The organism is Chengkuizengella sp. SCS-71B, from assembly GCF_040100845.1.
GTDB lineage: Bacteria > Bacillota > Bacilli > Paenibacillales > KCTC-33759 > Chengkuizengella.
Window position 1 is genome coordinate 1,095,016 of record NZ_JAZHSH010000001.1, and the last position, 114,899, is coordinate 1,209,914.

128 protein-coding genes, 1 other RNA gene, 3 pseudogenes and 2 riboswitches (2 of these 134 only partly in view) are annotated in these 114,899 nt (G+C 33.8%); of the genes and pseudogenes, 94 read left to right on the plus strand and 38 right to left on the minus strand.

Annotated elements, in window-relative coordinates; all coding sequences use genetic code 11:
- From VQL36_RS05435 to VQL36_RS05600, 34 genes are all read left to right on the plus strand, one after another.
- A protein-coding gene (locus VQL36_RS05435) for a peptidase G2 autoproteolytic cleavage domain-containing protein (RefSeq protein WP_349248335.1) crosses the window boundary here: on the plus strand, positions 1–7 show its final stretch. 2,999 nt of this gene lie to the left of the window's left edge; the window shows 7 of its 3,006 coding nt (coding positions 3,000–3,006); its start codon lies beyond the left edge, outside the window; the stop codon is at positions 5–7.
- A gap of 20 nt (positions 8–27) precedes the next feature.
- On the plus strand, positions 28–342 hold the full coding sequence (locus VQL36_RS05440) for a hypothetical protein (protein ID WP_349248336.1): 315 nt from the start codon (positions 28–30) through the stop codon (positions 340–342).
- Between the two features lie 30 nt (positions 343–372).
- Positions 373–627 (plus strand): spore germination protein, encoded by a 255-nt coding sequence (locus tag VQL36_RS05445; RefSeq protein ID WP_349248337.1) that lies wholly within the window; start codon positions 373–375, stop codon positions 625–627.
- Between the two features lie 151 nt (positions 628–778).
- Complete coding sequence (locus tag VQL36_RS05450; RefSeq protein WP_349248338.1) at positions 779–1,591, plus strand: terminase small subunit; 813 nt, start codon at positions 779–781, stop codon at positions 1,589–1,591.
- Position 1,592: 1 nt separating this feature from the next.
- On the plus strand, positions 1,593–2,276 hold the full coding sequence (locus VQL36_RS05455; RefSeq protein WP_349248339.1) for a hypothetical protein: 684 nt from the start codon (positions 1,593–1,595) through the stop codon (positions 2,274–2,276).
- A gap of 160 nt (positions 2,277–2,436) precedes the next feature.
- Complete coding sequence (locus VQL36_RS05460; RefSeq protein WP_349248340.1) at positions 2,437–4,497, plus strand: right-handed parallel beta-helix repeat-containing protein; 2,061 nt, start codon at positions 2,437–2,439, stop codon at positions 4,495–4,497.
- Positions 4,498–4,657: 160 nt separating this feature from the next.
- The gene (locus VQL36_RS05465) at positions 4,658–4,987 is read left to right on the plus strand and encodes a hypothetical protein (protein WP_349248341.1); all 330 of its coding nucleotides are present in this window, start codon (positions 4,658–4,660) and stop codon (positions 4,985–4,987) included.
- A complete protein-coding gene (locus VQL36_RS05470; protein ID WP_349248342.1) occupies positions 4,984–6,729 on the plus strand; it encodes a terminase large subunit in 1,746 nt (581 codons plus the stop codon). Before VQL36_RS05465 ends, VQL36_RS05470 begins: the two co-directional genes overlap by 4 nt.
- Positions 6,730–6,733: 4 nt before the next feature.
- Positions 6,734–7,987, plus strand: coding sequence for a phage portal protein (locus VQL36_RS05475; protein ID WP_349248343.1), 1,254 nt, complete (start codon positions 6,734–6,736; stop codon positions 7,985–7,987).
- A gap of 49 nt (positions 7,988–8,036) precedes the next feature.
- Positions 8,037–8,684 carry an HK97 family phage prohead protease gene (locus VQL36_RS05480; protein WP_349248344.1) on the plus strand — a complete coding sequence of 216 codons (648 nt, stop codon included), beginning with the start codon at positions 8,037–8,039 and terminating at the stop codon, positions 8,682–8,684.
- A gap of 20 nt (positions 8,685–8,704) precedes the next feature.
- A complete protein-coding gene (locus VQL36_RS05485; RefSeq protein ID WP_349248345.1) occupies positions 8,705–9,982 on the plus strand; it encodes a phage major capsid protein in 1,278 nt (425 codons plus the stop codon).
- A 57-nt stretch (positions 9,983–10,039) separates the two neighbouring features.
- A complete protein-coding gene (locus VQL36_RS05490) occupies positions 10,040–10,321 on the plus strand; it encodes a hypothetical protein (protein ID WP_349248346.1) in 282 nt (93 codons plus the stop codon).
- The gene (locus tag VQL36_RS05495; RefSeq protein ID WP_349248347.1) at positions 10,311–10,592 is read left to right on the plus strand and encodes a hypothetical protein; all 282 of its coding nucleotides are present in this window, start codon (positions 10,311–10,313) and stop codon (positions 10,590–10,592) included. The genes VQL36_RS05490 and VQL36_RS05495 overlap by 11 nt, the downstream gene beginning before the upstream one ends.
- Positions 10,589–10,894: a phage head closure protein gene (locus VQL36_RS05500; RefSeq protein WP_349248348.1), complete on the plus strand. Its 306-nt coding sequence runs from the start codon at positions 10,589–10,591 to the stop codon at positions 10,892–10,894. The genes VQL36_RS05495 and VQL36_RS05500 overlap by 4 nt, the downstream gene beginning before the upstream one ends.
- Before the next feature lie 12 nt (positions 10,895–10,906).
- Complete coding sequence (locus VQL36_RS05505) at positions 10,907–11,272, plus strand: HK97-gp10 family putative phage morphogenesis protein (RefSeq protein WP_349248349.1); 366 nt, start codon at positions 10,907–10,909, stop codon at positions 11,270–11,272.
- Positions 11,269–11,592, plus strand: a complete 324-nt coding sequence (locus VQL36_RS05510; RefSeq protein WP_349248350.1) for a hypothetical protein — start codon at positions 11,269–11,271, stop codon at positions 11,590–11,592. The genes VQL36_RS05505 and VQL36_RS05510 overlap by 4 nt, the downstream gene beginning before the upstream one ends.
- Complete coding sequence (locus VQL36_RS05515; RefSeq protein ID WP_349248351.1) at positions 11,592–12,161, plus strand: major tail protein; 570 nt, start codon at positions 11,592–11,594, stop codon at positions 12,159–12,161. Before VQL36_RS05510 ends, VQL36_RS05515 begins: the two co-directional genes overlap by 1 nt.
- Positions 12,162–12,207: 46 nt before the next feature.
- Positions 12,208–12,543, plus strand: a complete 336-nt coding sequence (locus VQL36_RS05520; RefSeq protein ID WP_349248352.1) for a hypothetical protein — start codon at positions 12,208–12,210, stop codon at positions 12,541–12,543.
- Positions 12,544–12,728: 185 nt separating this feature from the next.
- Entirely contained in the window at positions 12,729–16,541 is a 3,813-nt protein-coding gene (locus tag VQL36_RS05525) for a phage tail tape measure protein (RefSeq protein WP_349248353.1), read from the plus strand.
- Complete coding sequence (locus tag VQL36_RS05530) at positions 16,541–17,431, plus strand: phage distal tail protein (RefSeq protein ID WP_349248354.1); 891 nt, start codon at positions 16,541–16,543, stop codon at positions 17,429–17,431. Before VQL36_RS05525 ends, VQL36_RS05530 begins: the two co-directional genes overlap by 1 nt.
- 2 nt (positions 17,432–17,433) lie before the next feature.
- Positions 17,434–18,543, plus strand: a complete 1,110-nt coding sequence (locus VQL36_RS05535; protein WP_349248355.1) for a siphovirus ReqiPepy6 Gp37-like family protein — start codon at positions 17,434–17,436, stop codon at positions 18,541–18,543.
- Positions 18,544–18,547: 4 nt separating this feature from the next.
- A complete protein-coding gene (locus VQL36_RS05540) occupies positions 18,548–20,239 on the plus strand; it encodes a hypothetical protein (RefSeq protein ID WP_349248356.1) in 1,692 nt (563 codons plus the stop codon).
- 24 nt (positions 20,240–20,263) lie between these two features.
- The gene (locus tag VQL36_RS05545; protein ID WP_349248357.1) at positions 20,264–20,722 is read left to right on the plus strand and encodes a hypothetical protein; all 459 of its coding nucleotides are present in this window, start codon (positions 20,264–20,266) and stop codon (positions 20,720–20,722) included.
- 1 nt (position 20,723) lies between these two features.
- Positions 20,724–20,828 (plus strand): CD1375 family protein, encoded by a 105-nt coding sequence (locus tag VQL36_RS05550; protein ID WP_349248358.1) that lies wholly within the window; start codon positions 20,724–20,726, stop codon positions 20,826–20,828.
- 289 nt (positions 20,829–21,117) lie between these two features.
- Positions 21,118–21,255, plus strand: a complete 138-nt coding sequence (locus VQL36_RS05555) for a hypothetical protein (protein ID WP_349248359.1) — start codon at positions 21,118–21,120, stop codon at positions 21,253–21,255.
- A 37-nt stretch (positions 21,256–21,292) separates the two neighbouring features.
- Entirely contained in the window at positions 21,293–21,448 is a 156-nt protein-coding gene (locus VQL36_RS05560; RefSeq protein WP_349248360.1) for a YjcZ family sporulation protein, read from the plus strand.
- Between the two features lie 2,028 nt (positions 21,449–23,476).
- Positions 23,477–23,581, plus strand: coding sequence for a YjcZ family sporulation protein (locus tag VQL36_RS05565; RefSeq protein WP_349248361.1), 105 nt, complete (start codon positions 23,477–23,479; stop codon positions 23,579–23,581).
- 202 nt (positions 23,582–23,783) lie between these two features.
- The gene (locus tag VQL36_RS05570; protein WP_349248362.1) at positions 23,784–23,996 is read left to right on the plus strand and encodes a hypothetical protein; all 213 of its coding nucleotides are present in this window, start codon (positions 23,784–23,786) and stop codon (positions 23,994–23,996) included.
- Between the two features lie 298 nt (positions 23,997–24,294).
- Complete coding sequence (locus VQL36_RS05575; RefSeq protein WP_349248363.1) at positions 24,295–24,435, plus strand: hypothetical protein; 141 nt, start codon at positions 24,295–24,297, stop codon at positions 24,433–24,435.
- Positions 24,436–24,629: 194 nt separating this feature from the next.
- Entirely contained in the window at positions 24,630–25,892 is a 1,263-nt protein-coding gene (gene ltrA / locus VQL36_RS05580) for a group II intron reverse transcriptase/maturase (protein ID WP_349248364.1), read from the plus strand.
- A gap of 397 nt (positions 25,893–26,289) precedes the next feature.
- Positions 26,290–26,445 carry a hypothetical protein gene (locus VQL36_RS05585; RefSeq protein ID WP_349248365.1) on the plus strand — a complete coding sequence of 52 codons (156 nt, stop codon included), beginning with the start codon at positions 26,290–26,292 and terminating at the stop codon, positions 26,443–26,445.
- 122 nt (positions 26,446–26,567) lie between these two features.
- Positions 26,568–26,801, plus strand: a complete 234-nt coding sequence (locus VQL36_RS05590) for a BhlA/UviB family holin-like peptide (protein ID WP_349247824.1) — start codon at positions 26,568–26,570, stop codon at positions 26,799–26,801.
- 4 nt (positions 26,802–26,805) lie between these two features.
- Positions 26,806–27,588, plus strand: coding sequence for a peptidoglycan recognition family protein (locus VQL36_RS05595; RefSeq protein WP_349248366.1), 783 nt, complete (start codon positions 26,806–26,808; stop codon positions 27,586–27,588).
- Between the two features lie 3 nt (positions 27,589–27,591).
- Positions 27,592–27,831 (plus strand): hypothetical protein, encoded by a 240-nt coding sequence (locus VQL36_RS05600; protein WP_349248367.1) that lies wholly within the window; start codon positions 27,592–27,594, stop codon positions 27,829–27,831.
- A 90-nt stretch (positions 27,832–27,921) separates the two neighbouring features.
- Here VQL36_RS05600 and VQL36_RS05605 read toward each other — a convergent pair whose 3' ends face one another.
- Positions 27,922–28,173: a hypothetical protein gene (locus VQL36_RS05605; RefSeq protein WP_349248368.1), complete on the minus strand. Its 252-nt coding sequence runs from the start codon at positions 28,171–28,173 to the stop codon at positions 27,922–27,924.
- Between the two features lie 301 nt (positions 28,174–28,474).
- On the opposite strand from VQL36_RS05605, the gene VQL36_RS05610 reads away from it, so the two are divergent.
- Together VQL36_RS05610 and VQL36_RS05615 are read left to right on the plus strand one after the other, a co-directional pair.
- Positions 28,475–28,816, plus strand: a complete 342-nt coding sequence (locus VQL36_RS05610; RefSeq protein ID WP_349248369.1) for a YolD-like family protein — start codon at positions 28,475–28,477, stop codon at positions 28,814–28,816.
- Positions 28,816–29,046, plus strand: a complete 231-nt coding sequence (locus VQL36_RS05615; protein ID WP_349248370.1) for a hypothetical protein — start codon at positions 28,816–28,818, stop codon at positions 29,044–29,046. Before VQL36_RS05610 ends, VQL36_RS05615 begins: the two co-directional genes overlap by 1 nt.
- Positions 29,047–29,184: 138 nt before the next feature.
- Here the strand turns inward: VQL36_RS05615 and VQL36_RS05620 are convergent, their stop codons facing one another.
- Both VQL36_RS05620 and VQL36_RS05625 read right to left on the minus strand, forming a co-directional pair.
- Complete coding sequence (locus VQL36_RS05620; protein ID WP_349248371.1) at positions 29,185–29,448, minus strand: hypothetical protein; 264 nt, start codon at positions 29,446–29,448, stop codon at positions 29,185–29,187.
- 327 nt (positions 29,449–29,775) lie between these two features.
- Positions 29,776–30,003 (minus strand): helix-turn-helix transcriptional regulator, encoded by a 228-nt coding sequence (locus VQL36_RS05625; RefSeq protein ID WP_349248372.1) that lies wholly within the window; start codon positions 30,001–30,003, stop codon positions 29,776–29,778.
- A gap of 510 nt (positions 30,004–30,513) precedes the next feature.
- Between VQL36_RS05625 and VQL36_RS05630 the strand changes: the two genes are divergently transcribed.
- Both VQL36_RS05630 and VQL36_RS05635 read left to right on the plus strand, forming a co-directional pair.
- The gene (locus VQL36_RS05630; RefSeq protein ID WP_349248373.1) at positions 30,514–31,782 is read left to right on the plus strand and encodes a helix-turn-helix transcriptional regulator; all 1,269 of its coding nucleotides are present in this window, start codon (positions 30,514–30,516) and stop codon (positions 31,780–31,782) included.
- Positions 31,783–32,487: 705 nt separating this feature from the next.
- Positions 32,488–32,625: a hypothetical protein gene (locus tag VQL36_RS05635; RefSeq protein ID WP_349248374.1), complete on the plus strand. Its 138-nt coding sequence runs from the start codon at positions 32,488–32,490 to the stop codon at positions 32,623–32,625.
- 312 nt (positions 32,626–32,937) lie between these two features.
- Here the strand turns inward: VQL36_RS05635 and VQL36_RS05640 are convergent.
- The 5 genes and pseudogenes from VQL36_RS05640 to VQL36_RS05660 all read right to left on the minus strand — a co-directional run.
- Positions 32,938–33,309 (minus strand): annotated as a pseudogene (locus VQL36_RS05640) (site-specific integrase); the annotation flags it as partial.
- A gap of 280 nt (positions 33,310–33,589) precedes the next feature.
- Positions 33,590–33,718, minus strand: coding sequence for a YjcZ family sporulation protein (locus VQL36_RS05645; protein ID WP_349248375.1), 129 nt, complete (start codon positions 33,716–33,718; stop codon positions 33,590–33,592).
- 21 nt (positions 33,719–33,739) lie between these two features.
- Positions 33,740–33,919, minus strand: a complete 180-nt coding sequence (locus tag VQL36_RS05650) for a hypothetical protein (protein ID WP_349248376.1) — start codon at positions 33,917–33,919, stop codon at positions 33,740–33,742.
- 285 nt (positions 33,920–34,204) lie between these two features.
- Complete coding sequence (locus tag VQL36_RS05655; RefSeq protein WP_349248377.1) at positions 34,205–34,318, minus strand: YjcZ family sporulation protein; 114 nt, start codon at positions 34,316–34,318, stop codon at positions 34,205–34,207.
- Positions 34,319–34,674: 356 nt separating this feature from the next.
- Entirely contained in the window at positions 34,675–34,824 is a 150-nt protein-coding gene (locus tag VQL36_RS05660) for a hypothetical protein (RefSeq protein WP_349248378.1), read from the minus strand.
- Between the two features lie 900 nt (positions 34,825–35,724).
- On the opposite strand from VQL36_RS05660, the gene VQL36_RS05665 reads away from it, so the two are divergent.
- From VQL36_RS05665 to VQL36_RS05690, 6 genes and pseudogenes are all read left to right on the plus strand, one after another.
- Positions 35,725–36,015: a hypothetical protein gene (locus VQL36_RS05665; protein WP_349248379.1), complete on the plus strand. Its 291-nt coding sequence runs from the start codon at positions 35,725–35,727 to the stop codon at positions 36,013–36,015.
- An 8-nt stretch (positions 36,016–36,023) separates the two neighbouring features.
- Positions 36,024–36,236 carry a hypothetical protein gene (locus tag VQL36_RS05670; RefSeq protein ID WP_349248380.1) on the plus strand — a complete coding sequence of 71 codons (213 nt, stop codon included), beginning with the start codon at positions 36,024–36,026 and terminating at the stop codon, positions 36,234–36,236.
- Between the two features lie 399 nt (positions 36,237–36,635).
- A complete protein-coding gene (locus tag VQL36_RS05675; RefSeq protein ID WP_349248381.1) occupies positions 36,636–36,914 on the plus strand; it encodes a hypothetical protein in 279 nt (92 codons plus the stop codon).
- Positions 36,914–37,265 (plus strand): annotated as a pseudogene (locus tag VQL36_RS05680) (terminase large subunit domain-containing protein); the annotation flags it as partial. The gene VQL36_RS05675 and the pseudogene VQL36_RS05680, both read left to right, overlap by 1 nt.
- 146 nt (positions 37,266–37,411) lie before the next feature.
- Positions 37,412–37,876 carry a hypothetical protein gene (locus VQL36_RS05685; RefSeq protein WP_349248382.1) on the plus strand — a complete coding sequence of 155 codons (465 nt, stop codon included), beginning with the start codon at positions 37,412–37,414 and terminating at the stop codon, positions 37,874–37,876.
- Positions 37,877–39,318: 1,442 nt separating this feature from the next.
- Positions 39,319–39,789 carry a hypothetical protein gene (locus VQL36_RS05690; RefSeq protein WP_349248383.1) on the plus strand — a complete coding sequence of 157 codons (471 nt, stop codon included), beginning with the start codon at positions 39,319–39,321 and terminating at the stop codon, positions 39,787–39,789.
- 769 nt (positions 39,790–40,558) lie between these two features.
- On the opposite strand, the gene VQL36_RS05695 is transcribed toward VQL36_RS05690, so the two are convergent.
- Positions 40,559–40,786: a hypothetical protein gene (locus VQL36_RS05695; RefSeq protein WP_349248384.1), complete on the minus strand. Its 228-nt coding sequence runs from the start codon at positions 40,784–40,786 to the stop codon at positions 40,559–40,561.
- Between the two features lie 294 nt (positions 40,787–41,080).
- Between VQL36_RS05695 and VQL36_RS05700 the strand changes: the two genes are divergently transcribed.
- From VQL36_RS05700 to VQL36_RS21130, 3 genes are all read left to right on the plus strand, one after another.
- Positions 41,081–41,293, plus strand: a complete 213-nt coding sequence (locus VQL36_RS05700; RefSeq protein ID WP_349248385.1) for a hypothetical protein — start codon at positions 41,081–41,083, stop codon at positions 41,291–41,293.
- Positions 41,294–41,790: 497 nt separating this feature from the next.
- Entirely contained in the window at positions 41,791–42,012 is a 222-nt protein-coding gene (locus VQL36_RS05705; protein ID WP_349248386.1) for a hypothetical protein, read from the plus strand.
- Positions 42,013–42,345: 333 nt separating this feature from the next.
- Entirely contained in the window at positions 42,346–42,444 is a 99-nt protein-coding gene (locus VQL36_RS21130) for a peptidase G2 autoproteolytic cleavage domain-containing protein (RefSeq protein WP_413789559.1), read from the plus strand.
- Between the two features lie 280 nt (positions 42,445–42,724).
- On the opposite strand, the gene VQL36_RS05710 is transcribed toward VQL36_RS21130, so the two are convergent.
- Positions 42,725–43,159, minus strand: a complete 435-nt coding sequence (locus VQL36_RS05710) for a hypothetical protein (RefSeq protein WP_349248387.1) — start codon at positions 43,157–43,159, stop codon at positions 42,725–42,727.
- A gap of 260 nt (positions 43,160–43,419) precedes the next feature.
- A complete protein-coding gene (locus VQL36_RS05715) occupies positions 43,420–44,367 on the minus strand; it encodes a hypothetical protein (RefSeq protein ID WP_349248388.1) in 948 nt (315 codons plus the stop codon).
- 941 nt (positions 44,368–45,308) lie between these two features.
- Here VQL36_RS05715 and VQL36_RS05720 point away from each other — a divergent pair.
- Positions 45,309–45,440: a DUF4023 family protein gene (locus VQL36_RS05720; RefSeq protein ID WP_349248389.1), complete on the plus strand. Its 132-nt coding sequence runs from the start codon at positions 45,309–45,311 to the stop codon at positions 45,438–45,440.
- A gap of 65 nt (positions 45,441–45,505) precedes the next feature.
- Here the strand turns inward: VQL36_RS05720 and VQL36_RS05725 are convergent, their stop codons facing one another.
- Positions 45,506–46,252, minus strand: coding sequence for a potassium channel family protein (locus VQL36_RS05725; protein ID WP_349248390.1), 747 nt, complete (start codon positions 46,250–46,252; stop codon positions 45,506–45,508).
- 90 nt (positions 46,253–46,342) lie between these two features.
- Here VQL36_RS05725 and VQL36_RS05730 point away from each other — a divergent pair, with 90 nt between their 5' ends.
- The 3 genes from VQL36_RS05730 to VQL36_RS05740 all read left to right on the plus strand — a co-directional run bounded on the left by VQL36_RS05730 (position 46,343) and on the right by VQL36_RS05740 (position 49,026).
- Positions 46,343–46,780, plus strand: a complete 438-nt coding sequence (locus VQL36_RS05730) for a disulfide oxidoreductase (RefSeq protein ID WP_349248391.1) — start codon at positions 46,343–46,345, stop codon at positions 46,778–46,780.
- A 93-nt stretch (positions 46,781–46,873) separates the two neighbouring features.
- A complete protein-coding gene (gene racE, locus VQL36_RS05735; protein ID WP_349251131.1) occupies positions 46,874–47,674 on the plus strand; it encodes a glutamate racemase in 801 nt (266 codons plus the stop codon).
- A 149-nt stretch (positions 47,675–47,823) separates the two neighbouring features.
- The gene (locus VQL36_RS05740) at positions 47,824–49,026 is read left to right on the plus strand and encodes a M14 family zinc carboxypeptidase (RefSeq protein ID WP_349248392.1); all 1,203 of its coding nucleotides are present in this window, start codon (positions 47,824–47,826) and stop codon (positions 49,024–49,026) included.
- A gap of 19 nt (positions 49,027–49,045) precedes the next feature.
- Here VQL36_RS05740 and VQL36_RS05745 read toward each other — a convergent pair.
- Positions 49,046–49,147: pseudogene (locus VQL36_RS05745) on the minus strand (winged helix-turn-helix transcriptional regulator); the annotation flags it as partial.
- A 108-nt stretch (positions 49,148–49,255) separates the two neighbouring features.
- Between VQL36_RS05745 and VQL36_RS05750 the strand changes: the two are divergent.
- Both VQL36_RS05750 and VQL36_RS05755 read left to right on the plus strand, forming a co-directional pair.
- Entirely contained in the window at positions 49,256–50,203 is a 948-nt protein-coding gene (locus VQL36_RS05750; protein WP_349248393.1) for an aldo/keto reductase family protein, read from the plus strand.
- Between the two features lie 77 nt (positions 50,204–50,280).
- Positions 50,281–50,502 carry a DUF1450 domain-containing protein gene (locus VQL36_RS05755; protein ID WP_160645145.1) on the plus strand — a complete coding sequence of 74 codons (222 nt, stop codon included), beginning with the start codon at positions 50,281–50,283 and terminating at the stop codon, positions 50,500–50,502.
- 108 nt (positions 50,503–50,610) lie between these two features.
- Here the strand turns inward: VQL36_RS05755 and VQL36_RS05760 are convergent, their stop codons facing one another.
- The 3 genes from VQL36_RS05760 to VQL36_RS05770 all read right to left on the minus strand — a co-directional run bounded on the left by VQL36_RS05760 (position 50,611) and on the right by VQL36_RS05770 (position 53,411).
- A complete protein-coding gene (locus VQL36_RS05760; protein WP_349248394.1) occupies positions 50,611–51,531 on the minus strand; it encodes a cation diffusion facilitator family transporter in 921 nt (306 codons plus the stop codon).
- Between the two features lie 221 nt (positions 51,532–51,752).
- Positions 51,753–51,854: a MetS family NSS transporter small subunit gene (locus VQL36_RS05765; RefSeq protein ID WP_349248395.1), complete on the minus strand. Its 102-nt coding sequence runs from the start codon at positions 51,852–51,854 to the stop codon at positions 51,753–51,755.
- 12 nt (positions 51,855–51,866) lie between these two features.
- Positions 51,867–53,411, minus strand: a complete 1,545-nt coding sequence (locus VQL36_RS05770) for a sodium-dependent transporter (RefSeq protein WP_349248396.1) — start codon at positions 53,409–53,411, stop codon at positions 51,867–51,869.
- Between the two features lie 375 nt (positions 53,412–53,786).
- Positions 53,787–53,871: riboswitch (cyclic di-GMP riboswitch) on the plus strand.
- Positions 53,872–53,944: 73 nt separating this feature from the next.
- Between VQL36_RS05770 and VQL36_RS05775 the strand changes: the two genes are divergently transcribed.
- From VQL36_RS05775 to VQL36_RS05825, 11 genes are all read left to right on the plus strand, one after another.
- Positions 53,945–54,292, plus strand: a complete 348-nt coding sequence (locus VQL36_RS05775; protein ID WP_349248397.1) for a DUF192 domain-containing protein — start codon at positions 53,945–53,947, stop codon at positions 54,290–54,292.
- A gap of 13 nt (positions 54,293–54,305) precedes the next feature.
- Positions 54,306–54,524 carry a Flp family type IVb pilin gene (locus tag VQL36_RS05780; protein ID WP_349248398.1) on the plus strand — a complete coding sequence of 73 codons (219 nt, stop codon included), beginning with the start codon at positions 54,306–54,308 and terminating at the stop codon, positions 54,522–54,524.
- A gap of 107 nt (positions 54,525–54,631) precedes the next feature.
- Positions 54,632–55,141, plus strand: coding sequence for a prepilin peptidase (locus VQL36_RS05785; protein WP_349248399.1), 510 nt, complete (start codon positions 54,632–54,634; stop codon positions 55,139–55,141).
- Positions 55,142–55,145: 4 nt separating this feature from the next.
- Entirely contained in the window at positions 55,146–55,529 is a 384-nt protein-coding gene (locus tag VQL36_RS05790) for a TadE/TadG family type IV pilus assembly protein (RefSeq protein ID WP_349248400.1), read from the plus strand.
- Between the two features lie 10 nt (positions 55,530–55,539).
- Positions 55,540–56,499 carry a Tad domain-containing protein gene (locus tag VQL36_RS05795; protein WP_349248401.1) on the plus strand — a complete coding sequence of 320 codons (960 nt, stop codon included), beginning with the start codon at positions 55,540–55,542 and terminating at the stop codon, positions 56,497–56,499.
- Between the two features lie 61 nt (positions 56,500–56,560).
- The gene (locus VQL36_RS05800) at positions 56,561–57,496 is read left to right on the plus strand and encodes a Tad domain-containing protein (protein ID WP_349248402.1); all 936 of its coding nucleotides are present in this window, start codon (positions 56,561–56,563) and stop codon (positions 57,494–57,496) included.
- A 21-nt stretch (positions 57,497–57,517) separates the two neighbouring features.
- Positions 57,518–58,237 carry a Flp pilus assembly protein CpaB gene (cpaB, locus tag VQL36_RS05805; protein WP_349248403.1) on the plus strand — a complete coding sequence of 240 codons (720 nt, stop codon included), beginning with the start codon at positions 57,518–57,520 and terminating at the stop codon, positions 58,235–58,237.
- Complete coding sequence (locus tag VQL36_RS05810) at positions 58,227–59,099, plus strand: AAA family ATPase (protein ID WP_349248404.1); 873 nt, start codon at positions 58,227–58,229, stop codon at positions 59,097–59,099. Before cpaB ends, VQL36_RS05810 begins: the two co-directional genes overlap by 11 nt.
- A 15-nt stretch (positions 59,100–59,114) precedes the next feature.
- On the plus strand, positions 59,115–60,524 hold the full coding sequence (locus VQL36_RS05815) for a CpaF family protein (RefSeq protein WP_349248405.1): 1,410 nt from the start codon (positions 59,115–59,117) through the stop codon (positions 60,522–60,524).
- A gap of 21 nt (positions 60,525–60,545) precedes the next feature.
- Positions 60,546–61,508, plus strand: coding sequence for a type II secretion system F family protein (locus VQL36_RS05820; RefSeq protein WP_349248406.1), 963 nt, complete (start codon positions 60,546–60,548; stop codon positions 61,506–61,508).
- Positions 61,509–61,566: 58 nt separating this feature from the next.
- Positions 61,567–62,442, plus strand: coding sequence for a type II secretion system F family protein (locus VQL36_RS05825; protein ID WP_349248407.1), 876 nt, complete (start codon positions 61,567–61,569; stop codon positions 62,440–62,442).
- Positions 62,443–62,498: 56 nt separating this feature from the next.
- Here the strand turns inward: VQL36_RS05825 and VQL36_RS05830 are convergent, their stop codons facing one another.
- Complete coding sequence (locus VQL36_RS05830; RefSeq protein ID WP_349248408.1) at positions 62,499–63,368, minus strand: vanadium-dependent haloperoxidase; 870 nt, start codon at positions 63,366–63,368, stop codon at positions 62,499–62,501.
- Positions 63,369–63,561: 193 nt separating this feature from the next.
- A riboswitch (TPP riboswitch) is annotated at positions 63,562–63,673 on the plus strand.
- 299 nt (positions 63,674–63,972) lie between these two features.
- Here VQL36_RS05830 and thiC point away from each other — a divergent pair.
- Entirely contained in the window at positions 63,973–65,742 is a 1,770-nt protein-coding gene (thiC, locus tag VQL36_RS05835; protein WP_349248409.1) for a phosphomethylpyrimidine synthase ThiC, read from the plus strand.
- A gap of 94 nt (positions 65,743–65,836) precedes the next feature.
- Here thiC and VQL36_RS05840 read toward each other — a convergent pair whose 3' ends face one another.
- Complete coding sequence (locus tag VQL36_RS05840) at positions 65,837–66,232, minus strand: RDD family protein (RefSeq protein ID WP_349248410.1); 396 nt, start codon at positions 66,230–66,232, stop codon at positions 65,837–65,839.
- Positions 66,233–66,484: 252 nt separating this feature from the next.
- Here VQL36_RS05840 and VQL36_RS05845 point away from each other — a divergent pair, with 252 nt between their 5' ends.
- Entirely contained in the window at positions 66,485–66,682 is a 198-nt protein-coding gene (locus VQL36_RS05845) for a hypothetical protein (protein ID WP_349248411.1), read from the plus strand.
- 16 nt (positions 66,683–66,698) lie between these two features.
- Here the strand turns inward: VQL36_RS05845 and VQL36_RS05850 are convergent, their stop codons facing one another.
- Positions 66,699–67,907, minus strand: a complete 1,209-nt coding sequence (locus tag VQL36_RS05850; RefSeq protein WP_349248412.1) for an MFS transporter — start codon at positions 67,905–67,907, stop codon at positions 66,699–66,701.
- Positions 67,908–68,036: 129 nt separating this feature from the next.
- Between VQL36_RS05850 and VQL36_RS05855 the strand changes: the two genes are divergently transcribed.
- The 9 genes from VQL36_RS05855 (at position 68,037) to VQL36_RS05895 (ending at position 79,700) form a co-directional block, all read left to right on the plus strand.
- Positions 68,037–68,597 carry a spore coat protein gene (locus VQL36_RS05855; RefSeq protein WP_349248413.1) on the plus strand — a complete coding sequence of 187 codons (561 nt, stop codon included), beginning with the start codon at positions 68,037–68,039 and terminating at the stop codon, positions 68,595–68,597.
- A gap of 168 nt (positions 68,598–68,765) precedes the next feature.
- Entirely contained in the window at positions 68,766–69,569 is an 804-nt protein-coding gene (locus VQL36_RS05860; RefSeq protein ID WP_349248414.1) for a DUF92 domain-containing protein, read from the plus strand.
- Positions 69,570–69,642: 73 nt separating this feature from the next.
- Positions 69,643–70,710: a M42 family metallopeptidase gene (locus tag VQL36_RS05865; RefSeq protein ID WP_349248415.1), complete on the plus strand. Its 1,068-nt coding sequence runs from the start codon at positions 69,643–69,645 to the stop codon at positions 70,708–70,710.
- 190 nt (positions 70,711–70,900) lie between these two features.
- Positions 70,901–71,488, plus strand: coding sequence for a guanylate kinase (locus VQL36_RS05870; RefSeq protein ID WP_349248416.1), 588 nt, complete (start codon positions 70,901–70,903; stop codon positions 71,486–71,488).
- A gap of 148 nt (positions 71,489–71,636) precedes the next feature.
- Positions 71,637–72,473: a 2-iminoacetate synthase ThiH gene (locus VQL36_RS05875; protein ID WP_349248417.1), complete on the plus strand. Its 837-nt coding sequence runs from the start codon at positions 71,637–71,639 to the stop codon at positions 72,471–72,473.
- 35 nt (positions 72,474–72,508) lie between these two features.
- Positions 72,509–73,624 carry a TIGR04053 family radical SAM/SPASM domain-containing protein gene (locus VQL36_RS05880; RefSeq protein ID WP_349248418.1) on the plus strand — a complete coding sequence of 372 codons (1,116 nt, stop codon included), beginning with the start codon at positions 72,509–72,511 and terminating at the stop codon, positions 73,622–73,624.
- 335 nt (positions 73,625–73,959) lie between these two features.
- Positions 73,960–75,384, plus strand: coding sequence for an efflux RND transporter periplasmic adaptor subunit (locus tag VQL36_RS05885; RefSeq protein WP_349248419.1), 1,425 nt, complete (start codon positions 73,960–73,962; stop codon positions 75,382–75,384).
- Complete coding sequence (locus tag VQL36_RS05890) at positions 75,384–78,455, plus strand: efflux RND transporter permease subunit (protein ID WP_349248420.1); 3,072 nt, start codon at positions 75,384–75,386, stop codon at positions 78,453–78,455. The genes VQL36_RS05885 and VQL36_RS05890 overlap by 1 nt, the downstream gene beginning before the upstream one ends.
- A 15-nt stretch (positions 78,456–78,470) precedes the next feature.
- A complete protein-coding gene (locus tag VQL36_RS05895; RefSeq protein ID WP_349248421.1) occupies positions 78,471–79,700 on the plus strand; it encodes a TolC family protein in 1,230 nt (409 codons plus the stop codon).
- A gap of 799 nt (positions 79,701–80,499) precedes the next feature.
- Here the strand turns inward: VQL36_RS05895 and VQL36_RS05900 are convergent.
- The 5 genes from VQL36_RS05900 to VQL36_RS05920 form a co-directional block, all read right to left on the minus strand.
- On the minus strand, positions 80,500–81,426 hold the full coding sequence (locus VQL36_RS05900) for a mechanosensitive ion channel family protein (protein WP_349248422.1): 927 nt from the start codon (positions 81,424–81,426) through the stop codon (positions 80,500–80,502).
- Between the two features lie 503 nt (positions 81,427–81,929).
- The gene (gene pepF, locus VQL36_RS05905) at positions 81,930–83,720 is read right to left on the minus strand and encodes an oligoendopeptidase F (RefSeq protein WP_349248423.1); all 1,791 of its coding nucleotides are present in this window, start codon (positions 83,718–83,720) and stop codon (positions 81,930–81,932) included.
- Positions 83,721–83,922: 202 nt separating this feature from the next.
- Positions 83,923–84,096, minus strand: a complete 174-nt coding sequence (locus VQL36_RS05910) for a hypothetical protein (RefSeq protein ID WP_349248424.1) — start codon at positions 84,094–84,096, stop codon at positions 83,923–83,925.
- A gap of 288 nt (positions 84,097–84,384) precedes the next feature.
- Positions 84,385–85,062: a TerC family protein gene (locus tag VQL36_RS05915; protein WP_349248425.1), complete on the minus strand. Its 678-nt coding sequence runs from the start codon at positions 85,060–85,062 to the stop codon at positions 84,385–84,387.
- Positions 85,063–85,180: 118 nt separating this feature from the next.
- On the minus strand, positions 85,181–85,414 hold the full coding sequence (locus tag VQL36_RS05920; RefSeq protein WP_349248426.1) for a hypothetical protein: 234 nt from the start codon (positions 85,412–85,414) through the stop codon (positions 85,181–85,183).
- Between the two features lie 230 nt (positions 85,415–85,644).
- Here VQL36_RS05920 and VQL36_RS05925 point away from each other — a divergent pair, with 230 nt between their 5' ends.
- Positions 85,645–85,857 (plus strand): cold shock domain-containing protein, encoded by a 213-nt coding sequence (locus tag VQL36_RS05925; protein ID WP_201763484.1) that lies wholly within the window; start codon positions 85,645–85,647, stop codon positions 85,855–85,857.
- A 231-nt stretch (positions 85,858–86,088) separates the two neighbouring features.
- Here VQL36_RS05925 and VQL36_RS05930 read toward each other — a convergent pair whose 3' ends face one another.
- Both VQL36_RS05930 and VQL36_RS05935 read right to left on the minus strand, forming a co-directional pair.
- The gene (locus VQL36_RS05930) at positions 86,089–86,835 is read right to left on the minus strand and encodes an ABC transporter permease (protein WP_349248427.1); all 747 of its coding nucleotides are present in this window, start codon (positions 86,833–86,835) and stop codon (positions 86,089–86,091) included.
- Positions 86,836–86,882: 47 nt separating this feature from the next.
- Positions 86,883–87,785, minus strand: a complete 903-nt coding sequence (locus VQL36_RS05935) for an ABC transporter ATP-binding protein (RefSeq protein ID WP_349248428.1) — start codon at positions 87,783–87,785, stop codon at positions 86,883–86,885.
- Positions 87,786–88,027: 242 nt separating this feature from the next.
- Here VQL36_RS05935 and VQL36_RS05940 point away from each other — a divergent pair, with 242 nt between their 5' ends.
- The 4 genes from VQL36_RS05940 to VQL36_RS05955 all read left to right on the plus strand — a co-directional run bounded on the left by VQL36_RS05940 (position 88,028) and on the right by VQL36_RS05955 (position 90,960).
- On the plus strand, positions 88,028–89,107 hold the full coding sequence (locus VQL36_RS05940) for a tetraprenyl-beta-curcumene synthase family protein (protein ID WP_413789479.1): 1,080 nt from the start codon (positions 88,028–88,030) through the stop codon (positions 89,105–89,107).
- 24 nt (positions 89,108–89,131) lie between these two features.
- Entirely contained in the window at positions 89,132–90,100 is a 969-nt protein-coding gene (gene pfkA, locus VQL36_RS05945; protein ID WP_349248429.1) for a 6-phosphofructokinase, read from the plus strand.
- A 56-nt stretch (positions 90,101–90,156) separates the two neighbouring features.
- Positions 90,157–90,363, plus strand: a complete 207-nt coding sequence (locus VQL36_RS05950; RefSeq protein ID WP_349248430.1) for a DUF3906 family protein — start codon at positions 90,157–90,159, stop codon at positions 90,361–90,363.
- 237 nt (positions 90,364–90,600) lie between these two features.
- A complete protein-coding gene (locus VQL36_RS05955; RefSeq protein WP_349248431.1) occupies positions 90,601–90,960 on the plus strand; it encodes a hypothetical protein in 360 nt (119 codons plus the stop codon).
- Between the two features lie 150 nt (positions 90,961–91,110).
- Here the strand turns inward: VQL36_RS05955 and VQL36_RS05960 are convergent, their stop codons facing one another.
- The 7 genes from VQL36_RS05960 to VQL36_RS05990 form a co-directional block, all read right to left on the minus strand.
- Positions 91,111–91,788, minus strand: coding sequence for a hypothetical protein (locus tag VQL36_RS05960; protein WP_349248432.1), 678 nt, complete (start codon positions 91,786–91,788; stop codon positions 91,111–91,113).
- A gap of 363 nt (positions 91,789–92,151) precedes the next feature.
- A complete protein-coding gene (locus tag VQL36_RS05965) occupies positions 92,152–93,282 on the minus strand; it encodes an RNA-guided endonuclease TnpB family protein (protein WP_349247502.1) in 1,131 nt (376 codons plus the stop codon).
- Positions 93,260–93,886, minus strand: a complete 627-nt coding sequence (locus VQL36_RS05970; RefSeq protein ID WP_349247501.1) for an IS607 family transposase — start codon at positions 93,884–93,886, stop codon at positions 93,260–93,262. The genes VQL36_RS05965 and VQL36_RS05970 overlap by 23 nt, the downstream gene beginning before the upstream one ends.
- Before the next feature lie 395 nt (positions 93,887–94,281).
- Positions 94,282–95,016: an amino acid ABC transporter ATP-binding protein gene (locus tag VQL36_RS05975; protein WP_349248433.1), complete on the minus strand. Its 735-nt coding sequence runs from the start codon at positions 95,014–95,016 to the stop codon at positions 94,282–94,284.
- 25 nt (positions 95,017–95,041) lie between these two features.
- A complete protein-coding gene (locus VQL36_RS05980) occupies positions 95,042–95,737 on the minus strand; it encodes an ABC transporter permease subunit (protein ID WP_349248434.1) in 696 nt (231 codons plus the stop codon).
- Complete coding sequence (locus VQL36_RS05985; protein WP_349248435.1) at positions 95,724–96,554, minus strand: amino acid ABC transporter substrate-binding protein; 831 nt, start codon at positions 96,552–96,554, stop codon at positions 95,724–95,726. Before VQL36_RS05985 ends, VQL36_RS05980 begins: the two co-directional genes overlap by 14 nt.
- A gap of 233 nt (positions 96,555–96,787) precedes the next feature.
- Complete coding sequence (locus VQL36_RS05990; protein WP_349248436.1) at positions 96,788–97,981, minus strand: putative glycoside hydrolase; 1,194 nt, start codon at positions 97,979–97,981, stop codon at positions 96,788–96,790.
- A gap of 475 nt (positions 97,982–98,456) precedes the next feature.
- Between VQL36_RS05990 and VQL36_RS05995 the strand changes: the two genes are divergently transcribed.
- From VQL36_RS05995 to VQL36_RS06015, 5 genes are all read left to right on the plus strand, one after another.
- Positions 98,457–99,998 carry a DEAD/DEAH box helicase gene (locus VQL36_RS05995; RefSeq protein WP_349251133.1) on the plus strand — a complete coding sequence of 514 codons (1,542 nt, stop codon included), beginning with the start codon at positions 98,457–98,459 and terminating at the stop codon, positions 99,996–99,998.
- A gap of 92 nt (positions 99,999–100,090) precedes the next feature.
- A complete protein-coding gene (locus VQL36_RS06000) occupies positions 100,091–100,801 on the plus strand; it encodes a YesL family protein (protein WP_349248437.1) in 711 nt (236 codons plus the stop codon).
- Between the two features lie 113 nt (positions 100,802–100,914).
- A non-coding RNA gene (ssrS, locus tag VQL36_RS06005) (6S RNA) lies at positions 100,915–101,098 on the plus strand.
- 137 nt (positions 101,099–101,235) lie between these two features.
- Entirely contained in the window at positions 101,236–101,940 is a 705-nt protein-coding gene (gene sleB, locus VQL36_RS06010) for a spore cortex-lytic enzyme (protein WP_413789480.1), read from the plus strand.
- Positions 101,941–102,006: 66 nt separating this feature from the next.
- Positions 102,007–102,387: a DUF1499 domain-containing protein gene (locus VQL36_RS06015; protein ID WP_349248438.1), complete on the plus strand. Its 381-nt coding sequence runs from the start codon at positions 102,007–102,009 to the stop codon at positions 102,385–102,387.
- A gap of 57 nt (positions 102,388–102,444) precedes the next feature.
- On the opposite strand, the gene tpx is transcribed toward VQL36_RS06015, so the two are convergent.
- Positions 102,445–102,963 carry a thiol peroxidase gene (gene tpx / locus VQL36_RS06020; protein ID WP_349248439.1) on the minus strand — a complete coding sequence of 173 codons (519 nt, stop codon included), beginning with the start codon at positions 102,961–102,963 and terminating at the stop codon, positions 102,445–102,447.
- A 93-nt stretch (positions 102,964–103,056) separates the two neighbouring features.
- On the opposite strand from tpx, the gene VQL36_RS06025 reads away from it, so the two are divergent.
- Complete coding sequence (locus VQL36_RS06025; RefSeq protein ID WP_349248440.1) at positions 103,057–103,659, plus strand: rhomboid family intramembrane serine protease; 603 nt, start codon at positions 103,057–103,059, stop codon at positions 103,657–103,659.
- Positions 103,660–103,721: 62 nt separating this feature from the next.
- A complete protein-coding gene (locus VQL36_RS06030; protein ID WP_349248441.1) occupies positions 103,722–104,618 on the plus strand; it encodes a LysR family transcriptional regulator in 897 nt (298 codons plus the stop codon).
- Positions 104,619–104,688: 70 nt separating this feature from the next.
- On the opposite strand, the gene VQL36_RS06035 is transcribed toward VQL36_RS06030, so the two are convergent.
- Positions 104,689–105,381 carry a zinc metallopeptidase gene (locus VQL36_RS06035; RefSeq protein ID WP_349248442.1) on the minus strand — a complete coding sequence of 231 codons (693 nt, stop codon included), beginning with the start codon at positions 105,379–105,381 and terminating at the stop codon, positions 104,689–104,691.
- 51 nt (positions 105,382–105,432) lie between these two features.
- Positions 105,433–105,867 (minus strand): MerR family transcriptional regulator, encoded by a 435-nt coding sequence (locus tag VQL36_RS06040; protein ID WP_349248443.1) that lies wholly within the window; start codon positions 105,865–105,867, stop codon positions 105,433–105,435.
- A gap of 462 nt (positions 105,868–106,329) precedes the next feature.
- Between VQL36_RS06040 and VQL36_RS06045 the strand changes: the two genes are divergently transcribed.
- The 3 genes from VQL36_RS06045 (at position 106,330) to VQL36_RS06055 (ending at position 109,527) form a co-directional block, all read left to right on the plus strand.
- Entirely contained in the window at positions 106,330–107,601 is a 1,272-nt protein-coding gene (locus tag VQL36_RS06045) for an ammonium transporter (RefSeq protein WP_349248444.1), read from the plus strand.
- 106 nt (positions 107,602–107,707) lie between these two features.
- Positions 107,708–108,778: a DUF294 nucleotidyltransferase-like domain-containing protein gene (locus VQL36_RS06050; RefSeq protein WP_349248445.1), complete on the plus strand. Its 1,071-nt coding sequence runs from the start codon at positions 107,708–107,710 to the stop codon at positions 108,776–108,778.
- A gap of 14 nt (positions 108,779–108,792) precedes the next feature.
- Complete coding sequence (locus VQL36_RS06055) at positions 108,793–109,527, plus strand: exonuclease domain-containing protein (RefSeq protein ID WP_349248446.1); 735 nt, start codon at positions 108,793–108,795, stop codon at positions 109,525–109,527.
- A gap of 10 nt (positions 109,528–109,537) precedes the next feature.
- Here the strand turns inward: VQL36_RS06055 and VQL36_RS06060 are convergent, their stop codons facing one another.
- Positions 109,538–110,839, minus strand: a complete 1,302-nt coding sequence (locus VQL36_RS06060) for an MFS transporter (protein ID WP_349248447.1) — start codon at positions 110,837–110,839, stop codon at positions 109,538–109,540.
- Positions 110,840–110,959: 120 nt separating this feature from the next.
- Here VQL36_RS06060 and VQL36_RS06065 point away from each other — a divergent pair, with 120 nt between their 5' ends.
- Both VQL36_RS06065 and VQL36_RS06070 read left to right on the plus strand, forming a co-directional pair.
- Positions 110,960–111,418: a MarR family transcriptional regulator gene (locus tag VQL36_RS06065; protein ID WP_349248448.1), complete on the plus strand. Its 459-nt coding sequence runs from the start codon at positions 110,960–110,962 to the stop codon at positions 111,416–111,418.
- A gap of 102 nt (positions 111,419–111,520) precedes the next feature.
- Positions 111,521–112,588, plus strand: coding sequence for a saccharopine dehydrogenase family protein (locus tag VQL36_RS06070; RefSeq protein WP_349248449.1), 1,068 nt, complete (start codon positions 111,521–111,523; stop codon positions 112,586–112,588).
- Between the two features lie 54 nt (positions 112,589–112,642).
- Here VQL36_RS06070 and cimA read toward each other — a convergent pair whose 3' ends face one another.
- Positions 112,643–114,262 (minus strand): citramalate synthase, encoded by a 1,620-nt coding sequence (gene cimA / locus VQL36_RS06075; RefSeq protein ID WP_349248450.1) that lies wholly within the window; start codon positions 114,260–114,262, stop codon positions 112,643–112,645.
- 203 nt (positions 114,263–114,465) lie between these two features.
- Here cimA and queF point away from each other — a divergent pair, with 203 nt between their 5' ends.
- The gene (gene queF, locus VQL36_RS06080) at positions 114,466–114,825 is read left to right on the plus strand and encodes a preQ(1) synthase (RefSeq protein ID WP_349248451.1); all 360 of its coding nucleotides are present in this window, start codon (positions 114,466–114,468) and stop codon (positions 114,823–114,825) included.
- Positions 114,809–114,899 carry the 5' portion of a DNA polymerase IV gene (locus VQL36_RS06085; RefSeq protein ID WP_349248452.1) on the plus strand. 1,205 nt of this gene lie beyond the right edge of the window, so only the first 91 of its 1,296 coding nucleotides appear in the window; its start codon is at positions 114,809–114,811; its stop codon lies off the right edge, out of view. Before queF ends, VQL36_RS06085 begins: the two co-directional genes overlap by 17 nt.

A 114,899-nucleotide genomic window follows, 5' to 3' on the forward strand; every position in this document is an offset into this window, starting at 1 on the left:
AAATTAACATCAAAGGAGAGCTGTTTAATGGAAAGCAGAGAAAAGTTAAGGGAAGAGTTGTTAGAAAGAGCAAAGGATAAAACCAGAGATCATAAAACAATGGAAAATAGAAGAGAACGGTTAAGAGAAGAGTTATCAGAAGTCATGGCTCGAGAAAAGGACAGAAAGAAAGAAATCATTGAAGAACTAAAAAGTTCTATGGATAAATATGAAGAAAGAATGAAAGATTCAAAAGTGAGTAAAGAACGTATAGAAAAGAGACGTAAGCGAATAGATGAGCTCATTCAAAGAGTTGAAGAGCGAAGTGAACAATCAATAAAAAGATTACAAGATAGAATTTAAAAGTAAAACCATTTAAAAGAGGTGGAAGATATGCCATCAATATTAGGTGTTGCCAAAATCATTAATGTTTCGGGTGGAAGTAAAGTACGTGCAGGAGATTCAGTTCAGATCACACCTGTAGAATACACAAAAGCATATGCTGGTAGTGGTTGTTTTAATAGAGGAGATTTACCAAGAACGAATAATTTTGTGAGCACAACAAATACAATTGATGCTGATATAAAAGATGATACTCAAGATAATTTTGGAATCGAGGATAATGTGTTTCCTTTTTTATTTGTTTAAAATGGCGTTTTGTTATTAGAGTTGCTGAATAATGGCAAAAAAGAAAAAATAAATTTTATATTAGATTCCTTTAAGCACTCATAGTAGTGCTTTTTATTATGTCTACAAAAACAAACTCAAACCAATATTTGGAGGTGGGGTGATGACGTAAATGAATTGGGAAGAAATAAGGAAAGAATATGAAACAACAGATATCACCTTAAAGGACTTAGCTGAGAAGCATAATCTTAAACTCGGTACTTTAAAGAGTAGAAAGAGCAGAGAAAAGTGGAAGAAGGATGCAACCATAAAGAAAAAGGTTGCAAAGGATGCATCCAAGAAAAATAAAGCAGTAAAGAGCCTAGTTGAATCGGATCAATTAACCGATAAACAAAGGCTTTTTTGTATTCACTATGTTAAATCCTTCAATGCAACCCAAGCAGCTATCAATGCAGGGTATGCGGCAGATAGTGCACATGTAGAAGGTAATAGACAGTTAAGAAATGTTAAGGTTTCACAAGAAATTAAACGTCTAAAAGGTGCCATGGTTGAAGAAGTGTTCTTAGATGGAATGGATGTCTTAAATGAATATATTAAAATCGCTTTTGCGGATATAACAGACTTTATCACTTTCTTTAGAAAAGACATTGTCACAGGAAATGTCGAAGCACTTCTGAATTCAGATCTAAGTGTTAAGGACATCGTTCCAATGCTGCAATCATCAAATGAGGTCTACTTTAAAGACATGGACCAAGTAGATGGAAGAATGATCAGTGAAGTGAAGAAAAGTAAGGACGGTATCTCTATCAAACTCCACGATAAAATGAAGGCCTTAGAGAAACTAGAAAAGTATTTTGATCTATTACCAGATCAGCATAAGAGAATGTTAGAAACTGCAAAATCAGAGTTGGATCAGAAGAAATACGAACTAGATAAACGAATAGTGGAATTAAGAGAGAAACAACAGGAGAGTGATGTGTGGTAGCATGGCTAAACATGAAGTATTAAAGCGGTTTTATAATTCGGATAAGTGGGTCACTTTCAGATTAGGTTTAATCAACGAACGAGGGAATACATGTTCAAGGTGTAATCAGATCATAGCAAAATCAAAAGACCTTATAGGACACCACAAAGTAGAACTTATACCTGAGAATGTACATGATCACAACATAAGCTTAAACCCTGAGTTAGTAGACTTAGTGTGCTTTGATTGCCATAACTTAGTGCATCACCGATTTGGATATAAGGCAGAAAAGAAAGTTTACCTGGTATATGGTCCACCACTATCAGGGAAGACAACGTTTGTAAAAGAAAGAGCCATAAGAGGGGATCTTGTCGTTGATATGGATATGTTATATTCTGCTGTATCGATGCAACCTTTTTTTGATAAGCCTGACAATCTCTTGATGAACGTAAGAGGGATATACAACCAACTACTAGACAACATCAAAGTAAGGCATGGTAAATGGCATAACGCTTGGATCATAGGAGGGTATGCAGATAAGTATAAGCGAGAGAAGGTTGTAAATGATTTAGGTGCTGAACCTATATTCCTAGATGTGAGTAAAGAGGAATGCTTACAACGTTTAGCAGTAGATGAAGAAAGACAATACAGGCAGGATGAATGGCAAGGATACATTGAGAATTGGTTTGATTATTATACTGAATAAGGAGGAGGTTATTAAATCATCTTCTAGAGATGAGGGACTATGAATAACAACCTATATTTTCATGATTAAATTTTCTTTTATGCATCCGTCCAATCCAATTTATGATTTCGCGAATATGCTATCATAAACGATTTCGAAAAAATGGTGAGGAGTGAACAACATGGTCATTAACGTTCCAGCAGATCAGCCGACGATTAATGCCGCATTGGCAGTAGCAAGTGCTGGGGATACCATCAGAGTAGCAGCTACTACCTGTAATGAATCAATAACAATAGGAACAGGGTTGGATTGCATCCGAATTATAGGAGCAGGGATAGGAAAAACAATTATAGACGGAACAGGTTTAGGAGTGGTTAATGGTATAGATATACAAGATTCATCAATGGTTACACTTGAAAAGATTACTGTTCAAAATTTTGAAGGTAGAGGGATTTTGATTCAAACAAGTGATAATATCATAAATCAAGTAAAATCACAAAATAATCAAAACAATGGAATGGAAATAGACATAGAGGCTGAAAGGAATTTAATTATTGACTCGGAAGCCAGTTTCAATTCAAGCGATGTAAATCCATTCATAAATGGAATTGAAGTGAATGGAAATCATAATTATATGGTCAAATGCAAGTGCGTTGGAAATTTAGATGATGGATATGATTTGGAAGGCTCCAATAACTTTTTGTATTTATGTCTTGCAAAAGAGAATGGTGACGATGGTTTTGACGTAAACTTTGTTGATGAATTCAATATGTTTATATGCTGTCAGGCGGTTAAAAATAAAGAGGAAGGTTATGATATAGACTCAAATAGAAATTTGTGTTTGTGGTGCAAATCGCTACTTAATGGTGGTAATGGATTTGAACTCAATAATAATGAAAATCTTCTTTGGGGCAATGAAGTGAAGTGTAATAATGGAATTGGAATTATTGCATTGAACAATAATCAGATGATCCAAAATAAAGTCGTAGGAAATGGATTTAACGGAGTTGAGATTAATGGAAATGGGAATATAGTAGACAATAACTGTATTGAAAATAATACAAATCAAGGAATACTAATTAATCCAAATTCTATTGATAACGTCATCCGATCTAATAAATTAGCAGGTAATACTCCAGATATAGATAATGAAGGGATGAATACGTTATTTGACAACAACAAATGTAGAACGAGTGATCCAGCGGGTTTATGTCAAATAAATAATGAAGTGATAGTAAATGAAGGTGAGAGTATTCAAGCTGCCATTAATGCTGTGACAACAACTGAAGGTTTTACAATTCGAGTAGGTGCAGGAACATTTCCTGAAATCCTCAATATTGCTCTAGGGAAAGATCGCATCCGCATCATCGGTGCTGGACAAGGAAAAACGATCATAGATGGAGTAGGTCTAGGTGGAATAGGAATTAATATTGATGAGTCTTCTTTTGTGACCATAGAAAATTTAACCGTTAAAAATTGTGATAGCTCTGGAATACGAATTAATACTAGTGATAATATACTACATTGTGTAACTGTGTTTGGAAATTTAAACGATGGTATGTTCATAACGGGATTAAGCGAACGAAATATGATCATGAATTGCGATTCGAGTGGAAATAATGGTTTGGGAATTTCAGTAGACGGCGATCACAACTATATCATTTGTAGTCAGTGTAATAGAAATAGCTTAGAGGGTATAAGATTTAATCAGAGTGAGTTTAACCTGGCATTTCATAATTTTTGTGATGGAAATCTTGAAGGAATAGAGCCGGCTGGCGAAAATAATTTTATTATTAGTAATTGTGTATTAAATAATGAGGATGGTATTGAAGCAGAGCGTGATTTCAATTTATTCCTTTGGAACAAAGCATGTAATAATAACCGTGATGGAATTGATGTAGAAGATAGTAATAATTTAGTTTGGGGAAATATTTGCAGCAATAATGAACGTGATGGAATCTTTATTCAAGAAGATAACAATAGAATTATACACAATATCATAAAGAACAATGGAGCACGAGGAATAAGAATTAGACCTTTTGATGATTTCAATATCATTGACAACAATACCATAATAAACAATTCACAAGAAGGTATATTGATACTAGGAGATAATAACAAAGTCCGTTCCAATTGTTTAATAGGAAACAATCTAGATATTAATGACCAAGGTACAAACAGTATTATTGATGAAAACAAATGTCAAACGAGTATTCCTGATGGACTTTGTGAAAATTGTTAAATATGAAAGCTATAAGCCGTTGTTCATTCAATGGTTTATTTTAGTTTCTTTTTGTTGAGGCCCCCCCATTAGATTTTAAGACTATACAGCTAAATGACCGTACTGTGCACACAATTTACACACAGACCTAAAATTTTGAAATTGACTGGAGGTTTTTTGAATGGATACGAAAAGGGAAATTTATAAGAGAGAACATGAGAAATTAACCGATATATTCAAAGATGTTGAAGAATCTAAAAGGAAGTTAGTTGAAGGTTTGATTGATGATGCTGCATATCTCAAAGCGGAAAATTCCGTTCTTAAAAAAGTGTTATTGAAAACAGGCATGGTTAAGGTTCACCCAGAACGTCCAGAACTTCAAAAGCCTGTAGAAGCTGCTAAACAATACAGACAAAACATTAATAGTTATGCTGTAGCTATTAAAACACTGAGTGGGGTTCTTCAAAAGAATGTTATAGATGAAGACGATGATATGGATGAGTTTGAATGAATAATTATCCTTATAACGTTATTCAGACTGAGTACAATGGGACTCACTCTCACTTATTGGAATATATCCGTAAATGTAAGTCAGGTGAAATCCTGATCGGTCATGAACTCATGTTAATGCTGGATAAACTACTTTCACATTTTGATGATCCTGAAATTAAAATAGAATTTGAAGATGGACATAAAAGGATTAAGTTTATAGAAACAAAGTGTAAGCATTTTGAAGCTCCATTTGCAGGAAAACCATTTATTTTAGAGTTGTTTCAAAAAGCGTTTGTTGAAGCAATATATATTTTTAAAATTTATGATGATGAAATTAATCGATGGGTAAGACTCTATCAAGATATTCTTTTTTTGGTTGCAAGGAAAAACGGTAAAACACCACTAATCTCAGCGCTTTGTCTAGCTGAGTTTTTTTGTGGTGAATTAGGTACTAGGATTTTATGTTCAAGCAACGACTACGAGCAAGCAGATTTAATGTTTCAGGCCATTGATTCGATGCGAGAGGAAAGCAGTTCCCTAGAGAAAAGAACAAGGAGCAATATCAAGGGGATTTTCTTCGGGAATCCAAAAAGACCAAAGAAAAAAGGGAAGTTCAGTTATAAGAACAAAGGTCAAATCAAGAAGATATCTGCAAAAACAGGAGCAAAAGAAGGAAAAAACATTAAAGTCGGGGCAGTTGATGAAGTGCATGAATTGAAAGACAACACTTCAACCATGCCAATTCGTCAAGCTGTATCGACGCAAGATGAACCCCTTTACATCGAACTTACAACGGAAGGGGTTGTTAATGATGGGTATTTAGACGAGAGAATGGTTGAAGCTAGACAAGTACTGGACGGGGAACTTGATAGACCTCGTTGGTTAATTTGGCTTTATACACAAGACAATGAACAAGAGGTATGGCAGGTTGAAAACACTTGGGTTAAATCTAATCCAGGTCTAGGAGTCATAAAGAAAAGAAGTTTCTTGAAAAAGATGATTGATGAAGCTAAAACTAGTAAGTCTATGCGAGTATTTGTTTTATCGAAAGATTTCAACATTAAACAAAATAATGCTACAGCATGGTTAACTACAGAGGACATTGTAAATGAAGAGACTTTTGATATAGAAGATTTTCGAAACTCTTTTGCTATAGGAGCAGTGGATCTCTCTAAATCAGGAGATTTGGCCAGTGCAAGAATTCTGATGATGAAACCTGGTAGTCAAAAGAAATATATGTATCAAAAATACTTCATTCCAGAATCTAAACTCAATGATTTATCAAAAACAGATCGTGAAAGATTTGAAGGATGGATAAAACAGGGCTATATAGAAGTGTCTGAAGGAAATGAGAATGACTTTAGTTTGGTTACAAATTGGTTTGTGAGATTGTATAAGGATTATGGAATCAGAGTATTTAAGACAGGCTACGATAAATGGTCGGCTGTTTATTGGGCTAAAGAAATGGATGAATTTGGATTCGATTGCGTTAGAGTAGCTCAAGAATTTGGGAGCATGTCGGAACCTATGAAGTTAGTAGAAGCAGATTTGAAAAGTAATCTAATCGTTTATAACAACAACCCAGTTGATAAATGGTGTCTTGAAAATACTGCATTAAAGCTAAATTCAAAAATGGATATGATGCCGGTTAAGGTTCAAGGCAAAGAGGATCAGAAAATAGATGGTGCGGTTACGAAAGTTATTGTTTATAGAGTATATATTGACAACCGCACTGAATTTTTGTCGTTAGTAGGGAGGTGATGAATTGGGTTTTTTTAACTCAATGAAAGGTTTTTTAAACAAAAATAATAAATATATGCAGCAAGCTAAACTTTTAAATGGTTATACACCTATCTTTAATCAATTTGGAACTGATATATATGCTTCTGACGTTATACAGTCAGCCATCGATTGTATAGCTACTGAATGCAGTAAGTTACAACCAAAGCATATTAGAATGGACAGTAATGGTATGCAGACAATTGTAAAAGGAAGTATAAATCGTTTGTTTAAGTTCAGTCCAAATGAGTTAATGACTACAAGAGATTTCATAGAGAAAGTGATATGGCTTCTATATATGAATAATAATGCCTTTATTTATCCGACTTACGATCTTGTACGTTATGAAGGTACGGAAAATAGGGAATACACTGGCTTTTATCCGATAAACCCAGCACAAGTGACGTTCCTGCAGGATTCTACTAGTAAATTCTTTGCAAAGTTCTCTTTCTCCAATGGTCAAGAATATACCTTGCCATATAGTGATGTTATTCACTTGCGTAAAAAGTTTTCAGTAAATGAAGTCATGGGAGGTGGAATGAACGGTCAAGCAGATAACTCAGCTATATTGAAAGTATTAGAGATTAACGACACTGTATTACAAGGATTAGATAAAGCAATTAAAAAGAGTTTATCGGTTACAGGTATTTTAAATATAAAAACTATGCTAGAAGATAAGAAACAGGAGGAAGAGCGAAAAAAGTTTGAAGCAGCTATAAAAAATAATGAATCAGGAATAATCGCCTTAGATTTAAAAGGTGATTATACCGATATTAAAGCAAATCCTAAGATTATCGACAAAGATACGTTACAATTCTTAGACAATAAGGTCCTTCGATATTATGGTGTTCCAATTCCAATACTCAGTGGTGATTTTACCGATGAACAGTACCAAGCATTTTATGAAAAAACACTTGAACCTATCATTATTAGTTTGGGACAAGCATTTAGTAAAACCCTTTTTACTAGTAGCCAGCTAAATCATGGGAATGAAATTATTTTTTATCAAAAAGACATGATGTATTTGAGTACGTCAGCTAAGTTGGACCTACTTAAAACAGCAGGAGAACAAGGGTTATTAACAGATAATCAAAAACTAGCATTAATAGGCTATCCTCCAATTAAAGGTGGCGAGAAGAGGACAATGTCGTTGAATTACATTGATGTAGATTTGGTTAACTCCTACCAGATGGGAAGGGCTAAAAACGGAAACACAAATTCAGAAGGAGAAACATCATAGCAATAAGCATCCAAATGGGTGTTTTTTTATTTTTCAAGGAGGGATTTGAGTGGGTGAAAAAAAGTTACCGAATAAGAATGAAAAGGTAATCCGTAGTTTTGGAATGCCAGATGTTAGAGCTGGCGAAGGACAAAACACTATAGAAGGTCATGCTGCTGTATATGATCAAAAAACGAATATAGGGGGGTGGTTCAATGAAGTGATTGAGAAAGGGGCATTTGATGGTACAGACTTTGACGATGTTTTATTTAGCACAAATCATGACTTAAGGAAGATTCCTTTAGCGCGAAGTAGACGAAACAACAGTAACTCAACAATGCAATTAAGTGTTGATGATCAAGGTTTGTTTATGCGTGCGAATCTTGATACTGAAAACAACGCTGATGCTAAAAGCTTATATTCTTCAGTTGAAAGAGGGGATCTGGATGGCATGAGTTTCATTTTTTATGTTCAGGAGGAAAAATGGGAGGACCTAGATAGTGATATGCCAACTAGACGTATTCAAAAGATTAAGAAGGTTATAGAAGTTTCTGCTGTCACGTTTCCAGCTTACTCTGGAACTGATATACATGCTCGAGACAAAGAGGCATTGGATAATGCCAAACTAGCATTGGATAATGTTAGGTCAAAAGAATTGGATAATTCGGAAAACGAGCAACTTGAGTTAGAAAAATTAAGACTAGAAACATTATATTAATAGAAAGGTAAGTGAATTAAATGAAAGATTTCTTATTAAAACAAATAAAGGCAAAAGAAGAAGCAAGAGCAGCATTAAAAGAAAAGGGAAAGAACAGCGAGAGCATTGAGGAAGTGAGAAGCATTGGGGAGCAAATTGAGGCATTGAATAATGAAATTACTGAATTTAGAATGCAGTTAGAAGCTATCCCAGAGGATAATGGAACTCAGATTCCTAATAGCGGATCTAATCCAGAGAGAGAACAAAGAACTACACCACAAGGTCAATTAAATCCACTTGCCACATATGGTATAGGTCAACAACAAGCACAACAAAGAGCTGCTGAACCAGAAGATCATTACGCAACCATTGAATATCGAAAAGCATTTATGGAGTTTGCTAAGACTGGAAACATATCACCTGAACTTAGAGCCGGTGCTACTACAACTACCGGGGATGTATCTGCAGTGATCCCTTCTACTATTCTTAATGAAATTATTAAAAAAGTAACTTCTTATGGACAGGTGTTTAGTCGTGTTAGGAAATTGAGTATCAAAGGTGGAACTACCATTCCTGTTTTATCGCTTAAACCGCAGGCTACTTGGATAGGTGAGAATAATTCATCTGATAAGAAAAAAGTTCAAGCTAATAGTAACATTTCATTTAGTTATTACGGATTGGAATGCAAAGTTTCAACTTCTTTATTAGCTGACACTGTAACATTAACTGGATTTGAAAATACGATTACTGATCTTATTACAGAAGCAATGGTTAAAGCATTAGATTTTGCCATTATTAAAGGTGACGGAACAGGAAAGGCGCTTGGAATCACTTTGGATAGTCGCGTGCCAAACACACAAGTTATCACCCTTTCTTCGAGCGAGTTTGAAAGTTGGAGTGCTTGGAAAAAGAAAGTTTTTGCAAAGATGCCTTTAAGTTATAAAGCAGGGGCAACATTTTTAATGGCTTCAGGTACGTTTGAAGGCTACATTGATGGTATGACTGATGCTAACGGACAACCTGTAGGACGTATAAACTATGGTATTACTAACGGCCCTCAAGAAAGGTTTGGTGGGAAAGAAGTTATTCAAGTTGAGGATGACGTTATCTCACCATATGATGATGCTGCAGACAATGAAGTTGTTGCTGTCTATTGTAATTTAAGCAATTATGGTTTCAATAGCAACATGCAAATGATGATGTACCGTTATTTCGATCATGATACAAATGAATGGGTGGATAAAGCAATCTTAATTGCTGATGGTAAACTTATCGACCCAAATGGAGTCGTTATTATCAAAAAGGGAGTAGCGACCTAAGAGAGAGGATATAAGTCCTCTCTCTTTTTTAAATCTTATGTGACGAGGTGATAAACAATGGCAAAAGCCAAAAATAATGATAAAGAAAAGACAGAAACAATTGAAACCAAACAGTCAGAACCACAAAAAGAGAAACCTGAGATAGTAGAAAATAAGAAAGCAAATACAGTTAAACAAGCAGATGATATTATTTACTTTCAAGCTAAAAAAGCATTATCTAAAGCAGAGCATGAGCAGCTATCCCAAAAAGTACGTTTTGAAAATGAACAAACAGGATTAAACATTGTCTTGGTACCTCATAGTGTTGACTTGAAAGTCGGTGCTGGTGATGGCAAATGAGGAATTACTTAATCAATGTAAAATAGGTTTGAACCTATCATTTGAGAGTACAGAATTTGATAGTATTTTGACTCAGAAATTATTAGCGGTTCAATCTTTCATGAGAAATGCAGGAGTATCAGAATCAAAAATGGATGATCCTCTAGCAGTAAGTGTTATCGTTATGGGTGTAGGTGATCTTTGGCAAATAGATAGTGGGGAAGTTAAATTTTCTCCTGCCTTTAATACGTTATTGACTCAATTGACTTATGACGAGGTGGTGGAGGAATGAGATTAGATCAAGTCATAAAACTATTGAAGATTGAAGATGGAATAAATGATAATGGCTTCCCTGAAAAGATTGTTGTGGATCAAAAAGAGATTCTAGCAGCAAAGAGAAGTGTCAAAAGTAATGAATTTTACTCTGCAGCACAAAGTGGATATGAGTTGGAAATTATGTTTGAGGTTCATACTTTAGAGTACGGATCACAAAAACATCTTGAGTATGAAGGTAAGACATACGAGATTGTTCGCACTTATGAAAAAGGAAGATATATTGAACTCATTTGTAAAACATACGATGAAAAACCGTAAGGAAGTGATGTGGTGGGTTTTGAATTGCAAGGAATGAATGACCTAGTTAAAAAACTAGAGCAAATGAGTAACCAAAGTCAAGAGATAGCAGATGAAGCATTGAAAGCAGGGGCGAAAGTTTTAAGAGCAAAAATTGAAGAGTTGGCACCACGATCTACTTACAACAAAGAACATCTAGCCGATAATATTATAATCTCTGCCATTAAAGATGGAAAGTTAAACGTGGGTCCTACACAGGACTTTTTTTACGCTCATTTTTTGGAGTTTGGAACATCTAAAATGGATCCGCAACCTTTTGTACAGCCGGCATTTGAATCTTGTAAAGATGAAATACAACAGGTTATGTCCAGCGTCATTAAAAGTAGGTTGAAACTATGAGTATCAATGCAATCATCATAAACTCTTTAAAAGATATCGGGGTACCTGTAGGTTTTCAAAACTACTCAGGAAGTCAAAAAACATACATTTCATTCTTTGAATATAACCAAAAATCAGGACTCAATGCTGATGATGAAGAACAAAGAACAACACACTTCATACAGATTGATGTGTGGAGTAATACAGACTATACAGAGATAGTAAGCCAAGTAAAACAGGCTATAAAATCAAATGGATTTACAAGAACAAGCGAAGCAGATTTATATGAAAAAGAAACAGGTATTTTTCACAAAGTAATACGATTTAAGGGGGAAATTTAATGAGTGCAATTATTATTGGATTAAAGAACATTCATGTTGCTGAATTGCAAACAGATAATGAAACAGAGGCAACATACGATACACCAAAGCGACTTGCATTAGCGATTGAAGCGAAAATAAAACCGAATGTGAACACAGCGACTTTATATGCTGATGATGGTCCTGCAGCTACAGACAGTAGTTTAGGTGATATTGAAGTAGAATTAAACATTGATTCTCTATCGACTGAAATGCAGGAATTTCTTTTAGGTCATGAAGTAAATGCTGAGGGAGTGTTGATTAAAAAGTCAGATGATCAAGCTCCTTATGTTGCGTTAGGATTTAATTCACCCACAAGTGATGGAAACAATCAATTTGTGTGGTTGTATAAAGGAAAGTTTGAATTACCGGAAGCAAACTATAAAACAAAAGGAGAAAACATCGAATATCAAACACCCACCATTACAGGTAAGTTCATTAAACGTGAATTTGACAACGCATGGAAAGCAACAGTGATGAGTGGGGATGCAGGTGTTAGTGCAACAGTGATTACGAATTGGTTTACTGGCGTATATAAAGAAACAGCGTAAGAGGCTATGATTTCATAGTCTCTTTTTAATATAAGGAGGGTTAAAAATGGGAAAGAACGTGACTCAAAAAGGGGTAAAAATTGAATTAGGTGGGAAAGAACGAAAATTATTATTTGATTTGAACAGTCTTGTTGAATTGGAAGAACATTATGGTGATATACAAGAAGCATTCAATCAGTTACAGAAAATGAGTTTTAAAGCGACTCGCAAATTACTCCATGCAGCATTAGCACATGAGAATTTAACAGAAACGGAAGTAGGAAGCCTGATTGATATGTCTAACATGTCAACCGTAATGTCAAAAATAACAGAAGCATTTGAAAGTTCATTACCAGAAACGAATGATTCAAAAAACAAGCAAGCCAGTCTCAAAAACAAATAGATTGGGACTGGCTATATTATTGTGGAACGGTTCTTTTAGGGATGGATGAAAAGACATTTTGGAAATGTACATTGAGAAAAATATATGGACTTATAGAAGTACACATTAGAATTCATAACTCTAAGAGTCAGGATCGACAAGAACAAACAGGTTTCATTGATCAGGTATGGTAAGGGGGTGGACAGATGGAAGAAGTAGGAGCGCTAAAGGTTAATCTCGGATTGGATAGTGCTGAATTTACAAAAAGTATTACAGACATAAATAGAAAATTAAAAGCTGTAGAAAGCGAATTTAAGGTTGCAAGTACGAGTGTAGATGGGTTTGGATCAAGTGTTGATGACTTGAAAGTTATATCGGATAATCTTTCTACCAAACTTCAATTGCAGTCTGAAAAAGTAAGAACTCTTCGTGATAAATACGAAGAAAGCGTAAAGACAAAGGGAAAAGAAGCTAGAGAAACTGAAAATCTTCTAATTCGATATAACAAAACCGTTTCTGCCATGAACAGCACTCGAAAAGAATTAGATAAAGTTAATGCAAAGATCGAAGACCAAACCAACACATGGAAAAAATTAAAGAAACATATGGATGAAGTATCGAACTCTCTAAAAAAAGCAGGAAGTTCATTGGGCAGTATTGGCAAAGATTTATCGCTAAAACTAACGGCTCCCATTTCAGCTATGGCTACTGGCATCGTAGTAGCAGGTGCGAATTTTGAAGAAGCAATGTCAAAAGTAAAAGCGATATCTGTAGCGACTGAAAATGATGTATTGAAACTTAAAAACCAAGCAAAAGAATTGGGGTCAACCACTAAATTTTCAGCTACAGAGGCAGCGGAAGGTATGCAGTTTTTATCGATGGCCGGATTTGAAACACAGGAGATACTATCGTCTATGCCTGGGCTACTCGATCTTGCAGCAGCCGGTGCCTTAGATTTAGGTGCTGCCGCAGATATAACGTCAAATATCATGAGTGCTTTTGCAATAGAAGCATCTCAAACGGGACATGTTTCAGATGTAATCGCAAAAGCAGCATCATCAGCCAATACGAGTGTTGAACAACTAGGTGAAGCCATGGTTTATCTAGCTCCGTCTGCACAATCACTTGGATGGTCGATTGAGGAATCCACAGCCGCAGTCATGTCACTTTCGGATGCAGGGATTCAAGGACAAAAAGCAGGTGCTGCATTTTCAACCAGCTTAACGCGTTTAGCAAAACCAACTGGAAAAATGTCTGGGTTAATGGAAGTATTAAGTTTGAACTTTTTTGATACTGAAGGAAAGATGAAACCACTTCCTGATTTAGTTGGAGATTTGCAGAATGCAACCCATGAAATGAGTGAAGAACAAAAAGCAGCAACACTGGCTACGATTTTTGGTTCAGAAGCATATAAACATTGGGCGGTGTTACTTGAAGCAGGGTCAAATACCCTTGGTAAAAATACACAAATGCTGATTAACGCAGATGGTGCAGCTCGTAAAATGGCGGAGACCATGAGCGATAATACGAAGGGAGGATTTAAGGAATTTCAATCAGCTTTAGAAGGCCTAGCGATAACCCTTTCAGATTATATACTACCTCACATAAATAAGGTTTTAGAATCGGTAACGAATATGATTCGTAAATTTGGTGAAATGGACTCAGGGACACAAAAATTAATATTAGTTTTAGCTGGTATTGCGGCAGCTATAGGGCCTATTCTTGTCATAATAGGGACTTTAGTAAGGTCAATTGGATCTATTCTTTCGGTCATCACACCTGCTATTTCTGCTATTGGTGGTGCAGGAGGATTTTCTGCTGTATTAGCAGCAATCACAGGACCTATTGGTATTGCAGTGGCAGCCATAGCAGGATTGATTGCTATATTTGTAACCTTGTATAAAAAGAATGAAACCTTCAGAGATGGTGTAAAAAAAATATGGGATAGAATCAAGAGTGCTTTTAGTACAGCATTAGGATTTATAAGTTATATAGTTCGACAAGTCATGGGTGCGGTAACTGGATTTTTCAACGAACAACTTGAGAAAATAAAAGGCTTTTGGGATGAAAATGGCGAGAGTATTATGGAAATAGTTAATGTTTTCACTACTTATATCTCTGAGGCGATAGAAGTAGCCATGTCATATATCCAAGCAGTTTTTCAAACGGTCTGGCCCATCATCAAAGGCATTGTTGAAATAGCGTGGGAAGGTATTAAACTCACGATCAATAATGTCACTGATATTATTATGGGTATTATCCAAACCTTTATAAAGCTTTTTCAAGGGGATTGGGAAGGTGCTTGGGAAACTGTAAAGGAAACCTTTTGGAACGTATGGGATAACATCAATGAGTATTTTTCAGGGTTAGGTGACACTTTGTTTGAAATGGGAAAAGATGCTATTCAAGGGTTTATTGATGGGATTGGTGGCTTGAAAGATAAGGTGATCGAAAAGGCTAAAGAATTAGCTGAAACATTGCCGAATTGGGTTAAAGACCTTCTAGGAATTAACTCACCATCCAGAGTCATGAGAGAATTAGGAGAATGGGCAGGGAAAGGGTTTGTGGATGGCATTGGAAATACACAAGAGGATATTGAAGATCAAGGAGAGCTACTTTCTAAGGCCATTATTCCAGACATTTTAGGACCTGTTAAAATCACTGAAAAGAATTTAAAAAAGTTAGAATCCATTGTTGAGGGATCAGCCGAAGATAGATACAAAAACATTAAAAAATGGGTAGATCAAGAAGTCAAACTAGAACAGTTAACACTAACTGAAGAAGCTGCCATATGGAGTGAAGCGACAAGGCTTTTTAAAGAGGGTACAGATGAAAGAATACTAGCCGAACAAAATGTCTTTGATGTACGTAAAGAAATCTATTCAAAGTTAAATACAGCTAGTGAAGCGTTTTTAAAACAGACTCAAGAAATTAACACGAACATCGAAGAAGAAGAACAACGCTTAAATGAAGTATATGAAAAAGCAGTTAAAGAAAGATCCAAATCTATTTATGATTTCAAAGGGTTATTTGAAGAAGTAGTGACTACAGCAGATATTACAGGAAAAGAACTGATTAAAAATTTAGAAGGTCAAGTGAATCATTTAGAAACTTGGTCGGATAATATAGGCCAACTAGTCAAACGTGGAATAGATGAAGGACTCCTGGAAGAATTAAGACAAATGGGTCCCAATGCAGCACCAGAAATTGCAGCGTTATTGAATTTAACGGATGAAGAATTAGTCAAATACGAGGCATTGTGGAAAGAGAAGAGTAGTCTAGCAAGGAAACAAGCACATGCTGAACTGAGTGGTTTACGCTCTGATACTGAGACACAGATCCAACAACTACATTATACATCTTCACAGCAACTTGAAGACGTAAGAAATGAATTTGCTTTAAAAGTGAGTGAAATTCGCGGAGGTACTAACACAACATTTGCTGGTTTACGTGATGATACATCGTTAAATCTTCAATTATTAAATGAGAAAACCACACAGAAATTGGTAGAGTTGAAAGGTGAATTTACAACTAAAACACAAGAAATCCGTAATGATGTGAAAACTGAATTTGTAGCTTTAAAAGAGCAGTTGCCAAGTGTTGGTGAAGATGCAATGCAGGGTTTAATTGATGGAATGAATACAATGAAATCCAAAGTCATTAGCAAAGCAAGAGAAATAGCTAACGTAGTCAAGAGAACGATGGAAGATGCCTTAGATATTCATTCTCCATCAAGGGTTATGATGGATGTAGGAAAGTGGATTCCTATTGGTCTAGCTGAAGGTATGGAAAACAACATCAACTCTGTTATTGCAGCTACAAACAATATGGCACAAGCTACGATTCCAAATATAAACACACCATCATCAAACATGAAATCTGAATCAACTATACCTGTGAAATCCACATCCCTTGTACAAAACGTGACGATAAATAGTCCATCTCCATTATCACCATATGAGACAGCTAGGCAGAACAAAATCATGCTTCAGCAGATGGCAATGGGGTTGAGGGTATGATGAGGATTCATGAAGTGGTATGTACAAATCAAAATGGAGACACTTTGACTATATCTAAATCAAGCAATTTTAAGTTAGTGGAAGACATAGAAACAAGTGGATTGAGTGCAGTTACTAATTATGCTACGAATCATCGAATGCATGGTGCCATTCCTATATCATCTAAATTAGAGCAAAGAGATTTTTCTTTGCTTTTTTATATGCTAGTAGAAAGTAAACAATCTGATTGGATTCAAAGGCAAAGAAATCGAGTATTTAAAGTTTTTAATCCCATATATAACCCCGTACGAATAGAGTTTAAAACAGAGATAAGTGTGTATATTGAAGCTAATGTTGAGACAACACCATATTTTGAGAAAGGAATTGAGAATAATAATTCCACTTGGCAAAAATGTCTTGTTCAACTCTCAGCAGGAAACCCATTTTATCAAAACACAGTAAAAGTAAAAACCGATATAGCGACCTGGACACCGATGTTTGAATTTGAATTAGAGTTTGGCGCGGGTGGAATTGAATTAGGTGAGAGAGTGCCGTCCTTGATTGTCAATGTCTATAATGATGGTCAAACACCAACAGGTATGATAATTCAATTTAGAGCTGTAGGAACGCTTTTAAATCCTTCAATTCTGAATGTTAACACAAGGGAGTATTTCAAACTGAACAAAGATATGGTTGCAGGGGAGGTCATAACAATCAATACCAATCAAGGACAAAAACGAGTGGAGTCACTACTCAACAATGTAACAACAAACATCTTCAATTACATGGACTTTAACAGTGCATTTATGCAGTTAGATGTTGGAGATAACCTCTTTCAATCGAATGCAGAGGAAAGAGTTGAAAACCTAGAAGTCACAATATATCATACTGCACAGTTTTTGGGGGTGTAGAGATGGAATTGTATGTTTTTAATAAGCAGTTTGAAATGATTGGTATTATTGATTCGTTCATCTCTTTGATTTGGACTAGAAACTACTATAAGGCAGGAACAGTTGAACTTCATGTAAATTTACCACAGACAGATGATGAAGCTATCAGAACCCTTCAACTGCTTCAAAAAGGCAACCTTCTAGTTAAGTCCGACAGCTCGGAAGAAGCAGCTTATATTGATTCTATCCTACTTGAAGATGATGAATTAGAAAAAGGCATTGTTCAAGGATTTTTTATAGATCAATTAATTGGTCAAAGAATTGTTTGGGGTACTCAAAATAAAAGTGGATCAGTGGAAGAAGTAATGAAGTATTACGTTAGTCAAAATTGCATTGAACCAGAAAACGTAAATCGTGTCATTCCAAACTTGGTACTTTCTCAAAACAGAAGTATAGAAACACATGCGAATGAATCAGTATCATATAAAAATCTTGCTGAGTTTATGGAAACACTAGCAAATAAACATGATGTAGGTTGGAGAATACTCTTTGATATAACGAACAAACAATACATTTTTGACGTATTCGATGGTTTTAACCGAACTGATGAACAGTTTGAGAATCCTAGAGCCATCTTTGCCTTAGAGTATGAAAATATTCTTAATCAGACGTATTCAGATAGTGTTAGGAACTATAAAAACATGGCTCTTGTTGCAGGTGAGGGTGAAGGATCAGATAGGAAAATTTATTCGATGAATGATGATATGACAGGCTTTGATAGAGTCGAACATTATGTAGATGCTAGAGATTTACAAAGTGAAATTGATGGTCAAGTATTGTCTAATTCAGAATACCAGGAGTTGTTAAAAGAGCGTGGACTTAGTAAGCTTGCAGAACTACAGAGCATTAAAACATTTGAAGCTGGCATTTCTTTGTACTCAAACCTTGTATACAAGCAGGATTTTGGTTTAGGAGATCTGGTTACGATTAAAAACAAACGCTGGGGTATTCAACTAAATACACGTATTACGTCAATTGAAGAAGTGTATGAAAATGATGTTGTAGATATTCGAGTTAACTTTGGAAACAACATTCCAACTTTGATAGATAATATAAAGAGCAGAATGGGGTGATTAAATGGAAAAAAGTAGTTTTTTTAATAGCGTGAATGGGGATCGGAAGTACAAGGCAGATGATTTTGCGGAATACTTTTCAAAATTTATTACAAACGGAGTATTCCCAAATGTAGCTGACAATTTACAAATCATAGCCGATGGTGGAGATATGACAATTAGGGTTAAAACTGGTGTTGCGTGGATCAACGGATATATGTATCAGAACACAGATGATCTTATTTTAACCGTTGATGTTGCTGATGGGATTTTAAACCGTATTGATCGTGTAGTTGTTCAATTAGATTTTCTCAATAGACAGATCACAACAAAAATCAAAAAGGGTGAATTTGCTTCCAATCCAGTTGCAAATGATGTACAGAGGGATGCAGATATATTTGAGTTAGCACTTGCGGATATTGAAATAACACAAGGTACAACGTCCATTTCACAGAATCTAATAACAGATTTACGGTTTAATGATGATTTGTGTGGAATCGTCAAAGGTACTGTAGATCAAATTGACACAACAGGTTTATTCGCTCAATATGATGCTGAATTTAGTTCGTGGTTTGACACAGCTAAAGACACATTGAGTGGTGATGTAGCAGGAAATCTATTAAATGAGATTAATGATATTACAGATAATTTTAACACTCATCATACAAATTACACAAAACATCCTGCATTCGCAGTAACAACTGGAACTGCTGATAATTATATTGTTATGTTAGAACCTGCACCAACTGAATATACTGACGGATTGGGTATAGTTGTAGCCATACACGCAGATTCAATAGGGACTCCAACACTAAATGTTAATGGGCTTGGTGCAAAAACACTAAAAAAAGCAAATGGAAACGACGCAACGCATCTTAAAGCTAATGGAGTTTACACATTTAGATATAACAATGGAAATTTTATCTTACAGGGTGAAGGGGGGAGTGGGAACGCGCAATCAAACCAAGTTTTGAGTGGTAGTTCATTTTCAAATGATGAAGGTGAACAAACAGGTTCTATGCCTAATAATGGACAAAGAATTATAACACCTAGTACAGTAAATCAAGCCATACCAGGGGGTTATCATAATGGTTTAGGGTATGTTGTAGGGGATGTGAATTTAACTGCGGAAAATATTCGAGAAGAGATCAATGTTTTTGGTGTTGGCGGTACTCTTGTAGAAGCACAACCTAATCATGCAACGTTATATAAGATTTATAATTCACCTACAAAACCCGAGGATGGAGCGAGTTTTAATGAAGAAATTATTCGAGTTGATAAGAAAGTGTCCATGATTAGTTTTGCAACGGACTTTAATAATAGTATTGCTGATCCCGATGAAGCATATACTTACGTTGGGTTTCATTCTGATGTCTTTACCTCCACAAGTGACTCTGCAAGCTCTCAGATATTACTTAGAAATATTGGAGGGACAGGGAGGATTGTGTTAGCAGCAACTGGCGAACAAAGCACTTCAACTGTAGCACGTGAATACTTACACTCTTTTTCTATGGTAAAGATCGATGATTCTACTACAAAATTAGCAAGAATTTATAAAGAAGAGGATGATGCGTATGAGGAACTCAGACATTCATTAACAAGTCATACATGGGATTTCAGAAATTCCGAAGGATTTTATCTAGAATTTTACGTTTATAGTTTAAATAGAGAATTTGGAGCGAGTAGCAGAATAGATGGTGAACTAATGTATGCTTAATTTTTGAAAAAGGAGAATGTAAAAATGATAGGAAGAAAGCTATATTTTGATATTCTAACAGGGGAGGTCATTCTTCATATTGATGAAAAAATTGGTCAATTCGTTGTTGAAACAACAAAAGAACAGGATTTTGCTATGTATGACATACTAGCAGCAAGAAATCCTGAACAAGTAGATTTTGTACAACTTGAATTTGGTGAAAATCGTGGTGATTTTGAAAAGGCTAGTGGCTTTAGAATTGATCTTGAGACCAATGAGGTATTATTTGAGTTCCCTGAATACGTAAGACCTCATACTCAAATTATCGAGTCTTTACAGAGCGAGGTATTAACTTTAACAGAACGAAACCAATTCTTAGAAACACAAAACACTGAACTTATGTTAGGGTTAGCTGAAATGGCAGAGGCGCAGGAAACAGAGAATACACAAACTCAATTAGCATTAGCAGAGTTGGCAGAATTATCAGCAGGGGGAGGTGTATAATATGGCGAAAATTTATTTCAGTTTAATCCAAAAGGGATTAAGAACGATTGGCGATGTACCTACTAGATGGAGAACAGAAGTTCAAACAATGATAGATAACGCTTAGTAAGGGGAACCATACACAGTATAGGTTCTATTTTTATGTATGGACTTGGGTTAAAACACATTTTCAAACAATCAAGTCACTTGTCTATACCAAAATGAAGGGTTTAAACATAGAATATAAGGTAGAACTATTACGCACTCATAGAATCCTTCTACGGAAACCTCACTATTTAATGTAGTGAGGTTTTAAACTATGAAAAATGTGCGCTTGTATCAGAACATCAACCCAAGCAGTTTAGATTTTCCTTTCATAGTATATATTACATTATATATAGAAAGGAGGGATTTACATGAGCGGACATAGTTCAGCAGCAGGAATTGTTCTAGTACTATTCATACTTTTAGTTATCATTTTAATTGCTTCTTGGGGGGGAGCTAGAGCTACATGTTGCGAGGCATGTGTAATTGATCCCTTTTGCCTTTCATAGTATATATTACATCATATTATAGAAAGGAGGGATTTACATGAGCGGACATAGTTCTGCTACTGGAGCTGCTTTAGTTCTAGTTTTATTTATACTACTTGTAATAATCTTGTTAGCTTCAATTAGAACCTATAATCGTAATCGTAATTTACAATCAATGGATGTAATTTGCCGTGGGGTATGTATAATACAATGATGTGCTGTAAAAATTCCTTTTCCAATTGAACCACCACTTATGCAGGCATCCCAGTGAAGCATCTCCACTAACGGAGAACTTCATGAGCAAAATTATATAGTAAATTCAAAACTCTGCTTATGTTAACAGCAGGGTTTTTTAATGTTAAGGAGGGTGGATAGATTGGAATTAAATATCATTCCCTTTTATGAACTTATATATTTGAATTGGTATAATAGCACATTTTCAAACAATCAAGTCATTTGTCTATACCAAATGAAGGGGTAGAACATAGAATATATTGCAGCCTACTATTATGCACTCATAGAATCCTTCTACGGAAACCTCACTATTTAATGTAGTGGGGTTTTAAACTATGAAAAATGTGTACTAGCACAAGGACAACCGTCCAGTCAAAGTAGATTTCTGAACATAGTATATAGTACATCAAATATAGAAAGGAGGCGTTTTTATGGGTGCAGTAATTGTACTAGTACTATTTATTCTCTTAGTTATCATTTTAGTTGCAGCAAGTAGAGGTTATTCCAGGGGATGTTCTCTCCTTGGGGATTGTATCCAATGTGAATGCCTTTTCTAGGAATATACTGAGAATAGATAACGTTTTATACAGTAAATTCAAAACCCTGCCTATTTAAAGTAGGGTTTAAGGCTAAATAGAACTTATATTTTGAAATGGTATAATAGTACATTTTCAGTCAATCATGTCACTTGTCTATACTAAAATGAAGAGTTTGAATATATAATATAATAGCAGCCACTATTACCACTCATAAAGTCTCTCTACGGTGTAAACCCCACTATTTATATAGTGGGGTTTTATCTATGAAAAATGTGTACTTGCCCTAGGACACCCGTCCAGACAAAGTAGATTATTTAACATAGTATATATTACATATTATTGAAAGGAAAGATTTTTATGGATATTTATAGTGGTTCTGCTACAGGTGCAGCTATTGTACTGGTTATTATTAACAGGCTCATGGGGTTTAGGGTGTAGTACATCTGTTGTTTTTAGAGATGATATTTTAGAGGGTCTCAACCAGCAATGCCTAAAGAAAATCCAGATGCATGAGAGATATTAGACCATGCTATTATGTAGTCTTTTAGGTTTCGGACATTTAAAAAAGACACTTCCTCACCGATTATTTAAAGTAACTAGTGGGGAATCACACTAATTTCTATACTGTATGCTTCACTAGCCACTATGCAAAATGTACTAGAATACTAGTCTATACAAATTCATTTAACTAACATTGTATAAGACTACTATCTAAGAAATTTGTAGAAAAAAGCTTATAAATTTTTACCCCTAATATATCTTGACATATACAAATATGACAAGTATAGACTTTTTTTATGTATGTTTCTATCATAAATATGTATTTACACTAAAAATTTAGTCCATAAGGATGAAGTTCTCTGAACATAAAGGATAGCCGGAGGTGAGATGTATGATTTTAATAGGGGTAATAATCTTTTTTTTACTTAAAGGATTTATAGATTTTGTTAATGAATTATTGATTGACATCATAGTTGAGCTGGTTTCAATAAAAGCCTCCGACTAATAAATAAATGGGTTGTGCTAGGGGTTGAGAAGATTTAAAGTAGCGTATTACATTCTTACTAGCTGACCTTAAAAAAGTTGTCTAGTTTAGTGTTGACAGTCCAACTTGTCGAAAGATTAGAACTGATGAGGTAAATTCAGTTCCGAGGTGGTGGGGGTGGATTAGGGAAATATAAGAGAACAATTTGCAAATGTTGAAATAAACCAAAAATATACAAATATAGGAACTCATAAGAAAATAGCACATTTTTTAACAATCATGTCACTTGTCTATATCAAATGAAGAGGCTGAACATAGAATATATTAGCCCTGTAAACTCATATATATCTCTAAGGAAACCTCACTATTTATACAGTGGGGTTTATTCTATGAAAAATGTGTACTTACCTAGGACACACGTCCAACCCAAATAGGTTTTCTAAACATATTATGTACTATTCCAAGTATAGAGGAGGTGATATTTATGAGTTGTTACGGTGGTTACAGACGCTCTGGTAGTGGAGCTGTGATAGTCTTAGTGCTATTTATTCTTCTAGTTATTATTTTAGCAGCTGCAATCTTTGTTTAAATAAATGAATAAAATAATTGCAATAAAAATTGAAACATAATATCTATAGATCAGCTCGTATAATCTCTCTACGGTGAAACCTCACTATATATAGTGGGGTTTTAATCTATGAAAAATGTGCGCTTGTATCAGAGCATTAACCCAAGCAGTTTACATTTTTGAACATAATATATAGTACTTTATATAGAAAGGAGGGATTAACATGAGTGGATATAATGGTTCTGCAGCAGGAATTGTTCTAGTACTATTCATTCTTTTAGTTATCATTTTAATTGCTGCAAATGGACGTTCGAGTAGTTGGAATGGTGTCGGTTCAGGAACTGGTGCTGGTGCTCCTCTAGGTTTTGCTTTTCAACAATTAGGAGCTGGACCTCTAACTGGTGCGGGAGTCCTTGAGTCCCAAACATTATTATAATCTAAGTATTTATCAACTATGAATAGATAAAGTTATACAGTCAAAACCCTGTCTATTACAGCAGGGTTTCTTTAAGTGCGCCCAGCATGGGTGCAGTCTATAGGGTGAAAGTCCCGAGCTGTGAAGGCAGAAGTAGCAGTTAGCTCAACGCAAGGGTGTCCGTAGTGATGCGGAATCTGAAGGAAGCGAGCGGCAAACTTCCGGTCTGAGGAACACGAACTTCATATAAGGCTAGGTATCATTGGGTGAGTTTGCTTAACAAAACAAAGCCCTTTCTGCCAAAGATGGTACAGAGTAAATGGAGCAGATAGATGGAAGGAAAGACTGCATTCTTACCTGGGGAGATCTGTATGAAATGCGAAGTAAACTTCGTAACCCTGCTTGTGAAAGCAGGCTGAACATACAGAAGTCAGCAGACGCCATAGTACGTGAGCTGTGACGACAGTAAACGGAAGGGCTGAACATGAAATAGGAATTGAACGACTGGAATTTCAAGAGTAAGTGATGAAAGCAGACAATCCAGTACGGACTTATCTGAGGAAAGTAATGGTGAATCCATGAGGGTACTCAGAAGGGCTGAATTTACTCATGGCATGAACAGGAGAACAATTCACGTAAGGAGCGTATCTAAGAATGATGGAGTCATTATTGTCACAGGAAAATTTAATTACAGCACTCAAGCGAGTGGAAGCGAACAAAGGAAGCCATGGAGTAGACGGCATGTCTGTCAAAGAGATACGGACACATATTCTACAAAACTGGCATATTCTTCGTGAGCAGTTGGAAAAGGGGGCTTATGAACCGAGTCCAGTCCGTCGGGTCGAAATCCCGAAACCGAACGGTGGAACTCGCTTTCTTGGTATCCCCACTGTGATAGATCGATTCATTCAACAAGCAATAACGCAAGTATTAACCCCAATATTTGATCCTATGTTTTCTGAACAAAGCTATGGTTTTCGTCCAAAGAGACGAGGACATGATGCAGTGAGGAAAGCAAGACGATTCATGCAAGAAGGATACCGTATTGTAGTGGATATTGATTTAGAGAAATTCTTTGATCGAGTGCATCATGATCGTCTCATGGCAAAGTTAGCAGAACGAATCCCAGATAAAACCTTATTAAAACTTATACGAAAATACCTCCAATCTGGCGTGATGGTAAATGGACTCGTTAAACCTACGACAGAAGGAGCGCCGCAAGGTGGACCATTAAGTCCAATATTATCAAATATCGTATTAGATGAACTAGATAAGGAACTAGAAAAGCGAAACCTGAGATTCGTACGCTATGCGGACGACTGCAACATCTATGTTAAAACGTGGAAGTCAGGATTACGAGTGAAGCGTTCAGTAACAGAATTCATCGAAAACAAGCTAAAGTTGAAGGTAAACCAAGAGAAAAGCGCGATAGACCGACCATGGAAACGAAAGTTTCTAGGTTTCACCTTTAGTTGGGACAAGAAGAATCCAAAAGTGAGGATATCCAAAGTATCCATGCAACGAGTGAAAGCAAAGATACGAGAGATTACATCAAGGAGAAGTCCCGTAGCTATGGAGATGCGAATTAAGAAACTCAATCAATATCTAACAGGATGGTGTGGCTATTACGCATTAATAGATACACCTACGATCTTTCGAGAATTGGATGAATGGATACGAAGAAGATTAAGGATGTGTCTTTGGAAACAATGGAAGAAACCGAAAACGAAAGTAAGGAAACTTACAGGTTTAGGTATCCCTAGAGAGAAGGCATATGAATGGGGTAACTCGAGAAAGAAATACTGGAGAATTGCCTGTAGTCCAATTCTTCATAGAACCATGAATAATAAATTCTGGTCAAATCAAGGTTTGCGAAGTTTAATGGATAGATACAAATACTTACGGAATATGACATGAACCGCCGCATACCGATCGGTACGTGTGGTGGTGTGAGAGGTCGGGGGCTAGCCGCCCCCTCCTACTCGATTGTTAAGGAGGGTGGATAGATTGGAATTAAATATAATTCAATACTTTTTAACTCAGGGACCTTTTGCGGTCCTTTTTGTTTGAATTGGTAAAATAGCACATTTTCAAACATGCAAGTCAGTTGTCTATACCAAATGAAGGGTTTAAACATAGAATATGAAGTAGAACTATTACCACTCATAGAATTCCTCAACGGAAAACCTCACTATTTATGTAGTGGGGTTTTAATCTATGAAAAATGTGCGCTTGTATCAGAGTATTAACCCAAGCAGTTTAGATTATCCTTTCATAATATATATTACATTATATATAGAAAGGAGGAATTCGAATGAGTGATTATGGAAGACGTTCTGGTAGTGGAGCTGCAATTGTATTAGTACTATTCATTCTTTTAGTTATTATTTTAGTTGCTGCAAGTGGACGTTCGAGATACGGATGTACAGAGGTACAAGCAGAGTTATTCCATTTCGGTGGTCCACGTTAATGGTTTTCTTGAAGGGAATTTTCCAGAAGAATTTTTTTCTTCTAAAGAGATAAGTTATATAGTAAATTCAAATCCCTGCCTATTTAAAGCAGGGTTTTTTATTGTTAAGGAGGGTGGAGAGATTGGAATTAAATATCATTCAATATTTTTTAACTCAGGGACCCTTTGCGGTCCTTTTTGTATGGTTACTTATTTATGTAATGAGAAATAGCAAAGAAAGAGAGGATAAACTAATTGAGTCACATAAGGAAAGGGAAGGTCAGTTGATTAGTACATTAGAAAAGTTTAGTGAAAAGTACGACATGATTATTGATGAATTACGTGAATTGAAAGAGAAAATGTCAGGAAGGAAGTGAAAATATGACCTTCAAAGTAAAATATCCCATCACGAAGAAATACCTCACTAAAGGCACAAAAAGACGATCAGGAATTAAGATGCCAGAAGTGGGGTTTATCGTTGCTCACGATACAGGAAATGATGGTTCTACAGCTTTACAAAACATTACCTATTACGAGAATTCAAATAATGTCATGTATGCTTCAGCTCATATATTTGTTGATGACACAGGTATTTATGAGTGTATTCCTTTACTTACAGATACACCAGAAAAGGCTTGGCATGTGCTATATCAAAAACCTTTGGATAATCAGATATTTGGTGATGATGCGAATGATATAGCAGCAGGTGTTGAGCTTTGTTTTTCTCATAAGAGAGGCAGTATTAATAATGAAGAAGCTTATAAAAGGTATATATGGGTAATTGCTTGTATCTGTTTTAAGTTTGGATTAGATCCTGTCAAAGCGATTATTGGACATCACATTCTTGATCCACAGCGTAAAACAGACCCACAAAACGCTTTATCAAAAATGGGGAAATCATATGACCGGTTATTACAGGATGTAGTGAAAGAATATTATGATTGTTTACCGAGGGAGGAATTGATTTTGAAGTTAAAAAAATGGCAGATAGAAATGGCTCATCAATCTATTAAAAACATAAATGAGAAAGAATTGCTACTTGATGTTGATGAATGGAAAAAGAAAGTAGAGGACAAGCCTGACGAGGTTTTACAGGATATGCCTTGGTTATTCTTTGTTATGTTAGATCGATTATCAAATAAAACATTGGAAGGTGGAATATAAAATATGGAATTTCAAGTTTATGATTTTGCAGTCGTACCTATTATTGTGGCACTCGTGCATCTCGCAAAACAATTAGGGTTAGGAGCTAAATTATTACCAGTTTTTTCTCTAATATTAGGGGTAGCAACTGGTATTTTTTATGTGGCTCCTGGTGATCCAAAAAAAGCTATTCTAGTAGGCATAGTAATGGGATTGGCTGCTAGTGGGTTATGGAGTGGAGCAAAGAATATAGTACAGAAGTGAGTGAATTGGGATAGAATATAGTCTAAAATTCTATCCCTAACTTATTGTTAGTAGTTTTCTACTGGAATTCTTCTAAATACACAAAATTCTTTACATCATACTCTCAATTGCAAATATTTCAGCCCGAATTGCAGCAATTAGAACGTTGTTTTGTCCTAGAAAATTAGTTGCTTCAAGAAATCTTAATTCTGCATTTAATTCCGCTAATCTTTCTTCATCAGAACTTCCCCAAGAACTTCCCCAAGAACTTCCCCTAGAACCTCCCCTAGAACTCTTTAAAATGATCACAAGAAGAATGAAGAGAACTAATACTATAGCAGCGCCTGTAATAATTCCGCTCATGATATCCCCTCCTTTCTATACTAAGATGTAATATATTCTATGATCAGAAAAATATTTTGTTTGGACTGGTATCCTAGGGCAAGTACACATTTTTAATAGATTAAAACCCCACTATATAATAGTGAGGTTCTCTAAAGTGGAATTATTACAGGAGCAGCAATTGTTCTAGTGCTCTTAATCTATCATATGTTTTTATTAGTGTTTTGATTGGACGTGTACCTATTTTAAGAAATTGTGCTATTGCATATCCTCTTGTACCTCTTATATAATAAGAACAAATGCTCCATTAAAGGTGATAAGAATGAAAGAAAATAAACTAACACCTGGTTCTAATATGCTATGGGAATCAAGCAGAATGATGCTTCCTGAACATAAAGAACGTATAAATGATTTTCAACATGAATTAACCAGAAAGTCGAAACCTGAACTTGCAGAGGAAGAAGTTAATGTTATATCAGAGCAGTTATCCCAATCCATGATGGAAGAGTCAGAAATAACAATTGAATTGTTTACTTCATTTGGTAAGAATGAATTTAAAACTGGAACAGTAACTAAATTTGATACCCAATTAAAACAAATTAAACTAGAGTTTGAGAGTGAATATGAGTGGATTAAGTTTGATGATATCGTGGGGGTTTCGTGATGCTTACCGACCTTGAACGAAAGGTATTACGAATTTTGTATAACTTTTCTCATTCAAAACGTAGAATGCCAACCATTCCTGAACTAGAAATCAAAACAGGTAAAGATGAGAAAACAGTCCGTTCAGTATTAAACGGACTTGTTAGAGGTGGGTATATAGAATGCGATAATGGAGATACACAAGATATAAAGATTATATATTCTAGGGATTATGATTCACCGTTTAAATGAGAAAACGCAAATTTAAGCCCTAAGTGAATTAAATTCCAACTAAATTTAAATAATGAAGTTTTTAAATCTAAGTCTCCTTTGTTTTGCAAAGTATATTAAAGGAAGATAAGCAGCATTCAAATAACTGGTAGTTTATTATTAAGGTTCAATGGAACTCAATTTTGGAGTTGTTATCCAATTTGTCCATTTATTATACTTATAAACTACAAAATATTCAGAATCTGTTTCTATCAGCTTTATAGTTGATCTAGGAACACGAACTGTTGTCCGTTCTTTATCTAGATTTTCAACAATAATTGTACTATCACTATCATTAATATCAACAACGAATGCAACTGCTGAAGTCGTTGATTGTCCATTTAAATAAATAAAACCCGATATGATTATTACTATAATTACCAACCAACGCCTTTTGAACAATGGAAATTCACCTCTTTTTTTATTATTCTACACCATTTTTTGAGAAACTAAAAAACTAATCTTGAATAAGTCTTAGAAGACTAGGTAATGAAACCACAAGAAGAGTTCATTCTACTTGTGGTTTTTTTCTTTTTTAGAGATTAGGTTGATATGAAATTTACGAACCTTGTTTAATGGAAGTTTTATATATAAAAAACCACCAACTTAAAGTCAGTGGTTCGATCTCATCCCTAATGAGACCATTAGCCCATAAACTAATCTATTAATGATTAAAGAAAAGGTAACTCTATTATATCAAATATTTTACAATTACCAAAATGTATTAATATCTGCATTTTTGTCTTTTTCTTTCAAGGCTTTAACAACTTTTTGTTTCGTGTTTTCGGTAGGAGAGTAATTTTTATCCCCGCATAATTTAGACATTGTATCTCTACTAATGCCAGACTTTTTTACAATAGTTTGTTGAGTCACTTCATTATCATCTAAATATTTTCCAAGTCTTGTTCTCCTACGTCCTAAACCTTTACCCCAAACCATTTCCATCACACTCCTTTTAATGATCATGATGGACAGGTTAATTAAAAAATATACTATTTCCAAAATTAAATTTGTCAAACTCCTGACATAGTGTACAATCCATGTCACATACACTCTAACAAATACACGCCAGGGAGGTTTTATAAATGAAAGGTGAACTTATAGTAAAGGTTAATTTTAGGTTTTATATCCATATCATTAATACAGGATATTTGAGGCTAATAAATATGGTTAAAGGTTTTATGATGGGGAAATTAAATTGAGTGATGCAAGTAGATTGAATAAAAAAGTCACTGGTGTTAAACACAGTGGCTTTCTATGTTTATCGCAAATGTTATATTTATCCAAGAGTTGCATTAATAAATCTTTCTTTTATTAAATTAAAAACGTTTTTCAAAACATGTTTCCCAACACAAAAAGAACCAGTTTTTGTTATAATAACCCTATCTAATACCACAATTTGTTTAAATATAGCAATTAAAATATTGACTCAAAAAAAGGGTGAAAGTAATGATTACCACAACTTATTCATCATTAGGGGAGCTCATTCGATATCATCGGAAACAAGCAGAAATGACAATAGTACAATTAGAACAATTAACTAACGTTGACAAGGCTGTCATATCTAGAATCGAAACCGGACAAACAAAACGTCCAAACTTGGAGAATATCCTGAAGATTGGGGTAATATTGAAAATACCATATGAAAAGATAATGGATCTATATATTGATAACGAGGAAAGATTAGAAGTTTTATTTTCTGTGTTAAATGATTTTATTCAGGAGAGTAATTTTGGCTTAATTACTAAATTAGGGGAGAAAATTCTTAGCTCGCCGACAGAGAATAGCATAGATTTAGTAGAAATATTATTCGAAAAGACAAAGAGTATTAAAGAACCATCTGTTAGGTTATCGCTATATAAATTGGTTATTAGTTATTCAAGAGCCCATGGGATCATGCCTTATATTGCAAAAGGATTAATGCAGTCATACTTTATTGAGAGAGACGATTTTACTAAATTAAGGTCAACTTTTTCTTCAGGTAAAAGTGTTTTATTTTTTGAGGATTTTCTTACAAGCGAAGAAAAGGGTTTGATCTATTGTAAACTAGGGGTTCATGCTTATTACATATGTCTATTTGAGGAGAGCGTAGAATTAAATAAAAAGGCATTAGAGGAAAAAATAACTGACACTAGAATGTTGGCAAACACTATTGGTTCTTTATCCAATGGTTACTATCGTTTAGGTGATTATAAACAATCAAAAGCATATTTAGATAAATATAAGACATTTCCCCTTCCTGAAGTAAAAGATAATACAAAGTTAAACGAATCAATGTTGCACTCAGCCAATGGAAATCATCAGTTGGCTATTGCAATCTTACAAGAAAATTTACTGCACTTTGGAGATAACGCCTTGTTACATGTAGTAAACCAATTAATTAAAATATACTTACAAATTAAAAACCTATCAGCAATTGAAGAACTTTTACAGCTAGAAGAAAAAATATTATCCATAAAGCAAGTTACTCCGTTTAAAAAATCTGAACTAGCCTACTATTTCAGACTCAAAGGGGATTATTATATCTTAAGGAATAGAGTAGAGGAAGGAATTAAATTTTATTTAGAAGCAGCAAATAGATATGCTATGATTGACTTGATCGAGAAAGAAAAAGAATGTTTACGGGAAATTATGAATACCCATGAATCCAATAGAGAAATAGATGTTTTTAAAACTATAGAAAAATTAAAAATTCATTTAACAAAGAAAGAAGGTTAATATTATGAAAAAAATATTCAAGTCTTTAGCTTATTTTGCCTTTGCAGTAGTAATCACACCGGAAATCATTACGGTTATGACATTACTTAATGAGATGGATACAGGTTGGTAGAAAAAGTAGCTATAAATATACAAAACCATCCTACTTTATTAGTGGATGGTTTTGTTATGTAAAAAAGGAATATGCTGTTATTTTTCAAAAATACTATATATAACAAATTATATTAAAATATAAATTGTCTGATAGTTATAAACAATTTACCAAGCCGTATACTGTATCTCTTTAAATCAGTTCTCTATAACCATTATTGTCTTGGTAAATGGTAAATCTAAAAGAAGCAGGAGGTAAAATATGAGGAGATAAAACTTTCGTATATTGAAGAAAAATGATTTTTTTTTGCAAGTTCTTCCATAAACTGAAACCTTTTTCCTTTTAAATTGTATAAGTAGGTACTCTAAGTTCTGTATATCTAGGATGGTGATACATAGAACATCCCTGATAATTGTTCACAGCAATCACCAGGGACAAATAAAAAATTAAAAATTCAAACTAATTATAAACGACTTTGATTGATAAGTCACTTTTAAAAATTTTAGATCAAATTTTATATGAAAATTATTAAATTAGGAACATATGTTCGTAAAAATACTAAATTTGGTGTATAATAGAATTAACATAATAATTAATTAAGGGGAGTATTTTATATGAATGAAAAAGTTGAATTAGAAAAAATTATCTCCATAGTTAATAACCCAACTAAAATCATGAATCAGCTCCGTAATATAATTCATCAAGCACAAGAACACGAAAAAATATTATCGGATAAAGATTTTTTTAAATAAAAAATTTAAGAAAAAAAGACCTTAGAGTAATTTAAAAGGTCTTTTTTCGTTGCTATATCAATGTTAGATAAATACCTTTTGACAACCAATTTGACAACACAGTCTTTGCAGAAGGGTAATTTTAAAGAAGTTAAGTAAGAACAAACCGCAGTAGAATAAGGGATGTCACTTATGGATACCAAGGTAAATACCCCTCTCAGCTCTGGCAGCGTAGAGGTCAGGGGTTCGATCCCCCTTGGCTCCACCATATAAAACGTTGAAGTGGCAAGGGTTTTTGAGAAATATTAGTATTTTAAAATTACATCTACTAAATTAAAACCCACATTTTGCCGACATATCTTTGCATACTTGTCCACACTTAATCATTTTAAACTGAATAAAATAGGAAGAAATAGGACAAATTAAAATTGTTCTTTTTTTTGATTTTAGAATATCGTCAAATTTGCTTGATGCAGTTTTATCGGCAGATTTTAAAACATGACCATAGGTATTCATTGTTACTCTAATATCAGAGTGTCCTAATCTTTCTGCTATGATTTTAGCATGGATTCCTTGGTTTATTAAAAGTGTTGCAGAAGTATGTCTTAATCCGTGCATTGTAACATTAGGAAGATTATTCTTTTTGATAAACCTCCTCCACCAAGTAGTTAAACTTGAAGGATTCAAAGGTTTACCTTTCCAATCAGAAAAAAGAAATTGTTATTTCCATCACTCCAAAGTTCTTCTGCTGCAAGACGATTTTTGTTTTTTTGATGAATTAGCTTTTTTAAATCCTGCTCTAACGAGGAGGGATATGAGATGGTTCTCTTACTCTTCTTTGTTTTAGGTTTGTCAATGACATATCCATTAATCTTAGTATATGTAACAGCTTGATTTATTGTAATTGTTCCCTCATCAAAATTTATATGTTTACTTTCTAAACCCAGAATTTCTGAGCGTCTTAATCCTGAAGTAATTGCTAATTTTATTTTGGTAATGGATTAAGTGAATCATATCTCGAATGTCCACTTGCTGCTATAAGAATAATAACCAAAAGAATGAAGAGCACTAAAACTAATGCTGCTCCTGTAGCAGAACCACTGTGTCCACTCATTATATATCCAGGCTTACATTATCAAAAAAAATCCAGGCTTACATCACCCAAAAAAACATCTCGCGCATCCGGTTCCTCAAAAGTTATAGTTACTCCTTTTGAATAAGTAGGTCTTCTTGAAGCAATTAAAATAATAACTAAAAGTATAAATAACACTAATACTATAGCAGCGCCTGTAGCAGAACCACTATAACTACCCATAAAAATCACCTCCAATCAATTTGATGTACTATATACTATGTTAAATAATCTAATATGATTGGACTGGTACCCTAGTGCAAGTACACATTTTTAATAGTTTAAAACCCCACTAGATAAATAGTGAGGTTTTCCGTAGAAGGATTCTATGAGTGGATAAATAGTTCTACCTTATATTCTATGTTTAAACCCTTCATTTTGGTATAGACAAATGACTTGCTTGTTTGAAAATGTGCTATTATACCATAACATTAAAAAACCCTGCTTTAAACAGGCAGGGCTTTGAAGCTAATATTTTCCAACACTTGCATCAGTGGCAGTCCAAAAACCAATAATTAACAGAATGAAAAGGACTAGAACTAAAGCTGCTCCACTACCAGAGCGTCTTCCATAATCACTCATTCGAATTCCTCCTATCTATACATGATGTACTATATATTATGAAAGGAAAATCTAAACTGCTTGGGTTAATGCTCTGATACAAGCGCACATTTTTCATAGTTTAAAACCCCACTATATAAATAGTGAGGTTTTCCGTAGAAGGATTCTATGAGAGCATTATAGTTCTGCCATATATTCTATGTTCATACTCTTCATTTCGTATAGACAAGTGACTTGCTTGGTTAGAAATGTGCTATTATACCAATTTTAAATTATATAAGTTCGTAAGGGGTGAATGATTTAATTCCAGTCTATCCACCCTCCTTAACAATAAAGAACCCTGCTTTAAATAGGCAGGGATTTGAATTTATTATTAGTTAGAATATCACCGATACATTAGTGCACTGGCAGGCAAAGCACTCATTTCGTTCATATCTCGAACGTTCACTTGCTGCAATAAGAATAATAACCAAAAGAATGAATAGTACTAGAACAATTCCTGCTGCAGAACCACTGTGTCCACTCATGTTTATCCCTCCTTTCTATTTGATGTAATATATTCTATGAAAGGAAAATCTAAACTGCTTGGGTTAATGCTCTGATACAAGTACACATTTTTCATAGTTTAAACCCCCACTATGTAAATAGTGAGGTTTACACCAAATTGAAAGTGGTCTTCTGCTAATAACATAACAGTAAAGAACCGTGCTATTTTTGAGTTTATCCAGTAGTTAAAAAGCGGTATCTGGACACCTCCCCACCACGTGGACCCCCCAACTAGCAATTAAAATAATAACTAATAGAATGAATAAAACCAAAACTATAACTGCCCCCATGTTAATCCCTCCTTTCTATATTATGATGTAGTATATAATATGTTTAAAAAATCTATTTTGTTTGGACAGGTGTCCTTGTGCAAGTACACATTTTTCATAGATTAAAACCCCACTACATAAATAGTGAGGTTTACACCGTAGAGAGATTTTATGAGTGCTTAATAGTGGTTGCCAATATATTCTATGTTCAGCGATCGGCAAATCTAATCTACGTGGAAAAGATGAAAGAAGGTGATCACCTTGAAAAGATGAACCATATTTCGAACGTCCACTTTGCAGCAACTAAAATAATAACTAAAAGGATGAAAAGGACTAGCATAATTGCTGACTAAAACACTTACCTACTCTGACAGGAAATGTAAGATATCCCGAATGTCCACTTGCAGCAATTAAAATAATAACAAGAAGAATGAATAGTACTAGAACAATTCCTGCTGCAGAGCAGCTCCGTAAGGAGTACCCCCTATCGCAATATCACCACCAGATGCACGTACAAGACGTTCATCTCTGTATCTGTGCATATGCCTCAATTATGGATGCCACTCCATTCATAAGATATTTTATCAATAAAATAAGAAGGAGATGATCCCGATGGGAACGTTTGATAAATCCATTTGCGACTGCTGCGTGTGTCCAATACAATGTATCTTGGAACAGTTGGTGGGTATTGATGATGTAGGTATTGTAACTCCGACATTTTTTGATGATGGAGTTATAATTGAACAAGTAAAAGATTTTATAGCATTCACAAATGTAGGTGATTTCCCAATTTGTCAAATTTTTTTAGTTTCAACCTTTGATCCTAACATCCCAGTAAATATAAAACCGATAAGGAAAAGCAAGGGAGAATGCGCATGTTGTGAAGAACCATTACAAATTTAGCTAAGTCAATGATTGGTGAAATGGTTGAATTTGATTTTATCGGTAATGTAGAGACATTTGAAGTTGAAATAATAAATGTTGGTGAAGGTATTGTCGTTGGTAGAAATCTTGGTGATCTTAATGAAACTGACTTCTTTTCTTCTTGTGCAATAACAAGGATTACACCACTTACCCAACAACAAATTAACAAATCAAAGTCTTTTAAGTTTCGAACAGTCTAAAAAAGCTACATCCTCACTAGCTACCTAAGTTAAACACATAGCAAAAGCTTCTCCTTTTTACGGAAGAAGCTTTTTTCTATGGGTGTCATTTGATAAATCCAAATGTGATTGAAGGAGGTTATACTTATAGCGTTATTTATAAATCACGTGTTACCAATACTAATTAAGAAGCGTTAGAAGTGTGTCTGTAAGGGGATAGGGGGGATGAAAAAGTCTCTATAATAAGGCTTCTAAACCGACTGCCCCTTTTCTTTATATAAAATTCCCTAAATGAAATTTTTTTGAGAGGAGGAAATAGTATGGCAAGACCAAGGCAACCCGTAGACTTGCTTCTCTACAAAGGGAATAAAAATTTAACGAAAGAACAGATTAAAGAATTTAATTTCTAAGAAATTGTATTTGAAAATATCGGAACAGCTTTTAGAAAGAGATCCTATATCACAAATGGAAATCCCGATTAAGGATGATGAGGGTAACGAGATCGGTACGAGAATAGAAGAATACCCTAGTGGATTGTTTGCGTCCTTAACTAAAAGCCAAGATAAATACTTTTCACAATGTCGTGCTGCAGCTTCTGATCTTGGTCTTACGATTTCCACTAGGTGTAAATTAGTGATCCCCAAGCAGGAAGTGAAAGAACAAACAAAGCTAGAAAAAGATTTTGGGGGAGATGTTTAATGTTAAACCTGAAGCAATGGATGATCCACTATTGTCACGATGTCATAAAAGGTGAGGTTGTCGCTTGCCAAAAACATAAATGGTCTTGTATGATTCTTACGAGATATAGAGAAGGAGGGAACAGATGATTTTCCTTATGTTTTTAACGAAGATAAGGCGATTCGTTTTTTCAAATGGATGCACTTATTTAGACATACAAAAGGCATACTTAGAGGGAAACGAATTGAACCCCATGAGATTCAAGTGTTCATATTCGGAAATATCTACGGTTGGATTCATAGAGACACAGGGTACAGGCGTTTTAGAAAGGCGTATTGGCAAGTGGGACGTAAAAATGCGAAATCACAAAGTTAGGAGATATAATGGAAGGGCGCATGCAGCATGCAGCGTTCATTTTTACATTCCAGCCCATAGATAAGAGTCCAAGCAACTACATTAGATTGTACATAAAATAATATAAACTGATATTTTAATTTAATAAGTTAGGAGGTAAGTTTATGGGATTAAAGAAAGGAGCTTTTGTTGTAGATGATACGGTTTCGGTAGATGATCCATATGATACTACTGATCCAAATATGATTCAACTTGATACAAACGACCCTATAACCGTAGCTACTGTCGATGTGTGTGTTGAACAACCACAGAGAACACAAGTATCGTTGGATTCAATGGCTCAAATTGCCGTAGCTAATATAAATACTGGTGCTACAAGTTTAACATTTGAAGTGAAATATGAGATTATTCGTAATGGTACTACTCTTGCAATAATTAATGATGAAATGGATTATGTTCCAACTGGAACATTCCCAGATGGTGGAAGACATACAAACTTTCCAAACTTCCCTATACTAGATAATAATCCAATTGGTGGAATCAATACGTATGATCTGGTTTGTACAAACGTATCAGGTCCATCTCTTACGTTTGTTGGCTCTCGAAGCCTAAAAGCCACAGTATTATAATGTGAGATACCAGTTTGAAAATAAAACTCTATTGTTAATCGGTTATATTGGATAACGGTTAGAACCAATGACATTATTGGTTCTTTTTTTATGTTTTAATATAGCAGCAATACTAAAAATAATTTTGGCAAAATATAACCGTTTCAAACAAGCAAGTCACTTATCTATACCAAATGAAGGTTTTAATCTATGAAAAATGTGTACTTGCCCTAGGACACTCGACTATACAAATTCATTTAACTAAACATAAATATATATTATCTCAATAGTTTAGGAGGTGCATTATAATGAGTTGTTACGGTAGACGTTCTGGTAGTGGAGCTGTGATTGTTTTAGTGCTATTCATTCTTTTAGTTATCATTTTAGCAGCTGCGACTTTTGTATAAATAAAAATAATTAATTGAAATATAATACCTGGCGATTAGCTCATATATCTCCTCTACTGAAACCTCACTATTTATGTAGTGGGGTTTTAATCTATGAAAAAAGTGTACTTGCCCTAGGACATCTGTCCAGACAGAATAGATTTTCCTTTCATATTATATTACATCATATACAGAAAGGAGGGGTTAACATGAGTGCTTATGGAAGACGCTCTAGTAGTGGAGCTGCGATTGTTTTAGTGCTATTCATTCTGTTATTTATTATAATACTATGGAATCATGACAATTGTAGATTCGCTACCTAATAGCAGGGTTTTTTATTGTTAAAGAGGATGGGTAGATTAAATATCATTTACCCTTTGAGGTTCTTTGTTTAATTGTCGAAATGCCTATTGGTTCACCTAAATGAAATAAAAAAGCTCCTTTCATCCATCTAGTGGAAGTTAATCTAAAACCTATTTAATAAAATAAAACAATCGGTTGAGGTAATATTCCCTTGTAATGGTCAACGAATTTGTGAAGGTATTGTAAATCCGGTTTTCCTTTTCATTGAAACACAACCCCATTGACTTCCTCCTTTACCAAGGAGTTTTTGCAGTTCCTTGGTTTTTTGTGTGAATGTCTACAGATATCAGTCCAAGCAGATATATGAGATGACACATAAGATAATGTGAAATGTTATTTTAAATTAAGAAGTTAGGAGGTAAGTTTAACAACTTTCCAAACTTCCCTGTAGTAGATAATAATTCAAATGGTGGTATCAATACTTATATCCTCCAATGTACACTGGAATCTTAGTAGGAACATCGTTATTAATGTTGACTCTCGAAGCTTAATAGCAACAGTACTTGAATTCTAAATACCAGTTTAAAAATAAAATTTTATATTTAAACTTTATGTGCCGTCTCTTCATAGAGGCGGTACTTGTACTGCATACATCTTGCATCCACTGACACCGACAAATGCGGATTTTGTATCACCTAAGACATAAGTCCAATCATGCAGACCATTTAATACATAAAATATCTCATCAAATAAAGTAAGAAGGAGGTGATATCTATGGGTCATTTTGATGAAACTACCTGTAATTGCTGCGTTTGTCCAATGCAATGTATTTTGGAGCAGTTGGTAGGGGAGGAGAACATTACTATATTTCTTCTTAGCGCAGTGACTAATCAGGGTACTATAATTGCTGTTGATAATTTTATTGCTTTTTTTGATGATGGTTCCATTGTTAATAAAATTCCAATTCATAAAATTTGTGTTGTTCAAATAGTAGGAGATTTTGATTTCAAATTAAAACCAATTAGAAAAAACATTGGAGAATGTTCATGTGTTGAAGATCCAGCAACAAATATAGCACAATCTATGATAGGGGAGGAGACACCCCTTCTAGCTGGAAGTTTTTTTAGAGATGTGACAATTAAAGATGTTGGAGAAGGAATTGTCATTGGTACTGAAGAAGGGGAATTTATGTCTACAGTAGCCATATCTAGTTGTAAAATAGAAAACTTCGGTGGAGTCGATTAATGAGGTAGAGCAATAAAAGTTTAATGGATACCCCCTTGGACACTCACATCGATTTAAAGAAGAAGGTATCTTAACTAAAATGGAAGCGTGCTGATATTATATATATATCAGTTCTTTTCTTTTTTTAAGTATTATAGTAGGACAACCCTCTAAAGGTTGAGGAACTATGAATAACAACCCATATTTATATAATTAAATTTTCTTTTATGCATACCTGTAATGAATCGATCACGATAGTGCAGGATTGGATTGCATACGAATAATAGGGTCAGGGATTGGGATTTATAACGATTTGAAAATCTATCGGTTCGTAATTTTGTATTTAAATTAGTACTACGGAAAATATTATTCATAAAGTTAAGGTATAATGAAATTGATGGAATTATTTTCGCTGAGGAAAACAGCTTAGCTTTAAAAATGTAATTAAAGGGAACAAGCACGAAGGAATATCGTCAAAAATGATTTAACAGAAATTTTGTTAGAAAATAACACCAATAATAACAAAGTTCGTTCCAATTGTTTAATAGGAAATACACCGGATATTATTGACCAAGGTACAGATAACGTTATTGATGAAAATAAATGTCAAAAAATTTATTCCTGTTGGGCTTTGTGAAGATTGTTAAATATGAATCGGGGATAGAATATTTAAATTTAGTATTTTATCCCCAATTATTTATAATTATAATGGTTAGTGATTTTTTCTACTGAGTTAGATTAAATACAAAAATTATTTACTGTTCCTAAATTCAAGGTTTTTATAGTATTCTTAATCTTTACAACCACAGTTTACACGAGTGACCAAACTCAGGAATACACATTGATCTTTTGGAACGGCGTCAAGCAAATCTTCTACATGATTTCTAATATCAACCTTTTCTAAATCTAGAATATCATCTTCTATTGAATAGCTATAGTTCCCAGAATCATCTTTACAACGGCAATCTACACGGGTGGCCAAACTCAGGAATACACAATTTCGTTTTCTATGATCCATATTTACTTCCTCCTTTCACAATACATACTACGTTAAGAACATCTATTTTGATTGGACTAACAACCTAGTGCGAGTACACAATTTTATATTTTAAAACCTCACTAACTTAATTAGTGAGGTTCTTTACAGTCGATTTACGGTTTACTACAGGTGTCTGAATTGTTCAAGTATTATTTATACTTTTAATCCATCATATGTTTTATTAGTGTATAATAAGGACTAATGTTCTGATTATGTACTTACCTTAGGATTCTTAATCAAGAAACGAACATTGAGATTGGGGAGGTCATCAAAGTGGAACTTTTAGAATTTTTTGTAGCAGGTATAAATTCAATAGGTATTTATATCATATTTATTCTAAATACCATTCTAAGTGTTTACGCATATAGAGATGCTAGAAGAAGAGGAAATTCTAAACAATATGCGATTATTGTATTATTTGGAGCAATCTTTTTTCCTATTTTAGGTTTAACTGTATATCTAATTCAATCTAGAATTAGAATTTAACTATATATAAAAACGAGGAGCTATCCTTCATTACTGCTTATAATGAGTTGTTAAGAACCATACACAGTATAGGTTCTATTTTTATGTATGGGGACTTGGGTTGGAACACATTTTCAAACAAACAAGTCAGTTGTCTATACCAAATGAAGGGTTTGAACATAGAATGTATATAACCTCCTAGTAATAGGAGGGTGTCCGCTCATAGAATCCTTCTACGGAAACCTCACTATTAGTTATAGTGGGGTTATTTAATTGATGCAAGAGCACATTTTTTTATATATTAAAACCCCACTACATAAATAGGTTCTAAACAGTGGTTCGCCACAGGTGTTGCAATTGTTTTAGTATTCACAATCCTTAATTCTTAATATCTGATATATGAATTAATTTTCATAGGTAAACACCTTTTTTTAAGAGGGTAGGTTGGAGTCCACTCATCTATACAATTTACTTCATATAGTGCTCTAGAGAGTCATTTATATTAGAAAATTATATGAATGGATAGAAAAAATTGTAATCGAGAAGCAACGGGAGAATGCACCACAGCGTTAGGTAGAAATACGGTAGCTAGTGGAGACAATTCTCTTGCTGAAGGTAGAAGTACGAGATCAAGCGGAGAGAATTCTCATTCCGAGGGAAGAGATACAATGTCAAGCGGAGACGCTTCACACTCCGAAGGGAGAAATACAATAGCGATGGAACAAGAACGGAAGGATTAGCGTCTCATGCGGAAGGTTGTAATACGGTAGCTTTAGATGATTGTTCTCACGCAGAAGGAGATGGTACTAGAGCTGAAGGATTAGCGTCTCATGCGGAAGGTTGTAATACGGTAGCTTTAGATGATTGTTCTCACGCAGAAGGAGATGGTACTAGAGCTGAAGGATTAGCGTCTCATGCGGAAGGTTGTAATACGATTGCTTCAGGTGAATGTTCCCATGCTGAAGGAAACGGAACAGATACAAATAATAGGGTGAATGCGCATATTATGGGACGATCAGGTCAAGCGGTTGAAGATAACTCTTGGCATTTAGTAAATCATATTTCCTGAGCGAATCGAAAAAAGACAAGAGCTAAATCCAGAATATGATCCAGACAAACAATATGTTCCAAGATCAGAAAGACCAGAATGGGAAGCTGGTATGCAATTTTAAACGAATACAATAGGAGAGATGCATAATGGAAAGCAGAGAAAAATTAAGGGAAGAGTTGTTGGGGCATACGGTCAAGAAAGGGAACATATAGGAGGCCACTGAAAAGTCCTCCCTAATTAATAAAAGGTATATTTCTTCAAAATATGAAGGAACATACCTTTTTTTCTGTTTAATTAAGGTTATCAATTTGAAATAAGATGATTCCAAAACAACAATCTTTGAATTTAAGTCCATATACGAAAATTTATGATTTAGTAGTACGAATGGAACTTATTTTACATTATTTTAGGAATAACACGCTAGCATTTAACCCTCTAGTACGAGCTTCTACTGATGAAATGTTTGCCTCATCATTCGTAATACGCTCCATTCTAATTTCGTAAATGTTTAACCCAGGATCTGGGTTATTATCACACCATGTTAATGCATCAATTGTATTTACAGGAAGGATAACAGTAAGGTCTTGACTAGCGATATCTGATTGACTTGCTAATGTCATTCCATTTTTATACAATCTATAGTCTACTTGAGAAAAAAAGAAAGTAGTTGATGGGATTCTAATAATTTCTACAGTAGAATCTAATTTCACCTGTGTGATTTGAGGTTGTGGCACACATACTTCAACTGTAAGGACTGTAATTTCTGTATCTGGGTCCAAGCTTTTTGATTGTGTTGATTGATCACACACAATAAAAGGTTCTTTTTTAAAAGACATTTGAAAACACCCCCCTAAATAAATTTCATTTAATGATATATCTTATGAATTAGATTTGATACATGATTGGACATATATCTTAGGTTACAAAAAATCCGCATTTGTTGGTGTCATTTTGTTATCTGCTGTAATAAGACACGCAATCACAAATGAATTTGTCAAGGGAAATAGAAAAACCTCACCATTATTTAAGTGAGGTTTTTCTATAATTCAGAGTGTTTTAGGAATTTTTTCATTAGGTGATTGACCTAGATGACTATTTAATACCACATAATTATTCTAGCATTTATACTTCCAGAATTAATTTCATCTATATTTCCAGAGTATACTGAAATATTATCATTTTCTTTTAAATCATAGTGGTTAAAATATAGAGTAGTATATTCAGTTACATATACTACGTTTTTCAAACCCTCTTCATTTTCAGTATCTAATATCATTACGCCTGTTCCCGCTTCTCTTCTTATGTTTTTAACAGTTAAGTCAACCTTCTCCTTATAGATGTCAACTACAACTTTTGCATCATTTAAATATTCATATTCTACAACTACTTCAGATCCTTTTTCTAATAATTCTTTCGAATAAAGTTCTAAATCTTCCTTATCTGTTCTAAGAATAAACGAATAAAGTTTTAAATCTCCATTATCTGTTTTTAGAATAGATGAATTGTTATTAACTTCCTTTACTTCACCAGTATTTGTAGCAATTATTCTTCCTTCTCCTAAAGACCTTACAATGTCATCGTTATGATAAAAAACATCATATTTCTCTAATTCAAATTTATTCTCACCAACTTTTTTAACCCCTGCTGTCTCACCTACGTAGAAGTTCTTTATGCTGTCTTTATCAACTTTATAATCCGTCAATATATCATCATTTACTATAGTAACAGTATTTTCTTTATCGTTAAATCCACCTATTTCACCTACATTTTCATAATAACTCTCTAATTCAAATTTATTCTCATCAACTTTTTTAACCCTTACTTTCTCACCATTCCAGAAGAAATCCTCCTTGCTTTCCTTATCCACTTTAAATTCCTTAGTTATATCTCCAGTTTTTACAACAACAGTATTTTCTTTAAATTCAACAAATCTACCTATTGTTTCATATTGATTCTCATGTTGATTTCCATATTGATCTCCAGTACATCCTGTTAAAACAACAGCTAATAATACTACTCCTGTTATAAATATATTGTTTTTCACTTCGATCGCCCCTTTTATCATATGCTTTAAGCTTTTCTTCTATAGAGAAAATCATATACGCATGCATCACTTCTAAACTAATCACACGTTGTTTATAGGTATCAATATGTCTAATCCTAAAACAACAAAGAAGAAATGATGATTAATACATTTTTTTAAAAAAACTCCTCCTTTCCCCCATAGACGTAAAGAGATGAGATAAGGTTGCGCTATATAATTTTGGACCATAAACATCACTTAATTTTTATGTGCCAGTTTTTTTCTTTTACTAATTTACTGATCACTGAGGGTCAAAACTGAATTTGATGAATATAAAATGTAATTTCTGCTCATACTACTATTGACGGTGAAAGAGAGGTGTGGTTCCGTTGGACAACCAATTCAACGAATCAGCCAAAGTGATTCTTTCTGATTCGATGTAGAAGACAATCCTTGTGAGTAAGTTTAAAAACCTTAAACACAAGTTAAAAGTTAAGTTATTGTATATCAATAATAAGACAATTTCTCCTCGTCATATTTGGAATGAGTTCTTAATTAATCACCGTCAAGAGAAGGTTCCTTTATTGGGACCTTCTTTTTTTCATTTCTAGGCGTTAAAAATTGCCTGAATAAAAAAGAAAAATCAGTCTATACTACTATTGACGGTGAAAGAGAGGTGTGGTTCCGTTGGACAACCAATTCAACGAATCAGCCAAAGTGATTCTTTCTGATTCGATGTAAGAAGCTAATCCTTGTGAATTTGCTTAAAAACCAAAACACAAGTAAAAAGTTGAGTTGTTGTGTAACAATAAGACAAATGTTTCTTCTCGTTATATTTAGAATGGGTGCTTAACTAACACCGTCAAAAGAGGTCCCTTCATTGGGACCTTTTTATGTCACCTTTACAAAATTGGACACTCTTTTTTTATAGTTTTATTTAAGATCAAATTGGGGGTGATGAAATGGATGATTTAAGTCAATTTGTAAATAAAATTAATGAGACACAAGAAAAAAATGAAAAAAATAAAAAACATTATGGCAAAGGGCAACCAAATAGAAAATTACAAAATAAACAGCATGCAACAAATAAATGAATAAAAAAGAACCCCAAAAGTTAATAGTGTTAACCTAACTCCTTGGGGTTTAGATAGCATATTTTTTATGGGCTGACCTTCTCTGCTTGATCTTTAATCTTTAGTTTATTTAACATATCAATCATCGTATCAATCTCTTCATTAGTCAGTTCATCCAAACGATCGAGTTCTTTTTTTAAATAGTCTATTTTTGGATTTTCTTGTTTATTTCCTTCCATAAAATAGGTTGCTATAGATCCTGTAACCATACCTATTAAACCTATTCCGAATACCATGAGAATAACAGCAATCATTCTCCCCCATGGTGTTTCAGGTGAGAAGTCACCATAACCTACAGTTGTTGCAGTCACAATACTATACCAAATAGCGTCATCATAACTTTCAACGGAAGGTTCAACAAAGTAAATTGGGATGGAAGCAATGAAAATTAAAGCAAAAACGGCTGCAATAACTTTATTCAATCCATTGATTTCTAAAATCTCTCTAATAGAAGGCTTGAATAATCTAGATAATATGGCAACCGCTCTAATAACACGAAATAAACGAACAAATCTTGCAAGTTGGAAAATAGCGTCAAATGGAATAATAGCTATAATATCAAAAGGATTTTTTTTAACATATTCCCATTTTTTTTCTGCAGTATAAAAACGAATAGAAACATCAATAACAAAAATTCCCCATACAATCCAATCTACAAGTAATAAAGTTTCATTTTCTGTTACAAAAGTCAAAGATACAGATGTAATGGCTAATATGAGCAAGGAAATCTCATAAACTAGTGATAGTTTTTTCATGACAGTTAGATCACTCACTTTCGAAAAAAAATTTTAAATTATGGTTTATTTCATTTTTTAAATTAATATATGGTAAAATAATAGTTATTTGAATGAAAAGGTGGTTTTATGAAGCTAAAAAGGTTTATGCTTTCAGACGGTTTATATGTTAGCTGGTCTGTTTCCCTCATCGCAACATTAGGAAGTTTATATTTTTCTGAAATTAGAGAGTATATTCCATGTACATTTTGTTGGTATCAGCGTATTTTAATGTATCCATTAGTAATATTGTTAGGAATAGCAGCGATAAGAAAAGATCATAAGATTGTTTTCTACACTTTACCTATGACACTTCTTGGTATGTTAATATCCGGTTATCATTATATCATTCAAAAAACATCATTATTTCAGGAAGCGGGCAGCAGTTGTGGTATTGTTCCATGTAACGTAAGTTATATTAACTGGTTGAACTTTATAACCATTCCGTTTCTTTCATTTACTGCATTTACTCTTATATCTATTATTTTATTGTATATTCAAAAAAACTCATCTAATGTAAAGGCGTAAATTGAGAAAAGAGTTTAGGTACGCTTTCTTACATATAAACATATCTTAATCATTGTATAACAACATTTTATTATTGTGAAGGAAGCGGTTCATGTGCAGCAAGCGATTGGCATATTTGATTCAGGTGTTGGTGGTCTGACTGTTGCTAAAGAAATTAAACGTCAGCTCCCTAAGGAAAAAATCATATATTTCGGAGATACCGCAAGAGCACCGTATGGTCCAAGATCAGCTGAAGAAGTACGTTCATATGCACTTCAAATTGTTAATTATTTATTTAAATTTAATCCAAAGATGATAGTCATAGCGTGCAATACTGCAACAGCAGTTGCGTTGGAAGATATAAAAACAATATTACCTATACCCGTAGTTGGAGTGATTCATCCAGGCGTTAGAACTTCCATTAAAAATACAAAAATAGGTTCCATTGGAGTGATTGGAACAGACGGTACTATTAGGAGTAGAGCTTATCAAGAAGCAATTCATATGATATCACCAGAAATCAATGTGGTAAGTCAAGCTTGTCCAGCATTTGTCCCATTAGTTGAAAAAGGATTATTTATGCATCAGGAATCATTGGATATCGTAAGACGATCACTTGAACCTATAATGAATGAATTATTGGATTGTTTAATTTTAGGTTGTACTCATTATCCTTTTTTAACTGATCTTATATCTGAAGTGATGGGACCAGAAGTGAAATTGATTAATTCTGCAGAAGAAACAGCTAGAGAAGTAAGTGCGATTTTATTTGATAGAGGTCAATTAAACTCAACAGCTCTTTCGTTACCACAACATGAGTTTTACTGTAGTGGTGACAAGGAGCTATTTCAAAAAATTGCGCAGAATTGGTTAGATGAATATGTAGAAGTGAAACATACTTCATTAGTACGTTAGATTTAAAATGAAAATATTAGTTTGAATTTAAATTACAATATTTGAAACTATCCATGTTGATCTTCTGATCATTGTGGATGGTTTTTTTCATGAGACAAGTTATAAACACATAATTATTTAGATGAGATATTTTTTAGGGAGGTTCACGAATGAGATCGTACATCGTTCAATCAGGAGATACCTTATCAAGAATAGCAAAACGATTTGGGGTTACGGTTAGTTCTATTATAAATGCAAATCCACAGCTAGCAAATATGGATTATATTATCCCTGGTCAAGTATTACAAATACCAAATGCCTCAACTCAATATTATGTGATTCAGGCAGGAGACACATTTTATGGAATATCCCAGAAGTTTAATATTCAAATAAATGATCTTATTTCTGCCAATCCGAATGTTAACCCACAACGTTTACTCATTGGTCAAAGGATTGTTTTACCTAATAGTTCCGGTAATAGTATTGTAGATACAACATCAGAGTATGGGTATAAGGAAATGGTAGAAGATATCGATGCTTTAAAAAAGAAATATCCATTTTTAGAAGTTGTTAGTCTTGGAAAAAGTGTCATGGGCAAAGATATTTGGGCAATTAAAAATGGTGAAGGACCAAAAAAAGTACATTATAATGGCTCTTTTCATGCAAATGAATGGATTACAACGGTTTTATTAATGAAATTCATCGAGGATTATGCAAAAGCTTACAGCACTGATGGAAAATTAAGAGGTTCAGATATGAAAAAGTGGTTTAACAATACCTCTTTATGGATTGTACCTATGGTTAATCCAGATGGAGTGGAGCTTGTACAAGAAGGTATAACTGAGCAACATCCTTATTACAAGCAGCTATTAGAATGGAATAATGGATCTTTTAATTTTAGTGGTTGGAAGGCAAATATTCGAGGTGTTGATTTAAATGATCAGTTCCCAGCTAATTGGGAAGAGGAAAAAGAGAGGCGTGCAGCAACAGGTCCAGGTCCAAGAGATTGGGTTGGTCCATATCCTTTAAGTGAACCTGAAGCGAAAACCATAGCTAATTTTACAAGAAATAATAATTTTGATATGGTCATAGCTTTCCATACACAAGGTGAGGAAATCTATTGGAACTATCGTGACTTAGAACCACCTATTTCAGAAGAAATTGCAAACCATTTTCAATCAGTAAGTGGATATAGACCTATTAAACTAACAGGAAGTGATGCTGGATATAAGGACTGGTTTATTCAAGATTTTAGAAGACCTGGTTATACTGTTGAAGCAGGAAGAGGAATTAATCCACTCCCCATTGCCGATTTCCCTAGAATTTATAATGAAGTGATTGGAATTATGGTCAAAGGATTAAAAGTAGTTTGATAAATACCTCGATAAGTCCCTAAGTCCATTTCGCTGCCCAGAACTTCATTTGTTTAATAATGAGATGTAAATCATCCCCTTTTGGAGTAAAGGAATATTCTACAGTTACTGGTACAGTAGGTTATGTACTTTTTTGTAATTTACCAATCATTTTTTTCACTTTCCATTTTGAAGAATAAAGACTAAAATAGCAATAAGTATTAGTTGAATATCTAAGGAGGGAAATTTATTGAAATATCGTCGTTTAGGTAGAGCAGGAATAAAAGTTAGTGAAATAGGTTTAGGTAGTTGGTTAACCTATGGAGGTTCAGTAGGAGATAATAATGCAGAAGCGATTGTAGATAGAGCGTATGAATTAGGAATTAACTTTTTTGATACAGCTAACGCTTATTACAATGGGGCAGCTGAAGAAGTAGTAGGAAGAGCATTGAGTAAATATCCTCGACATTCTTATGTTTTAGCGACCAAAGTATTTTTCCCAATGGGAGAAGGTCCAAACGATAATGGTTTATCTCGAAAACATATTATGGAGCAGTGTGATGCCAGCTTAAAAAGATTAGGTGTAGATTACATAGATATGTATCAATGTCATCGTTATGATCCAGAAACACCACTCGAGGAAACATTACGTGCATTAGATGATTTAGTTTCACAAGGAAAGATATTGTATGCAGGAGTAAGTGAGTGGAGTGCAGTTCAATTAAATGATGCAGTTCGTTTATCTCAAAAATATAATTTAGATCAAATTGCTTCTAATCAGCCTTTATATAACATGTTCCATCGTGATATTGAAAAAGAAATCGTTCCATTGTCTGAACAAGAAGGGATTGGTCAAGTAGTCTTTTCTCCTTTAGCTCAAGGTGTTTTAACTGGTAAGTATAAACCAGGCGCACCATTACCGGAAGGATCAAGAGCCACAGATCCTAAGTCTAATATGTGGATGGAATATGTATTAAAAGAAGAACAACTGCAAAAGGTTGAACAACTAAAGGTAGTTGCTGAAAGAAATGAGATTAGTGTCGCTCAACTAGCTCTTGCTTGGATTTTACGTTTAGACAATATTTCAAGCTGTATCGTTGGTGCATCTAGACCTGATCAAGTAAATGAAAATGTAAAAGGTTCTGGTGTAGATTTATCCGCGGAAGACTTACAAGAAATTGAGGATATCTTAGCATAATTATTGATTTCTGACGAACCTTTCATTACAATAAGTACAGGTTAATAGCTGAACTTATTGAAAGGATTTTTCATAAAATGCCAAATACAATTCAAGTTTGTGATAAATGTAAACATATGAAAATGAAGACAATTATGCCTAAGTTAAAAAAAATTGCACCAGATGCAACGATTAACGTAGGTTGTAAATCATATTGTGGTCCATGTACTCGCAGTGCATTTATTTTTATTAATGGAAGATATGTGACAGGTAAAGATGAAGATCAAGCGATTGAAAAAGCAAAGAAATATGTAAAGTAGTTAAATTTATTAACAAACTGCAAAAAGCCTCAAGATGTGAAATTACATCTGAGGCTTTTAATTGTATATTTTGCATATGCTTCATAGATTCACTTTAGAAGGTAAATCTTAAACTTCTAATTTAGAATGAATAGTATCTGATTTTTCCACTTGAATTGTAACGTGTTTGATATTAAATTTTTCTTCAAGAACCAATATTGCTTCATTTAAAATCTCTTGTTCATTTTTAAGATCTTCTATTAAAATATGACAGGTTAATGAATGTAGATTAGAGGTAATCGTCCAAATGTGCAAATCATGAACGTTCTTAACTCCTTCTATTCCTATTAAAGTCTTGATTACTTTATCATAATCTATAGTGAGCGGTGTTCCTTCCATTAGAATATGAATAGCATGTTTTATAATTCCCCAAGCACTTTTTAGAATGAGAATTGCTACAATCACACTGATAATTGGATCTGCAACATACCATCCAAATACTAACATAATGAATCCAGCGATTATAGCTCCAACTGATCCCAATGCATCTCCAATAATGTGCAAATATGCGCTTCGAACATTAATGTTGTCTTTTACATCACCTTTTCTCATTAGAACCCAAGCGCTCATTATATTTGCAAGTAATCCAATCGTTGCAATGATCATCATTGATCCACTTGCAACAGTTGGGGGTTCCCAAAAACGTGCATAAGCTTCAGAAATAATAAAACCAGCAATTATAAATAAAGTCACTCCATTAAATAAAGCAGCTAATATTTCAAATCGATGGAATCCATAAGTTTTACTGGAACGAACAGGTTTGGTTGCGATCCACATTGCAACAAGACTCAAAGCTAGTGATGCTGCATCACTTAACATATGACCAGAATCTGATAGTAACGCAAGACTATTTGTGATTAATCCTCCAAAAAATTCTAATAACATAATTGTACTTGTAATAATTAAAGCAATAGTTAACCCTTTTTTATTATTGGATGTATGATTATTACTGTGATTATGGGTGTAGGTGTGATCATAATGTGTGTGCATTTGTAACTCTCCTCCTTAACCTGTATATTAATATATGATCATTTGTTCATATATTAATATACATCATCATTACTTTAAAATCAAGTAATAAATATAATTTATTTTTTGCCAAGACAAATATCTTCATACGTAAATTACAAAAAAATTACCTTTAAACAAATTAAAATAGAAAGAACCCTTTGATAAAAATATCAAAGGGTTCAAAAAAGAATGTTTTTATATTATTTATTTTGTTTTTTCAATGCAATGGAGATGGTTAAGGCTGCTCCGCCCCAAAGCAATACAGCTCCAAAAACCATCATGGTAATTGCTCCTGCGCTCATTAGCAAACCTCCTCACTTTGTAACAGACTTAGTTTTAGGTATTGTTGCTTCCTGATTATCATTCCATTGTAATTTGCTCATTATTGCTGCAACAATGATCATTGCAAGTAAAGCACCCCAACCAAAAATTAAGATGACTGGTAATGGGTATCCTCCGTATAGTCCAGTTGATTCACTTATAATGTTTAAAATAATCATATAACCTAACATGATAGGTGTTACTATTTTAATCATAATGTCCCACCAGTAACCTATTTTAAAATCAGATACTAAGTTATTTTCTTCTCTAATTGTAGCTAGCTTAATGAACCAACCCAGTAGAATTAATTCCAAGAATCCGGAAATTGCAATTCCAAAACTATTAATGAAATGATCTAATGTATCAAAGAAAAATAAACCAGTGCCTGTAATAAAGATCATACTAATTAAAAACCCAATTAAACAAATCCATAGTGTTGCTTTTGTACGAGAAACTTTAAGTTTATCTGTAATTGATGAAACAACAACTTCAACAATTGAAATTGCTGATGTGAATCCTGCAATTACAAGCGTCATAAAGAAAAGCACACCGAAAAATGAATTAAAGGCTGGGAACTCGGATATAATTGTTGGAAATGCAACAAAAGCTAAACCAAGTCCACCACTTACTACATCTCCAACTTCAGAACCAGACTGATTTGCCATGAAGCCTAATGCTGCAAAAACTCCAATAGCTGCTAGAAAGGAAAAACCACTGTTAGAAAATGCTGTGATGAATGCACTATTATTTACGTCTTTTTCTTTTGGTAAGTAACTAGAATATGTAATCATAATTGCGAATGCTATAGATAAACTAAAGAATATTTGCCCGTATGCTGCAATCCATACTTGATCCCAATCTGGATTATCTCCACCTAGGAAGGAAGGCAAAATATGTGCAAAATCAGGTGTGAATAGGTGATTAAGTCCATTTAAAGCACCTGGTAAAGTAATTGCTCTAAATACAATAATAACCATTAAAATTAAGAGGATAGGCATAAAAATAAGACTTAATTTTTCAATCCCTTTTTTAATCCCTCTCGTTATAGTGATAAAGAGTAATGCCCATACTATAATAAGCGGAATGAAAATGTGCCACTGAATACCACCGAAATCAAACCCACTTGGTGCAGTAGCATTTAAAAAATCTCCAAAAAAGTATGATTCTGTATCATCTCCCCATTTTAAATTAAATGAGAAAATTGTATAGTTGATTGCCCAAGCGATTACAACGGAGTAGAAAGTAATGATTCCAAAAGACAAGAAGGTTTGAAACCAGCCTAACCATTCGAAACGTTTTGAAAGTCTACTGAATGATAATGGAGCTGATCCACGTTTTGATCTACCAACACCAAATTCTAGTATTAGTATAGGAATACCTGCTGTTAGGAGAGCAAAGAAGTAAGGGATAAGAAAAGCTCCTCCTCCATTTTCATATGCCACATAAGGGAAACGCCAAATGTTACCTAAACCAATGGCAGAACCGATCGCTGCTAATATAAAACCAACACGCGATCCCCATTGCTCACGATTTTCCATGCATAAATTCCTCCTTTATAAATTTATTTAATTTTTTCATAGTTAACACCTAGTGTCAATGACTTTTTTCACAATTTCCTCACATTTTGTTCACAAACCTATCACTAGTTTATGTGTAGGTACTAATAATCATGCCTGTAAATCTTTTGACTGATGCATATGAAACTATAGATTCATTTCAACAGTCCCTTTGATTCTATTGTACTATTCCAAATTCAAGAAAGAACCATGTCGATTTGCAGGGGGAATATATGTCGAAAGTCATGGAATTACGTGGAAATTTTGGTAAATTTGGTGGATGTTCAAATTCAATTCGAACAGGCTATGATTATTAAAGAGCAACGCAATCGATTATGAGTGAAATCTTCTGAGACTTAAAGACAAGGGCAAACCTGATGAAAATCAGAGACGCAAAGCTATAGGGGCTAAAGTGAAGACACTATGCTAGCCAGCTGCCGAAATTTAGCGGATTTCATTCATTATCCTGCTTTCGGTAGAACATAGGGTAATATCCATAGGGAGGTGGCTAAAAAATGAGGGTTATCAATCAAGAAAATGATGTTGTCATTGCGAAACAAGTTCGATCAGCACATACTTTTACATCTCGATTTAAAGGACTTATGTTCAAAAAACATTTTTTTCATGATGATGCTCTTCATATTACACCCTGTTCCCAAATACATACATATTTTATGAAATTTCCAATCGATGTTGTTTATCTTAATGTGGATTTTAAAGTTGTAGGGATTGAACAAAATTTACCTCCATGGAAATTGGGGAAAAAATTCAAACACGTAAAATCTGTCATTGAGCTATCACCAGGAACTGTTGAAAAGACAGGATTAAATACTGGGGATACCATTTATTTTAAAAAAAATTAGAGGAGTGTTTATTATGTTAAAAAACAAATTAGTAGGTTTAGTTAAAGAGGAAAAAGGACAAGGTTTAACTGAGTATGGTTTGGTGTTAGGTATTATTGCTGTAGCTGTTGTTGGTGTTATTATAGGATTAAGAAATCAGATCTTCGATTTATTTAATGATGCTTATCAAGCTGTTTTAGGTAGAGATGGTGCAACACCACCAACAGAAGGACAAGTAGGAATTAATGATTAAATAATTTCATGAGAAGGTTAACAAATTTGTTGACCTTCTCACCTTATATCTACTCAATATTTTATAAACGTGTAGGAGAATTTTCACTTCGAAAGAGGCTCGTTACTATGTTTTTAAATGTATGCTTATTTGTTATTTTAATTATTTGTGTTATTACTGATTTAAAAAGCAGAAAGATTTATAATGTTGTAATATTTCCAGGTATTTTATTAGCTTTTTTCTATTACTTAATTTCAGGTGGTATAGATCCTTTCCTTTATTCCTTATTAAGTTGTTTTGTTGGATTATTAATCCTGTTGATTCCGTATTTTATGGGAGGCATGGGAGCAGGTGATGTGAAACTATTAGCATTGATCGGGGCATTTAAAGGAATTACATTTGTATTTTTTACAGCTATATATATGGGAATTATAGGTGCTATTTTATCTTTATGTGTCCTCATGTTTAGAAAAGGAGCAAAACAAAAGTTAAAGCTCATTTTGTATTTTTTATATGGGTTAAAAAACGGGATTCGTATCCAATTAAATTTAAAAAAAGACTCTATTTCTGGAACAGTACCATACGGTTTAGCAATAGCAGGTGGTGTCGTGTGGAATTGGTTAAAGGGAGGGATCTAATGAAATGATTAAAAGTGAAAAAGGTCAGTCTCTAACTGAATTTGCCTTGGTGTTGCCTATATTATTGTTAATGTTATGTGGAATTATTGATTTTGGAAGGCTTGGGTTCAATTACATGAACCAGCATTTAACAACACAGGAGGCAGTTAGGAAAGCAGGATTAGGAAACTCGGACACAGAAATTGAAACATTTGCAAAAGGTTATATTCAAATCAAAGACCCTGAAAGTCTTCAAGTAACTATAGTACCTGATGATTCTATTAGGGACTCAGGTGATTATGTAACAGTTACACTTACCTCTCCATTTGAAGCTGCAACACCGTTAATGGATATATTTTTTCCTGATTCAATGCAAATATCTACTAACTCTACAATTAGAGTAGAGTGAGGTGAAATTAATGATAAAACTTAAACAATTCATGCATGATCAAAAAGGAAGTTCTCTAGTATTTGTGTCAATTTCAATAGTACTTTTACTAGGATTTACCGGATTAGTTGTTGATTTTGGAAAAATATATGTCATCAAAACTGATTTGCAAAAAACAGCTAATGCAGCAGCACTATCTGGAGCTCAAGAATTGATAAATGATGAAACAAAAGTGGAGGAAGTTGTAGGAATTATTTTAGATAAACATGGTCAACAAAATAATTTAGAAGCTACTGAGATTAATATACATCAGGATGTTACAGTCCTATTAAGTGAAAAAGTTCCACTTTTCTTTTTAAAAATATTTGGACTTACAAATATAGATGTTCCAGTTCGTGCAAAAGCAGAAATTAAATCAATTGGAAGTGCAACAGGAGTTGCTCCATTAGGCATTGATGAGAGTGTAGGATTAAATTATTTTGAAACTTACACTTTAAAAGTTGGACCAAACGGTCAAAGTGGTGGAAACGGAAATGGAGACGAAAATAATTTTGGAAGCGGTTTTTTTGGTGCTTTAGATTTAGGGAGGCATGGGGCAAGTAATTATGAAAATAATTTAAGACATGGTTATAATGGCGTGATTAAGATTGGGGACATAATAGAAACAAAAACAGGGAATATGGCGCAACCAACGATTCGTCCAATTCAAGAAAGAATCAACGGTTGTGAGCATGATTTTGAATCTGGAAGAGAGATCCCTAGGGATTGTTCTAGAATTATATTAGTACCTGTATATCGTCCGCTTAGTGCTCCAGGTAATCAATTAAAAGAAATAGAGGTTGTTGGATTTGCCTATTTTTATATCATGAATCAAGAGGATGATCAAGATACTTCTATAACTGGCATGTTTATTAAACATACAGGCACGGGTTCTATTAACGATGATGAAGATGTTGACTATGGTGCTTATGGTATAAGGTTAATAGAATAATTTTACTTCTTAGTTTAATGCAAATATATAACTAAAATTGTAATTAAATGAGGTGAATAAATTGAAGAAACTTAAACAATTTATAAATGAGCAAAAAGGAAGCTCAATGGTTATGATGTCAATTTCAATGGCAGTTTTAATCGCATTTGTTGGATTAGTTGTTGATTTTGGAAAAGTTTATGTTGTAAAAGCGGACTTGAAAAAAACAGCCAATGCTGCGGTGTTATCTGGAGCTCAAGAATTAATGAATGATCAAGCAAATGTAAGCGAAGTTGTAAATAAAATTTTAGATGAACATGGTCAACAAGATAAGTTAGCAAAAACCGAGATTAATATGGAAAATAATGTAATAGTTGAATTAAGTGAAGAAGTTCCTCTGACCTTTTCAAAAATATTTGGATTTGAAAATATAGAAGTTCCAGTTCGTGCTAAAGCAGAACTTATTAAAGAGGTAAAATATGTTACTCCTTTAGGAGTTGATGACCCTAACGACCCACCTGGTCCTGTGGATACAGATTATAATACAGAATATACTATATTTTCTTATTTACAAAGTTGTAATCAAAATGAACTATATTTCAGAACACTAGATTTAACAGGTGAAGGTTCTGTTAATGACCTTGAGAATGGTGTTGATAAAAATGAGATTAATAATTTAGGGGTTAAAATTTATCATAAAGGAGAAGTAGCTAAAATACTTAAAGCAAAAATAGGAGAGATTATATATATTCCTAAAATAAGTGGAAGCGGAGAAATTCTAGGATATGATTATTTTAAAATCACGAATGTCTTGAAACTTAATGGTCATGATTTTAAGTCTTGGGATTTTAACAACTTCAAACTTAATTTTAAAATAATTGGGTATTTTATTCCGCCTGAAGATGTTGGCAATGGTGAAGAAGGAGATGGAAATGAAATAAGTAAAAATGAAGGAACTGAAAAGGAAGGAAATGAAGAGGTTAGTGAAATTGTTTATAAAATAAGATTGGCAGAATAATTCTACGAAAAGGTGAATGTAATGAGGTCGAAGATAACATTAATATTAGCAGTAGTTATGGGTTTGGTGACAACTCTACTATTTTACAAATATATAAATGATATGAATACCAGTACCGAAGAAAGTACAAAGTTTGTAGAAGTTGTTTCTTCCAAGCAGTTAATTCCAGAAAATCAAGTGATAACGAATGACCTAATAGAGCTCAAAAAAGTACCCGAAGGTGGTGCACACCCACAAGCGATAAGAAATACTCAAGAAGTAGTTGGAAAGATAGCACTTGCTGATTTTGTGAGTGGACAGGTTATCTTGCCTCATCATATAGGGAGCGAAGCAGAGGAATCGTTATTCATATCAAGAAAAATTACAGAAGGATTCCGTGCAGTATCTATTGGTGTCAATTTTGTTACTTCTGTCTCTAACCTAATTGAACCAGAAGATATTGTTGATGTCATATTGACGAGTGAAAATATAGAGGTTATAAGCAATCCAGAAACAGGAGAGCGTATAGACAATCCAGAAGTAAGTTCAGAAATTTTACTAAAAGAGGTTCGTGTTTTAGCTGTAGGAAGAAGAATGATCGAATCTACCACCGATACGGAATTTGTAGAATATACCTCAAGTACTTTAGAACTATCACCAGAGAATGCTTTAAAACTTGTCAACGCTGCGAATAGTGGTGAGATTCAGCTCATCCTTCATAGTCGAATTGATGAAGAGGATGTGAATAAAGATGAAGAATGAATTAAAACAACTGAAAGAGGCAAGAGAGGCGAGGGCAAACAAGAATAGAAAAGGTGAAATGATTACCATCTGTAGTGCAAATGGAGGTATAGGCAGGACTGTAATGTCTGTAAATCTAGCTGTTGCTCTGGCAAAAAATAATATGCGAGTTTGCAACATAGATGGCAATTTCCAATTTGGCGATATTTGTTTATCACTAGATTTAAGACCTACTTTTTCAATTAAGGATATTGTTGAAGAGTTAGATCAAATGGATGAAGATACACTAGCTAATTTTTTGGTGAATCACAGCAGTGGTGTGAAAATATTAGCAGCTCCTGAACGACCAGAGTATGCAGAGTTAATTACAACTACTGTATTAGAAAAAGTTCATAAATTGCTTATGAATCAATTTGATTATTTGATTGTAGATACTGAAGCTGGGCTACAAGATTTAAGTCTCTTTTTTATTGAAAAGTCAGATGAGATATTTTTATTGTCTACCTTAGATATGATCGTGATGAAAAATACAAAAATGATGTTAGAAACGTTTGATATATTAGGACAAAAAGAGAAGGTTCGTGTTGTGATAAATAAATCCTCTGTTGATAATGTGATCAAAGCAGCAGACGTTCCAGATATTCTCGAAACAGATAACATATTCCATATCCCTAATCAACCTCAGCTTGTTTTGCAATCTTTAAATGTAGGTGTTCCTTTTGTCTCAAATCATGGAAAGACAGATTTAGGAAAATCTTATTTTAAAATAGCAGAACAATTGTTAGCTAACAGGGGTGACTCAGCAACGGAAACAAAAACAAATTCAAATTCAATTTTACAGTCCATTTTTCAAAAAGGAAAAGCTGTCAGATCCATATTTTAGACAGGAGTGAAACATATGAGTTTATTAAATAAAATTCAAGCAAAAAAAGATGAAAAATCTAAAAATCAATCTGATTCTAATGGAGCAATAACATCGGCCAAAATAGATATTTTATCTTCCTATCGTAAAACTGACAATAACGTAGATGCAAAAAAGGAAAAAGACCCTAAAACAGTTTTGCAGCAGGATTTAAAGAAACTATTACATAAAAAAATCATGGATCGAGTGAAGAATGATGACGTGAAGAAAATCATTCCGCAAATTGATAGCATGGCTGTCGAAATTATGAAAGAGAATGAAAAATTTAGAGGGGTTATTAATCGTAAAATAGTAGTGGATGAACTAATCAATGATTTAACTGGTTATGGTCCCATAAATCCATTGCTATTAGATCCAACGATTACAGAGGTCATGGTCAATGGGCCTGAACAAATATATGTTGAAAAGGCTGGAAAAATCATAAAAACAGAGGTTCAATTTCGAGATGATGAACACATTATGAGCATCATAGAAAAAATCGTAGCCCCAATTGGAAGAAGAATAGATGAAAGCAGTCCAATGGTAGATGCTAGATTACCAGATGGTTCAAGGGTAAATGCGATCATACCGCCTCTTGCTTTGAAAGGGCCAACTTTAACGATCAGGAAATTCTCAAAGGACCCTTATAAGATGGAAGATTTGATTAAGTTCGGCACTCTAACTGATGATATGGCAGTTTTTATAGATGCATGTGTAAAAGCGAAGTTAAATGTTTTTGTTAGTGGAGGAACGGGTTCAGGTAAAACAACAACGCTAAATGTTTTATCTTCTTGTATTCCTAGTGATGAAAGAATCATTACAATAGAAGACGCTGCAGAATTGCAGCTTTGGCAAGAGCATGTTGTATCCCTTGAGTCTAGGCCTTCTAATTTAGAAGGAAAAGGTGAAATCAGTATCCGTGATCTTGTGAAAAATGCATTAAGAATGAGACCTGAACGAATTATTATTGGAGAGGTGCGCTCAGGAGAAGCACTGGATATGCTGCAAGCGATGAATACAGGTCATGACGGCTCTTTAGCTACAGGTCACTCCAATAGTCCTAGGGATATGATTTCTCGTTTGGAAACGATGGTGTTAATGGTTGGAATTGATCTGCCTGTGAAAGCGATAAGAGAGCAAATTGCTGGGGCGATTGATGTGATTATTCATCAATCAAGAATGAAAGACGGGACGAGAAGAATAACACATATCACTGAAGTGCAAGGTTTGGAAGGTGATGTGATTGTTTTACAGGATATATTTGTATTTGAACAATATGGGATTAATGAAGAAGGGAAAATCATAGGAGAACTTAAACCGACAGGAATACGCCCTAAATTTTATGAAAGATTAGAAACCTCCGGAATTTATATTCCTCCAACTGTTTTTGTAGAAAATGAATATTGATAAAAGAGGGGGTTCTAACAATTGAAATTTTTGATCGTAGTTTTGTTTATGATGTCATGTATATTTTTATTTTTTAGTTTGCTGCAGATTTTTTTTAATTCAGATAAAAAAATGGAAAAAAGAATGAAGTTTTTTTTAAATGTGAATGATGAGAAAGCTTTGGACAAGCGAACCTTCAATCTTTTAGTAAGGATGAAATTATTTCAAAAACATGTACTGGAAAGGTTGAAAAAGAGGAAAAATAATCTAAATCTTGAACAAAGATTAATTAGTGCAGGAATCTCATTAAGTGCTGAAGAGTTTATTATTTTTAGATTTATTCTTTCCATTTTATCGGGATTGATTTTATATATGGTTTTTAATATATGGTTTATGGTCATATTGGGATTCTGCCTCCTTCACATTGCTGCAAATTTTTGGGTTAAAATCAAACATAAAAAACGAATAAATATGTTTAACGATAGTTTATCTGATATGATTACTACCTTAATTAGCTCACTTCGAGCGGGTTTTAGTTTGCTGCAATCATTACAATCTGTAGTAGAAGAATCTGAATCACCTATGAAAGAGGAAATAGAACTAATGATTAAACAAATGCAATACGGAAGTTCACTGGAAGAATCGCTGTATCAATTAAAAGAAAGAATGCCCAGTGAAGATTTAGATTTAATGATCCAGTCTATTTTAATTCAAAGGCAAATTGGAGGAAATTTATCTGTTATTTTGGAAACGATTGAACAAACGATTCGAGACAGAACGAAAATTCAAGGTCAGATCACAACGTTAACTGCCCAAGGAAGATTATCTGGATGGGTTTTAGGAGGCCTACCTATTGGTGTAGGTTTAGTTTTATTTTTGATAGAGCCTGAATATTTCTCTAATCTATTTAACCATCCTATTGGGATTGGACTTGTTATTGCAGGAGTCATATCTGGTACGGTAGGGTTTTTAATAATTAAGAAGATAACTACAATTGAGGTGTGATGTTATGGTTTATATTTCATTTTTTTTCACAATCACCTTAATCATATATAGCGTTTTTTTGCTACGTAGAGAACGTAAAGATAAAATAAAGAAAAGAATCTCTTTCATTAAAGGTGAACAGAAAAAGTTGGTTGACACAAATGTAATCATTAAGGAAAATGATAAACCCCAATTTTTCTTGAAAAAATGGGTAGAATCATTACTACTCAAAGTGAAAAAAATGTTCAAACGTAATATGAAGGAGAAAAAAGTAGCTAAAATTGAATTGAAATTAATGCAAGCTGGTAGACCTTTTGAAATGAACCCGGTTGATTTCCGGTTACTTCAAGTCGGATGTATTATTTTGTTTCCAACTATTTCAGGTATATATTTAACTTTATTGGATTTTCCTACTCCTATAATGATAGTTTCAATATTTTTTTCTTTTGTGAGTAGCCTAATCATTCCTCATTTATTTTTAAAAAGTAAAATAAATAAACGTAACAAGAAGGCTCTGCGTGAACTCCCAGATGTATTAGATTTATTAACGGTAAGTTTGGAAGCTGGATTAGGGTTTGATGCAGCACTGAGCAAATTAGTTTCTAAAAAGAAAGGCGTTTTGTCAAGTGAATTAGAACATTGTTTAGAGGAAATACGTTTAGGTAAAACAAGGCGTGAAGCTATGTTAGGCATTAAAGAAAGATTATCAGTAAAAGAAGTAAAAACATTTGTAAGTAACATTTTACAAGCTGAGAAATTAGGGGTTGGTATGGTAAAGGTAATGAGAGTTTTATCCGAGGAAGTTCGTCAACAAAGAAAACAACGTGCTGAGGAGCAGGCAATGAAAGCTCCGATTAAAATGTTGTTCCCTCTTGTGTTTTTTATATTCCCATGTTTATTTATCGTCATATTGGGACCTGTTCTTATAGGTTTCTTTGAGACTTTTGGTGGCTAGAAAAATAATTCTATATTAAAGAGATCATGGATGGGTGTCCATGATCTTTATATTTTTTAACAGTCATCTGGTGGAAGAGTGAGCGAAGTGCAGTTATCTGGAAAGTCAAACGGTATAACTTGTTCATAAGGTGGTGGAGGCAAATCTGCATGTTTATTTCCTGTATAAGGAATATCAACTGGTTTCCCTGATGAATCCGTTTCACTAAATAAAATTGAAGTGATATGTTCTGCAACTTGTCTACCTAATTTTAAACCTTCATCATTATCGACTGGGAAATGGACAAGTGCATACAAACGAGATAAAGCACATTCTTCACCTAATTCATCTAACCTAGCAGCTTCCCCTGGGAAAAAGTATTTAAGCATAGTAGTAACAGAACCTGCCACAGCTGCATGTCCAGACGGATAGGTTGGATGACGAGGGGTGCATAATAGAGTAGCAAAAGTTTGATCATACTGATCAGGTCTGGCCACTAACCACAAAAATTTGTAATACCAACTGATCACAAATGCATCGTTAGCAGCTGCTAATACTGCAGCTTCTATTCGTGCGGCATGAGGAGCGGTTACTCCATACGTATCTACTAATATATCCAATACAGGCAGCCATTGTTTCGTAGCTACACCTGTTCCCCAGTAAGTTGCTACTTGTTTTTTGAATTCATCTAAGTTGTTAGCAGCTTCATATACAGCATCTAATTGCGCTCCACCCCAATCTATAAAATTAGGATGTTTGATCGTGAAATAGACATGTTCTCCAGTTTGTTTAATCTGAAATTTCTGCCCGCATCGTCTGTAATAATACATAGGCCATGAACCAGATAGAGGGTCTTCAGGATTTGTAGGTGGACTATCTTCACCTGCATATGGAACTTCATTCCACAATAAATAGTTGGGATCAAAGTTTTTACAACATTTACTCATGTTTTTACTCCTTTCTTATATGATGTAATATTTTATTCTTGTAATATGGGATTCGAAATGATGAAAACGTCTGTTTTTTTATAACAAACACCCATTTTTAATATAAAACTAGATTTATACCTAATATCTCTAATGAAAGGAATATTGGAAACTTATTGTAAAGTGAATCAGTTCATGGTAAATTTATATTAAGTTAATAAATGCAGGGAGCTTGGAAGACCAGGCTGAGAGGATGGCTGTTCTGCTGTCGACTGTTGAACCTGATCTGGGTAATGCCAGCGTAGGAAAGATGTCTATTCTTGAATGTTCCATTCATGACTGCTTATTTCCTTAAGTAGTTATTTTTTTATTGGATAACAAAGAATAAAATCATGCAAAATTGTATACTCAAGAAAATGTACGTTCAACTTTTCTTAATGACCACAAAAGAATGATTCCACGATATCTTTTATTTCCACTGCTTTTCCAAAATGACAGAACCTACTTATGGCGAAATTTCTAAAAATCTATTTCACAAATTCAACAAATAGAATTGATCACCTTCTGCCCCCATGCATAAAGCAATTTTTTCATGTTTTTATACATTTCTATTAGGAGGTTTCTTATGTCAAATCAAACGAATCAAATTTCTGTCTCCTCGTTTCCAGGGAGCAAAAAAGTATATGTTACTGGATCTAGAGAGGATATTAAAGTGCCGATGCGAGAAATTGCATTGAGTTCAACTACATCAGATTATGGTGAAGAAGTAAATGAACCAGTGAGAGTTTATGATACTAGTGGACCTTATACCGATTCAGCTTATGAAACGGATATTCGAAAAGGTCTGCCATCACTTAGAGGGAATTGGATTAAAGAAAGAAATGATGTAGAGGAGTACGAAGGGAGAAATATAAAACCTGAAGACAATGGTTATCTAAATGAAGAATCCGTTAAAAACGTGGATGTATTTCCTGGGTTGAAACGTAAACCACTACGAGCAAAAACAGGTAAAAATGTTACTCAAATGCATTATGCTAAAAAAGGGCTGATTACACCAGAAATGGAGTTTATTGCGATCCGTGAAAATGTTTCTCCTGAATTTGTCCGTGACGAAGTGGCAAACGGTAGGGCAATTATTCCTTCAAATATTAATCATCCTGAAAGTGAACCCATGATTATTGGACGTAATTTTCATGTGAAAATTAATGCAAATATCGGAAACTCAGCTGTCACTTCATCTATTGAAGAAGAAGTAGAAAAAATGACTTGGGCAACTCGCTGGGGTGCAGATAATATCATGGATTTATCTACAGGAAAAGACATACATACAACACGTGAATGGATTATTCGTAATTCTCCTGTTCCAATTGGTACAGTCCCAATTTATCAAGCATTGGAAAAAGTAAACGGCGAAGCTCAAGACTTAACATGGGAAGTATATAGAGATACCTTAATTGAGCAGGCGGAACAAGGTGTTGACTATTTCACGATACATGCGGGCGTATTATTAAGATATGTACCTATGACCGCTAACAGAGTAACAGGTATCGTATCTCGTGGCGGTTCTATTATGGCTGCATGGTGTTTAGCTCATCATGAAGAAAGTTTTCTATACACTCATTTTGAAGAAATTTGTGAAATTCTTAGAACTTATGATATTTCAATTTCATTAGGAGATGGTTTGAGACCAGGTTCCATCGCAGACGCTAATGATGAAGCTCAGTTTGCAGAGCTGGAAACATTAGGTGAACTAACTAAAATAGCATGGAAACATGACGTTCAGGTTATGATTGAAGGACCTGGTCACGTGCCGATGCATAAAATAAAGGAAAATATGGATAAACAGCTTGATATATGTCATGAAGCACCATTTTATACTTTGGGTCCATTAACAACGGATATAGCGCCTGGATACGATCATATTACTTCAGCGATTGGAGCAGCCATGATAGGGTGGTATGGTACGGCTATGTTGTGTTATGTTACACCAAAAGAGCATTTAGGTTTACCGAATAAAGATGATGTTCGTGAAGGAGTAATTACGTATAAAATTGCGGCTCACGCTGCAGATCTTGCAAAAGGGCATCCCGGTGCACAAATTCGAGATGATGCATTGTCAAAAGCCCGCTTTGAATTCCGTTGGCGTGATCAATTTAATCTTTCTCTTGATCCAGAAAGAGCTCTTTCATTTCACGATGAAACACTTCCAGCAGAAGGAGCAAAAACAGCTCATTTCTGCTCAATGTGTGGTCCGAAGTTTTGCAGTATGAGAATTACTCAGGATATTCGTGAATATGCCAAGGAAAAAGGACTAACGGATGAAAAGGCAATTACAGAAGGATTAAAGGAAAAAGCACAGGAATTTTCTGATAAAGGTAAAAAAATATATAGTTAATAGAGTCTCTGAGCAAAAAATGAACCTGATGGATTTCCATCAGGTTTTTTTAGGGGCAATTTTTTTGATTTTTTGAATAACTAAATTCATTTTCTTATGGTTCATTATAAGTAACGTAAGTTCCTGCAATGAAATCATGTACCGAACGTTTATCTTCTCTCACAACAACCATGATAATGCTTACAATAATTGCAATTCCGAAAGTAATAGCGTAAACTATGCCTCCAACTAAATGACGAAGTAACATTGTGCCTATTCCAACATTTTCACCATTCATTTTTACAATTCTAATGCCACATATTCTTTTTCCTATAGTATATCCATACCAAACAACAGGTACAATAATCAAATATAAAAAATCAAGAATTTGACTGAGATCTCCAATTCCAATGACATACCCGAAAATGAATGTGAAAAAGATTGCTATAAATATCGAATCTAGAATATTTGCTGCAAATCGAATCCAAAAGCCAGCTGGTTGTTCTACCATAACTATCCCCTCCCATTATTCAAAATAAAAAATGATCTCATATAGAATATTATATAAAAATCCAATAATGCAAGTCCAATGATAATTCATTTGCAAAGCCTTACAATACCAATATTGTCATCGATCTTCAACTCATCTTGGATAGAGAAAATTATCATATCATAATGGCATTAGATTTTTAAAGAAGGATGGTTTACTATATAGAATGAAAAAAGGGAGTCATAAAAAATAATAAAAGTTAGGAGGATTGAGATGATTCTAAAAGAAGAGCAAGTATTATCCAAAGAAAATGACTTTGATTATGCTATTGAAAACAGACTAAGAGTCATAGTTAGACAATATGGTGTCACTGTGGATTACGGTGGGGAAATTACGAATCACGACGATGAATATGTCAAAATACAAGAGAAATATTTCAAAAAAAACACCTGTGAGTTTTTAGTTCGTTAAAACTCATAGGTGTTTTTTATTCACAGCTGTTTTTACTTTTAGGTGCGATTAATGTTTTTCTCACCCATATCATATTTAAACTCAATAACACACTTGACATGATGAATAATCCCGGTATGGTGATGAAACCAGCAATAAATCCTCCAGTAATTGGCCCCAACATATTACCTAAAGCCAGCGCACTTGTATTAAATCCATAGGCACGACTTTCCATCCCTTCAGGTATAAACTTTCTAAGCAAGGAGTTTACTGATGGAAGCAAGCCACCTATAAATATCCCCATAAAAAATCTCAGTACGAGAAGCTGCCAAACGTTGTTAACAAATGCTTGTGGGAATGAAGTCAACGCGGCACCCAAAAGGGCAATGAATAGAATCTTTTCTGAGCCAATACGATCACTTAGTCTTCCTAATATAGGAGATGCTATCATATTTGAAAATCCTGTTATGGAACTAACCAATCCTACGTAAAATGCTAACCACTCAGAGTTCCCATGCATCCCTTGCACAAATATAGCCATCAAGGGCATTACACTTAGTAATGAAAATTGGATGATAAAAGTGACTGAAAATAAAGCAGGGATTTGCGGCACTTTCCTTAAGTCTTTAAAACCCTGTAATACAGAAATGTTTGTTTTATTAGCAGCTTTTTTCTTATCAAATTTTTCCTTAACTAAAAAGAGAGCTAACAAAGAAGCAATGCACAGTAACCCCCCTGTTATAAAAAATATAGTTTGAAAGGGCACGAAATTTGCTAATAATCCACCAATAAAAGGTCCAAGAATTGTACCAGCTACAGCACCTGATTGCATCATCCCCATTGCAAAACCAATATGTTCACGAGGTGTATTTGTGGATACTAAAGAAGTGGAGGCTGGTATATAACCTGAGATGGTTCCATTTAATAATCGTAAAAATAATAATTGCCAAGTATTTGTCGCAAATCCCATTAATGTAACTACAATAGACATTCCAAAACCTGATCGGAGGATCATGATTTTTCTACCGTATCGATCTCCTAATTTCCCCCACAAAGGCTGAAATAAAAATGAAGTTAAAAAATTTCCTGCAAAAATAATGCTTGTCCAGATGGCGATCTCATTTGGATCAGATATTCCTAATTCCTGTATATATAAAGGTAAAAACGGTATGATCATACTCATTCCTGATGTTGCCATAAATTGACCAAACCACAACACAATAAGATTAGTTTTCCAACGAGGCAAAATAGTTTCCTTCTTTCAAAATGAAAAATGTTAAATTAGGATTGACTTATATTATGTATACTTGTTTTCAATATGGTTACATTAAATTTGTATCACCTTTACACACACAATTTAAGGGAGATGATAAATATGCCTTTCGGTGCTCATGAAACGATGGAAGTTCATGAAATATTAAATGGAAGTATTAATATGATTAATCATTTTTCTCTTTATGCGAGTCAATGCCAAGATCATAACCTACGCCAAATGATTCACAATCATATCCAGACAGCGGTTGAAGGTTATGATCAATTAGTTGCGTATACACATGACTATAATGCAGCAAACAGATCAATGCAACCTTATTCACAACCTAACATCCAACCTCAGCAAGTTCGATATGGCTTACATCAGCCTCAATCTCATGTGCCACAGACACAAGGACAACTTAATGACCAACAAATTATTGCAGGGATGTTATGCCTCCACAAAGGTTCTGCAAAAAATCATATTGCAGCTTCTCTTGAATGTGCTGATCCTAATGTAAGGGAAATGTTGATTCATGGCGCAGTAAACTGTGCTAATCAAGCTTATGAAGTGTTTTTATTTATGAATCAACAGGGGTACTATCAAGTTCCTACAATGGAAGATCATACCGCTAAAACTTATCTTCATAGCTACAAGCCTGTACAACAAAACATTTATCAATAAAAATGAATAAAGGGCATTTTCTCGAGTAAATTGAAAGTGCCTAACTCCTTACATAATCATACCTTCTTCCACTGGTCAATATTGTGTATAATATGATTTATACCCTATTCATCTAATTATCATTTACATTTATTAAATATGGAGTAGGTAAGGAGAACTGTATCATTCATGACAGAGTGGATCATAGGTTTTTTAGGGAGTTTCATGATTGCAGGATTAGCGTTTTGGAAAAAATCATTGTCTTTATCAGGTTCTCTAATGGCTATTTGTATAGGTACTTTAATGTATGCCTTAGTTAGTTTAGCTTGGTATGGTACACTAATTGCCTTTTTTATTTCTTCCTCTCTTCTTACAAAATGGAAACAGAACAGAAAAAAAATGATAGAACATAGTTATGAAAAAACAGGAAATAGAGATGCAGGCCAAGTGTGGGCGAATGGTGGAATAGCACTATTATTAGCCGTGGCTTTTTATGTTTGGCAGCAACCTATGATTTGGTGGGGTTTTATTGGTATATTGGCAACTGTAAATGCGGATACTTGGGCGACTGAAATCGGTAGCTTAAGTAAAAAACCACCTCGTTCTATTGTCACTTTTAAAACTGTAACTCCTGGTTCTTCAGGCGGCGTATCAAGTTTAGGTTTAATATCAAGTATACTTGGGGGAGGGTTTATCGGAATTACCGCCTGGCTCTTGTCTAAAGAAAATGATTTGGGAATGTTGTTTTTTTATTTAATTATAGGTATAGTCAGTGGCTTTATAGGGGCGTTAACAGATTCGTTTATTGGAGCAAAATGGCAAGTCATGTACGATTGTGAGCATTGTGGAAAAGAAGTTGAGAGTTCTAAACATTGTTTACACCCTGCTCGTATGAAACGAGGGTGGAGATGGATGAATAATGATAGAGTGAATATGATTAGTTCTATCGTTGGTGGAATGATTGCGATATTAATAGGAACTTTATGGATGTAATCTTTGAAAGTTTTATTTTCATTTGTACAAAATTTTGGTAAACTAAGAATATAAATATATGGAAGTGATAGAAATGAATGCGGAAACATTAGAACTATTTAAAACATTAACAGAAATGCCAGCTGCGCCTGGTTTTGAAAAGGATATTAGAGCTTATGTTAGATCAGAGTTAGAAAAATATACAAATGAGATCATTCAAGATCGATTGGGTAGTATTTTTGGTGTCGTTCGAGGAAATGAAAATGGTCCAAGAGTAATGGTTGCTGGTCATTTAGATGAAGTTGGTTTTATGGTTACAAAAATAACGGATAACGGTATGATTCGATTTCAACCTCTAGGGGGTTGGTGGAGTCAAGTACTATTAGCTCAACGAGTACAAATCATAACACAAAATGGTCCTGTGATAGGAGTAATTGGTTCCACACCACCACATTTGTTAAATGAAACACAACGTACAAAACCAGCAGATATAAATCAAATGTTTATAGATGTAGGGGCAGATGATCGACAAGATGCTGAAAACATGGGCATTCATCCTGGACTGCAAGTTGTTCCGATTTGTCCTCTTACTGTACTATCCAATCCTAAAAAGATCTTAGCTAAAGCTTGGGATAATCGTTATGGTGTTGGTTTAGCAATTGAATTACTTAAAGAAGTACATAACGAACAACTTCCAAATATTTTATTTACAGGTGCCACAGTACAAGAAGAAGTGGGATTAAGAGGTGCAGTGACAGCATCTAATTTGGTGAAACCTGATATTTTCTACGCTTTGGATGCAAGTCCAGCAAATGATACTACTGGTGATAAAAGTGAGTTTGGTCAACTTGGTAAAGGTACTTTGCTTCGTATTTTAGATAGATCAATGGTAACACATCAAGGATTAAAGGAATTTATACTAGATACTGCAGAGTCTAATGATATTCCATACCAGTATTTTATATCTGCTGGAGGTACAGACGCAGGTAATGTGCATTTGAATGGGATTGGGGTTCCATCCGCAGTCATTGGTGTTTGTTCTAGGTATATTCATACTTCGTCTTCCATCTTACATGTGGATGATTACGAAGCAGCCAAGGAGTTGTTAATAAAGTTAGTGAAAACAACAGATCAGTCAACTTATGAAGAAATCATTAAATAGAATAAGGATGGATTCAAAATTGTAATTCATATCAAACATTGCTTTCTTTCACATCAACAATTCAAATTAATGAAATATCATGAATTTTCTTATCTCAGATAAGCCTGCTAAAGTTAGTTCAATTAACTAGCGGTGAGTGTTTGTTTAATTACCTCAGTTTTCTTGGTTTTATATTAAAAGGAGGGATTTAATGTATCAATTAAAAGAAAAGGAAATGATTTTTGTTTTTACAGGCCCAGATGGATCAGGAAGAAAAACAGTGGCAGATATGGTTGGTACGACATTAGGGATTAAAAAAGTAATCTCTTATACTTCAAGAGCAAAACGTCCAAGCGAAGTAGATGGTCAGGATTATCATTTTATTTCACGCAAACAATTTGAAGATGGTATAAATAATAAAGAATTTGTAGAAGTTACTGAAATTGATGGAAATTTTTATGGTATCAAAGGGTTTGATATTGAACAAGAGTTTAAAAATAATGATTTTATTTATCTTATATTAAATTCAGATGGCGCTAGAACTTTAAAAAAGCTATTTGGTGAAAAGGTAAGCAGAATCTTTATATATGTAGATCGCGATGTAATTATTGAACGCCAAAAAGCTTTAGGTGTAAGTCAAGAAATTATAGATTTCCACTTTAAACATTACAATGAAGATATGTCATATAAAGATGAATGTAAACATGCATTTGAAAATACGGATTTAGCCCATACTGTTTTTGCAGTAACTGAAGTATTAGAAGGGTATATGGATCGTCAGTTAGAAGAAAAAGACTAATTAAATAAAAATACTATTACTCGCCATTTATTTAGTGGCGAGTTTTTAATGTGTGACAAACATCATAGCACAACCTCTCTTTATTAAAGTAATATTTATTATACTAGTTTAAATATTGTTTTGTATGATCATGATGAGGAGTTGTTTTATGAGTTTTTATGAAACTTTTAAGAAATTAAAAAATATATCAATTGAAGATATTTTTCCAACCGTAACATCAGAGGAGATAAAAAAGGTTTTACAAAAGAACAAGCTTAATGAATTTGATTTTTTAGTTTTATTGTCTCCAGCTGCTGTACCTTATTTAGATATCATGGCACAAAAAGCACATGAGAACACTTTTCAACATTTTAATAAAAAAATAATTCAACCTATGGATACTACTGAATACAAGGACTTAGTTGCAGGTGGAGTAGATGGAGTTACGGTATATCAAGAAGTGTATGATGAAGAAATGTATAAAAAAGTTCATGTTAGAGGTCCTAAAAGAAATTATCAATATAGAATCAATACTCCTGAAAGAGCATGTAAAGCTGGTATGGCAAAAGTGAATATGGGTGTTTTGTTAGGATTAGCAGATTGGAGAAAAGAAGCCTGTTATTTAGCGATGCATGTAAAATACTTGCAAGAAAAATATTATACCACACAGATTGGGTTATTTTTTCCTAGAATTAAACCTCATTTAGGTGATTTTAAACCTGTGGTCGATGTAACGGATCGACATCTAATTCAAATGATGTTAGCTATGCGTTTATTTTTGCCTGAATGTAATATGAATTTATCTACAAGAGAAAGTCCAACTTTAAGAGATGAGTTATTATCATATGGTGTTACCAACATGTCAGCTGCCTCTTGCACTGCAGTAGGCGGATATACAAGTCAAAATCAGAAGTATACAGCAAACCATCAGTTTGATATCTCTGATGTACGTAGTGTGGATGAAATTGTAACTATAATAAAACAAAAAGGATATCAGCCTGTATAAGGTTTCTGAACACGAACTATAAGGAGGTTTATAACATGATCAATCGTGATTATCATAAAAATCCGTTTATTGTTATTTGGGAACTAACAAGAGCTTGTGGATTAAAATGTTTGCATTGTCGTGCAGAAGCACAATATAAAAGAGATCCTAGAGAGCTTTCACTAGAGGAAGGGAAAAAATTAATCGATCAAATTTACGATATGGACAATCCTTTATTAGTTTTTACAGGAGGAGATCCACTAGAAAGAGATGATGTATATGACATAGCAGAATATGCTATTCAAAAAGGTGTAAGAGTATCAATGACACCTAGTGCAACCCCAAATGTGACAACAGAAGCTATAAAAAAAGCAAAAGAAATTGGCTTATCACGATGGGCGTTTAGCTTAGATGGTCCCAATGCAAGTATCCATGATCATTTTAGAGGGACAAATGGTTCTTTTGATTTAACTATGAGAGCGATTGAAACAATGAATGAACTAAAACTACCACTTCAAATCAATACTGTTGTTTCAAGGTATAATTTAGATGTATTAGAAGATATGGCTCGATTAGTTGAGGAATTAAATTGTGTCTTATGGAGTGTATTCTTCTTAGTGCCAACGGGTAGAGGGAAGAATTCTGATATGATCACACCAGATCAACATGAAGAGGTTTTCCAATGGTTATATGAATTAAGTAATAAAGCACCTTTTGATATAAAAACAACAGCAGCCCAGCATTATCGCAGAGTTGTAATTCAGAATAAACAAAAGGAAAAAAATAGTCGAAAGGATAACATCCATTATTCCCAATCCATAAGGAGTGGACTGACAGGCACAATAGATGGTTTAGGACGAGCTCCTAAGGGTGTAAATGACGGGAATGGATTTGTTTTTATCTCTCATATTGGTGATGTATATCCTAGTGGATTATTACCTGTAAAAGCTGGAAATGTAAGAGAAAGTTCGCTATCAGAAATTTATCGTGAATCTAAAATTTTTAAACAATTACGTGATCCTAACCAATATAAAGGAAAGTGTGGGGTTTGTGATTTTCGATTTGTATGTGGGGGCTCTCGGTCTAGAGCTTATGCCATGACTGGAGATTATTTGGAAAGTGAACCATATTGTACTTATATTCCCCCAAAATATAGTGTAGGTCAACGTTAATTGAATCATTTTCATATTAAAATTATTAATAATTTAGTAGTTTAAATCTCTTTTAGATGTTTAGAGTTTGATTCATATATTACATGATAACTCTTTATATTTGGAAGAGTTTTTTTTATGTATGCAATTTACTGACACTCCACTTTATTTGTTCATATTCAGTTCATATTTATAAATTAAACTATTTTAAGGCTAGTCATTTATACATAGGCTAGGTTAGTGTATGCTTGAATATAAACATGATGTCTATGGTGAGTTGACAACATCTTTAATAAGCAGTGGGAGTGGAGAATCATTGCATCAATTTTTGTTTCACGAAGGGAATGTATAGAAAAATGAAAAAAAGTCTCGGAATTTTATTAGCATTGTTGGTGGTTGCTGGTTGTTCAGCAGGAGGTGGTCCTCAAAGTGGTTCCCCTCAGGATATGGTGAATGTACCCAAAGTAGCTGTTGAGATTGAAACCATCAAAAATGGGGATATACAAGAAAGTAAAAAATTAATTGGGAACATTGAATCTGCATCAGAAATTGAGGTTTTTCCAGATATGACTGGGGAATTAGTGACTCTCCAAGTAAAAAATGGAGATCAAGTTGAAGCGGGTCAAATCATAGCTATCTTGGATGGGGAAAATCAAAAGGATAGTTTACAACTTGAACAAAAATCAGTTGAAAGTGCAAAACAGCAATTGGAAAATGCAAAACTTACGAGAGCGCAGGCAGCTCAAAGATTGCAAGATGCACAATCTAGTGAGGAAGGGAATTCTTCAACTGATTTAGATTTAGAGAATTTAACAATTGCTTTGGAAGATGCAAGGACAAATCGAGAAAGACTCGAACGTTTATATGAAGAAGGGGCTGTTTCGTTACAGGATCTAGAAAGAGCACGCCAACAAGAAACACAAGCAGAAATTTCACTCAAAAAGGCACAGTTGAATACAGGCAGTAATATTGAACAATTACAATTAGATTTAGAAAAAGCAGAGGTTGGAGTACAGCAAAGCCAAATCTCATTAGATCAAGCTCAATTAAGATTATCGCAAGCTGAACAGAATGTGGAAGATACTACTGTATATGCACCTATTTCTGGTGTAGTAGAGGGCTTGAATTTTGAAGTGAGAGAAAATGTATCAACTCAACAACCTTTATTGACGATAACAAACGTATCTGAATTTATTATTACTACGCAAATTACCGCTGAACAAAAAAGACTAGTACCACTTGGAACAGAAGTTGAAGTACATTCATCAATGAAAGATGGATATAAAGCAGAAATGATTTATGTAGCCCCAACGAGAAATGATATTGGTTTATTTGATGCGGAACTGCGTTTCATTGAAACAGATAATCAATTAACAACAGGTGAAGTTGTACAGCTTGTTTTCAGTAATACGTTAGTGGAAGATGAAGTTGTAGTTCCCACTCATGCGATTATTCAAAAAGGGAATGATGCTTACGTATTTCTAGCAAAAGAAGGTAAGGCTATTAAAAAAAATGTAGAAATTTTAAGTATGCAATCAGAATGGACTGCAGTTAAAGGTGATCTTAAGGCAGGAGAAGATCTTATTGTTAATGGACATAAGTTAGTTTCTGATGGAATGCTCTTATTGTTGCCAGGTGAACAGCATTCAAATAACGATACTCCTTCAGAAGAAAAAACTGCCGATGAAGAAATAACTTCGTCTGATGGAAAAATTGATGATGAAACAAATTCTGAGCAAGGAAAATCTGATGATAATGCAGCCGCTGGAGGTGGCAATTAATGCATCTTATAAAAACAGCGGTACAGCGTCCAGTTAGTGTCATTATGCTGGTCATCTGCGTACTGATTATTGGAACAATTTCTTTACGTAATATTCCAATTGATCTTTTTCCAGAAGTTGAAGTGAATGTAGTGACAGTTCAAGCTTCATATAGCGGCGTATCTCCACAAGAGATGGAGAAACTCGTTACAAGACCATTAGAGGAGCAAATTGCATCATTAAATGGAGTTGAATCTATAAACTCACAGTCAAGTGCAGGCCTCTCTTTTATTCTTGTTGAGTTTGCTACAAGCATTGATTTTGATCAAGCTGTTACAGATTTGCAGGAAAAGATAAATAAAGCGGCACTACCTGATGATGTAGATACACCTAATGTTTTAAAGTTTGATATTAATAGTCAACCCATTATTTATTTAGGGTTAACAGGCAAGGACACTACTACATTAGAAAGTATTGCTGACGATTTATCTGCTAATTTTGAGAAGCTAGAAGGGGTTGCATCGGTTGATATTACAGGTGGGACAGATCGAGAAATTCAAATCACACTTGATCCGATTTTACTTGAGCAGTATAACTTAACTGCAACAGATGTAGTCAATTCGATAAGAAATAAAAACTCGGCTTCAACTGTTGGAGATGTGTTACAAGGTGATACTGAAGTACAAGTTAGAGTGGATGGAGAATATGACACTTTAGACGAGATTAGAAATACAGCAATACCGCTTCAAAATGGAACAACGATATCAGTGGAGGATGTAGGTGTTTTAGAAGATACAATTAGTGATGTACAATCACAATCAAAAATAAATTCTGAACCTGCAGTTATACTATCTATTTCTAAACAATCAGGAACAAATACCATAGAGATTAGTAACTTAATTCTTGCAGAAGTAGAGAGCATTCAGAATGACCTTAGTGAAGGTGTTGAATTAGAAGTTGTTTTTGATACATCTACTTTTATTAGGGATTCCATAAGTGGTGTTGTTGTAAGTTTATTAGCAGGTGGATTTTTTGCAATCTTAGTATTGCTATTTTTCCTAAGAAGTATTAGAGCAACTGCAGTTATAGCTTTGTCTATTCCATTTGCGATTATTTCTACGTTTATTTTAGTAGATCGTTTTGATCAAACTTTAAATATCATTACTTTATCTGGACTAGCCTTAGGGATAGGTATGATGGTGGATAGCTCTATTGTAATATTGGAGAATATCGTCAAGTACAGGCAAAATGGTATGGAGCCCAAAGAGGCAGCTATTAAAGGTGGCAGTGAATTAATTTCTGCGGTTATCGCATCTACTACTACGACTGTTGTTGTATTTGTACCTTTGATGATTATTGACGCAGGCATCCTATCACAAATATTCCTGCCATTAGCAATGGTTGTTGCCTTTGCATTACTTGCAGCATTACTTGTTTCACTCACATTAGTTCCAATGTTAGCAGCAGGTTTTCTTAAAACGAATGCTCATGAGAAATTAGCAAAAGAAGCGAAATGGTTACAGTTTATAAATCAAATCTATAATAAGCTTCTAAGGTGGAGTTTAAAACGTAGATGGATAGTTGTTTTATCCACTTTTATAATTATAGTCGGTAGTTTATTTTCAATTGCACTATTGAACATCACTACTTTCCCTTCTTCTGGTCAGAATCAAATTCAATTATCTGCCGAATTTGATAACGGCGTAGAATTTTCAGTGGTTCAAGAGTATGGTGATCAAATCGATAAAGTACTGAGCAAATATGAGGATAATATTGATATACAATATACAGAATTAAGTTCTACGAGTATTACTGCAATCATCCTTTTAATAGATGAAAGTGAAAGAGAAATAAATAATGCAGATATATCAGAAGCAATACAAGATGATCTAAATTCATCTATTGTAGGAATTGAAGTGAAGGCTGTACAACAAATGAGTTCAGTTGGTGGATCAGATTCTGATATAAACGTATCGATATCTGGACCAGAACAAGATGTGCTTGAAACATTAACGGATCAAGTGGATCTATTATTATCTGGTATTCCTTCTATTGAAAATATTGAGGTTCCTGGGTTAAGTGGCCAGCCTCAACTTACTGTCACAGTGAACGATGAATTAGCTGGACAGTATAATTTAAGTCAAGGTCAAATTATGGGACAGTTAAATGAGACATTTAAAGGATCAACAGCTACAAAATTCCGTGAAAACGGAGATGAGTTTGATGTTATTGTTCAGCTCCCTGAATCAGAAAGAGAAACGATTGAATCTTTAAATGCATTTTTACTGACTACACCTACTGGTGGACACGTCCCATTGATCTCAGTATCAACGATTGATCAAACGTTAGGACCTGTTTCAATTCAACGTGTAGATCAGAAGCAGGAATATTCTGTTACTGCTGATATTGTTGAAGGAGCAGATGTACGTGAAGTGACTGCACAAGTAGATCAGGTATTATCTCAAATACCAGTACCTAAAGGATATGATGTAACTACTGGTGGGATACAAGCGGACTTTAACGAATCTGCAGTTGATTTATTGCTCATATTAGCACTAGCCATATTCCTAGTTTACACTGTTATGGCTGTACAATTTGAATCATTCTCATATCCATTTATTGTCATGTTTTCATTGCCAACAACAATTGTTGGTGTTATATTTGGACTATTAGTAACTGGCACTGAATTAAGCTTTCCAGCATTGATCGGATTAATTGTTTTATCTGGGATTGTGGTGAATAATGCTATCGTTTTAATTGATTATGTTAATCAATTAAAACGAAGGGGTAAAGAACGGAATGAAGCCATTATTGAAGCAGGGAAAAGTCGTCTGAGACCTATTCTTATGACAAGTTTTACGACCGCATTGGGGATGTTGCCTATTGCATTAGGAATAGGTGAAGGTAGTGAAACACAACAACCAATTGGGGTTGTAGTTATCTTTGGTTTATTAGTCTCAATGGCTTTCACCCTATTATTGATACCAGTTATGTATACAATTATTGATGATGTAAGTCGTAAATTTACTGGATTTTTCCGCAGAAAAAATAAAAGTACAGAACCAAAAGACCAATCAGTAGTGAGTAGTTAAGGAGAGGTGAAACCTATGAAAAAAAGAATTTTGATCGTTTGCTTAGCTTTAGCAATTCCAGCAATGACAGCACTAGCAAGTGAAACAGTCAGACTATCTGTTTCTGGAGCGGTGGATGAAATCCTAGAAAAGGATACAAGCCTAGAAAAATTTGATTTAGATGAAGTCAAACTAACTAGTGCAGCAAATGCCTTTATGGGTAGTTTCTCTGATGAGTTGGAAGAATTACAGGAAGTTCAGCAGGAATATGCTGAACATTCTACTCAGTGGGGAGTTGAATATAAAGCTTATTCAATGCTTTACAATTATTTAAAATTGGAAGAAACAGTGAAATTGCAAGAAGAGAATTTAGCAATTACTAATAAAGATGAAAATATCGTAGGCATGAAATATGATGAGGGATTAGCTTCAAAACAAGATCTTATTCAAGCCGAGATGAGTGTATCCAATGCTAAACTTTCTTTAGAATCTACTAAACAAAATTTAAAATCTTTAAAATATGAATTGAATCAAATGTTGGATCAGGATTTATTAACTACGTTACACATCGATGAATTAGGTGATATAACACGTTTAAAGTCTTCTGAATATAACGCTGAAAAGATTGCTGATCAAATGAAACTTGGTCATGAATCTCTTGCGTATTATCGCTTTGTAATGGACACGTATGAAGAAATTATTGAAGAAGCAGAGGAGCTAACGGGTTATGGCAGTTATGCTGGGCAAATAAGTAAATTAGAAGCTGAGGTTGCAGAATTAGAAGTACAGATTGCGATTTTAGAAGCAGGTTTGCCTGATGGCGATCCTCCATCTGAAGAATTAATTTTACTAAGAGGATTAAAAGAGGAAAAATCAGTATTAATACCGTACTTTCAAAACTTAGCAAATAACGACAGAAGAAAAGCAAAAGACGATATCCCAGAATATTACGAACAAGAAAAAGACAAAGCTCAGTTAGATTTGTTTGATCAAATGGATTTATTAGAACTAAAAGCTTATCAATTTGCAGATGAGTTTGAAATTTCTCATTTAAAATTAAATACGCTAGAAGATAATGTGAAAAAGCAAGAAGAATTATATAAAATGCAGCAGGTACGCTTTGAAGAAGGCTTTATGACAGCTACAGACTTAGAAAAAAGTCGTGTAGGTGTATTAAATGCAAAAGTAGAATTACTGAATGCAGAAATTGATTACGCATTATTAAAAGAAGAGTTTGAATTATTTAAAGAAGGATTTCTACCGTAGATAAATAAGATAATTTTTGTCTTAATAACTAAATAACCTAAGGGTTTTAAGTAATGGGCGCTGGAGATATCTCCAGTGTCTATTTTTTTGAAACTTAAGAATCTATAAGTTTATTTTTCTAATAGCAAAGCCATCACTAAAATTCGGTAAATGCTAAGTGTTTAACGTAGATAGAATCGTAGTTGCCCTCCAGAAATTTGAATTAGATATGAAATAGCGGGAATTTTTGGTCTTATCTCTTACAAAATCAGCTCAAAAAAATAATTAGCGGGAATATGTGGTCTAATATCGTCCATATTCACATCAAACTGCCATATCTGCGCTTAAAACAGCTATTTAAGACCATAATTTCCCTTTATTTTATGAAATTCTTTAAGTACGAGGAGAATAAGACCGTTTATTCCCTTTATTTTTTAGATTAATAATACAAAAATGAATGTAGAAAGGAATTTGACTGGAAATTGAAACGACTTATATCGGCACTCATGTTTCGGTTAGTACATTAAAGGATCTTCAGATGATTTATTCAGGTGGTATTTCTTAAACATAACTTGCCCAATTTATATACCCTTTAATGCTAACTGTTCGTTAGCTATATTCTTTGTATATACAGTCATGGCAGTACAATTTGAGCCTCTTATTACGCATTTATTATTATGTTTTCATTGCCAACAGCAACAACTGTAGGTGTAATATTTGGACTGCTTATCACAGGTAAAGATCTTAGTTTCTCAGCAGTTATTAAGAACCCCATCCTATCAAGTTGGATGGGGTTCAGTTATTTAATTTAAATATATTTTTATAAGTCGCTAAAACCTTCAAAACCATTTTCATGTCTTTCAATACGTCGAGGATAGGAGATTTGAATTCCACTTTTGTTTAATTGCTTTAGCAATCCTTTACGAATTTCTTTAGCTGCTGTCCAATAATGAACATCTTTAACCATACTAATGACAGTATATTTTGCACCTAACGCATTGTTTTCAACATCTGTAATTCCATACAATTGAGGAGCTTCCATGACTTCTCCTTTATCATCTAGGAGAAATAAATGTTTCTGATTCATTATAAGTTCATTGGATACTTCATTGATAGCTTGTTCAATTTCTGACGGATCTATTTCATAAGGTACGGTCACATTAATGATTGCACGCATTCGTTCACGATTATAGTTTTGACTTGTTCTAATTTCAGAGTTTTGAATAACAACAGAATGCTGTCCCCATGTTCGTATTTTGGTAGCACGAAGCCCTACATCTACGATAGTTCCATTTATTTCACCATTATTTATGGAAACATAATCACCAACTGAGAATTGATCTTCAAAAATGATAAAAAATCCTGTGATTAAATCTTTTACTAACGTTTGTGCACCAAAACCAACTGCTAAGCCGAGTACTCCAGCTCCAGCAATGATAGGAGCGACATCTAGACCCAAATTGTCTAAAATCATAAGTATTGAAATTATAAATATCACATATCTAGTAAGTGAATGAAGTAATGATTTTAAAGTCTCTTCTTTTTTTTCATCTAATCTAGTAATATTAAATACTCTTCGGATGATTAAAGTCCTAGCTTTTAAAGCAACCCAAGTCAGTCCAATTATTAATAATAAAATAAGTGATTTTTCAGTTAAAAATAATAGTTGTTCCCTCCAAAATTCCCATGTTTGAAATTGCTCCCAAATATTGATGTTTTCAGGGTTAATATTTTCTAGAAATTTCATGATTGGTCCTCCAATAAATTGTATGAATGAATTTATCCTATAATTTTTAGCGTTAAGACGCCTACCTCTATAGGTGGTTTTTCTCTAATCAGGTGGAGTAGAGCCTCCATCTGATTTCACGATGTTTAAGCTTTGCTTAAATCAGTTCACTGATATTGTAGCATATTATAATAGGCCTTTACAGGTTATGATGATGAGGATGTCATCACTCACTTAATATATTAGAATGAAAATTAATGATTAATAGATTATTTTACTACTGAAGAATGTGAGACGAAAAATAAGATTGCTGGAATAAGATGAGGAAAAATATTTAATTAAAAAAATAAGAACAGCATTTGGCTTTCCAATGCTGTTCTTATAGGTGATTTTAAGCAGTTAAATTTATCTAATGGTTTTTAGTGTTAAGACGCTCACCTCTATAGGTGGTTCCTCTCTAATCAGGTGGAGTGTAGTCTCCATCTGATTTCTCGATGTTTAAGCTCAGCTTAAACGAGTTCACTTTATTGACTTAGTTTCTCCATCTCTGAAATCACTTCCTCAAACACACTCATCGCTTGACGAATCGGCTCAGGAGAGGACATATCCACACCGGCACGTTTCAAAATGTTGATGGAATAATCGCTGCCACCACTTTTTAAGAAACCTTTGTATCGATCCACGGCAGGTTGGCCTTCATCTAATATTTGTTTTGAAAAGCTTGTTGCTGCCGAGAACCCAGTTGCATATTTAAAAACATAAAAGCTGGAATAAAAATGCGGAATACGTGCCCATTCCATTTCGATATCTTTATCTACAGTCATCCCATCACCATGATATTTTACATTTAGATCGTAATAAATTTCACTTAAATCTTGTGGAGTTAATGATTCCCCAGCTTCCGCTTTCTCATGGATAATTTTTTCAAATTCAGCAAACATCGTTTGTCTGAACACCGTTGTTCTAAATTGATCTGCATAATAAGTAAGTAAATACAATTTTTCTTTTTCGTCTGATGTATTTTTCAATAAGTGATCCATAAGTAGTGCTTCATTTAAAGTAGAAGCTACTTCAGCCAAAAATATCGTATATTGCGCATCACGATATTTTTGTTTTTCATCTGATAAATACGAATGAATGGCATGACCCATTTCATGTGTTAAAGTAAACATACTGTTTAGGTTGTCTTTATGATTTAAAAGTACATAAGGATGAGTGCCGTATGCACCCCAACTATAGGCACCACTTCTCTTTCCTTTGTTTTCATAAACATCAATCCATCCGTTATTAAATCCATCATTCAATATAGCTAAGTAGTCTTCACCTAATGGTTTTAGGCTTTCAGCGACTTTTTTCTTGGCTTCTTCAAAAGTGATTTCCATTCTAAACTCATCCACAAGAGGAGAAAACAAATCATACATATGCAGCTCATCTACTTTTAATAATTTCTTACGTAACTCCATGTAACGATGCATTAAAGGTAAGTGCTCATGTATTGTATCAATTAGATTCGTATAAACTTCTTTTGGAATGTTATCTCCATATAGTGCCATATTTAAAATAGAAGGGTATTTCCTAGTTTTTGCATAAAAGTTATTTTTATTGATATTTGCATTTAAAGTTGCGCCAATCGTATTTTTATGTCGACTGTAAGTTTCGTACATTGCTTTAAACGCGTTTTTACGAACTTCTTGATTGTCACTTTCTAGGAATTGAATATAATTTCCATGTGTGAGCTCCACTTCTTCCCCTTTATCATTTTTAATTTTAGGGAATGTCATATCCGCATTGTTTAACATACCAAAAATGTTTTGAGGTGCCTGAGATAAGCTTCCAACTTGAGCTAATATGGCTTCTTCCGATTGTGAAAGAATATGTGCTTTTTGACGTAACATTTCTTCTAACGTTCGTTTATAATCACTTAACTCAGGGTTGTCAATAAACTTTTTTAATTGTTCATCAGATAAACTTAATATTTCCGGGGTAATAAAGGACAGTGAGCCATTAATTTCTACGCTTAATTTTTGTGCCTTATCAGACAAGGCTTGATAGGTAGATTCAGTTGTATCTTCATGGTGTTTCATGTTGGCATAAACATAAAGTCTTTCTGTATGTAATGAGATCTCATCTTCCAGAGCAAAACATTTTTTTATGTTATCGGCATCTGATAGTTTTCCTTGAAATTTTTTAATTTCTTGTACTTTCTTTTGAACTTCTTTGTATTCTTCATCCCAAGTTTTTTGGTTTTTGAATATATCCTCTAATTTCCATTTGTTTTCTTCTGAAACATCAATTCTTTTTAATACTTCACTCATGGGACTCCTCCTATGATCTTTATAAATTTTATTGTTATTAGCATAATTCATAGATGAAAATAATGGTACTATTGTTAAGATAACAATCATTAGAAAGAAGGTCAAACGTTTCAATGTAATCACACCCCTGTAACCTATATCAGTTCTTTACAAAGTTTTGATTAGTATGACCTTATCAAAATGATATTATGATTTTTCTAGTCTATCCAAAAAACGAAATGACCAATAAAACGAATGAACATATGACCATAAATAAAGCAAAAATCGCTAAATATTTACGAAGAGGTTGTGATATTGAATCTTTTTTAAGAATTAATACCAATGCAAGCGCAAAGGATACAATGATAAAAATGACTAAGGACTCTGTATTTTCCATAAAGATGCCACCTTTCATTAAAGACAATTATAATGATTAAAATTAGTAATATTATATCAGAAAACAAAAAGAAAAAGACCGAAATGAACTCTGTTTAAATTGATCAAAAAGAAATAAAAACAACCTGTCCTTTTGGACAGATTGTATAATATATTTACAAGTGTTAGATAGTGAACTCGTTTAAGCTTTGCTTAAACATCGAGAAATCAGATGGAGACTCTACTCCACCTGATTTGAAGATCCCACCTATGGAGGTGGGTGTCTGTATGCAAAATATTTTTGGATCAACTATGCAGTTAATCCCCGTTGCCCTCTATTTTTCATTCTTCCTGCAATAATGACTCCGACAATAATCACAGTGATAAACGCCCATTTAATCCATACATTTTCCTCAAAAAAAGCTTTAAACCAAGTTTCATCCGTTATCATCTTCCCGGCAGTAAAAGCAAGGACTCCAGATCCGATATAAATAATGGCAGGAAAACGTTCGATGAATTTTAGAATTACAGTGCTTCCCCATACAACAAAAGGAACACTGATCATCAATCCGATAATGACCATTAAAAAACTTCCATGCGAAGCTCCAGCAATAGCTAATACATTGTCTAATCCCATTACAGCATCTGCAATAATAATTGTTTGTATCGCTGACCACAGGCTTGTTCCTGATTTAATATTGTCGTGTGATTTTTTTTGTGTTAATAATTTATAAGCAATCCAAATAAGCAACAGTCCTCCAATGAGCAGCAAACCAGGGATTTTTAACAGCCAAACAACTAATAATGTGCCTATTGCTCTAACGATGATAGCACCTGCAGTTCCCCAGATAATGACCTTTTTTTGATGTTCTTTGGGAACATTTCTTGCAGCTAGCCCAATGACAATGGCATTATCGCCTGCAAGTACTAAATCAATGATAATGATACTTAATAATACAGTCCAAAAATCTGGAGTAAACAGTTCCATGTATAACACTCCTTGAAACTTATTTCAATTGTTAATTTAGTTTGTCCAAATAAAAAACGATCATCTACCTAAATATATGGTAATGATCGTTAATGATTATTTATTTTTTATACTTTATTTAAATTTCTTTAAATTTTTCAATGATTTCTTTTCTTTCTTCTTCTGAACCTTCAAAATTTTGTGAAGAAAAACGCTTATTCACCCAATCCATTAAAGCAGGTCTGCTTAAAAAGTCATGCGTATCCTCGCCCCATTGATCGGAAATTTCACGTAAGATGATATGTCTGCCGTTAACTTCAACATTCATCATATTCCATTTATCTTTTTTATAAATTTGGTGTTTTTTTATCATAAGGGATATCTCCATTCTAATAAACTTGAGCATTATTATATCACGATTGTTTTTTAAATGCATATTTGGATTGCAAAAATTGGAATTAAATTTACTTTTCTACCCCAAACAAAACCTTCATTTCTGGCTAAGAAAAAGCACTAGAAATTGGAAATATATATTGAAAACTGAAAATTATATCTGTATAATTGACTTAATCGTCCTAGGTGACGAAACACTTTTTACGTTTTATGGAGGTATGCAATTTGAAAGGTTCAGTTAAATGGTTTAACGCAGAAAAAGGTTATGGTTTTATTCAAGTTGAAGGTGGAGACGATGTTTTTGTACATTTCTCTGCAATTCAAGGCGACGGATTTAAAACTTTAGATGAAGGTCAAGAAGTTGAATTCGAAATTACTGAAGGTGACCGTGGTCCTCAAGCAGCTAACGTTGTTAAGTTATAAGTAATGTTAGGAGCTTCGAGGAAGGCGTTTTATCCGTTAGTCACTTTAAATAAACATATAATTACTTAATTAAAAGTATTAGAAGTATGGAAGAGTGAATAACAGGATGCATTTCACAAAAAGAGCATAAGTCGAAGCCATGCTTATATAAAATACAATGTTCTAGCGAAAAAAACAGCTTTGAATGTTCGTTCATTGCTGTTTTTTTGTATTTCACTTTTATAGTTTGCTCTATACCGCAACATCTCTTTTTTTGAAGACATATTGTGAAATAAATATAAACAAAATAAAATATACAACTAAAACTCCGATAGAGAAACCTAAACTCATTCCTTCAAACTTGGGATCATTTCCATTTAAATATTGTCTTAAATCAGTGTTAGAGTATAAAAAATATTTTCCAAATTGATAATTTAATTGACTTAGAATACTCACCACTGAAGAACTAAAAAAGTGGATAACAATAGACAAAATAATTGATAAAACGCTACTTCTAAAAATAGATGAAATCATGAATGAAAACGTAACGGTCATGATCAATTCAATACTTGTAAATCCATAGTTTTGTAAAATAGAACCTAATGAAATTTCACTATTTGCTGATGCTGATCCGAGAAAAAGATATCCAATCATAATAGAAGAGATGAGATTTAATAAGATTAGAAACGCAATGTATAATAAAATGGCTACATATTTAGATGCTAATATTTTTGTTCTGCTAACTGGTCTAATTAATAATAATTTGATTGTCCCGTTTGAAAATTCAGAAGCAACAATACTTGAAGCAACAACAATAGCATAGATGGCAATAATGGAAGTAAGAATACTGCTTAAGTCTGCAAAAGCTACCCAACTAAACCCAAAGTCTCTTACTACTAGAGCCATAATTAGTTGTATAAAAAGTAGCAACCCTATCATTACCCAAGTCTGAACTTTTTTATATAATTTCATGTTTTCATTACGAACAAGATTAAGCATTTTTGAATAACTCCTTTATAACTTAAGAATACTATCTTCTTATCAAATTAATTTGTTAATTCTAAAAATTGATCTTCCAATGATTTAGAAGTGGAGTGAATACTGTATACTAAAACTCCTTCTTGTACTAGAACCATATTGATTTTTGGAACATCCTCACGATTTATTTGAATAATAAATCCATTTTTAAGTTTTTCTATTTCATTATCTTCATATTGTTGTGTTATGAATTGGATTGCTTTTTCTGGTTGATCCACCTCGAAAACAACTTGATTTAGTTGCTGTGTTGGTTCCTTTAAAGACTTTACATCAATGATTTTTCCTTCTTTAATAATAGCTACACGATCACACATTAACTCCATTTCTGAGAGTAAATGACTGGATACAAGGGTAGATGTCCCTTCATTAGCGAGAATTCTTAAATAGTCTCTTAATTCTCTAATTCCGGCTGGATCCAACCCATTTGTAGGTTCATCTAGAATAAGGATAGTGGGTTTATGTAATAGGGCTTGTGCAATTCCTAAACGTTGTCGCATTCCAAGTGAATACCTTTTTACCTTATCACGAATACGATCTTTTAAACCAACAAGCTCAGTTACTTCATCTATACGAGCATTCGTTATTCCAGGAATCATCCTAGCGTAATGAACTAAATTTTGATAGCCTGTTAAATATTTATACATCTCTGGGTTTTCAACAATTGCCCCAATGGAAAGCATCGCTTTTTCAAAGTTTTTAGAAATACTAGTTCCATTGATTATTATGTCTCCTTCGTTTATTGACATAAGGCCAACGATCATTCGGATCGTAGTTGTTTTCCCAGCACCATTTGGTCCTAAAAATCCAAAAATTTCACCTTTATTTACACTAAAAGAGATTTGATCAATAATCGTTCGATTGTTTATTTTTTTAGTTACATTTATTACTTCAAGTACAGTTGAATGAGCCAAAGGATACACCTCCAGAAACTTAGTATTTACAAAAGAATTTTATACTTTTATTTTAATTAAAATTGATAAAAAAAATAGTACTAACTTTATATAGTACTTTATTTACAAAATTAATTTGGAATAATCATAAATTTTAAATAAGTTAATGATCTGTGAAATTCTAAAGATTCAATCGCATCAAGCCTTATTTTGTATTATAATGAGAAGAAATAAATTTTGACAAGCATATATGGAGGTAAGTTTTGAGTAGATTAAAAACAAAACAAACGATGGTTCCAAGTTATCCATTGAGTTTAATGTTTAGGGTCTATCGTTATGTCTTGCCTGAAGTAAAAGATCAACTTAAACAGTGGAGAGTAGTTGCAGATCAAATTCCAAATGATGAGTTGAAAAGACAAGCGATTGCTAGCATGACAACAAAACAATTTCATTGCCAAGGCGGTTCTGTTTATGCTGTGGCTAATTTACCACAACGGCATGTGCTTATTCCACTCATTGTGGCTTTTCAAACCATTAGCGATTATTTGGACAACCTTTGTGATCGCAGTGTTTCTATGGATGCAGATGATTTTCGTTTGTTGCATCAATCAATGTTAGATGCGATAGATCCTTCTGCTTCATTACAAAACTATTATGCAAATCGAACGGATCAAAATGATGGGGGCTATTTACATCAATTAGTGAAAACTTGTCAATCTTGTATATGTTTATTGCCAAGATATGATTTAGTAAAACCATATATAAAAGAATTAGTTTCATATTATTGTGACTTACAAGTTTATAAACACATTAGGCATGATTTGCGTGAGGATCAATTATTACAATGGTGGGGATCATATAGTCATTCTTATCCAAATCTACAATGGAATGAATTTGCAGCAGCAACGGGTTCAACTTTAGGTGTATTTATGCTTTTTTTAGCCGCAACAGATGAAAATTTGAGTGTTGAAACCGTTGAAAACATTAAAAAGAGTTATTTTCCACACATATGTGGTTTACATATTTTATTAGATTATTTGATTGATCAGGAAGAAGATGAAAAGGGCGGAGATTTAAATTTTTGCAGTTATTATGAAAGTAATGAAATGACGATTAACAGAATAGAGTTTATTTTTGAAGAAGCGAATCGAGGTCTGCATCTATTGCCAAACTCATCTTTTCATCAAATGATTATTGAAGGGCTCTTAGCTCTTTATTTATCTGATCCAAAAATAAAGAACCAATCTGAAGTGAAATTGATTTCAAAAAAATTAATGAAAAAAAGTTCGTTTATGCGACTATTTTTTAGGCTGAATAGTGTGTGGATTAGAAAATTAAAGTAAGGAACATATAAGGAGGAATATGACATGACAGCTGTAAAATCAATAGCAGTATTAACAAGTGGCGGAGATTCCCAAGGGATGAATGCTGCGGTTCGTGCAGTTGTACGAAGTGCATTATTTAACGGTTTAGAAGTATATGGTGTGCAAAAAGGATATACAGGTTTGATTAACGATGACATTCGAAAAATGGATCTAAGAAGTGTTGGTGATATCCTCCATCGTGGCGGTACAATATTACAAACTGCAAGATGTTTAGAGTTTAAAACTGAAGAAGGCCAAAAACTCGCAGCAGAAAATCTTAGAAAAAGAGGGATAGATGGTCTTGTAGTTATTGGTGGCGATGGATCATATAAAGGTGCACAAAAATTAAGTAAACTTGGCATTAAAACAATGGGACTGCCAGGAACAATAGATAATGACATCCCATTTACTGATTTTACGATAGGTTTTGATACAGCAGTCAGCATTGTTGTAGATGCTATTAATAAATTAAGGGACACAATGACCTCACATCAGAGAGCTTCACTTGTAGAAGTTATGGGGCGTTCCTCAGGGGATATAGCTTTGTATGCTGGACTTGCAAGTGGAGCTGAAACGATTTTAGTTCCTGAAATACCATTTGATTTAGAAAAGGTTGCAGCAAGAATGGAAAATAATTTTGCCCATGGGAAAAGGCACAGTATTATTGTTTTAGCTGAAGGTGTAGGAAAAGGAGAAGACTTTTGTAAAATAATCTCAGGACATTGTGGAATGGAACCTAGAGTCACTGTATTAGGACATATACAAAGAGGTGGGACTCCAACTCATAATGATCGTATCCTTGCTAGTCGTTTAGGAGATTTTGCTGTAAGTCAACTCATTGCAGGGGAATCTGGTAAAGGATGTGGCATTATTAAAAATGAATTAGTTGCTACAGACATCGATACCGTTGTAACTACAAAAAAAGAATTTAATCACGAACTTTTTGAATTAGCATTACGTTTGTCAAAATAATAATCTTATGGAATGGAGTCATTGAGTAGGATGCTTTAAAAGGAAGTAGGGTATTTATGTTTTTATATAAACTGGAAATTCAATTGGAAGATCAGTTGACTTATATAGTAGTCATCGCTGAATCTGATGAGAAAGCTTTTGATTATGCAGAATCATCACTAGCTGTGCATTTTGTGAAAATGCCAAAAGTGTTAGAGAGTTGTATAATTGAAAAGAAACGTTTAAATAAAGGTTCCGGATATGTAATTGAGACAAAGCAATAAAAATTGAGTAGCAAACCAGTTCTTTTCCTAGAAATCAACACATATTGTAATGACAACGATTTCTATATTTTCACTACAAGGCTCGCCAAAGGCGAGTTTTTTTTATCATTTAAGAATTTTCCCCATTAATGTATGCGGTTCGTCGTATTTTTCAAATTGATGACTATTACTAAATGTAGTAAACAGTATATTATTGGATAAAATTATTTGTATCAGATAAGGGGGAAGGATTCACATATGAAATATGTACTTTATTTCATTCTTTTATTATGCACGCTTATTTTTTCGGCTTGTTCTGATGTAGAAACCATAGAAGATGCAGAAAAAAATAATGATTTTATTAAAAAAGAGAAAGAACTTTATGAGAAGTATGGAACTTTCCATAATACGGATCCAGATTTTGTTTACGATCGTTTTGAAAATGATTCAATTTCAATAGCAGTAATTAGACATGTAGGTGAAGAGGAATTTTATGACTGGATAGAGACCTTACCTGAAGATATAGGAATTACAGTTAGTCTTGTGGAAGAGTTTAAGAAACAATTTAACTTAACTGATGAAGAGATTAAAGAGATAGAAAATGAAACTACCTCATGAATAAAGGGCAGTGTGTTAACTGCCCTTTACTCTATTCAAATGATCGTAACATATCATTTTGTCTTTTCGCTACTTTCTGACTTCGTAGATTTGTTATCCCTACATTTAGACAAGGGTTACTGGCTACTTAAAAAAGTAAATTTTTTCTAATTATTCAGCCCATACTCCATACCAAGGACCATATAACAAAGTGTCGAAATCTATACCCATGCCCTCTACAGTCTGCTGCGATGGTAAAACATTAGCACTTGATGTCAATTTTAATCCATCTGTACGGAAACTAGGAGAGTAATATTCTAAGAAACCTTCTGTTGTTGTAATGTTATCTAGTGCTACTACTTCTGGAAAGGCTTTTTGGTATGCTTCTATTACTTCATTAAAAGATTTTTCATTTACTTCTATGCCTAATGTTTCTGCTTGTTTTAAAAAGCGAATAACTTTAAATTCTTTATAGACTTCGTCAAAAGATTTTCCGTCGGTTTCTATACTTATGTCTAATGAACCTACATATTTTACAAGTTTAGCCTCCCAAACTTCATCGCTTAATTCATCAATGGATTTTCCATATTTTTCTATCCCTAATGTTTCTGCATCCTTAAAAAGTTGAGCAGCCTGTACTTCTGAAAGTAATTCATCAAAAGACTTTCCATCGGTTTTTAGGTCTAATGTTCTTGCCTGTTCAAATAATTTTGCTTCTTTAGTTTCCTGAGATATGTAATAAGATTTTTCACCCCCCGCTAAAGATGCACCCATTAATCCGACTAAACCAAATCCTACAGCTAATGCAGTCATTGTAATAGATTTTTTTAATGACGTTTTTTTAAACATTTTAAAATCCTCCGTATTTTTCATTTTATTTAAATATCTCTTCTTTTTAAGGCTCATGTATTTATCCAAAAATATTTTGCGTACAGACGCCCACCTCTCTAGGTGGTATCTTCAAATCAGGTGGAGTAGAGTCTCCATCTGATTTCTCGATGTTTAAGTTTTGCTTAAACGAGTTCACTGATTCATCATTAAATTGTGGGTTCCAATATAGTTCACCGTTGCCAAAACCTTATAAAACTCTATAAAGTCATGTTTATTTCCCTGTTCATCGTGTCCGATTTTGCCATGGCTACTCTCGTTTGATATAACACATCCAAGGGCGTAAATTCCCATACAACGAATGGTACACATCAACGATATCTTTTAAAGTGATATTACGCTGATTTGTTGATAGTTTGATAGATTCAGACTTGCATTATAGTCTCGATCTATCACCAAACCACATGAATTACATTGGTATGTACGATCTGATAGTTTAAGGTCTTTTTTTACTTCTCCACAACAACTACATGTCTTAGAAGATGGATACCATTTATCAGCGAGTATTAATTCAATTCCATAAAACTTACATTTGTACTCCATTTGTTTTTTAAACTCATGTAAACATTGTTTTGCAATCGCTTTGGATAAATGTTTGTTTTTCATCATGCCTTTAATATTCAAATCTTCCATAACAACTTTAGATGGCTTGGTTTTCACGATCTCATTCGTTGTTTGATGCAAATAATTGTTTCTTATATTTGCTAATTTACGGTGTACTAACTTTATTTTCTTTTCGAGTTTTATAATGTTGCATGTTTTGACGAAACGGTTTCCCTCCTTATTCATTTCATATTTTTTTGATAGGGTGCGTTGCAACCTACGCAACTTCTTTTCCATCTTTTTGATTCTTTTTGTTTTGTTTATATTTTTAAACGTCATTCCATTACTACATACAGCTAAATCTTTAATACCTACATCAACACCGATAACTTCATCTGTTAATTCAATTTTCGATTGTTCTTCTTCCACTCCAACGGATAAATACCAGTACTTTCCGTCAAAACTTACTCTAGGGTTCATGTATTTCACTTCCATCGGAATTTGTTCAGTTGTGTTAACCCATCCTACCTTTTCGATCAACACTTTCATTGGCTTTACTTTCAACTTTTCCGTGTCATTGTAAAACGATGGTTTACTTTTACGTCTGCTCTTAAACTTTGGTTTGTCAGCCAGACCTTTAAAGAAACGTTTATAAGCATTACAAGCATCTTTAACAGCTTGTTTAGCCACGTTATTTGACACTTCATTTAGCCATTGCAACTCAGTTTTCTTTAATTGGGTTAGTTCTTTCCTCAACGTACCATCTAAGATAAACTTCCCACCGTTGTTGTAGTTTTCTTCTTGTCTTGCCAATGTCCAGTTGTAGATGAATCTTGCTGTACCAACGGATTGCCAAAGCTTCTGCTCTTGCTCTTCATTCGGCTTGATTCTAATTTTCTTGGCTAGGATCATCTTCAACTAACTCCTTAATCATTTTCTTAGCTTTGTTGGCTCTTTTACCTTGAAGTCTGCAACTAAACACAGTCACAATTTGAATTAAATCCTCAACTAATTCTTGTTCTTCGGTTTTTTCCGTGTGATCTATAATTTCAATTGTTGTTCCATATTTGTCACATAGATTTTCTATTAATTCAAAACCAAATCGAATTAAACGATCTTTATAAAGGATGACTACTTTCTCTACTTCTGAATTCGTAATCTTATCTATGAGTTGATTTAATCCCTTTTTATTGTAGTTAATCCCACTGCCAATATCAGAAATGATTTCAAATTGATAACCTTTTGCTAACATATAGGTTCTTACGTTTTCTATCTGTCTTTCAAGATCATCTTTTTGCTTATGGGAGGACACTCTACAATAACCTATGACTTTTTTGTTTAATTGCTTTTCTCCTTTAATACCTAAGAAGTGATTAAGTTGTTCTTGAGAATAATATCGATAACCACTAACTGACACGTGATCAGGCTTAAATTTTCCTTGTTTATCCCAATTTCGCAATGTATCCTTTGTTTTTCCAATTAACTTTGCAAATTGGCCTATTGAGTAGTATTTCAAATCTATCAACTCCTTATCCTAATTATACCAACTATAGTATAAAAAAGATAAAGAGTTTTATAGACTTTCATAATTGTTATTTAACTGTTATTACCCTCCTACAAACATAATATAATATATTACTTTATAATGCAAGGTATTATTTAATAAAAATACTTTGTGAAAGATAATATGCTTTCTATGGTAAATAGTTTGAGATATCATTATTTCTAAAATGAGAAGTTGAATGGGGAGAGAAATTTGAAACATGAACAAAAGTTATAAAAAGCATTTAAAGTTACAAAATGAATAAACCGCATGAAGTCAAATTTATAAACCTTGATTTCATACGGTATTATTTATGCATATTGTGCAATAATTAATTAGTTTTAAACTTATGTCCTAGACTTTGAAAATTATTCAAATACGCTTAAAAATTGTTTGGTACGTTCCTCTTTTGGATGATTAAATATTTGATCTGGATGCCCGCGTTCTACTATATAACCACCGTCTATAAAAATAACCTCATCAGCTACATCCTTAGCGAAACGCATTTCATGTGTGACAACTATCATCGTCATTCCTTCATTTGCAAGGTTTTCCATTACTCTTAAAACTTCACCCACAAGCTCAGGATCAAGTGCTGAGGTCGGTTCATCAAATAACATCACTTTTGGTTCCATTGCCAAAGCTCGTGCAATCCCAACTCGTTGTTGCTGTCCACCTGATAATTGAAAAGGATAGTAATCTATTTTATCTGCTAAGCCTACTTTTTGAAGGAGATCTTCAGCCTTTTTTCTTGCTTCAGCATTTGGGATTTTTTTCACTGTAACTGGTCCTTCCATTACATTTCCTAAAGCGGTCATATGAGGAAATAAGTTATAACTTTGAAATACCATCCCAGTTAAAGAACGAAATTGTGTCACTGATTTTTTAGAAACAGATCTTGAAAAATCTAAAACATTTCCATCAATTTGTATTTTGCCTTCTGTTGGTGTCTCTAATACGTTTAAACACCTTAAAAAAGTAGTTTTACCTGATCCAGAAGGACCGATTAGAACCACGATTTTACCTTTCTCTATGTTAAGGTCAATCCCTTTGATTACCTCTAGCTCACCAAAGTTCTTAACTAAACCGTTTATACTTATCATATAGTTAACTCCTCAAGATTACTTACTATGAAATATATCTTTCTAATCTATTTTCAATTTTATTTTGCAACAGAGACAATATAAAACAAATAACCCAATAAATAATGGCTGCTTCTATATATAATAATAAAAATTCATATTCTTTTGCTGCAATTTGTTGAGCCTTACGAAACAATTCTGTTACAAGAACTAAAGAGGCTAACGATGTATCTTTAACTAGACTTATGAATGTGTTAGATAATGGCGGAACAGATACCCGGGCTGCTTGTGGTAAGATGATTCTTTGTAAAGTTTTAGTGTAGGACATTCCAATGGAGTAACCAGCCTCCCATTGTCCTTTAGGAATAGAGAGAATAGAAGCTCTAATAATTTCTGAACCGTATGCCCCTACATTTAAAGAAAATCCAATAATGGCCGAAGGAAATGGATCAAGTGTAACTCCAATATTAGGTAATCCATAAAATATAATAAATAACTGAACGAGTAAAGGGGTACCTCTTATAATAGAAACATAAATTCTAGATATAGTTTGTAAAAACTTAATTGTAGAAATTCTTGCAACTGCGGATAGAACAGCCAAAGTTAATCCAATAATAAATGAAATGATGGTTAATGGAATTGTGTAATACAAAGCTCCCTCTAATAATGGAATTAGGGAGCTTTGTGCTAAGTCATACAATTCAGTGAATTCCAAATTTATAAACGAATTATTTAGATACATCTTCACCAAACCATTTCATTGAAATTTCTAAATATGTGCCGTCCTCCATCATTTCTTCTATAGCTTTGTTGATGGCTTCTACTAATGTCTCGTTTCCTTTTCTTATCAAAATACCACTCGGTGATTTCTCTTCAATCGTAGGAATGACTTTGATGTTTTCCTCACCTTTTTGTGTTATGTAATCCAACACGGTTAGTCGATCATTTATCGTGATATCTACTCTATTTGATTGTATAAGTGATATGGCTTGTGTAAATCCTTCCACAGGTTCAATAACAGCGCCATATTCTAGAGCTATACTTTCATAGTTACTTGTTAAAGATTGTGCAGAAGTTAGTCCTTTGATATCCTCAACACTATTGACAGCATCATTATCTGCTTTTGTTACAATGACAGCAGAAGAAGTAATATAGGGAATTGAAAAATCATACTTTTCTTTACGATCTGCCCTAATTCCTACTTGATTCGCAATCACATCAAAACGTTTAGCATCTAATCCTGCCATAATACCATCCCATTGTGTTTCTAGAAACTCTGCTTCAACCCCTAAACGAGCAGCAATTTCACGAGCAATTTCTACGTCAAACCCTGTCAATTGACCACTATCATCATGGAACGTAAATGGCGGATATGTACCCTCAGTACCTACTTTTAAAACACCACTTTCTTGAATGTTGGCTAGCAAGTCTGTCTGTTCTTCAGATGGAATTTCATTCTCCTCTGTGGATTCATTATTTTCATCTGACTGTCCGCAAGCTGTTATTATCATTGCGATAACAATAAGAAAAGATAACGCAATTGTCATTCTTTTTTTCATTTTTTTACCCCCAAATGTTTAAATTGAAATAGATTTCTGTCACACATCCATTTTATACTAAAAACTTGTTAAGATAGAACAATAATCCAAACCATACTATAACACAGTTGGTTTGGAAGTGAAACTTAGTAACAAATATGCTGTGGAAATGCATTGCAACAAAAAAGTTACCGAGTTTTAATATTTTCGGTAACTTTTTTGTTTCTATACATTATATTGAAAACCTCTGGTGATTATTGTAAATCATAATTAACGTCTGGTGAGAATCTATTTCCAGCATTCCAAAGTAGGAATTCGTTTACGCCTGAATCATGTAAAGCTCTTATTTGCTCTTCCACTTCTTTTTTACCATAAGGAATGTATCCTTTAACCCATGTTGCTGTAAAATCTTGAATCCATGGTCGGATCACTGGTTTATATTCCTGAATTTCCTCAAGTTTTTTATGAGTGTCAATCATTGAACCATAAATGGTTGTGTAAGGAGCAGCATCTGGAACTGTAGAACCAAACCAACCTGTAGAGTAGTGACTTGGATATACCATGGGACTGATGACATCAACATATTTTGAGATTTTATTAAAATCCTGGCCAATTCCTTCAGCTGCTGGAACTGAAGCTGCATATCCAAAAATATCAACAGAAATACGGACACCTAATGGATTAAGCTGTTCACGAGCGTATTTCACAAAATCTGCGACAACATCCGTTCGTGAGATGTCTGTTTGATGATAGGTTAAAATATCTGCTCTCTTCTCAAAACCTTCAGGAAAACGAACATAATCAAATTGAATTTCTTTAAACCCTAACTTTGCAGCTTCTTTAGCAACTTCAACATTGTATTCCCAAACTTCTTGTACATATGGATTTACAAATCCATCTCCCTTTCCATTAAACCAAACAGACCCATTTGTATTTAAAAAAGATAAATCAGGTCGTTGTTTGGCAAGGACGGAATCTTTAAAAACAACAACTCTTGCAATAGGGTATACATCATGAGCTTCTAATGTAGACATTAAATCATTTACATCTTTAATAAATGGTTTGGTATTTCCATACTTTACGATTTCAGGATTCTCTGACTTGTATGTAACATATCCGTAATCATCTTTAATATCTACAACAATGGAGTTAAGTTCTGTTTCGTCCATAAGTTGTAATATGGTGTCAAACTTGCTTCCTCCGTTAGCAGTGTATGCTGTAGAATATACGCCTTTAATGTCAGGAATTCCTTCTGGTTGGGGGTCTTTCTTTATCCATTCAGCGGTACCAATGTTTTCGTCCTTAGGATAAGTCATTGATTCTTCTTCAACAATTGAATTTCTAAAATGCATTGCATTTTCTAACAATTGTGCTACAGATTGATTTTGCTGTGTGTTGTCGTTAACATTTCCCCATAATGTGAATAAAAGTGCAAATATAAGTTCCATTATCTTCCCCCAATTCATTGATGTACTAGTATAATTATATGATACTTCTGTGTAATCGAACAGAGTAATTTTTTTGTTTTTTTTCCTTTTTTTAAGATGGTTTTGACTACGTTTCAGAAATTTCTTTTAAAAGTTTAATTCTTTATTTTATTTGGAAAATTGTAGATAATAAATGTAATTCATCATTTGTATTCTTTTATAAAACTGTGATATGATTGTATATATCTAAAAAAGATGATGGCAAGTGTTTCCTTGCTTAAAGGGAAATGCTTTTTTTAATGATAGAAAAGTGTGATTTCTACTCAAGTCGGCTCATGAATAATCAGAAACATAAAGTAGTAAGTTTGTTTCGGTCCCTAATAGAAGTCGGATTTTGTTAGAGCGCTTCGTCATTTTTTTGGGATATCTAAATGACTTACTGAATTTGTCGGTTATTTATGAAAAAAACGTATTTGCAAAGGAGTTTGAACTAGTTTTGACAACATTCAATGATTTCAAGCTTGAACGATCAGTCATTCAAGCAATACAAGATTTAGGGTTTGAAGAAGCAACACCAATACAAGCCCAAACTATTCCAGAAGCTTTATCAGGAACGGATTTAATTGGTCAAGCACAGACTGGAACGGGAAAAACAGCTGCGTTTTCCATACCTTTAATTCAAAAGATTGAAAAAGAAGAGCAAAAAATTGTTTCCCTCATAATGGCTCCAACCCGTGAACTAGCCATACAGGTTGCTGAGGAAATCAATAAGTTATCCAAGTTCAAGGGCATTCGTTCCTTACCTATTTACGGCGGGCAGGATATTGTGAAGCAGATTCGTGCCTTAAAGAAAAAGCCACAAATTATTATCGGTACACCAGGAAGGTTATTAGATCATATTCGTCGAAAAACGATAAAACTAAGTGATGTTCATACTGTAATTTTAGATGAAGCCGATGAAATGTTAGATATGGGATTTATGGAGGATATTCAATCCATATTAAAATTGGTGCCAGAGGAGCGTCAAACGATGTTATTCTCTGCAACGATGCCTCCTAACATTAAGAAACTTGCACAGCAATTTTTAACAGATCCAAAACATATATCTGTAGCACCTAAGAAAGTAAGTTCACCTAACATATCTCAGTATTATATTGAACTTCATGAAAGACAAAAATTTGAAGCTTTAGGTAGATTGCTTGATATGGAATCCCCTGATTTAGCCATCGTATTTGGTCGTACGAAGCGACGTGTTGATGAGCTATCAGAAGCTCTTAAAAAAAGAGGTTATCCAGCGGAGGGATTACATGGTGATTTAACACAAAATCAACGTGATCAAGTCATGAGAAAGTTCCGTGATGGAAGTATAGATGTATTAGTAGCTACAGATGTAGCTGCTCGTGGATTAGATGTTTCTGGTGTTAGTCACGTAATAAATTTTGATTTGCCGCAGGATCCAGAAAGTTATGTGCATAGAATTGGTCGTACTGGTCGTGCAGGTAAGGAAGGATCTGCATGGACCTTTGTAACTCCAAGGGAAACGGATCATCTTCATTTTATTGAAAAAGTGACAAGACATAAAATATTCAAAAAGCCTTTACCTAGCTTCTCTGAAGCACTTGAAGGTAAACAAAAGATTATGGCTGAGAGATTATTAAATGTGATTCAATCTAAAGAATTTACACAATATAAAGGAATCTCCATCCAGCTTTTAGAGGAATATGATTCAGTTGATGTTTTAGCCGCAGCATTTAAACTTCTAACCGGTGATGATAAACAAGAAGTAAGAATTCAATTAACTCCTGAGGAACCAATACGAGGAAAGAAAAAGAGACAACCATTTAGAAGACGTGTTACAAGTTCAAATAATGGCGGTTCAAAAAGCGGTGGAGGATACAAAAGCAGCGGTTATAAAGGTAACAGTTACAAAGGTAGTGGGTATAAAGGCAGCAATGCTAATTCAAAATCATCTCGTTCTGCTCGTTTTAATGAGAAGGGCGATAAAAAACAATATCAAAAAGCAGGAAAACATATTTAAACTAAAATTGGCTGTTGAGTTCATACTCAATGGCCTTATTTTGAAGCAAAAATACATAAGGTTGTGATATTGTAGTTAAGGGAGGTAAGGATATGGAAACTAATGGTATAATGAGTGGGCTTTATAGAGTATCTGAATGGATCATGAGATTTTCTGTTATTAATCTTTTATGGTTGTTGTGCTCTTTACCTGTTGTGTTTTTTGTTTTAACATCTTTACTCATGGAAGAAACAAGTCAAGTCATTATGAATTTTATTATTATAGCCATAATCTCGCCATTCACACTATTCCCAGCTACAGCTGCGATGTTTGTGGTAGTTAGAAAATGGTTAACTGGTGCAGAAGATGCGCCATTATTTAAAACATATTTTAAAGGATATAAAGAAAATTATTTGCAAAGTATGTTAGGTGGATTCTTTTATTGTATTTTATTTACGGTTATGATCGTTAATATTGATTTTTATAATAATTACTCTAACAATTTACAGTTTTTATCCATATTTATTTTGATTCTTTTAGTAATATTAATCATATCATTATTTTATTTTTTCCCATTGATGGTTCATTTGCATTTGAAACTTAATGTGTTACTTAAAAATACTTTTGTTTTAACTATAGGTAAACCACTATATTCGCTAGGGTTAGCATTGACAAACTTTTTGATATTGTATATAAGCTTCCAATATTTCACTTTTCTTATTGTTATTTTTATGGGAAGTGCGATGGCATTTTGTACTTATTATTATTTCAATATGCTTATTCAAAAAATACATAGTCTAGAGGAAAACAGCGATAGTAAATAGTCACAGGCATCTGTTATCCATGATATGGCTACGCTGCATCAAATAGTTCTGTTTTGTTAATTCATCCCTATAGGTTTACTTTCTTACCTAAAATGATATAATTAAGTTACAACAAAATCCTGCGATGTTCGTTCAGATTCTAAGTTGTTTTGAACCAATGACTGTTTCACGGGATCCCAATAAATAATATGGCTGTCATGCCCCAATTCAGGGGACTTCAAAAGTATTAGTGAGGAAACCCACCTGCGAGAGCGGGTTCATGAAACACAGGAATCGTACGGCATAAGCGGGTATTTTCTCAAGCAAAAACTGTAAATTATCCCCAAAAATACTAAAAAAAGTATTTTTAGACCATTTAATCAAGGTGATTATTTGTTCATATGGTCCTATCTTTAAGTTGCTGAATAAACGCAAAAAAATATGGAGGTGCTAGAATGAATTACATTCTTAAAGTCAGCTTCTCAGCATTCCTAAGCTTTTCGCTTTTGTTCAGTCCATTCATGTCCACTCAATCCCATGCTTTTACTGAACAAATTATGGATGTTGGAGCTAAAGGTCAAAACGTAATTGATTTGCAGAAACGTTTAAAATATATTGGTTTTTATGCAGGAGAAATTGATGGTATTTACGGTACAGTAACAAAAGAAGCAGTTAGGAATTTTCAAACGAAATTTGGTTTAGAACAGGTAGATGGTATTGCTGGTGAGAAAACAAAAGAGATGCTTTTAAAAGCATCTAAAGATTTATATCTTACTCCAGCAGGACCCGAATTAAATACAGAATTTAGTTCACAAGATATCCAGTATATGGCACAAGCTGTATATGGTGAAGCTAGAGGGGAATCGTATGAAGGTAAAGTTGCTGTTGCGGCAGTTATTTTAAACCGTGTTGAACATCCTGATTTTCCTAATACTGTTAAAGGTGTAATATTTGAAACAAGAGCATTTACAGCTGTAGCTGATGGGCAAATCTGGTTAGAACCGGATGCGGAAGCATATAAAGCTGTATATGATGCGATTAATGGTTTGGACCCAACCAAAGAAGCTATCTATTATTTCAATCCTGATACTGCCACTAGTGAATGGATTTGGAGTCGTCCGCAAATTAAGAAAATTGATAGTCATATTTTTGCTTATTGATTTTCCACTTTTTCTTCGTTCTGAAGTCTGATAAGATGATAGAAATAGGAACGGGGGAAATGTATAATGATAAAAAGAAATTTAATAGGTTTATTTAGAAGTTTTGAGCAAACTGGTGATAAGGCAAAATATCCAGGTCTTGAGACTAGAACTTTTAAAGTTTCTAAAGATAAATTATGGGACGAGCTCATTTATGTTTTGAAACAGCATAAAATTAAAGTCGTTCATGAAGTGAAAAGTGTTGGAGAATTGATTATAGAAAAAAGAACAATATCAGGAAGAGTGCAGGACGTAACAATTACTTTATATGATATTAACCCAATAAAAACAGCGATTGATATTTATTCAGCATCAAGAGGAAATTTTGGGGATTTGGGTTCTAATTATCGAACAATATTGGATCTTTTAAAAATAATTGATCAAAAATTCGCACAATTTAAGGAATGATGAAAAATGTAACAGCTAGAGGTGAAAATCCTTCTAGCTGTTTTATTATATTTAAAGTTATACTAATTTTTTAACAGCGTTAATTGCTTCTTCGTAATTTGGATGGTCCGTCATTTCTTTTAAATACTCTGTATATTGAATTGTATTATTTTCATCAAGTACAAAGATGGATCTCATATCTAAACGAATTTCTTTAATTAGTACGCCGAAAGCTTCACCAAATGAATTGGTTTTATAGTCGGATAAAGTCACAACCTTATCCACACCAGCAGCCCCACACCAGCGTGCTTGAGCCATTGGAGTGTCTGCACTAATGGTTAAGATAATAACATTGTCACCAAGTTCAGCTGCTGCCTCATTAAATTTACGAGTTTGAGCATCGCAAACTCCAGTATCTATAGATGGAACTACACTAATTAATTTCACTTTTCCATCATATTCTGAAAGTGAAACCTCGGTAAATAAATCTTTATTCACTTTAAAATCTGGTGCTTTATCTCCAACTTTTAATTCAGGTCCAATTAATGTAAGTGGGTTCCCTTTAACTGTAGCAATTCCAGTACGTTCTTGCGTCACAATCAATTCCTCCTTATAATATGTAGTAGAAAAACATCTTCTTAATTATAAACATTCTAAATAACGTTTGTCCAATAAAAAAGGAGCAAAATAATGATATTTTTGCGTTTTGAAAGTTTTCGTGAATATTTAAAATTCTATCCTGTAACTGCTACCCTTCTAGGGCTCAATTTAATCATGTTTTTCATTACTTTTATTTTTTCATTATTTTATGGTGAAGTTGTGTCATTGTATTTATTAGGTGCTTTAATATATCCGTCTGAAATTTCAGATCTGTGGAGAATCATCAGTTCAATGTTTTTGCATGGAGGTTTTGAGCATTTTCTTTTTAATGGATTTTCTTTGTTTTTATTTGGACCTGCATTAGAAAGATTATTAGGTAAATTGAAATATATTGTGTTATATTTTTGTAGTGGTATTATTGGGAATATCATTAGTATTGCAGTTTATGGTACAGAATTATTTTCAGTAGGTGCCTCCGGAGCAATTTATGGACTATTAGGGGCTTATTTATTTATAGTTGTATATTTAAAGCATAGAATCGACCCTCAATCAAGAACTACCGTCATTGTTATATTATCAGTAGGCATGGTTTATTCCTTTTTCAGTGAAAGTGTAAACATATCTGCACATTTAGGGGGATTAGCTGCTGGTTTTGTAACTTTTTCATTACTGATAAGAAAAAATCATATTTAAGAAATTCATTCTATATTTATTAAAAATTTAAAAATTTGAATTAAACTTTGGAGAGATTGATTTTGGAACTTAGACAATTAATATACTTTGTGAAAGTCGCAAACAAACAACATGTTACAAAAGCTGCGGAAGAGCTTCATGTAGCTCAATCAGCAGTGAGTCGTCAAATCCATCAATTAGAAGAGGAATTAGGTGTTAAACTGTTTATTCCTAAAGGAAGAAATTTGCAATTAACCCCTGTAGGTAAACTTTTTTTAAGAAGAATGGAATCAATTATTAGTCAATTTGATAAAGCGGTTGAGGAAGTTCATGAGTTTATGGACCCTGAATTAGGTGAAATACGGTTGGGATTTCCTCATAGTTTAGGGGTGGATTTTGTCCCCCTATTGGTATCAAAATTTAAAAAGACTCATCCTAATGTGAAATTTAGGTTTAAGCAAGGAAAATATAATACATTAATAAAATCTTTAAAGAAGGGTGAAATCGACTTAGCTTTGATTTCCCCCTTTCCAGAAGATGATGATTGTGTTACAGGTGAGATATTGCTTACTGAAGAACTTTTTGCAATACTTCCTCCAGATCATATTTTGTCTAATGAAAAAGAAATTCGATTAGATCAACTGAAAGATGATTCTTTTGTTTTGTTTAATGAGGAGTATTCTTTACGTACTATCGTATGGAATGCTTGTGAAATTGCTGGATTCACACCCAATATAGGGTTTGAGGGAGAGGAAACAGATACGATTAGAGGTTTGGTGGCTGCGGGAATGGGCGTAAGCTTGCTACCAGAAATTGCTTTAAAAAATAGCTTAACCTCTTTACAACCTGCAAAAATAAAAGTCATTGATCCAGTTGTAGATCGTACTATCGGTATTATCCACCGCAAAGAGGAAAAACTTCCCCTTGTTGCCGAATTTTTTAAACGTTTTATCACAGATAATTTTAAAGGATCAAACTAAATCTTTAGAGTTTTATTAGTTCAATTCAAGTAAAAAAAACCGCTCAAATGAGCGGTTTTTAGTTTCCGAACTATTCTCTATTATTGAATAATATTAAAATGTATTTAAGCAATTCGAGTAAAGCAACCAATGCAGATGCAACATAAGTTAAAGCCGCGGCATTTAATACCTTTGCAACACCACTCTCTTCTTGGTTGCCAATATAGCCTTCAGAGACCATAATGGCCCTTGCTCTGTTACTAGCATTAAACTCTACAGGTAATGTAACCAATTGAAAGGCAACAGCTACTGAGAAGAAAATTACACCTGCTAAGATTAATCCTGTTGCTTGAAACAAAAATCCACCAATTAACAAAAAGGGTGCAGCCCCAGAGGTGAAATTCACTGCAGGAAACATCTTATGACGTAATACAAGCATTGGGTAATTCACACTATGTTGGATGGCGTGTCCTACTTCATGACAAGCTACGGATAATGCTGAAATAGATCTTTGGTTATAGACGGGTTCTGATAACCTCACTACTCGTTTGATTGGATCATAATGATCAGATAATACCCCTTTCACTGGTTCAACTGGTACATCATACAATCCATTTGCATCTAACATTTTTCTAGCTGCTTCATAACCCGTTAATCCAGAAGAATTAGCAACTTTTCCCCATTTATTAAAAGTCCCTTTCACTCGAAATTGAGCCCATATTGTTACACCAAATGCAATTAATATGAGTACATCCATATACCAATAAGTTAATGAAAAAAACATTTTTGCTTTCCCTCCATTTAGTTATAACTTAAAGAAGACGATCCCGCTAATTTACATTAAAGGACCTTTATTTAGAAGAAATAATAATGCTTCCATACATGCCGCCGTTTGTGGTGTAAGATGTTTATAAATATTTTGTGCTTGATTCGGTTTTAAATTCTCAATGACAGGACTTAATTCCTTTACATCTTTTTCCACTAATTTTAAATGATCTTGTAAAGAGGTTAGTTTCTCTTTGATTAAGGTATCTTCTGTAATTTTATCTAATTGATCAAGTGTATGTTTTATTTCATCTAAAGAATATTTGTCTTTCTTCAACATTTCAATACGTTTTAACCGCTGTAAAGTTTCATCATTATATAATCGATAATTATTTTTTTCCAGTCGTTTTATGGGATGTATAAGACCTATTTTTGTATAATAATCAACGGTTCTCGAACTTAGACCAGCTATTTGGGACAACTCCCCAATTTTATAAAGCTTCATATCCCCATGTTAGATCACCTCACATACATACTCTATTCATTAAAGTGAATCTTTTAATAATGAGTTTATAGAACACCCTCTAATCTTAACTTTTGAGGATCACTAATCGGTGAGTATACCCAAATTAAGATTCACTTTTAGTGTATACCTTTATGATAATAAATCCTAACGATACAGTCAAACGTTTAGGTTTTATATGATGATTATATAAGTTTGGTGTTGATAATATTTATTAAGAACATCTTTTGGGTTCCTCCCATTTAAATTTAACATTAAATGTTAGATATAATGATTTACCACCAAAAACACGAACCATCTTCAATAATATACAGTTTAATTTTCGCAATTAGAACAAAAATATTGAAAAAAAGTGTTGTCAAAATCACTTGGTACTACTATAATGACATTAAGATTATCAAATGATGTTAATTAAACTAACATAAAAAATGAGGAGTGATATTAATGGATTTAACAACGATCGGTTTAAATTCAATTTGGCTGATGTTAGCGACGATTTTAGTCATTTTTATGCAGGGTGGTTTTATTCTGTTAGAAGCGGGTTCAACAAGAATGAAGAATGCAGGTCATGTTGCAGGTAAAACTATTTTTACATTTGGAATTGCAACGTTAGTATTTTGGGCAGTAGGTTACGGATTAATTTATGGCGGTGATGGAAATGCATTTATTGGATGGGGAGATTTCTTCTTAAATCCGAATCCTGAGGCGGTTGATGGAGATGCATATCCTCAAACGATTGACTTCATGTTCCAATTAGCATTTGCGGGAATTGCATTAACGATTGCATGGGGTGGTTTTGCAGAAAGAGGAAAATTAGCAGCATACTTAATTTTCTCTGTATTATTTATAGCATTAGTATACCCAGTAGTTGCTCATTGGATCTGGGGAGGCGGATGGTTATCTGACCATGGAAAACAAGACTTTGCAGGATCAACAGTTGTTCACTTAACAGGTGCAATGGCAGCTTTAGCGGCAACGATACTATTAAAACCTAGAATAGGTAAATTTAATAAAGATGGTTCTGCAAATGAAATTCATGGACATAATCAAGTGTTTACAGCTTTAGGTGTTTTAATTTTATGGGTAGGTTGGTTCGGCTTTAACGCTGGTAGTACTTTAGAAGTCGGAAAAGCATTTTTTGGATATGTTGCATTAAATACTCAATTAGCTGCTGGGGCAGGTGCGATTGCTGCATTATTAATTGCTTGGGCAATTACGGGAAAAGCGGATGTACCAACAATGTTAAATGGTGCATTAGCAGGATTAGTAGCAATTACAGCATCTTGTGCTTTCGTAGATCCTTGGGCAGCAGTAGTAATCGGTATCATTGCAGGATTATTAGTATTTGGAAGTATGAAGTTCTTTGAAAAATTAAAAATTGACGATCCAATTTTTGCTTTATCTGTGCATGGAGCAGCTGGGGTATGGGGGACAATTTCCACTGGTTTATTCGCAACGGAAACTCTTGCAGTTCAAACATTAGATTGGGGTCAAGCTGGTTTATTTTATGGTGGTGGATTTACTCAATTAGGAGTTCAAGTAATGGGTGTTGTAACATCAGGAGCGTTCGCATTTGTTGCTTCCTTCATTATCCTAGCCATTATGAAAGCTGTTATGGGATTACGTGTTACAGAAGAACAAGAAATTATCGGTTTAGATTTAAGTGAACATGGAAGTTATGGATATCCTGAGCAAATTAAACAGTCTATGAACTAATTTAACTGTAAAAGTATTGTAAAAGAAACAATATGATTTGGTAGAATAGTAATAGTAGGAATCATTAGGATTAGCTAAAGGTGTAACATATCAGGGGGATGGAAACATGAACTTTACTTTTGATGAATTGAATATAAAAATATCTAATGCTGTGAGCTTTGAACAATTAGGTGAAAAACGTGATCAATTCCATCAAATGATTCAGGACTTCCACTCCTCCATTGAACAAATTACAATTAAAGATATTAAATTAATCAACCAAATTCATGATTTGTTTATTCAGAGGACCATTACCTTGTCTGAAATAGAATTAAAAGGCAGAGGATTTGGTCCTCCTCCTGTTTCTTATGACTTTATTTTATTTGGCAGTGGGGGGAGACAAGAGCAAACCTTGTGGAGTGATCAAGATAATGGATTAATTTATGAAAATACAAAGAGCAATCAAAAAGAGAAAGTGGATTGTTATTTTAAAGAATTAGCAGTTTGCATTGAACAAGGTCTTGAAAAAGTAGGGTATCCTCCATGTGAAGGGAAAGTGATTTGTACAAATTCTCTTTGGAATAAATCATTTGATGAATGGGTTATAAAAATGAATGATTGGTTTGAAGATCCTCATTGGGAGCATGTAAGGTATTTGTTAATTTTAGCTGACAGTAGAAGTGTATATGGGGCAGGTATATTAGTTAGAAAAATGAAAGAAATATATTTAAAAAAAGCAAGCTCTACTCCACATATCCTAGATAAGATGATGCATAATACTTTGCGTCATAAAATTTTACTTGGTGTATTTGGTCATTTAATAAAAGAACAATATGGGGAGGAAGCAGGAGGTTTAGATATTAAATATGGAGCTTACATTCCCATGGTAAATGGTATTCGTTTATTATCGATTGAAGCGGAGATATTTGAAACCTCCACATTAGAACGCATACAAAAGTTGAAACAATTAAACCTTGTTCCTGAACATTATGCATTAGAATATGAAAGTGCTTTTACTAACATCTTCAAGCTACGCTTTAAAACACTTTATAAGAAAGAAAATGGGCTTTATACTTCCAATGGTATTTTGAAAGCAAAACAGTTAACAAAAGATCAAAGAGAAAAATTAAAAAGCAGTTTAAGAATCGGTAATAAATTGCAGAAACATATTAAAAAGAAAATTGATTCATCAAGTTAACTGGGGGATAAAAGATGAAACAACAAAAAACTGGAATAGGGAGAATGTGGAACTTGTATAAAAAAGGTGGGATCACTCCTGCGGTATCTTCAATGTTCAACAATCAAAATGCACAGCAAATGGCATTTATTCGTTCTGTCATGAAAAATCAAAGAAAAACATCCATCTCTGATATGCCTTTAAATCAATTAGAAGTCGTTGTTTTTGATTTGGAAACGACAGGATTTTCCCCAAATCAAGGTGATGAAATTATTTCGATAGGTGCTGTTTTAGTAGAGGGAACAGAGATTAGATCTAAAAAAACATTTTATACGATTACAAATCCAAATAGAAAAATTCCTGATCATATTGTGCAATTAACTGGGATTACAAATGAGATGGCTTTAAAAGGTTCGCAGCTGATTGATGCTTTACATCAATTTTTAGGCTTCGTAAATAAAAGAGTGCTTTTAGCGCATGGTACAGGTCATGACAAACAATTTTTGAATTCTGCGCTTTGGAAAACATCAAGAATTAGACTATCTCATCGCGTTTTGGATAGTATGATTATAGGGAAGTGGCTTCATCCAGAAGTTCAAAATTATGATTTGGACACTTTATTAAATATTTATGATATTCCAATCACGGAAAGGCATCACGCATTACAAGATTCATTAATGACAGCTCAATTGTGGATCAAATTTTTACAAAAGATTATGAAAAAGAACATCTCAACTCTAGGAGATTTATATGCCTACCTAGGTAAATAGAAAGGTCGGATCAACTAACTTTTTTATTAGGATGAATAAGGAAAAATACCAGAAAAAGAGCAATTGCAGATAAACTGGTAACTGTAATAAAAACGAGTTGATCAGAAATACCGACTAACCAACTAAATAGCGGTGGACCAAAAGCAACCCCTAAAAATCTTAAGCTATTGTATAATGATGTGATCATTCCCCTTTCCTTCCTAGAAACAGATCCTGTAATTAATGTGTTTATACAGGGTAATACCAAGCCCGTACCAATACTGCTCAAAGTAATAAGGGATATAAACAAGTAAATATTTTTATAAAAAAAGATAGTAAACGTTAGAGAAAGAACAGAAATCAAGAGACCAATATTCAATACCCATCGAATGATAACTCCATTTTTTTTAATTTTGCTTCCAGTAATATATGAAGTGAAAACCATCCCTAATAAAGGAATTGCTAAAATAAATCCTTTCAAAACGCCATCTATAGAATAAGGTTTATTTTCTAATAAATCTGATAAATAAAACAAAACTCCAAATAAAATAAACAAAGCCAATGAACCAACAAAGAAAGAAGTGATTAACCAACGTCCTTTCTTTTTTAATATGAACACAATTTTTTTTAGATAAGGTTTTAATTTTATAGCTTTCTTTCTCTTTTTAGGTTCTTTGATGAAAAATATGACGCCTAATAAAGAAATAAGACAAAAAACAGGAAAAGCAAAAAAAGCCGCATACCATATAATAAATGCTAGTAATGATCCAATGATCGGACTTAACACTTTACCAGTACCATTGGCAGCTTCAATCAATCCTAGAGTTTTGCTTTCCATTCCTCCTTTAAATAAGTCGCCCACTAATGCCATAGCGATAGGAGCGGTTCCTGCTGCACCTAAACCTTGGATGATACGTGCTATTAATATTAAAACATAGGATTGCCACACAGCTGCAAATCCTGCCAACACTCCTCCTAAACCGTAAACAATCAGAGAAGGAATAATGATTGATTTTCTATTGTAGCGATCGGATAAGTATCCTAATACAGGGATGAACAATCCAGCTGATACAGAAAATAAGGTGATCGTTAGACTCGTTTGAAATTGGCTTATGTTCATTACACGCTGCATATCAGGGAGGACGGGAATAATCATAGAATTACCTAAAACTAAAACAATGGGAACAGAAGATAAAGACATATATAGAAGCAAATTAACTTTAGTATGTTCAACGTTATTTTGTTCAACATTAGCGTTTTTTTTATGAATAGGGAAAGATTCAATATCACTCTCGAAAGAAATCTGCAGTTTCTTTTTTTTCGTTTTAAACATTTGATGCCTCCTTGTCAGGAATGTTTATTAAAGACACTTATGTTAATGTTCCCGCATAACTCATCAACATACGTTATAAAAATGTTGACAACAATTTAGTTTATATACTAAACTAAATTTATGAATAGAAAAAATATGGAACCATCAAACAGAAATATAGATATGGGAAGTCGTCATTTAGGGCGATTATTTATGCAATTTAAACAACTGGAACGACACCCACGTGTATTTGGTGATGCAGGTCCGTTAACACCGAGTGAAATTCATACAATAGATGCCATAAGCTGTGAAGGCGGCATTCTTATGAGTGAATTGGCTACTAGACTTAGTGTGACGAAAGGTGCTGTATCACAAATTGTGAAAAAACTTGAATCAAAACGACTTGTTCAAAGGACCCCTCATCATGAGGATTCTAGGGCTGTAATAATTTCACTCTCTGAAAAAGGATTGATGGCATTCCATGCACATCGAGAATTGCATCAAAATTTTTATAAAGAACTTAGTGATCAATTAGACGGAAATGAAATTGAAATATTTGAGAAATGCATTCAGAAGCTAACGGAGTTATTAAAAAAATAATAATAATTTTTTTTGAGGATTTAGTTTAGTAACTATACTATCTATCGAAATATTTTTTAATAAATAGTTTAGTAACTAAATTAAATTGAGGAGGTTTTCAATGTGAAGGACAAAATTATAGTTATGGGTGGATACGGACAAGTAGGTCAAATCATCAGCAAGGATCTTGGGAAGCTTTTTCCTGGAAAGGTTTTTGCAGCTGGAAGAAATTATATGAAAGCTAAAGATTTCTGCGACATGACTAAAGGAAATGTGTACCCACTTCAAGTTGATGTGAATGAAGACTTTTTATCAGACCATATGTTGAAAGAAACATCGGTAGTTGTTATGTGCTTAGATCAACAGAATACACGATTTATGGAACAGTGTTTTCAACACGATATTCATTATGTGGATATCACAGCGTCTTATGAATTTTTAACAAAAGTAAGGAACATCAGCTTGGAAAACAGTCCATTGCAATCTACCGCGGTTTTAAGTGTAGGTTTAGCCCCAGGACTGACGAATATGCTGGTCAAGCACAATGTTGAGCAAATGGATGAAGTGAATTCCGCTGATATTTACATTATGATGGGTGTGGGAGATCAGCATGGAAAAGCGGGGATAGAATGGATGATCAATAACTTGAATTCTAAATTCCCTGTAATTGAAAATGGAGCAGAAAAACAGGTAAGAAGTTTTGAAAACGGCTTAAGAACTGAGTTCCCAAATAAATTAGGACATAGAAAAGCTTTTCGTTTTAACTTTACAGATCAACATGTATTGCCGCATACGTTAGGTATTGGATCAGTATCTACCAGACTTTGCTTTGATTCCATTGTCTTGACGAATCTTATGGCATTGTTAAAAAAGGTTGGTTTTTTCCGTTTGCTTACGATAAGTTATTTACATCAACTTACACTTGTTTTGTTCGAAAAGCTGAATTTTGGCAGTGATATTTGGGTGATTAAAGTGAGTACAGAAGGATATATAGATGGTAATAAAGCAAATATAGAAACCACTCTACATGGACAAAAGGAATCATTCATTACAGGAAAAGTAGCTGCATTTGTCGCAAAGGAACTATATATAAACAAATATTCACAAGGAATTTTTCATATCGAGGAGTTGTTTCAGCCTAAGGAGCTGTTTAATGATTTGAGCTCTTACATGCAATTTGAATCCATATGATCCTTAAAAAAGAAGCTGAAGAGGTATTAATGCTTTCTTCAGCTTCTCAAATACTTAATGGTTGATCAATCCTAAAGTTTTTTGTTGGTTGTTTTCTTCAGAATCTGTCCTAGTTTTTCCAATTAAACCATAACGGATGCTGTCGACTAAAGCTTGCCAGCTAGCTTCTATAATATTTTCTGAAACACCTACTGTGCTCCAAGTATTTTCAAAATCAGATGATTCAATAAGTACACGTACTTTTGCAGCTGTAGCGTCTTTTTCATCGATCACACGTACCTTGTAATCAGATAAATGCATATTTTTAATTTCAGGATAAAACTTCTCAAGTGCTTTTCTAAGTGCATTGTCTAATGCATTTACTGGACCCGTTCCTTCTGCTGCCATATATACGAGTTCTCCGTGTACGTTCAGTTTTACAATAGCCTCTGATGCCACTGGACGATCTTTAGATTTAGCCACTAATATCTTAAATGATTCTAATGTAAAAATTTCTTCTACCTCTCCAAATGCTTTTCGCAATAATAATTCCAATGATGCGTCAGCACCTTCAAATTGATATCCTTGATGCTCCAATGTTTTTATATCATCAATGATTTTTTTCGCTTGTGCAGACTCTTTGTCAAAATCAAGATTCAATTCTTCTGCTTTAAAGATAACGTTGCTTTGACCAGCTAATTCAGAGACCAATACTCTTTGTTTATTGCCTACAAGTTTAGGAACGATATGCTCATATGTTTTAGGGTGTTTCATAATAGCAGATACATGAATGCCTCCCTTGTGTGCAAAAGCAGCTGCACCTACATAGGGTTGATTTACGGGCATGTTCATGTTAGCAATTTCACTAACATAACGAGAGACATTTGTTAATTGCGATAATTGCTCATTTGTTACGCATTGATAGTTAAGCTTTAGTTGTAAATTGGGAATGATAGAGATTAAATTTGCATTGCCGCAACGTTCACCCAATCCATTCATCGTACCTTGTACCTGTCTAGCACCTGCTTTTACAGCAGCTAAGGAATTAGCAACCGCCAACTCACAGTCGTTATGTGTATGAATCCCTATAGAAGTGGAAACTGTATTACACACCTTACTAACAATTTCAAATATCTCACTTGGCATTGAACCACCGTTTGTATCACATAATACGATCCAATCTGCACCTGCATCTTCTGCTTTTTGAATCGTAGCAAGCGCATATTCAGGATTGTTTTTATATCCATCAAAGAAATGCTCTGCATCATAAATGACTTCAAGACCTTTGCTTTTTAAATACTTAATAGAATCATATATCATTTCTAGATTTTCTTCTAAACTTGTTTGAATTGCTTTATGGACATGAAAGTCCCATGATTTTCCGAAGATGGTGGCAACTGAGACTTTTGTTTCTAAAATTCGATTTAAATTCATATCATCTTCAGCCTTTATACCTTTACGACGTGTGCTGCCAAAAGCGGTTACTTTTGCATTTTTTAAGTTAAGTTCCTTAACCCTGTTGAAAAATTCAATATCCTTATGATTGCTGCCAGGCCAACCACCTTCTATATAGTGAACACCTAATGTGTCTAATTTCCCAGCAATTTTAATTTTATCCTCAACTGATAAGCTAATTCCTTCTCCTTGAGTACCATCTCGAAGTGTAGTATCAAAAAGTTTAACAACGTTTGTCATCAGGGTCCTCCTTAATAACGTTCATAATTTAATATTGCATAATTATAACACTTTTTTATTCGGTTTTCTCCAAAAATTCCACCCAAATTTTGATAAATAAACAATTCTAAAGGTTGGACTTCACTTTTTAGGTTACTTTATGTAAAATTGTAATGTTAATATAATGATATTTTAGTTTAATAAAATAGTGGAGGATTATAAATATGTCAACAAAACCAACAAGAACACTAGAACCTGTGGCTAATCCACATCCTGATCGTGAGTATGTAGTAGAAATTAAATGTCCTGAATTTACAGCATTGTGTCCTGTAACTGGTCAGCCTGATTTTGCTACGATTACGTTTAAATATGTGCCAGGTCCATACATTGTAGAATTAAAATCATTAAAACTATATATTTGGAGCTTTCGTGATGAAGGTCATTTCCATGAAGATGTAACCAATACAATGTTAAAAGATTTCGTAAGAATGATTCAACCACGTAAATTGGAGGTCTTCGGAGAATTTGGCGTGCGCGGAGGTATTTACACAACCGTTAAAGCGGATTATGAAGAAGGCAAATAATTATTATCCAAAACAAGGTAGAGTTATCCTCCATGTGGATATGAATGCTTTTTATTGTTCAGTACATGAAGCTG

What these genes read in the sequence shown, in the direction of transcription:
- VQL36_RS05440 (WP_349248336.1), top strand. Translation starts at nt 28, where the DNA reads ATGGAAAGCAGAGAAAAGTTAAGGGAAGAGTTGTTAGAAAGAGCAAAG.
- VQL36_RS05445 (WP_349248337.1), top strand. Translation starts at nt 373, where the DNA reads ATGCCATCAATATTAGGTGTTGCCAAAATCATTAATGTTTCGGGTGGA.
- VQL36_RS05450 (WP_349248338.1), top strand. Translation starts at nt 779, where the DNA reads ATGAATTGGGAAGAAATAAGGAAAGAATATGAAACAACAGATATCACC.
- VQL36_RS05455 (WP_349248339.1), top strand. Translation starts at nt 1,593, where the DNA reads ATGGCTAAACATGAAGTATTAAAGCGGTTTTATAATTCGGATAAGTGG.
- VQL36_RS05460 (WP_349248340.1), top strand. Translation starts at nt 2,437, where the DNA reads ATGGTCATTAACGTTCCAGCAGATCAGCCGACGATTAATGCCGCATTG.
- VQL36_RS05465 (WP_349248341.1), top strand. Translation starts at nt 4,658, where the DNA reads ATGGATACGAAAAGGGAAATTTATAAGAGAGAACATGAGAAATTAACC.
- VQL36_RS05470 (WP_349248342.1), top strand. Translation starts at nt 4,984, where the DNA reads ATGAATAATTATCCTTATAACGTTATTCAGACTGAGTACAATGGGACT.
- VQL36_RS05485 (WP_349248345.1), top strand. Translation starts at nt 8,705, where the DNA reads ATGAAAGATTTCTTATTAAAACAAATAAAGGCAAAAGAAGAAGCAAGA.
- VQL36_RS05490 (WP_349248346.1), top strand. Translation starts at nt 10,040, where the DNA reads ATGGCAAAAGCCAAAAATAATGATAAAGAAAAGACAGAAACAATTGAA.
- VQL36_RS05495 (WP_349248347.1), top strand. Translation starts at nt 10,311, where the DNA reads ATGGCAAATGAGGAATTACTTAATCAATGTAAAATAGGTTTGAACCTA.
- VQL36_RS05500 (WP_349248348.1), top strand. Translation starts at nt 10,589, where the DNA reads ATGAGATTAGATCAAGTCATAAAACTATTGAAGATTGAAGATGGAATA.
- VQL36_RS05510 (WP_349248350.1), top strand. Translation starts at nt 11,269, where the DNA reads ATGAGTATCAATGCAATCATCATAAACTCTTTAAAAGATATCGGGGTA.
- VQL36_RS05515 (WP_349248351.1), top strand. Translation starts at nt 11,592, where the DNA reads ATGAGTGCAATTATTATTGGATTAAAGAACATTCATGTTGCTGAATTG.
- VQL36_RS05520 (WP_349248352.1), top strand. Translation starts at nt 12,208, where the DNA reads ATGGGAAAGAACGTGACTCAAAAAGGGGTAAAAATTGAATTAGGTGGG.
- VQL36_RS05525 (WP_349248353.1), top strand. Translation starts at nt 12,729, where the DNA reads ATGGAAGAAGTAGGAGCGCTAAAGGTTAATCTCGGATTGGATAGTGCT.
- VQL36_RS05530 (WP_349248354.1), top strand. Translation starts at nt 16,541, where the DNA reads ATGAGGATTCATGAAGTGGTATGTACAAATCAAAATGGAGACACTTTG.
- VQL36_RS05535 (WP_349248355.1), top strand. Translation starts at nt 17,434, where the DNA reads ATGGAATTGTATGTTTTTAATAAGCAGTTTGAAATGATTGGTATTATT.
- VQL36_RS05540 (WP_349248356.1), top strand. Translation starts at nt 18,548, where the DNA reads ATGGAAAAAAGTAGTTTTTTTAATAGCGTGAATGGGGATCGGAAGTAC.
- VQL36_RS05545 (WP_349248357.1), top strand. Translation starts at nt 20,264, where the DNA reads ATGATAGGAAGAAAGCTATATTTTGATATTCTAACAGGGGAGGTCATT.
- VQL36_RS05550 (WP_349248358.1), top strand. Translation starts at nt 20,724, where the DNA reads ATGGCGAAAATTTATTTCAGTTTAATCCAAAAGGGATTAAGAACGATT.
- VQL36_RS05555 (WP_349248359.1), top strand. Translation starts at nt 21,118, where the DNA reads ATGAGCGGACATAGTTCAGCAGCAGGAATTGTTCTAGTACTATTCATA.
- VQL36_RS05560 (WP_349248360.1), top strand. Translation starts at nt 21,293, where the DNA reads ATGAGCGGACATAGTTCTGCTACTGGAGCTGCTTTAGTTCTAGTTTTA.
- VQL36_RS05565 (WP_349248361.1), top strand. Translation starts at nt 23,477, where the DNA reads ATGAGTTGTTACGGTGGTTACAGACGCTCTGGTAGTGGAGCTGTGATA.
- VQL36_RS05570 (WP_349248362.1), top strand. Translation starts at nt 23,784, where the DNA reads ATGAGTGGATATAATGGTTCTGCAGCAGGAATTGTTCTAGTACTATTC.
- VQL36_RS05575 (WP_349248363.1), top strand. Translation starts at nt 24,295, where the DNA reads ATGGAGCAGATAGATGGAAGGAAAGACTGCATTCTTACCTGGGGAGAT.
- ltrA (WP_349248364.1), top strand. Translation starts at nt 24,630, where the DNA reads ATGATGGAGTCATTATTGTCACAGGAAAATTTAATTACAGCACTCAAG.
- VQL36_RS05585 (WP_349248365.1), top strand. Translation starts at nt 26,290, where the DNA reads ATGAGTGATTATGGAAGACGTTCTGGTAGTGGAGCTGCAATTGTATTA.
- VQL36_RS05595 (WP_349248366.1), top strand. Translation starts at nt 26,806, where the DNA reads ATGACCTTCAAAGTAAAATATCCCATCACGAAGAAATACCTCACTAAA.
- VQL36_RS05600 (WP_349248367.1), top strand. Translation starts at nt 27,592, where the DNA reads ATGGAATTTCAAGTTTATGATTTTGCAGTCGTACCTATTATTGTGGCA.
- VQL36_RS05605 (WP_349248368.1), bottom strand. Translation starts at nt 28,173, where the DNA reads ATGAGCGGAATTATTACAGGCGCTGCTATAGTATTAGTTCTCTTCATT.
- VQL36_RS05610 (WP_349248369.1), top strand. Translation starts at nt 28,475, where the DNA reads ATGAAAGAAAATAAACTAACACCTGGTTCTAATATGCTATGGGAATCA.
- VQL36_RS05615 (WP_349248370.1), top strand. Translation starts at nt 28,816, where the DNA reads ATGCTTACCGACCTTGAACGAAAGGTATTACGAATTTTGTATAACTTT.
- VQL36_RS05625 (WP_349248372.1), bottom strand. Translation starts at nt 30,003, where the DNA reads ATGGTTTGGGGTAAAGGTTTAGGACGTAGGAGAACAAGACTTGGAAAA.
- VQL36_RS05630 (WP_349248373.1), top strand. Translation starts at nt 30,514, where the DNA reads ATGATTACCACAACTTATTCATCATTAGGGGAGCTCATTCGATATCAT.
- VQL36_RS05635 (WP_349248374.1), top strand. Translation starts at nt 32,488, where the DNA reads ATGAATGAAAAAGTTGAATTAGAAAAAATTATCTCCATAGTTAATAAC.
- VQL36_RS05645 (WP_349248375.1), bottom strand. Translation starts at nt 33,718, where the DNA reads ATGAGTGGACACAGTGGTTCTGCTACAGGAGCAGCATTAGTTTTAGTG.
- VQL36_RS05650 (WP_349248376.1), bottom strand. Translation starts at nt 33,919, where the DNA reads ATGGGTAGTTATAGTGGTTCTGCTACAGGCGCTGCTATAGTATTAGTG.
- VQL36_RS05655 (WP_349248377.1), bottom strand. Translation starts at nt 34,318, where the DNA reads ATGAGTGATTATGGAAGACGCTCTGGTAGTGGAGCAGCTTTAGTTCTA.
- VQL36_RS05660 (WP_349248378.1), bottom strand. Translation starts at nt 34,824, where the DNA reads ATGAGTGGACACAGTGGTTCTGCAGCAGGAATTGTTCTAGTACTATTC.
- VQL36_RS05665 (WP_349248379.1), top strand. Translation starts at nt 35,725, where the DNA reads ATGGGAACGTTTGATAAATCCATTTGCGACTGCTGCGTGTGTCCAATA.
- VQL36_RS05670 (WP_349248380.1), top strand. Translation starts at nt 36,024, where the DNA reads ATGATTGGTGAAATGGTTGAATTTGATTTTATCGGTAATGTAGAGACA.
- VQL36_RS05685 (WP_349248382.1), top strand. Translation starts at nt 37,412, where the DNA reads ATGGGATTAAAGAAAGGAGCTTTTGTTGTAGATGATACGGTTTCGGTA.
- VQL36_RS05690 (WP_349248383.1), top strand. Translation starts at nt 39,319, where the DNA reads ATGGGTCATTTTGATGAAACTACCTGTAATTGCTGCGTTTGTCCAATG.
- VQL36_RS05695 (WP_349248384.1), bottom strand. Translation starts at nt 40,786, where the DNA reads ATGGATCATAGAAAACGAAATTGTGTATTCCTGAGTTTGGCCACCCGT.
- VQL36_RS05705 (WP_349248386.1), top strand. Translation starts at nt 41,791, where the DNA reads ATGGATAGAAAAAATTGTAATCGAGAAGCAACGGGAGAATGCACCACA.
- VQL36_RS05710 (WP_349248387.1), bottom strand. Translation starts at nt 43,159, where the DNA reads ATGTCTTTTAAAAAAGAACCTTTTATTGTGTGTGATCAATCAACACAA.
- VQL36_RS05720 (WP_349248389.1), top strand. Translation starts at nt 45,309, where the DNA reads ATGGATGATTTAAGTCAATTTGTAAATAAAATTAATGAGACACAAGAA.
- VQL36_RS05730 (WP_349248391.1), top strand. Translation starts at nt 46,343, where the DNA reads ATGAAGCTAAAAAGGTTTATGCTTTCAGACGGTTTATATGTTAGCTGG.
- VQL36_RS05740 (WP_349248392.1), top strand. Translation starts at nt 47,824, where the DNA reads ATGAGATCGTACATCGTTCAATCAGGAGATACCTTATCAAGAATAGCA.
- VQL36_RS05755 (WP_160645145.1), top strand. Translation starts at nt 50,281, where the DNA reads ATGCCAAATACAATTCAAGTTTGTGATAAATGTAAACATATGAAAATG.
- VQL36_RS05760 (WP_349248394.1), bottom strand. Translation starts at nt 51,531, where the DNA reads ATGCACACACATTATGATCACACCTACACCCATAATCACAGTAATAAT.
- VQL36_RS05765 (WP_349248395.1), bottom strand. Translation starts at nt 51,854, where the DNA reads ATGAGCGCAGGAGCAATTACCATGATGGTTTTTGGAGCTGTATTGCTT.
- VQL36_RS05770 (WP_349248396.1), bottom strand. Translation starts at nt 53,411, where the DNA reads ATGGAAAATCGTGAGCAATGGGGATCGCGTGTTGGTTTTATATTAGCA.
- VQL36_RS05775 (WP_349248397.1), top strand. Translation starts at nt 53,945, where the DNA reads ATGAGGGTTATCAATCAAGAAAATGATGTTGTCATTGCGAAACAAGTT.
- VQL36_RS05780 (WP_349248398.1), top strand. Translation starts at nt 54,306, where the DNA reads ATGTTAAAAAACAAATTAGTAGGTTTAGTTAAAGAGGAAAAAGGACAA.
- VQL36_RS05785 (WP_349248399.1), top strand. Translation starts at nt 54,632, where the DNA reads ATGTTTTTAAATGTATGCTTATTTGTTATTTTAATTATTTGTGTTATT.
- VQL36_RS05790 (WP_349248400.1), top strand. Translation starts at nt 55,146, where the DNA reads ATGATTAAAAGTGAAAAAGGTCAGTCTCTAACTGAATTTGCCTTGGTG.
- VQL36_RS05795 (WP_349248401.1), top strand. Translation starts at nt 55,540, where the DNA reads ATGATAAAACTTAAACAATTCATGCATGATCAAAAAGGAAGTTCTCTA.
- cpaB (WP_349248403.1), top strand. Translation starts at nt 57,518, where the DNA reads ATGAGGTCGAAGATAACATTAATATTAGCAGTAGTTATGGGTTTGGTG.
- VQL36_RS05810 (WP_349248404.1), top strand. Translation starts at nt 58,227, where the DNA reads ATGAAGAATGAATTAAAACAACTGAAAGAGGCAAGAGAGGCGAGGGCA.
- VQL36_RS05815 (WP_349248405.1), top strand. Translation starts at nt 59,115, where the DNA reads ATGAGTTTATTAAATAAAATTCAAGCAAAAAAAGATGAAAAATCTAAA.
- VQL36_RS05830 (WP_349248408.1), bottom strand. Translation starts at nt 63,368, where the DNA reads ATGAGTAAATGTTGTAAAAACTTTGATCCCAACTATTTATTGTGGAAT.
- thiC (WP_349248409.1), top strand. Translation starts at nt 63,973, where the DNA reads ATGTCAAATCAAACGAATCAAATTTCTGTCTCCTCGTTTCCAGGGAGC.
- VQL36_RS05840 (WP_349248410.1), bottom strand. Translation starts at nt 66,232, where the DNA reads ATGGTAGAACAACCAGCTGGCTTTTGGATTCGATTTGCAGCAAATATT.
- VQL36_RS05845 (WP_349248411.1), top strand. Translation starts at nt 66,485, where the DNA reads ATGATTCTAAAAGAAGAGCAAGTATTATCCAAAGAAAATGACTTTGAT.
- VQL36_RS05855 (WP_349248413.1), top strand. Translation starts at nt 68,037, where the DNA reads ATGCCTTTCGGTGCTCATGAAACGATGGAAGTTCATGAAATATTAAAT.
- VQL36_RS05860 (WP_349248414.1), top strand. Translation starts at nt 68,766, where the DNA reads ATGACAGAGTGGATCATAGGTTTTTTAGGGAGTTTCATGATTGCAGGA.
- VQL36_RS05865 (WP_349248415.1), top strand. Translation starts at nt 69,643, where the DNA reads ATGAATGCGGAAACATTAGAACTATTTAAAACATTAACAGAAATGCCA.
- VQL36_RS05870 (WP_349248416.1), top strand. Translation starts at nt 70,901, where the DNA reads ATGTATCAATTAAAAGAAAAGGAAATGATTTTTGTTTTTACAGGCCCA.
- VQL36_RS05875 (WP_349248417.1), top strand. Translation starts at nt 71,637, where the DNA reads ATGAGTTTTTATGAAACTTTTAAGAAATTAAAAAATATATCAATTGAA.
- VQL36_RS05880 (WP_349248418.1), top strand. Translation starts at nt 72,509, where the DNA reads ATGATCAATCGTGATTATCATAAAAATCCGTTTATTGTTATTTGGGAA.
- VQL36_RS05885 (WP_349248419.1), top strand. Translation starts at nt 73,960, where the DNA reads ATGAAAAAAAGTCTCGGAATTTTATTAGCATTGTTGGTGGTTGCTGGT.
- VQL36_RS05890 (WP_349248420.1), top strand. Translation starts at nt 75,384, where the DNA reads ATGCATCTTATAAAAACAGCGGTACAGCGTCCAGTTAGTGTCATTATG.
- VQL36_RS05895 (WP_349248421.1), top strand. Translation starts at nt 78,471, where the DNA reads ATGAAAAAAAGAATTTTGATCGTTTGCTTAGCTTTAGCAATTCCAGCA.
- VQL36_RS05900 (WP_349248422.1), bottom strand. Translation starts at nt 81,426, where the DNA reads ATGAAATTTCTAGAAAATATTAACCCTGAAAACATCAATATTTGGGAG.
- pepF (WP_349248423.1), bottom strand. Translation starts at nt 83,720, where the DNA reads ATGAGTGAAGTATTAAAAAGAATTGATGTTTCAGAAGAAAACAAATGG.
- VQL36_RS05910 (WP_349248424.1), bottom strand. Translation starts at nt 84,096, where the DNA reads ATGGAAAATACAGAGTCCTTAGTCATTTTTATCATTGTATCCTTTGCG.
- VQL36_RS05915 (WP_349248425.1), bottom strand. Translation starts at nt 85,062, where the DNA reads ATGGAACTGTTTACTCCAGATTTTTGGACTGTATTATTAAGTATCATT.
- VQL36_RS05920 (WP_349248426.1), bottom strand. Translation starts at nt 85,414, where the DNA reads ATGATAAAAAAACACCAAATTTATAAAAAAGATAAATGGAATATGATG.
- VQL36_RS05925 (WP_201763484.1), top strand. Translation starts at nt 85,645, where the DNA reads ATGGAGGTATGCAATTTGAAAGGTTCAGTTAAATGGTTTAACGCAGAA.
- VQL36_RS05930 (WP_349248427.1), bottom strand. Translation starts at nt 86,835, where the DNA reads ATGCTTAATCTTGTTCGTAATGAAAACATGAAATTATATAAAAAAGTT.
- pfkA (WP_349248429.1), top strand. Translation starts at nt 89,132, where the DNA reads ATGACAGCTGTAAAATCAATAGCAGTATTAACAAGTGGCGGAGATTCC.
- VQL36_RS05950 (WP_349248430.1), top strand. Translation starts at nt 90,157, where the DNA reads ATGTTTTTATATAAACTGGAAATTCAATTGGAAGATCAGTTGACTTAT.
- VQL36_RS05955 (WP_349248431.1), top strand. Translation starts at nt 90,601, where the DNA reads ATGAAATATGTACTTTATTTCATTCTTTTATTATGCACGCTTATTTTT.
- VQL36_RS05960 (WP_349248432.1), bottom strand. Translation starts at nt 91,788, where the DNA reads ATGTTTAAAAAAACGTCATTAAAAAAATCTATTACAATGACTGCATTA.
- VQL36_RS05965 (WP_349247502.1), bottom strand. Translation starts at nt 93,282, where the DNA reads ATGATCCTAGCCAAGAAAATTAGAATCAAGCCGAATGAAGAGCAAGAG.
- VQL36_RS05975 (WP_349248433.1), bottom strand. Translation starts at nt 95,016, where the DNA reads ATGATAAGTATAAACGGTTTAGTTAAGAACTTTGGTGAGCTAGAGGTA.
- VQL36_RS05980 (WP_349248434.1), bottom strand. Translation starts at nt 95,737, where the DNA reads ATGTATCTAAATAATTCGTTTATAAATTTGGAATTCACTGAATTGTAT.
- VQL36_RS05985 (WP_349248435.1), bottom strand. Translation starts at nt 96,554, where the DNA reads ATGAAAAAAAGAATGACAATTGCGTTATCTTTTCTTATTGTTATCGCA.
- VQL36_RS05990 (WP_349248436.1), bottom strand. Translation starts at nt 97,981, where the DNA reads ATGGAACTTATATTTGCACTTTTATTCACATTATGGGGAAATGTTAAC.
- VQL36_RS06000 (WP_349248437.1), top strand. Translation starts at nt 100,091, where the DNA reads ATGGAAACTAATGGTATAATGAGTGGGCTTTATAGAGTATCTGAATGG.
- sleB (WP_413789480.1), top strand. Translation starts at nt 101,236, where the DNA reads ATGAATTACATTCTTAAAGTCAGCTTCTCAGCATTCCTAAGCTTTTCG.
- VQL36_RS06015 (WP_349248438.1), top strand. Translation starts at nt 102,007, where the DNA reads ATGATAAAAAGAAATTTAATAGGTTTATTTAGAAGTTTTGAGCAAACT.
- VQL36_RS06025 (WP_349248440.1), top strand. Translation starts at nt 103,057, where the DNA reads ATGATATTTTTGCGTTTTGAAAGTTTTCGTGAATATTTAAAATTCTAT.
- VQL36_RS06035 (WP_349248442.1), bottom strand. Translation starts at nt 105,381, where the DNA reads ATGTTTTTTTCATTAACTTATTGGTATATGGATGTACTCATATTAATT.
- VQL36_RS06040 (WP_349248443.1), bottom strand. Translation starts at nt 105,867, where the DNA reads ATGAAGCTTTATAAAATTGGGGAGTTGTCCCAAATAGCTGGTCTAAGT.
- VQL36_RS06045 (WP_349248444.1), top strand. Translation starts at nt 106,330, where the DNA reads ATGGATTTAACAACGATCGGTTTAAATTCAATTTGGCTGATGTTAGCG.
- VQL36_RS06050 (WP_349248445.1), top strand. Translation starts at nt 107,708, where the DNA reads ATGAACTTTACTTTTGATGAATTGAATATAAAAATATCTAATGCTGTG.
- VQL36_RS06055 (WP_349248446.1), top strand. Translation starts at nt 108,793, where the DNA reads ATGAAACAACAAAAAACTGGAATAGGGAGAATGTGGAACTTGTATAAA.
- VQL36_RS06060 (WP_349248447.1), bottom strand. Translation starts at nt 110,839, where the DNA reads ATGTTTAAAACGAAAAAAAAGAAACTGCAGATTTCTTTCGAGAGTGAT.
- VQL36_RS06065 (WP_349248448.1), top strand. Translation starts at nt 110,960, where the DNA reads ATGAATAGAAAAAATATGGAACCATCAAACAGAAATATAGATATGGGA.
- cimA (WP_349248450.1), bottom strand. Translation starts at nt 114,262, where the DNA reads ATGACAAACGTTGTTAAACTTTTTGATACTACACTTCGAGATGGTACT.
- queF (WP_349248451.1), top strand. Translation starts at nt 114,466, where the DNA reads ATGTCAACAAAACCAACAAGAACACTAGAACCTGTGGCTAATCCACAT.